General features: G+C 53.9%; 115 protein-coding genes, 1 pseudogene and 1 riboswitch. Of the genes and pseudogenes, 37 read left to right on the plus strand and 79 right to left on the minus strand.

Annotated elements, in window-relative coordinates:
• Positions 1-160: 160 nt before the first annotated feature.
• The 7 genes from QT230_RS18775 to QT230_RS18805 all read right to left on the minus strand — a co-directional run bounded on the left by QT230_RS18775 (position 161) and on the right by QT230_RS18805 (position 6,147).
• On the minus strand, positions 161-1,084 hold the full coding sequence (locus tag QT230_RS18775) for a sulfurtransferase (RefSeq protein WP_308323684.1): 924 nt from the start codon (positions 1,082-1,084) through the stop codon (positions 161-163).
• A gap of 139 nt (positions 1,085-1,223) precedes the next feature.
• Positions 1,224-2,063 (minus strand): hypothetical protein, encoded by an 840-nt coding sequence (locus tag QT230_RS18780; RefSeq protein WP_308323685.1) that lies wholly within the window; start codon positions 2,061-2,063, stop codon positions 1,224-1,226.
• A 22-nt stretch (positions 2,064-2,085) separates the two neighbouring features.
• Positions 2,086-2,967 (minus strand): ABC transporter permease subunit, encoded by an 882-nt coding sequence (locus QT230_RS18785; RefSeq protein WP_308323686.1) that lies wholly within the window; start codon positions 2,965-2,967, stop codon positions 2,086-2,088.
• Positions 2,954-4,261, minus strand: coding sequence for a threonine synthase (locus tag QT230_RS18790; RefSeq protein WP_308323687.1), 1,308 nt, complete (start codon positions 4,259-4,261; stop codon positions 2,954-2,956). The genes QT230_RS18785 and QT230_RS18790 overlap by 14 nt, the downstream gene beginning before the upstream one ends.
• On the minus strand, positions 4,258-5,115 hold the full coding sequence (locus QT230_RS18795) for an ABC transporter ATP-binding protein (RefSeq protein ID WP_308323688.1): 858 nt from the start codon (positions 5,113-5,115) through the stop codon (positions 4,258-4,260). Before QT230_RS18795 ends, QT230_RS18790 begins: the two co-directional genes overlap by 4 nt.
• Positions 5,115-5,717, minus strand: coding sequence for a hypothetical protein (locus tag QT230_RS18800; protein ID WP_308323689.1), 603 nt, complete (start codon positions 5,715-5,717; stop codon positions 5,115-5,117). Before QT230_RS18800 ends, QT230_RS18795 begins: the two co-directional genes overlap by 1 nt.
• Entirely contained in the window at positions 5,620-6,147 is a 528-nt protein-coding gene (locus QT230_RS18805; protein WP_308323690.1) for a hypothetical protein, read from the minus strand. The genes QT230_RS18800 and QT230_RS18805 overlap by 98 nt, the downstream gene beginning before the upstream one ends.
• Positions 6,148-6,365: 218 nt before the next feature.
• On the opposite strand from QT230_RS18805, the gene QT230_RS18810 reads away from it, so the two are divergent.
• Positions 6,366-7,316 carry a TauD/TfdA family dioxygenase gene (locus tag QT230_RS18810; protein ID WP_308323691.1) on the plus strand — a complete coding sequence of 317 codons (951 nt, stop codon included), beginning with the start codon at positions 6,366-6,368 and terminating at the stop codon, positions 7,314-7,316.
• Between the two features lie 74 nt (positions 7,317-7,390).
• On the opposite strand, the gene QT230_RS18815 is transcribed toward QT230_RS18810, so the two are convergent.
• Both QT230_RS18815 and QT230_RS18820 read right to left on the minus strand, forming a co-directional pair.
• A complete protein-coding gene (locus QT230_RS18815; protein WP_308323692.1) occupies positions 7,391-10,585 on the minus strand; it encodes a multidrug efflux RND transporter permease subunit in 3,195 nt (1,064 codons plus the stop codon).
• A gap of 6 nt (positions 10,586-10,591) precedes the next feature.
• A complete protein-coding gene (locus QT230_RS18820) occupies positions 10,592-11,776 on the minus strand; it encodes an efflux RND transporter periplasmic adaptor subunit (protein WP_308323693.1) in 1,185 nt (394 codons plus the stop codon).
• A 397-nt stretch (positions 11,777-12,173) separates the two neighbouring features.
• Between QT230_RS18820 and QT230_RS18825 the strand changes: the two genes are divergently transcribed.
• The gene (locus QT230_RS18825; protein ID WP_308323694.1) at positions 12,174-13,133 is read left to right on the plus strand and encodes an AraC family transcriptional regulator; all 960 of its coding nucleotides are present in this window, start codon (positions 12,174-12,176) and stop codon (positions 13,131-13,133) included.
• Positions 13,134-13,195: 62 nt separating this feature from the next.
• Here QT230_RS18825 and QT230_RS18830 read toward each other — a convergent pair whose 3' ends face one another.
• Positions 13,196-14,530, minus strand: coding sequence for a GGDEF domain-containing protein (locus QT230_RS18830; RefSeq protein WP_308323695.1), 1,335 nt, complete (start codon positions 14,528-14,530; stop codon positions 13,196-13,198).
• Between the two features lie 488 nt (positions 14,531-15,018).
• Between QT230_RS18830 and QT230_RS18835 the strand changes: the two genes are divergently transcribed.
• On the plus strand, positions 15,019-15,579 hold the full coding sequence (locus QT230_RS18835; RefSeq protein ID WP_308323696.1) for a manganese efflux pump MntP family protein: 561 nt from the start codon (positions 15,019-15,021) through the stop codon (positions 15,577-15,579).
• Positions 15,580-15,625: 46 nt separating this feature from the next.
• Here the strand turns inward: QT230_RS18835 and ilvY are convergent, their stop codons facing one another.
• Positions 15,626-16,504 (minus strand): HTH-type transcriptional activator IlvY, encoded by an 879-nt coding sequence (gene ilvY / locus QT230_RS18840; protein WP_308323697.1) that lies wholly within the window; start codon positions 16,502-16,504, stop codon positions 15,626-15,628.
• A gap of 197 nt (positions 16,505-16,701) precedes the next feature.
• Between ilvY and ilvC the strand changes: the two genes are divergently transcribed.
• Together ilvC and modF are read left to right on the plus strand one after the other, a co-directional pair.
• Positions 16,702-18,174 (plus strand): ketol-acid reductoisomerase, encoded by a 1,473-nt coding sequence (gene ilvC / locus QT230_RS18845; RefSeq protein WP_308323698.1) that lies wholly within the window; start codon positions 16,702-16,704, stop codon positions 18,172-18,174.
• Between the two features lie 153 nt (positions 18,175-18,327).
• Entirely contained in the window at positions 18,328-19,830 is a 1,503-nt protein-coding gene (gene modF, locus QT230_RS18850) for a molybdate ABC transporter ATP-binding protein ModF (protein ID WP_308323699.1), read from the plus strand.
• A 47-nt stretch (positions 19,831-19,877) separates the two neighbouring features.
• On the opposite strand, the gene QT230_RS18855 is transcribed toward modF, so the two are convergent.
• The 4 genes from QT230_RS18855 to QT230_RS18870 form a co-directional block, all read right to left on the minus strand.
• Entirely contained in the window at positions 19,878-20,030 is a 153-nt protein-coding gene (locus QT230_RS18855) for a hypothetical protein (RefSeq protein ID WP_308323700.1), read from the minus strand.
• Positions 20,031-20,906 carry a sigma-70 family RNA polymerase sigma factor gene (locus tag QT230_RS18860; RefSeq protein ID WP_308323701.1) on the minus strand — a complete coding sequence of 292 codons (876 nt, stop codon included), beginning with the start codon at positions 20,904-20,906 and terminating at the stop codon, positions 20,031-20,033.
• Between the two features lie 15 nt (positions 20,907-20,921).
• A complete protein-coding gene (locus QT230_RS18865) occupies positions 20,922-21,356 on the minus strand; it encodes a Rid family hydrolase (RefSeq protein ID WP_308323702.1) in 435 nt (144 codons plus the stop codon).
• Between the two features lie 67 nt (positions 21,357-21,423).
• A complete protein-coding gene (locus tag QT230_RS18870; RefSeq protein ID WP_308323703.1) occupies positions 21,424-21,882 on the minus strand; it encodes a carboxymuconolactone decarboxylase family protein in 459 nt (152 codons plus the stop codon).
• 302 nt (positions 21,883-22,184) lie between these two features.
• Between QT230_RS18870 and QT230_RS18875 the strand changes: the two genes are divergently transcribed.
• Entirely contained in the window at positions 22,185-23,060 is an 876-nt protein-coding gene (locus QT230_RS18875; RefSeq protein ID WP_308323704.1) for an NAD(P)-binding domain-containing protein, read from the plus strand.
• On the opposite strand, the gene QT230_RS18880 is transcribed toward QT230_RS18875, so the two are convergent.
• Together QT230_RS18880 and QT230_RS18885 are read right to left on the minus strand one after the other, a co-directional pair.
• Positions 23,045-23,950, minus strand: a complete 906-nt coding sequence (locus QT230_RS18880) for a LysR substrate-binding domain-containing protein (RefSeq protein ID WP_308323705.1) — start codon at positions 23,948-23,950, stop codon at positions 23,045-23,047. The genes QT230_RS18875 and QT230_RS18880 overlap by 16 nt on opposite strands.
• Before the next feature lie 172 nt (positions 23,951-24,122).
• Positions 24,123-25,058: an AraC family transcriptional regulator gene (locus QT230_RS18885; RefSeq protein ID WP_308323706.1), complete on the minus strand. Its 936-nt coding sequence runs from the start codon at positions 25,056-25,058 to the stop codon at positions 24,123-24,125.
• Positions 25,059-25,170: 112 nt separating this feature from the next.
• On the opposite strand from QT230_RS18885, the gene QT230_RS18890 reads away from it, so the two are divergent.
• Positions 25,171-26,388: an MFS transporter gene (locus QT230_RS18890; RefSeq protein ID WP_308323707.1), complete on the plus strand. Its 1,218-nt coding sequence runs from the start codon at positions 25,171-25,173 to the stop codon at positions 26,386-26,388.
• 118 nt (positions 26,389-26,506) lie between these two features.
• On the opposite strand, the gene QT230_RS18895 is transcribed toward QT230_RS18890, so the two are convergent.
• A complete protein-coding gene (locus QT230_RS18895) occupies positions 26,507-26,860 on the minus strand; it encodes a MerR family transcriptional regulator (protein ID WP_308323708.1) in 354 nt (117 codons plus the stop codon).
• A gap of 80 nt (positions 26,861-26,940) precedes the next feature.
• On the opposite strand from QT230_RS18895, the gene QT230_RS18900 reads away from it, so the two are divergent.
• Positions 26,941-27,675 carry an aminotransferase class IV family protein gene (locus QT230_RS18900; RefSeq protein WP_308323709.1) on the plus strand — a complete coding sequence of 245 codons (735 nt, stop codon included), beginning with the start codon at positions 26,941-26,943 and terminating at the stop codon, positions 27,673-27,675.
• Positions 27,676-27,934: 259 nt separating this feature from the next.
• Here the strand turns inward: QT230_RS18900 and QT230_RS18905 are convergent, their stop codons facing one another.
• The 5 genes from QT230_RS18905 to QT230_RS18925 all read right to left on the minus strand — a co-directional run bounded on the left by QT230_RS18905 (position 27,935) and on the right by QT230_RS18925 (position 32,122).
• Positions 27,935-29,131 (minus strand): multidrug effflux MFS transporter, encoded by a 1,197-nt coding sequence (locus tag QT230_RS18905; RefSeq protein WP_308323710.1) that lies wholly within the window; start codon positions 29,129-29,131, stop codon positions 27,935-27,937.
• A gap of 159 nt (positions 29,132-29,290) precedes the next feature.
• Positions 29,291-29,719: an SRPBCC domain-containing protein gene (locus QT230_RS18910; protein WP_308323711.1), complete on the minus strand. Its 429-nt coding sequence runs from the start codon at positions 29,717-29,719 to the stop codon at positions 29,291-29,293.
• Positions 29,706-30,197 (minus strand): SRPBCC family protein, encoded by a 492-nt coding sequence (locus tag QT230_RS18915; RefSeq protein WP_308323712.1) that lies wholly within the window; start codon positions 30,195-30,197, stop codon positions 29,706-29,708. Before QT230_RS18915 ends, QT230_RS18910 begins: the two co-directional genes overlap by 14 nt.
• Positions 30,190-30,519, minus strand: a complete 330-nt coding sequence (locus QT230_RS18920; RefSeq protein WP_083007844.1) for a helix-turn-helix transcriptional regulator — start codon at positions 30,517-30,519, stop codon at positions 30,190-30,192. The genes QT230_RS18915 and QT230_RS18920 overlap by 8 nt, the downstream gene beginning before the upstream one ends.
• A gap of 37 nt (positions 30,520-30,556) precedes the next feature.
• Positions 30,557-32,122, minus strand: a complete 1,566-nt coding sequence (locus QT230_RS18925) for an MFS transporter (protein ID WP_308323713.1) — start codon at positions 32,120-32,122, stop codon at positions 30,557-30,559.
• Positions 32,123-32,215: 93 nt separating this feature from the next.
• Between QT230_RS18925 and QT230_RS18930 the strand changes: the two genes are divergently transcribed.
• A complete protein-coding gene (locus QT230_RS18930) occupies positions 32,216-33,004 on the plus strand; it encodes a helix-turn-helix transcriptional regulator (RefSeq protein ID WP_308323714.1) in 789 nt (262 codons plus the stop codon).
• A 92-nt stretch (positions 33,005-33,096) separates the two neighbouring features.
• Here the strand turns inward: QT230_RS18930 and QT230_RS18935 are convergent, their stop codons facing one another.
• Positions 33,097-34,311, minus strand: a complete 1,215-nt coding sequence (locus QT230_RS18935) for an MFS transporter (RefSeq protein WP_308323715.1) — start codon at positions 34,309-34,311, stop codon at positions 33,097-33,099.
• Complete coding sequence (gene wrbA, locus QT230_RS18940) at positions 34,311-34,946, minus strand: NAD(P)H:quinone oxidoreductase (RefSeq protein ID WP_308323716.1); 636 nt, start codon at positions 34,944-34,946, stop codon at positions 34,311-34,313. Before wrbA ends, QT230_RS18935 begins: the two co-directional genes overlap by 1 nt.
• 135 nt (positions 34,947-35,081) lie before the next feature.
• Between wrbA and QT230_RS18945 the strand changes: the two genes are divergently transcribed.
• A complete protein-coding gene (locus QT230_RS18945) occupies positions 35,082-36,002 on the plus strand; it encodes a LysR family transcriptional regulator (RefSeq protein WP_308323717.1) in 921 nt (306 codons plus the stop codon).
• Between the two features lie 91 nt (positions 36,003-36,093).
• Here the strand turns inward: QT230_RS18945 and QT230_RS18950 are convergent, their stop codons facing one another.
• Positions 36,094-36,942 (minus strand): LysR family transcriptional regulator, encoded by an 849-nt coding sequence (locus tag QT230_RS18950; protein ID WP_308323718.1) that lies wholly within the window; start codon positions 36,940-36,942, stop codon positions 36,094-36,096.
• A 141-nt stretch (positions 36,943-37,083) separates the two neighbouring features.
• Between QT230_RS18950 and QT230_RS18955 the strand changes: the two genes are divergently transcribed.
• Entirely contained in the window at positions 37,084-37,752 is a 669-nt protein-coding gene (locus QT230_RS18955; protein WP_308323719.1) for an NAD(P)H-dependent oxidoreductase, read from the plus strand.
• 258 nt (positions 37,753-38,010) lie between these two features.
• Here QT230_RS18955 and QT230_RS18960 read toward each other — a convergent pair whose 3' ends face one another.
• The 4 genes from QT230_RS18960 to QT230_RS18975 form a co-directional block, all read right to left on the minus strand.
• Positions 38,011-38,775 carry an SDR family oxidoreductase gene (locus QT230_RS18960; protein WP_308323720.1) on the minus strand — a complete coding sequence of 255 codons (765 nt, stop codon included), beginning with the start codon at positions 38,773-38,775 and terminating at the stop codon, positions 38,011-38,013.
• 310 nt (positions 38,776-39,085) lie between these two features.
• Positions 39,086-39,430, minus strand: a complete 345-nt coding sequence (locus QT230_RS18965; protein WP_308323721.1) for a TfoX/Sxy family protein — start codon at positions 39,428-39,430, stop codon at positions 39,086-39,088.
• Between the two features lie 100 nt (positions 39,431-39,530).
• Complete coding sequence (locus QT230_RS18970; RefSeq protein WP_308323722.1) at positions 39,531-39,893, minus strand: DUF1801 domain-containing protein; 363 nt, start codon at positions 39,891-39,893, stop codon at positions 39,531-39,533.
• Complete coding sequence (locus tag QT230_RS18975) at positions 39,890-40,087, minus strand: DUF899 family protein (protein ID WP_308323723.1); 198 nt, start codon at positions 40,085-40,087, stop codon at positions 39,890-39,892. Before QT230_RS18975 ends, QT230_RS18970 begins: the two co-directional genes overlap by 4 nt.
• Positions 40,088-40,305: 218 nt before the next feature.
• On the opposite strand from QT230_RS18975, the gene QT230_RS18980 reads away from it, so the two are divergent.
• Positions 40,306-41,541, plus strand: a complete 1,236-nt coding sequence (locus QT230_RS18980; protein WP_308323724.1) for an AGE family epimerase/isomerase — start codon at positions 40,306-40,308, stop codon at positions 41,539-41,541.
• An 855-nt stretch (positions 41,542-42,396) separates the two neighbouring features.
• Here QT230_RS18980 and QT230_RS18985 read toward each other — a convergent pair.
• Positions 42,397-43,155 carry an alpha/beta hydrolase gene (locus QT230_RS18985; protein WP_308323725.1) on the minus strand — a complete coding sequence of 253 codons (759 nt, stop codon included), beginning with the start codon at positions 43,153-43,155 and terminating at the stop codon, positions 42,397-42,399.
• 119 nt (positions 43,156-43,274) lie between these two features.
• Complete coding sequence (locus QT230_RS18990; protein ID WP_308323726.1) at positions 43,275-43,640, minus strand: hypothetical protein; 366 nt, start codon at positions 43,638-43,640, stop codon at positions 43,275-43,277.
• 204 nt (positions 43,641-43,844) lie between these two features.
• Between QT230_RS18990 and QT230_RS18995 the strand changes: the two genes are divergently transcribed.
• The 4 genes from QT230_RS18995 to QT230_RS19010 all read left to right on the plus strand — a co-directional run bounded on the left by QT230_RS18995 (position 43,845) and on the right by QT230_RS19010 (position 48,068).
• The gene (locus QT230_RS18995; protein ID WP_308323727.1) at positions 43,845-44,666 is read left to right on the plus strand and encodes an aldo/keto reductase; all 822 of its coding nucleotides are present in this window, start codon (positions 43,845-43,847) and stop codon (positions 44,664-44,666) included.
• A 62-nt stretch (positions 44,667-44,728) separates the two neighbouring features.
• Positions 44,729-45,142, plus strand: coding sequence for a hypothetical protein (locus QT230_RS19000; protein ID WP_308323728.1), 414 nt, complete (start codon positions 44,729-44,731; stop codon positions 45,140-45,142).
• 159 nt (positions 45,143-45,301) lie between these two features.
• A complete protein-coding gene (locus tag QT230_RS19005) occupies positions 45,302-45,721 on the plus strand; it encodes a hypothetical protein (protein ID WP_308323729.1) in 420 nt (139 codons plus the stop codon).
• A gap of 169 nt (positions 45,722-45,890) precedes the next feature.
• Positions 45,891-48,068, plus strand: coding sequence for a TonB-dependent siderophore receptor (locus tag QT230_RS19010; protein ID WP_308323730.1), 2,178 nt, complete (start codon positions 45,891-45,893; stop codon positions 48,066-48,068).
• 389 nt (positions 48,069-48,457) lie between these two features.
• Here QT230_RS19010 and QT230_RS19015 read toward each other — a convergent pair whose 3' ends face one another.
• Both QT230_RS19015 and QT230_RS19020 read right to left on the minus strand, forming a co-directional pair.
• The gene (locus tag QT230_RS19015) at positions 48,458-48,685 is read right to left on the minus strand and encodes a hypothetical protein (protein WP_308323731.1); all 228 of its coding nucleotides are present in this window, start codon (positions 48,683-48,685) and stop codon (positions 48,458-48,460) included.
• Positions 48,686-48,816: 131 nt separating this feature from the next.
• The gene (locus QT230_RS19020; RefSeq protein ID WP_308323732.1) at positions 48,817-49,716 is read right to left on the minus strand and encodes a LysR family transcriptional regulator; all 900 of its coding nucleotides are present in this window, start codon (positions 49,714-49,716) and stop codon (positions 48,817-48,819) included.
• A gap of 98 nt (positions 49,717-49,814) precedes the next feature.
• Here QT230_RS19020 and QT230_RS19025 point away from each other — a divergent pair, with 98 nt between their 5' ends.
• Entirely contained in the window at positions 49,815-50,636 is an 822-nt protein-coding gene (locus QT230_RS19025) for an SDR family oxidoreductase (RefSeq protein WP_308323733.1), read from the plus strand.
• A gap of 204 nt (positions 50,637-50,840) precedes the next feature.
• Here QT230_RS19025 and QT230_RS19030 read toward each other — a convergent pair whose 3' ends face one another.
• Entirely contained in the window at positions 50,841-51,434 is a 594-nt protein-coding gene (locus QT230_RS19030) for a TetR/AcrR family transcriptional regulator (RefSeq protein ID WP_308323734.1), read from the minus strand.
• A gap of 160 nt (positions 51,435-51,594) precedes the next feature.
• On the opposite strand from QT230_RS19030, the gene QT230_RS19035 reads away from it, so the two are divergent.
• Complete coding sequence (locus tag QT230_RS19035) at positions 51,595-52,623, plus strand: aldo/keto reductase (RefSeq protein WP_308323735.1); 1,029 nt, start codon at positions 51,595-51,597, stop codon at positions 52,621-52,623.
• A gap of 81 nt (positions 52,624-52,704) precedes the next feature.
• On the opposite strand, the gene QT230_RS19040 is transcribed toward QT230_RS19035, so the two are convergent.
• The 4 genes from QT230_RS19040 to QT230_RS19055 all read right to left on the minus strand — a co-directional run bounded on the left by QT230_RS19040 (position 52,705) and on the right by QT230_RS19055 (position 55,949).
• Complete coding sequence (locus QT230_RS19040) at positions 52,705-53,886, minus strand: SGNH/GDSL hydrolase family protein (RefSeq protein ID WP_308323736.1); 1,182 nt, start codon at positions 53,884-53,886, stop codon at positions 52,705-52,707.
• A 247-nt stretch (positions 53,887-54,133) separates the two neighbouring features.
• Complete coding sequence (locus tag QT230_RS19045) at positions 54,134-54,568, minus strand: GNAT family N-acetyltransferase (RefSeq protein ID WP_308323737.1); 435 nt, start codon at positions 54,566-54,568, stop codon at positions 54,134-54,136.
• A gap of 49 nt (positions 54,569-54,617) precedes the next feature.
• The gene (locus QT230_RS19050) at positions 54,618-54,956 is read right to left on the minus strand and encodes a phosphotyrosine protein phosphatase (protein ID WP_308323738.1); all 339 of its coding nucleotides are present in this window, start codon (positions 54,954-54,956) and stop codon (positions 54,618-54,620) included.
• A 96-nt stretch (positions 54,957-55,052) separates the two neighbouring features.
• Complete coding sequence (locus QT230_RS19055; RefSeq protein ID WP_308323739.1) at positions 55,053-55,949, minus strand: DMT family transporter; 897 nt, start codon at positions 55,947-55,949, stop codon at positions 55,053-55,055.
• 167 nt (positions 55,950-56,116) lie between these two features.
• Between QT230_RS19055 and QT230_RS19060 the strand changes: the two genes are divergently transcribed.
• A complete protein-coding gene (locus QT230_RS19060) occupies positions 56,117-56,998 on the plus strand; it encodes an AraC family transcriptional regulator (protein ID WP_308323740.1) in 882 nt (293 codons plus the stop codon).
• Positions 56,999-57,031: 33 nt separating this feature from the next.
• Here the strand turns inward: QT230_RS19060 and QT230_RS19065 are convergent, their stop codons facing one another.
• A complete protein-coding gene (locus tag QT230_RS19065) occupies positions 57,032-58,240 on the minus strand; it encodes an MFS transporter (protein ID WP_308323741.1) in 1,209 nt (402 codons plus the stop codon).
• A 152-nt stretch (positions 58,241-58,392) separates the two neighbouring features.
• Here QT230_RS19065 and QT230_RS19070 point away from each other — a divergent pair, with 152 nt between their 5' ends.
• Positions 58,393-59,280, plus strand: coding sequence for a LysR family transcriptional regulator (locus tag QT230_RS19070; protein WP_308323742.1), 888 nt, complete (start codon positions 58,393-58,395; stop codon positions 59,278-59,280).
• Positions 59,281-59,411: 131 nt separating this feature from the next.
• Here QT230_RS19070 and QT230_RS19075 read toward each other — a convergent pair whose 3' ends face one another.
• The 9 genes and pseudogenes from QT230_RS19075 to QT230_RS19110 all read right to left on the minus strand — a co-directional run bounded on the left by QT230_RS19075 (position 59,412) and on the right by QT230_RS19110 (position 64,772).
• Complete coding sequence (locus QT230_RS19075; RefSeq protein WP_308323743.1) at positions 59,412-60,035, minus strand: SagB/ThcOx family dehydrogenase; 624 nt, start codon at positions 60,033-60,035, stop codon at positions 59,412-59,414.
• Positions 60,036-60,200: 165 nt separating this feature from the next.
• Entirely contained in the window at positions 60,201-60,971 is a 771-nt protein-coding gene (locus QT230_RS19080) for a LysR substrate-binding domain-containing protein (RefSeq protein ID WP_308323744.1), read from the minus strand.
• Between the two features lie 26 nt (positions 60,972-60,997).
• Complete coding sequence (locus QT230_RS19085) at positions 60,998-61,396, minus strand: GFA family protein (protein ID WP_308323745.1); 399 nt, start codon at positions 61,394-61,396, stop codon at positions 60,998-61,000.
• Between the two features lie 106 nt (positions 61,397-61,502).
• Entirely contained in the window at positions 61,503-61,928 is a 426-nt protein-coding gene (locus QT230_RS19090) for a VOC family protein (protein WP_308323746.1), read from the minus strand.
• A gap of 99 nt (positions 61,929-62,027) precedes the next feature.
• Positions 62,028-62,633 (minus strand): Crp/Fnr family transcriptional regulator, encoded by a 606-nt coding sequence (locus QT230_RS19095; protein WP_308323747.1) that lies wholly within the window; start codon positions 62,631-62,633, stop codon positions 62,028-62,030.
• A gap of 296 nt (positions 62,634-62,929) precedes the next feature.
• A complete protein-coding gene (locus QT230_RS19100; protein WP_308323748.1) occupies positions 62,930-63,325 on the minus strand; it encodes a VOC family protein in 396 nt (131 codons plus the stop codon).
• Between the two features lie 102 nt (positions 63,326-63,427).
• Entirely contained in the window at positions 63,428-63,883 is a 456-nt protein-coding gene (locus QT230_RS19105) for an AraC family transcriptional regulator (RefSeq protein ID WP_308323794.1), read from the minus strand.
• Between the two features lie 39 nt (positions 63,884-63,922).
• Positions 63,923-64,297, minus strand: a pseudogene (locus QT230_RS20905) (DUF6597 domain-containing transcriptional factor); the annotation flags it as partial.
• A gap of 196 nt (positions 64,298-64,493) precedes the next feature.
• The gene (locus QT230_RS19110; RefSeq protein ID WP_308323749.1) at positions 64,494-64,772 is read right to left on the minus strand and encodes a GNAT family N-acetyltransferase; all 279 of its coding nucleotides are present in this window, start codon (positions 64,770-64,772) and stop codon (positions 64,494-64,496) included.
• Between the two features lie 355 nt (positions 64,773-65,127).
• On the opposite strand from QT230_RS19110, the gene QT230_RS19115 reads away from it, so the two are divergent.
• Entirely contained in the window at positions 65,128-66,948 is a 1,821-nt protein-coding gene (locus tag QT230_RS19115; protein ID WP_308323750.1) for a DUF4153 domain-containing protein, read from the plus strand.
• 441 nt (positions 66,949-67,389) lie between these two features.
• Here QT230_RS19115 and QT230_RS19120 read toward each other — a convergent pair whose 3' ends face one another.
• The 8 genes from QT230_RS19120 to QT230_RS19155 all read right to left on the minus strand — a co-directional run bounded on the left by QT230_RS19120 (position 67,390) and on the right by QT230_RS19155 (position 72,772).
• Positions 67,390-67,635 carry a type II toxin-antitoxin system CcdA family antitoxin gene (locus QT230_RS19120; protein ID WP_308323751.1) on the minus strand — a complete coding sequence of 82 codons (246 nt, stop codon included), beginning with the start codon at positions 67,633-67,635 and terminating at the stop codon, positions 67,390-67,392.
• Positions 67,636-67,966: 331 nt separating this feature from the next.
• Entirely contained in the window at positions 67,967-68,266 is a 300-nt protein-coding gene (locus tag QT230_RS19125) for a helix-turn-helix domain-containing protein (protein ID WP_308323752.1), read from the minus strand.
• Positions 68,259-68,573, minus strand: coding sequence for a transcriptional regulator (locus QT230_RS19130; protein ID WP_308323753.1), 315 nt, complete (start codon positions 68,571-68,573; stop codon positions 68,259-68,261). The genes QT230_RS19125 and QT230_RS19130 overlap by 8 nt, the downstream gene beginning before the upstream one ends.
• 184 nt (positions 68,574-68,757) lie before the next feature.
• Positions 68,758-69,375, minus strand: a complete 618-nt coding sequence (locus QT230_RS19135; RefSeq protein WP_308323754.1) for an urea carboxylase-associated family protein — start codon at positions 69,373-69,375, stop codon at positions 68,758-68,760.
• Between the two features lie 43 nt (positions 69,376-69,418).
• Complete coding sequence (locus QT230_RS19140) at positions 69,419-70,027, minus strand: class I SAM-dependent methyltransferase (RefSeq protein WP_308323755.1); 609 nt, start codon at positions 70,025-70,027, stop codon at positions 69,419-69,421.
• Positions 70,028-70,141: 114 nt separating this feature from the next.
• A complete protein-coding gene (locus QT230_RS19145) occupies positions 70,142-71,365 on the minus strand; it encodes an erythromycin esterase family protein (protein WP_308323756.1) in 1,224 nt (407 codons plus the stop codon).
• Between the two features lie 132 nt (positions 71,366-71,497).
• A complete protein-coding gene (locus QT230_RS19150) occupies positions 71,498-71,914 on the minus strand; it encodes a hypothetical protein (protein ID WP_308323757.1) in 417 nt (138 codons plus the stop codon).
• A gap of 345 nt (positions 71,915-72,259) precedes the next feature.
• Entirely contained in the window at positions 72,260-72,772 is a 513-nt protein-coding gene (locus QT230_RS19155; protein WP_308323758.1) for a GNAT family N-acetyltransferase, read from the minus strand.
• Between the two features lie 228 nt (positions 72,773-73,000).
• Positions 73,001-73,158, plus strand: a riboswitch (TPP riboswitch).
• Between the two features lie 86 nt (positions 73,159-73,244).
• On the opposite strand from QT230_RS19155, the gene tenA reads away from it, so the two are divergent.
• The 3 genes from tenA (at position 73,245) to QT230_RS19170 (ending at position 77,811) form a co-directional block, all read left to right on the plus strand.
• On the plus strand, positions 73,245-73,928 hold the full coding sequence (tenA, locus tag QT230_RS19160; RefSeq protein WP_308323795.1) for a thiaminase II: 684 nt from the start codon (positions 73,245-73,247) through the stop codon (positions 73,926-73,928).
• 31 nt (positions 73,929-73,959) lie between these two features.
• The gene (gene thiC, locus QT230_RS19165) at positions 73,960-75,864 is read left to right on the plus strand and encodes a phosphomethylpyrimidine synthase ThiC (protein WP_308323759.1); all 1,905 of its coding nucleotides are present in this window, start codon (positions 73,960-73,962) and stop codon (positions 75,862-75,864) included.
• 237 nt (positions 75,865-76,101) lie between these two features.
• Entirely contained in the window at positions 76,102-77,811 is a 1,710-nt protein-coding gene (locus QT230_RS19170) for a hypothetical protein (RefSeq protein ID WP_308323760.1), read from the plus strand.
• 350 nt (positions 77,812-78,161) lie between these two features.
• Here the strand turns inward: QT230_RS19170 and QT230_RS19175 are convergent, their stop codons facing one another.
• The 11 genes from QT230_RS19175 to QT230_RS19225 form a co-directional block, all read right to left on the minus strand.
• Complete coding sequence (locus tag QT230_RS19175) at positions 78,162-78,347, minus strand: CsbD family protein (protein WP_308323761.1); 186 nt, start codon at positions 78,345-78,347, stop codon at positions 78,162-78,164.
• Between the two features lie 137 nt (positions 78,348-78,484).
• Positions 78,485-79,621, minus strand: coding sequence for a DUF2955 domain-containing protein (locus tag QT230_RS19180; protein WP_308323762.1), 1,137 nt, complete (start codon positions 79,619-79,621; stop codon positions 78,485-78,487).
• Positions 79,611-80,672 carry an HlyD family secretion protein gene (locus QT230_RS19185; protein WP_308323763.1) on the minus strand — a complete coding sequence of 354 codons (1,062 nt, stop codon included), beginning with the start codon at positions 80,670-80,672 and terminating at the stop codon, positions 79,611-79,613. The genes QT230_RS19180 and QT230_RS19185 overlap by 11 nt, the downstream gene beginning before the upstream one ends.
• 230 nt (positions 80,673-80,902) lie before the next feature.
• Complete coding sequence (locus QT230_RS19190; RefSeq protein WP_308323764.1) at positions 80,903-81,412, minus strand: porin family protein; 510 nt, start codon at positions 81,410-81,412, stop codon at positions 80,903-80,905.
• Positions 81,413-81,530: 118 nt separating this feature from the next.
• On the minus strand, positions 81,531-82,451 hold the full coding sequence (locus tag QT230_RS19195; RefSeq protein ID WP_308323765.1) for a DMT family transporter: 921 nt from the start codon (positions 82,449-82,451) through the stop codon (positions 81,531-81,533).
• 266 nt (positions 82,452-82,717) lie between these two features.
• Positions 82,718-83,641 carry a heme o synthase gene (cyoE, locus tag QT230_RS19200; RefSeq protein WP_308323766.1) on the minus strand — a complete coding sequence of 308 codons (924 nt, stop codon included), beginning with the start codon at positions 83,639-83,641 and terminating at the stop codon, positions 82,718-82,720.
• Complete coding sequence (gene cyoD / locus QT230_RS19205; RefSeq protein WP_308323767.1) at positions 83,599-83,919, minus strand: cytochrome o ubiquinol oxidase subunit IV; 321 nt, start codon at positions 83,917-83,919, stop codon at positions 83,599-83,601. Before cyoD ends, cyoE begins: the two co-directional genes overlap by 43 nt.
• Before the next feature lies 1 nt (position 83,920).
• Entirely contained in the window at positions 83,921-84,532 is a 612-nt protein-coding gene (gene cyoC / locus QT230_RS19210; RefSeq protein ID WP_308323768.1) for a cytochrome o ubiquinol oxidase subunit III, read from the minus strand.
• On the minus strand, positions 84,532-86,508 hold the full coding sequence (gene cyoB / locus QT230_RS19215) for a cytochrome o ubiquinol oxidase subunit I (RefSeq protein ID WP_308323769.1): 1,977 nt from the start codon (positions 86,506-86,508) through the stop codon (positions 84,532-84,534). Before cyoB ends, cyoC begins: the two co-directional genes overlap by 1 nt.
• Positions 86,509-86,511: 3 nt before the next feature.
• Positions 86,512-87,507 carry a ubiquinol oxidase subunit II gene (gene cyoA, locus QT230_RS19220; RefSeq protein ID WP_308323770.1) on the minus strand — a complete coding sequence of 332 codons (996 nt, stop codon included), beginning with the start codon at positions 87,505-87,507 and terminating at the stop codon, positions 86,512-86,514.
• Positions 87,508-87,785: 278 nt separating this feature from the next.
• Entirely contained in the window at positions 87,786-88,547 is a 762-nt protein-coding gene (locus tag QT230_RS19225) for a DeoR/GlpR family DNA-binding transcription regulator (RefSeq protein WP_308323796.1), read from the minus strand.
• Positions 88,548-88,857: 310 nt separating this feature from the next.
• On the opposite strand from QT230_RS19225, the gene QT230_RS19230 reads away from it, so the two are divergent.
• From QT230_RS19230 to cdd, 7 genes are all read left to right on the plus strand, one after another.
• A complete protein-coding gene (locus QT230_RS19230) occupies positions 88,858-89,721 on the plus strand; it encodes an outer membrane protein OmpK (protein WP_308323771.1) in 864 nt (287 codons plus the stop codon).
• 53 nt (positions 89,722-89,774) lie between these two features.
• Positions 89,775-91,058 (plus strand): NupC/NupG family nucleoside CNT transporter, encoded by a 1,284-nt coding sequence (locus QT230_RS19235; protein ID WP_308323772.1) that lies wholly within the window; start codon positions 89,775-89,777, stop codon positions 91,056-91,058.
• An 85-nt stretch (positions 91,059-91,143) separates the two neighbouring features.
• Positions 91,144-91,938, plus strand: a complete 795-nt coding sequence (deoC, locus tag QT230_RS19240; protein WP_308323773.1) for a deoxyribose-phosphate aldolase — start codon at positions 91,144-91,146, stop codon at positions 91,936-91,938.
• Positions 91,938-93,293, plus strand: coding sequence for a thymidine phosphorylase (deoA, locus tag QT230_RS19245; protein ID WP_308323774.1), 1,356 nt, complete (start codon positions 91,938-91,940; stop codon positions 93,291-93,293). The genes deoC and deoA overlap by 1 nt, the downstream gene beginning before the upstream one ends.
• On the plus strand, positions 93,290-94,534 hold the full coding sequence (locus tag QT230_RS19250) for a phosphopentomutase (RefSeq protein ID WP_308323775.1): 1,245 nt from the start codon (positions 93,290-93,292) through the stop codon (positions 94,532-94,534). The genes deoA and QT230_RS19250 overlap by 4 nt, the downstream gene beginning before the upstream one ends.
• Positions 94,535-94,563: 29 nt before the next feature.
• Positions 94,564-95,289 (plus strand): purine-nucleoside phosphorylase, encoded by a 726-nt coding sequence (deoD, locus tag QT230_RS19255; RefSeq protein WP_308323776.1) that lies wholly within the window; start codon positions 94,564-94,566, stop codon positions 95,287-95,289.
• 20 nt (positions 95,290-95,309) lie between these two features.
• Complete coding sequence (gene cdd, locus QT230_RS19260) at positions 95,310-95,729, plus strand: cytidine deaminase (protein WP_308323777.1); 420 nt, start codon at positions 95,310-95,312, stop codon at positions 95,727-95,729.
• Here cdd and QT230_RS19265 read toward each other — a convergent pair whose 3' ends face one another.
• The 4 genes from QT230_RS19265 to QT230_RS19280 all read right to left on the minus strand — a co-directional run bounded on the left by QT230_RS19265 (position 95,730) and on the right by QT230_RS19280 (position 99,952).
• Positions 95,730-96,719 carry a LacI family DNA-binding transcriptional regulator gene (locus tag QT230_RS19265; protein WP_308323778.1) on the minus strand — a complete coding sequence of 330 codons (990 nt, stop codon included), beginning with the start codon at positions 96,717-96,719 and terminating at the stop codon, positions 95,730-95,732. It abuts the gene before it with no gap.
• A gap of 84 nt (positions 96,720-96,803) precedes the next feature.
• A complete protein-coding gene (locus tag QT230_RS19270) occupies positions 96,804-98,066 on the minus strand; it encodes an ABC transporter substrate-binding protein (RefSeq protein WP_308323779.1) in 1,263 nt (420 codons plus the stop codon).
• Positions 98,067-98,126: 60 nt separating this feature from the next.
• Positions 98,127-99,176, minus strand: a complete 1,050-nt coding sequence (locus QT230_RS19275) for a Gfo/Idh/MocA family oxidoreductase (protein ID WP_308323780.1) — start codon at positions 99,174-99,176, stop codon at positions 98,127-98,129.
• Positions 99,173-99,952 carry a ThuA domain-containing protein gene (locus QT230_RS19280; protein ID WP_308323781.1) on the minus strand — a complete coding sequence of 260 codons (780 nt, stop codon included), beginning with the start codon at positions 99,950-99,952 and terminating at the stop codon, positions 99,173-99,175. Before QT230_RS19280 ends, QT230_RS19275 begins: the two co-directional genes overlap by 4 nt.
• Positions 99,953-100,184: 232 nt before the next feature.
• On the opposite strand from QT230_RS19280, the gene QT230_RS19285 reads away from it, so the two are divergent.
• Positions 100,185-101,309: an aminotransferase class V-fold PLP-dependent enzyme gene (locus tag QT230_RS19285; protein ID WP_308323782.1), complete on the plus strand. Its 1,125-nt coding sequence runs from the start codon at positions 100,185-100,187 to the stop codon at positions 101,307-101,309.
• A 45-nt stretch (positions 101,310-101,354) separates the two neighbouring features.
• Here QT230_RS19285 and QT230_RS19290 read toward each other — a convergent pair whose 3' ends face one another.
• From QT230_RS19290 to QT230_RS19300, 3 genes are all read right to left on the minus strand, one after another.
• Positions 101,355-102,044: a CBS domain-containing protein gene (locus QT230_RS19290; RefSeq protein WP_308323783.1), complete on the minus strand. Its 690-nt coding sequence runs from the start codon at positions 102,042-102,044 to the stop codon at positions 101,355-101,357.
• A gap of 190 nt (positions 102,045-102,234) precedes the next feature.
• Positions 102,235-103,665, minus strand: coding sequence for a hypothetical protein (locus QT230_RS19295; RefSeq protein ID WP_308323784.1), 1,431 nt, complete (start codon positions 103,663-103,665; stop codon positions 102,235-102,237).
• A 114-nt stretch (positions 103,666-103,779) separates the two neighbouring features.
• The gene (locus QT230_RS19300) at positions 103,780-106,257 is read right to left on the minus strand and encodes a mechanosensitive ion channel domain-containing protein (protein WP_308323785.1); all 2,478 of its coding nucleotides are present in this window, start codon (positions 106,255-106,257) and stop codon (positions 103,780-103,782) included.
• A 148-nt stretch (positions 106,258-106,405) separates the two neighbouring features.
• Between QT230_RS19300 and QT230_RS19305 the strand changes: the two genes are divergently transcribed.
• Both QT230_RS19305 and QT230_RS19310 read left to right on the plus strand, forming a co-directional pair.
• Positions 106,406-107,434 (plus strand): amidoligase family protein, encoded by a 1,029-nt coding sequence (locus QT230_RS19305; RefSeq protein WP_308323786.1) that lies wholly within the window; start codon positions 106,406-106,408, stop codon positions 107,432-107,434.
• 68 nt (positions 107,435-107,502) lie between these two features.
• A complete protein-coding gene (locus QT230_RS19310; protein WP_308323787.1) occupies positions 107,503-108,210 on the plus strand; it encodes a gamma-glutamyl-gamma-aminobutyrate hydrolase family protein in 708 nt (235 codons plus the stop codon).
• A 63-nt stretch (positions 108,211-108,273) separates the two neighbouring features.
• On the opposite strand, the gene tpx is transcribed toward QT230_RS19310, so the two are convergent.
• Entirely contained in the window at positions 108,274-108,774 is a 501-nt protein-coding gene (tpx, locus tag QT230_RS19315) for a thiol peroxidase (RefSeq protein WP_308323788.1), read from the minus strand.
• A gap of 136 nt (positions 108,775-108,910) precedes the next feature.
• Here tpx and QT230_RS19320 point away from each other — a divergent pair, with 136 nt between their 5' ends.
• Complete coding sequence (locus QT230_RS19320; protein WP_308323789.1) at positions 108,911-109,627, plus strand: glutamine amidotransferase; 717 nt, start codon at positions 108,911-108,913, stop codon at positions 109,625-109,627.
• Positions 109,628-109,637: 10 nt separating this feature from the next.
• Here QT230_RS19320 and nfi read toward each other — a convergent pair whose 3' ends face one another.
• Together nfi and QT230_RS19330 are read right to left on the minus strand one after the other, a co-directional pair.
• Entirely contained in the window at positions 109,638-110,324 is a 687-nt protein-coding gene (nfi, locus tag QT230_RS19325; protein WP_308323790.1) for a deoxyribonuclease V, read from the minus strand.
• 185 nt (positions 110,325-110,509) lie between these two features.
• Positions 110,510-112,225: a DEAD/DEAH box helicase gene (locus tag QT230_RS19330; protein ID WP_308323791.1), complete on the minus strand. Its 1,716-nt coding sequence runs from the start codon at positions 112,223-112,225 to the stop codon at positions 110,510-110,512.
• 599 nt (positions 112,226-112,824) lie between these two features.
• Between QT230_RS19330 and QT230_RS19335 the strand changes: the two genes are divergently transcribed.
• Together QT230_RS19335 and QT230_RS19340 are read left to right on the plus strand one after the other, a co-directional pair.
• Positions 112,825-113,022 carry a CsbD family protein gene (locus tag QT230_RS19335; protein WP_308323792.1) on the plus strand — a complete coding sequence of 66 codons (198 nt, stop codon included), beginning with the start codon at positions 112,825-112,827 and terminating at the stop codon, positions 113,020-113,022.
• 108 nt (positions 113,023-113,130) lie between these two features.
• Complete coding sequence (locus tag QT230_RS19340; RefSeq protein WP_308323793.1) at positions 113,131-113,613, plus strand: PRC-barrel domain-containing protein; 483 nt, start codon at positions 113,131-113,133, stop codon at positions 113,611-113,613.
• Positions 113,614-113,746: 133 nt separating this feature from the next.
• Here the strand turns inward: QT230_RS19340 and QT230_RS19345 are convergent.
• Positions 113,747-113,836, minus strand: a 90-nt coding sequence (locus QT230_RS19345) for an IS3 family transposase (RefSeq protein WP_308323797.1), incomplete at its 5' end; no start/stop codon positions are given.

A 113,836-nucleotide genomic window follows, 5' to 3' on the forward strand; every position in this document is an offset into this window, starting at 1 on the left:
GTCGTCAATAAGCTGAACGATAGACCAAGGAAACGGCTGGGATACCGAACCCCAGCTCAAGTGTTCTTAGGGGAATACTCAGGAGCACTAGAAACCGCAGGTGCTGCACTTATTAGTTGAATTCAGGCTCCAAGGAAGAGGAACACTAAAACGCTACAACTTACTGACCACCCCAGACAGTGCCTGACAGGTTAGCAACAGGGACGCCAACGGCATTACCATACTCGGTCCATGATCCATCATAATTGCTCACGTCGTATCCCAGCAGTTTGCTTAAGGCAAACCAGGTGTGGCTGGAACGCTCACCAATACGGCAGTAGGTAATGATAGGTTTATCACCATTAATACCCACGTTGGCGTATACCTGGCGTAACTCTTCAACCGATTTAAAAGTACCGTCTTCAGCGACCGCTTCACCCCAGGGAACATTCACAGCGCCGGGCACATGACCTGCGCGAACCGCAAGCTCCTGAACACCGGGAGGCGCGAAAATTTTACCCGTATATTCATCCGCCGAACGGATATCAACAACGTCAACATCCGCTTCGTTTTTCGCCGCCGCTAATACATCGGGTAAAAAGGCGCGCAGCTCTGAATTGACACTCGCAATGGTAATGTCACCTGCGTCAGGTGTCGGTGCGATAGGTGTTAACGTACGGCCTTCGGCTTCCCATTTATTACGACCACCATCCAGCAGTTTAACGTTGGCGACATCATAAATATCAAATACCCAAGCCCCCCATGCCGAGAACCAGTTATTGGTATCCCCATAAAGAACAATGGTGTCACCTTCAGATACGCCTGCATCCCGAAGTAAGGATTGGAAATTCTCCTGGCTAACGATGTCACGGTTAACCGTATCCACTAAGTCCGTATGCCAGCTAACATTGACAGCGCCGGGTATGTGACCCCGCTCATATACACCAGGATTTACGCTAACCTCAAAAACCACCAAGTCTTCACTTTCGAGATTATTTTCGAGCCACTCGGTGCTGACCAAAAACTCGCTATCAGCAGCACTGGCAGCTGACATAGCTAAGCATGTGCTAATAAACGATGCGCCAATATAGTGTTGAATTTTCATTACCGTCCCCTTTTGTTTAGCCTACCCATGAGATAGTAGTGAAGACTCTCTAAGTTAAATAAATACTTTTAAGCGATATAATTTTCTGAATTAAAGATTTAAAAACTAAAGCAACCGCATAAAAAAGGTAGAGAGGGATTTATCTAATAGTTACTGTTTCAGAGACACTAAACTCACTCAACTGCTCACCACTCACCAACGTCGGCTCCAACTGCGTCATAATTCCCAAGTCTCCAGACCGATCAAGCTTTGGCCACCACACTTTTAAGCCTGTGCGCCTCGCATCCTTGCTCCACTCCGTTAAGCGGGGGAAGTGTTCGCGACTTTTGCGCGCTAGCGGCAAAGCATCAGGTGGTGGTGTTACCCAGCGTATACCGTTCTGCTTCAAGCGCTGCCACTCCTGCGTCGTGGTGCCAAGCGGCACGGCTTGCGCCAATAGCGGATAGCCACGTTGGTGAAAGCTATGGGCAGCGGCCTGAGCATGCTCTTCTTCCAGTACCACTGAGCCATCTAGCCGCAAGACCACTTGGCTAGGATGCAGACCCAACTGGGTTAACAGGCTTTCAAAGACACTTCCATGAGAAACCTCGACGGCCTGGATATGGCGCCAGTGCACATCGACAATCAACGGCTTTGCATTGGCCCCATGGAGGGCCAAATGGTTGAGGGCATGAAGAACCCGTAAAAAACGATCTAAAAAAATCACATCTTCCTGGTTCCAGGATAGAAAATAGAGCCAGTCTGATGGATGAGGTACGTCGTGCTGGTCACGTATTTCTACCCCGGCTTCCCAGGCAGCAATATCCAACCGCTCTAATGAGAAAATAGGCTGTTGCGATGGATGCAGCGTCAGATTGGAGAGTTTCCCCCATATCCGCCCATTCTCCCAATGAAACGCCGCATGGTATCGCAGGCTGGCGTTTGGATTAAAAGCATCGAGGTGCTCATTTAAGTAGTGGGTAACTTGCGTTAATGGCATCAGAAAAGCTCCTTTTTAAGCATCAGCGCACCATGCCCCAGCGCTTCACCGTTAGGCGCTCAACGCTGTCAAAAACAGTGTTTTCCACCAGCAAGCCAATCACAATGACGACGACCAGGCCTGCGAAAACGTTATCGGTGTAAAGCTCGTTACGGTTCTGGAAGATGTACCAGCCAAGCCCGCCTTTGCCTGAAGAAGCACCAAACACCAGCTCGGCGGCAATCAGGGTGCGCCAGGCAAACGCCCAACCAATTTTCAACCCCGCCAGCAACGCAGGAAGCGCTGCAGGAATCAAAATAAAGGCCACATAGCGCAGCCCCTTAAGGCCGTAGTTACGACCTGCCATTCGTAGCGTTTCTGACACGCCTTGAAAGCCTGCATGAATATTGATCGCCATGGCCCACAGCACGGAGTGCACCAATACGAAGATCAAGCTGGCCTCGCCCAGGCCGAACCACAGCAGCGCCAGCGGCAACAGGGCAATGGCGGGCAGCGGGCTAAACATGGACGTTAACGTGGTGAGCAAGTCTCGCCCAATACGTGTTGAGACCGCCAAGGTCGTTAACGCCAAGGCGAGTAACGCACCTAAGGCAAAGCCTTTTAGCAGCACGCTCAGCGATGCACTTACCCGTGCCAATAGAACGCCTGACGCCAGCCCATGCCAAAGTGCACTCGCGGTTTCCATAGCACTGGGCAGCATCAGTGGATTGTTCTGTACCCTGGCAACCACCTCCCAGGCGACAACCAACAGCACCAGAATGACGGTTTTACGCACCACGCTTTGATCCCACAGCCGCTGGCCACCACTGCGAGCGACTTTTAGCTCGCGCACATCAACGGGCGGTAGATCAAAGAAGCGATCAACGCGTGGATCAACGGGGCCACGCAGGTCATGTACGCTCATGTGAATCTCCTGATGCCGTCGTGAAACCTGTAGTGGGAATAGCGCTCTGTTTATCCAGCACGTCAACGTGGAACGATTGGCTATCCGGGTATTTGATGCCTGCGCCGGTATTCAGCGCCACTACACGCTCATGAGTGCCGATTTCTCCGAGGGTGCTTAACTCCCGTACGGCAGCGAGAACAGCGGCACCCTCTGGGCATACAAAGGTACCCTCTAGCTGTGCCGCCCGGGTTTGCTCCCAACGAATCGCCGTTTCACTCACGGCAATGGCACGGCCGCCGGTGGCATATAGGGCGTCTAACACCAGAAAATCTCCCAGTGCTTTGGGTACGTTGATACCAAACGCATGGGTATGACTTCGCTCCCAGAATTCGGATACTCGAGCGCCCTCTTGCCACGCCTTCACAATGGGTGCGCAACCATTGGCTTGCACGGCAATTAGCCGCGGCAGCTTGCCAGTTACCCATCCCAGCGTCTGAAGCTCCTGCAAGGCTTTGTAAATACCGATCAGCCCAACGCCGCCACCCGTGGGATACAGGATCACATCCGGCAACTGCCAGCCTAGCTGCTCGGCTAACTCGAGCCCCATGGTCTTCTTACCCTCAATGCGATACGGCTCTTTAAGGGTGGAAGCATCGTAGTGGCCGGTGGCTTTTACCCACTCGGCAACCTGCTTGCCTGAATCACTTATCACCCCATTAACCAGCGTTAGGCTGGCACCGGCCGCAGCGCACTCTTGGCGAGTAATAAAGGGGGCATCTACCGGCATACTAATCGTGGCTTTAATGCCTGCCCGGGCGGCATATAACGACCACGCGGCACCGGCATTGCCATTGGTTGGCATGGCTAGGTGGGTAACACCCAATTCTTTAGCGCGGGATATGCCCACCGCCGCGCCCCGCGCTTTAAATGACCCCGTGGGCAGCAGTCCTTCATCTTTCATGACTAGGTTGTTCAGGCGCATATCTGCACCTAGTGCAGGCAGCTCAATCAGCGGTGTGACCACTTCACCTAGGCTGACGATGGCAGCTGGCGATGTCACTGGCAGTAACTCGTGGTAACGCCACAGGCTCCAGGGGCGCGAGGCGAGATCAGCTTTCGACCATGAATTTTTAAGCGTCTCCAAGTCATAACGCACCAGTAGCGGCGAGCCGCACTGGCATAGCTGCTGAACGCGATTATGTGCATACTCGGCATCGCAGCGCGGGCAATAAAGCCCTTGCACATAGCTGTAACGATGCTCTGCTAATGGAGTCACTTTTTCGTCTACAAGCGGGCTGACTAACGGGCTCATGGTGCCACCTCGTTTTCAAATAGCAGCCGATGAATGGTTTGGGTGCGTGCTTTCGTGGCTTCACTGCCCAAGCTGTGTAGGCTATCGTCGGCACAGCCTAACTCGGCGCGTACCCGGCCTGGGTGGGGTGACAAAAGCAGAACGCGGTTGCCAATGATTTGCGCCTCTTCAATGGAGTGGGTGACAAACAGGAGTGTAAAGCCCTCTTGCTGCCACAGCGCCAGCAACTCTTCCTGCATCTTGCGACGGGTGAGCGCATCGAGCGCGGCAAAGGGTTCATCCATCAGCAATACCCGCGGCCGCATGGCCAGAGCACGGGCGATGGCCACACGCTGTTTCATCCCACCGGAAAGCGTGTGTGGATAGGCATTCGCAAAACGCCCCAGGCCAACTTTTTCTAGCGTTTCTAACGCACGCTGCTCGGCCGCTTTGCGCCCCAAGGTACGCGAAGCCAACAGCGGAAACATGACGTTCTGCTTCACGGTTTTCCAGGGGGGCAGTTGATCAAACTCTTGAAACACCACAATGCGGTCGGGCCCTGGGCCATGGATGGTGTGGCCATCCAAACGGATGCTGCCTTCTGCAGGGGTTAGAAAACCCGCGATAGCTTTGAGCAGCGTGGACTTGCCGCAACCGGATGGCCCCAGCAGCACAAACCGATCCCCTTCCTGCACGTTAAAGCTCACCTGCTGGGTCGCTTTCACCACGTGTTGGCGAGTGCGGTATTCAAGGGTAACGTTGTCTACCGCAAGCCTAGGCGTTGATGCGGCAACTGAAGTGTTGGCAGGCGAGTATGCCTCGCGATCCAGCGGTGCCTCACCCATTGGATGGCGCTTACGAAGTGCAATCGACATTAGCTCCCCTCCCAGGCATGGATATCATCAAAGAAATAGTGCTGCCATGAGGTGGGCTCATTTTGTATCGCGCCGACCTCAAACAGAAACTCTGCTAGCGAGAAAGTGTTGTGCGGCACCAGCGAGAAGCTCACTTGTTCATCAGTGATGATTGACTCAAGAAAGTTGATCTCCAACTGCGTCCCTGTCACCCGCTTATAAATATTCGCCGCTTCACGTGGGTTTTCTTCGATTACCGTTCTTGCCTCATCTAGTGCATCAAGGAATGCGGCGTAGATTTCAGGATTATCGGCGCGGAACTCCTCGGTGGCATAAAGCACTGTTGGAGAAACAGGGCCGCCGAGAATGTCATAGGAGTCGATGATTTTATGAATACCTTCGTGCTGCAAAGCCTGGTACTGGAAAGGTATCGAGGAAAAGTGCGTATTGATTTCAGTGCCGCCACTGATGAGTGCTGCCGTTGCATCTGGGTGAGGCAGTGCCACCGTATTGCTTTCTAGGCGGTCAAATTGGTCTTGCCCAAAGGTATCCGCCACCGCCTTTTGTAGAAAGCGTGACTGAACGGAGACCCCCACCGCGGGCAGCAATACGATCATCGTCATCAATATCTTCTAACGTCTGAATATCGGGGTTATTGGTGATCAAAAAGTTAGGGAACTCGCCTAGGGAGGCGATGCCCTTCACATTCAAATTGCCATGAGTGCGATCCCAAACCGTTAATAATGGCCCTACGCCTGCTCCAGCAATATCGATGCTATTAGAGAGCAGCGCATCATTAACGGCCGCCCCGCCTGAGAGCTGAAGCCATTCCACATCAATATCCACACCGCGCTCGGCTCCATGCTTTTCTATCAGTTCCTGGTCACGGGCAACGTGGAGCAGTAAATAGGTGATGCCAAACTGTTCGGCGATACGCAGTTGTTCGGCAGCTTGAGCGGGGCTTGCACTGGCCAGCGACACCGCCAGCAGCGTGGCCAAACCAGACGTAGTAATAGAAGTGCTAATAGAAGAACTAATGAGAGTTCGCGTCATGGCGGTGCTCCTGAGCATTAAATGTCAGGCCACCTTATGGCGCTTCGATATGACACAGAAGTGAGTTTTCGAGAAGTCTTTATCAGCGAATAACTGAACTACTTATTCACTACTTGCTGATATCTAAATCATGCAAAGGACGGTCACTTAAGTTATTTGGCTTCATGTAGAGGCTCTTCGATAGTGTGTTCACACTCCACCTAAAAAGAGCAACGCACATGACACAGGTACAACACTCACTAAGCAATCTTCAAGTACGCCCCTTAAGCGGTCATATCGGTGCCGAAATTGAAGGGTTAGATCTCGCCGGCCTAGTTCTCGACAATCGGGATAACGAAGGCTTCGCCACGCTTAAATCATTATTTCTGCAATACCAAGTGGTGATTTTGCGTAATCAAATGCTCACGCGGGATCAACATATTGCACTGGGAAAACGCTTTGGCGACCTGCACGTTCACCCGATGGCGAAAGGCCCTGAGGGCTACCCGGAAATTTTTCCCATTGAGGCAGATGCCAACTCGTCTAATGACCCGAAAGCTATCCGCGGCGGTAAGCGTGCAGTCAACGGTGGTCATTGGCACTCGGATGTCTCCTGCGATGTAGAGCCACCGCTGGGAAGTTTGCTGTACCTACGCGATGTGCCTGAATATGGCGGTGATACCCTGTTCAGCAGCGGTTATGCCGCGTATGAAGCACTTTCCCCCGTATTACAATCGCTGCTTGAAGGCTTAACCGCCGTTCACTCAGGCGAAGCGACTTATCGCCTCCATTACGGTCATCAAGCGGCTAAAGACCGCATTCAATTTGGTTTCAAGAACGGTGCGGATTACCCTGAGGCGGTGCATCCCGTGGTGCGCACTCACCCTGAAACCGGGCGCAAAAGCCTGTTTGTCAATCGCGGTTTTACCCGGGAGATTGTTGAGCTTTCCCACACAGAGAGTCAGACGCTGCTGGAGTTTCTCTATCGCCACCAGGAAACGCCAGAGTTTACCGTGCGCCTAAACTGGACTCCCAACAGCTTGGCTATTTGGGATAACCGCTGCACTCAGCACCGGGCTATTTTCGATTACTCCGGGCAAGCACGGCGGGGTGAGCGTGTCACGGTGAAAGGCGACCGCCCCTACTTCAGTGAAACGACTGATGTCGTTGAGTGGGGATTGGCGGGCTAGCTGAGCATTACCTGCGGCTACCAACTATTGGTAGCCGCAGATTTCTTCAGCAGCAAACGGTGCCTTCACCACCGTTAGCTATTATTTGCATTAATGGTTAGGGAGTTCCTCGTATCATCCAACGTCGAGCTGTGATGACTGATAAGCGGGTGAGCGCCGGAGAGCTTGCGCAGCGCCACGTAGAACACTGGGGTGAGAAACAACCCGAACAGCGTCACGCCGATCATGCCAGCAAACACCGCGGTACCCAGCGCCGCCCTTACCTCTGCACCTGCGCCGGTGGCTACCACCGAAGGCAACACCGCCGCCGTGAAGGCAATCGAAGTCATGATGATTGGCCGCAGCCGTAGTCGGCAGGCTTCCAGGGCCGCGTCCACGACACTCATGCCCTGCAACTCCAACTCCCGGGCGAATTCGACAATCAGGATGGCGTTCTTACACGCCAGGCCAATCAGCACCACCAGCCCCACCTGGACGAAGATGTTGTTGTCTCCACCGCCAAACCAAACGCCGATCAGCGCCGCCAGCATCGACATAGGCACAATCAGAATCACCGCCAACGGTAATGTCCAGCTCTCGTAGAGTGCCGCCAACACCAGGAATACCAGCAGGATCGACAACGGGAAGACCACCAGGGCTGCATTACCTTGGGTGGACTGCTGGTAACTCAAGTCAGTCCACTCCAGCGCCATGCCCTGCGGTAGCACCTCTTCGGCCAGGGCGTTAATAGCATCCATTGCTTGGGCGGAAGAAAGCACGCTGGGGTCAAACTCGCCGGCCAAGTCCGCCGCCGGGTAGCCGTTGTAGCGCAATACCGGGTCCGGGCCGAAGGTTTGCCTGATATCGACCATCGTGCCGATGGGTACCATCTCCCCCTGGTCATTACGGGTACGCAGCCGGGCGATGTCTTCGACGCTCTGTCGATAAGGCGCATCCGCCTGGGCGATCACCTGCCAAGTGCGGCCGAAGCGATTAAAGTCATTGACATAGGTTGAGCCCAGATAGGTCTGCAGGGTGTCGAACAGCTCGGTCAACGGCACGCCCTGGGCTTTGGCCCTGAGCCGATCCACCTCGGCATCCAGTTGCGGCACGTTGGACTGATAGCTGCTGATCGGGAAGCCCATCCCCGGCGTTTGTGCAATCGCGCCCTGGAGCTGGGTAACCGCCTCCTGTAGCGCCCCATAGCCAAGATTGCCGCGGTCCTCGATAAATAGCTGAAACCCGGAACCATTGCCCAGCCCGAGAATCGGCGGTGGCATAAACGAGAATGCAAACCCCTCTTTCAAACCTCCAATACCCTGGTTAATGCGGGCGTTTATCTCTGCGGCGCTGAGGCTACGCTCACCAAAGGCACTCAGGGTGAGAAACGCCACGCCAGTATTGGAGGTGTTGGTGAACTGCAGCGCGTTCAGGCCGGGAAAGGCAATGGCGTGCTCCACGCCTTCGGTGTCCATGGCGATATCCACCACGTCCTGAAGCATCTGGTCAGTTCGCTCCAAAGATGCCCCTTCGGGCAGAATAACGCCGGCAATCAGATAGAGCTTGTCCTGCACCGGAATAAAGCCGGGCGGCACCGCCTTAAACATCACGCCGGTACCCAGCAGCAACAGCGCGTAGACCACAAATACCGCACCACGATGCTTCAGGGAGCGGGCCACGCCTCCCTGGTACTTATGGGAACTGGCGTTAAAAAAGCGATTGAAGGGACGGAAGATCCAGCCGAACAGTTTATCGATCACCCGCGTTAGGCGATCTTTAGGCGCGTCATGGGGCTTGAGCAGCATCGCTGCCAGCGCGGGCGAGAGGGTCAGAGAGTTAATGGTGGAGATCACCGTGGAGATGGCTATCGTCACCGCGAACTGTCGATAGAACTGGCCGGTCACCCCAGACAGGAAAGCCATGGGGATAAACACCGCGCACAGGACTAGGCCTACGGCGATAATAGGGCCGGAGACTTCCCGCATAGCCTGATGAGCGGCGGCCTGGGGCTTTAAGCCCTCCTCGATATTACGCTCGACGTTTTCGACCACCACGATGGCGTCGTCCACCACGATACCGATGGCGAGCACCAGACCAAACAGGGTCAGCGTGTTAATGGAGTAACCAAGCAGGTAGAGCGCGCCAAAGGTGCCGATCACCGAGACCGGTACCGCAAGCAATGGGATGATGGAGGCACGCCAGGTCTGCAGGAACAGCGTGACCACCAACACCACCAGCAGCACGGCTTCCAGTAGAGTGGCTATCACTGACTTTATAGAGTCGTTCACAAAGATCGTGGTGTCGTAAACCGCCTCAAACTCAACGCCTTCTGGGAACTGCTCGGACAACTCATCCATGGTGGCGACCACCTGCTCGCGGATCTCCAGCGCATTGGCCCCCGGAGCCTGGAAAATCCCCACACCCACCGCGTTCTGACCGTCCAACTGCGAGCGCAGCGTATAGTCCCCGGCACCCATTTCCAGCCGGGCCACATCCGCAAGCCTGAGTATCTCGCCGCTGTCGCCGCGGTTCAGGACGATATCGCCAAACTCCTCCACGGTTTCCAGCCGCCCACGGGCGTTGATCAGGGTGAGAAAATCACTATCTGCAATGGGTTCGGCGCCCAACTGCCCAGCGGAGACCTGCACATTCTGTTCCCGCATGGCCCCGACCACATCACTGGCCGTCAGGCCGCGGGCGGCGATTCGATCAGGATCAAGCCACGCCCGCATGGCGTAATCCCCGCCACCGAAGATTTGCGCATCGCCTACCCCTTCGAGCCGGGCCAGACGATCACGAACATTCAGCCGCACGTAGTTGCGCAAATAAAGGGTGTCATATTCACCGCTGGGCGAGGTTAGGTGAACGACCATCAGAAACGTGGGCGACTGCTTCTGAGTGGTGACGCCTTGACGACGCACGGCTTCCGGCAGGCGAGCCTCGGCCTGGCTAACGCGGTTCTGTACACGAACGGCTGCCTGCTCAGCATCGGTACCGGGACGGAAGGTGACGGTCATTTGCAGCACACCATCAGAACCCGCAACAGACTTGAGGTACATCATGTCTTCGACGCCATTGATGGCTTCTTCCAGCGGCGTCGCTACGGTCTCGGCAATCTCCTTCGGGTTGGCGCCAGGGTAAACCGTTCTCACCACCACCGAGGGCGGCACTACATCCGGGTACTCGCTGATCGGCAGGTTGGGAATGGAGATCAGCCCCACCGCCAGAATAATAATCGACAGCACCGCTGCAAAAATCGGTCGGTCTACAAAGAAGCGCGAGAAATTCATGGCGGTTTACTCCTCCCTGGCCGCAATGGCGTGTTGGATATCTGCTGCAGGAGCGGACGCTACGCTTTGCGGGCTCACTTCCATTCCGGGGAAAAACACTTTTTGCACGCCATTGACGATCACTCGATCACCCGCTTGGAGCCCATCGGTAATGACTGTTCGTTCTGCCACCTGCCGCCCTGTGGTTACCTGGCGCTGCTCTGCCAGGTTATTCTCATTGACGACATAGACGTAGCGGCGATCCTGATTGGTCAGCACTGCCTTGCGATCCACCAATAATGCTTGCTCTAAACGAGCGACCGGCATTTCGACCCGAGCAAACTCTCCAGGCCGAATGCGGCCATCCGGGTTAGCCAGCACCGCCCGGAATTGCAGGGTGCCCGTATTAGGGTTTAAGCGATTGTCGATAAAGTCCAGGGTGCCCGTGTACTGCCGCTGCGGGTCGCCGCCCAGTTCAATTGTCAGGCTATTCGTAGCGTCAACGGTCAATAGTGTCTGGCTGGCAAACGCCGCCTGCTCATCTGCCTCAAAGTAAACGTGTACCGGATCAATGCTTACCAGCGTGGTCAGCAGGCTCTGATCGGCATTGGCCAAATTGCCGCGGGTCACCATTGCCCGACCGGCACGGCCACTGACCGGTGCCGTAATGCGGGTGTACTCAAGGTCTAGCTCGGCGGTATCTAACGCCGCTTGGGCGGCATCCACCATGGCACGCGAATTACTCAGGGCCGATTGACGCTGGTCATGAACCTCCTGGGAAATGGCCTGACGCCCCAGCAATACCCGGGCGCGCTCGGCTTCACTGCCTGCCTGAGCCTGCTGGCTCCTGGCCTGGGCAAGATCCGCCTGGGCGGCGCTAACACGGGCCTGGTAAGGACGCGGATCGATTAGAAACAGCAAATCTCCCTGTTCGACCAGTTCGCCCTCTTCAAACGCCACTTCCTGAATATAACCGCTAACCCGGGCTCTTAGCTCTACCGTTTCAGCTGCTTCCACCCGCCCGGTAAACGATTCGCTCAACACCATCGGTTGAGCCACCACTTCCACTACGTCAACCTCCGGTGGCGGGGGCGCAGTCGCTGCCGCCTCCTCACTTTTAGCTTCGCACCCGGTCAATAAGACCATTATTAGCAGGAACGGGATCACCGCCCGACTGTTTGCAAAGCGGGTTCTTCGAGAAAAACTTCCCATGATGACTTGCTCCCCTGGCTACCGGCATCCGGTAGCGGCGTTCGTTATATAGATGGGTGTCGCGTTGCAGTTATGTAGTCGGTTAAGCAGCGCCAGATTCGACCAGAGACCAAGCACCAACTGGATATCAGCTAACATAGGTGAAGGGAGAGCGTGGGAGGTATCAGGTTCCTGCGGGAAGATTGCCTAATTCTGTCGCGACGGGTGAAAGCATCAAAAAGGTGAGCAAGTCGCTATAACGATCTATTTCAGTGCATAGCCATAATGACAACGTGATGACACCCAGTGCGAATTGTCGGTTTCTACGGGGTACTTGCCTGATTCTGCAAAACCAACCGAAAAGCCTTCGATTCCTCAAGCGAGGGCCTATACTGCAAGCTGTTAAGGAGGAGAGCCCGTGACCGTTATCGCACCTGATCAGATCACTCATTTCAGCGACAGCCTGCCGCAGCAATTGAGCCAAGTCGCCCGCCGTTGGTCGCCCCTGGAAGCACTTCAGGACACGGCGATTGCCGAGGTTCAACTGGTGCGCACTGACGCCCCCACCAGTTTTCACTGCGCCGTCTATGAACCGTGCCTGTGCTTTGTCATTCAGGGCAGCAAGACCGTGCTGCTAGGTGATAAGGAGATTGTCTACACCGGCCCAAGCTACATGGCGAGCGCTGTTCACCTTCCGGTGGTAGGCAGGGTTGACCATGCCACTCCGGAAAAACCCTTCCTAGCGGTAAAGGTCTCGGTGAATCCTCAAGAGGTCGCGGGGCTGATACTGGAACTGGGCGACAAGGCGCCACCCGCCGGGAATGATGCTATCTGCCCAGAGATGGACTGCGGCTTAAAATCGGCCCCCATGGATGCACGTATGCAGGCCGCGCTCTATCGCCTGTTAAGCCTGCTCGACTCCCCGGAAGATATCAAAGTGCTATCCCCCCTGGCCCGACGGGAACTCATCTATCGAGCTCTGATGGGCGAAATGGGACCTCACATGCGCCGCTTTGCTGCCTCGGACTCCCAGGCCAATCGGATTGCTCAGGTCATCTATGCCTTGAAAGAGCGCTATGCCCAGCCGCTAAAGATCCGTGAGCTGGCAGCAGCCGTCAATATGAGTGAATCGACGCTTTATCACAGCTTCCGCCAAGTCACGCGAATGTCGCCCCTTCAATACCAGAAAAAGTTGCGACTCCACGAGGCTCGGCGGCTAATGCTGGCCGAAGGCTTAGAGGCAGCTACCGCCAGCTACCGAGTGGGTTATGAAAGCCCCTCCCACTTTAGCCGGGAATACAGCCGCATGTTCGGCGCGCCGCCCCGTGCTGATGTCAGCCAGTTACGCGGCTTCGCGACAGCGGCTAAGACCGCCTAGCGATTAGGGTGAGAGGCTTTTATTTGTTCGGCGCGCTGATGCGTCTAGTAAGCTTAAGCCAATTAGGCACCTGTTTTATTAGCCGTGCCGTAAAAACACATTTGGTTGGAACCGGCTTTTTTAGCGGCATACATAGCCTGATCAGCGGCTTCTAGCAGCGCATCTGTGGTGGTGGCAACCTCGGGATAGAACGAGACCCCAATGCTGACAGAGATAGCAACACGCTGTTTACCAATGCTAAAAGGCATCGCCAGGGCATCAATAATCGCCTGAGCAACTATTTCCACATCCTCTTGCTGTTCAACGCCAGGAAGAATTACGGTAAATTCATCACCTCCCAAACGGGCCACCGTATCGCTGGCGCGAACACAATTAGCCAAGCGCTCTGCTACATCAGAGAGAATGCGATCTCCCGCTTCATGACCGAACGAATCATTAACGTCTTTAAAGCCATCAAGATCCATAAAAAGCAGCGCCAAAGGTCGACTACGGCGCTTTGCATGTTTGACCTCCTGCTCCAGCCGATCCAGGAACAAACGCCGGTTCGGTAGCCCGGTCAGATGGTCATAGTGAGCGTTATTCCATACTCTCTGTTCGGCTAACGCTTGTTCGGTAATATCGCGGGAAATGCAGACTGTCGCTTCACTGTTTTGCTGTTCATCTAGCACAGGCGCAAGCAGATACTCGAATTTTTCGCCCTGGCCAGAAGCAAAGGTGTGGGCAAACTTGCCACGATAGGTGGACTGATCCGCCATGACCTTATCCAAGTTGTGCTGTAACTCTGAAGCGAACGAAAAACCAAGGTCGAACGTCGACTTGCCAATAATCGACTCAGGCTTCATAGCAAACAGCTCAGCGGTGGCCTTATTGGCATAGATAAACCGACCTTCGAGATCAAGCACATATATGGGGTCGGGCGATGCACTTAAAATGGCGCCAAACAGGCGGGTTTCCATCTCTTTTTCGGTCGCATACTGCTCTAGCGATTCGGCGACGGCCTGATCTATCGCTTCGTGGAACCGGGTGAGATCTTCAATCTGTTCGCCAGCAAGCGCTGGAAATGTTCTCGTCCAATGGGACACTACGCTGGCACGCAACGCCCTAAATTCGGAAACCGTCTCAATAACGCTGAAACCACTGTGCTGCCGGTCTTCTCCGTGTACCTCTGCCCAGGACTCTTCTTCACCCTCTGGGGCGAGCCCTTTTGACTTGGCATCTTGATCAGGGTCACTCTGGAATGAATCAATATCGGTGGCAATCTCCAGCAGCATCTGCTTGGCATGATCGCGCAGCCCCGCTTTGTCCATGTGTTTAGCATGAAAAAGGGTTTTGGCGAACTCTTCCCAATCCCGAAGGATCGGTTCAATTTCAGCCCGAATAAACGCCGCTAATCGCATATCAAACTCTTCTTATTTAGCTCACATTAATAATGGCTGAAAGAATCAAATGAAAGCCATCCTCAGCGTACGGGCACTTTAACACGAGTTCTGGATGTTGAAATGTGGATTCTGCCCTGCTGCTGGCATCAACCTACTGACGCACAACGACTGTTAAACATATAAACAATTAACGTTAGTTTTAAAAAAGGATTAACCAAGCAAATAAACAATAGATAAATAATAAGCAACACCCAACTTTAAACACTCAGAAAAAGAGCAACAGTTTGAAAACCCCAACAAAATCAGCTTCCACACACATTGTTAGCCAAGGCTATATTACTTCGCAATCACAAACTTTATTTTTATAACAGCCGCTTGTTCATCCAATAAAACATGGTAGGATTCACCGCTATTGAATACCCGACTTTTATACTCAAGCATAGTGATTATCACCATGCCAACGGGTTTGTATACGCGGTACTTTTACAGCGAGAAACTCAACTCCCATGACACCCATCGCCCTCATATTCCTGGCTGTTTCTATGTCAGCGGATGCTTTCGCCGCCTCGATTACCAAAGGCGCTGAGCTACAAAAACCCCGGTTTCGACATGCTATCGGCATTGGTTTAGTGTTTGGTGTCATCGAAGCGATTACTCCGGTACTTGGTTGGGCTGCCGGAAAGGCATCGCAACAGTACGTGCAAGCCTGGGATCACTGGGTGGCCTTTACCCTGCTTTCCATTATTGGCCTGCATATGATCTATGCCGCGCTTAAAAAAGAACAAAAGATAGAGCACCGCAAGCAAACGATTTGGCTATTAATCTTAACAGCCACCGCCACCAGCATTGATGCCATGGCCGTCGGCGCCAGCCTTGCGTTTATCGATGCCGATATTATTGCTACCAGTTTAGCCATCGGTTTAGCCACTACCGTCATGGCCTCCATCGGTACGCTGCTAGGCAACAAGTTGGGCAAGTTTGTCGGCCACTGGGCAGAGTTAATCGGTGGCGTTGTGCTGATCGGCATTGGATTAGCGGTACTGGCCGAGCATACGGCGTTCTTTTAAAGCAAAGCGTTTATTAAAACGAAATTTTGCTAAATCTCTGCAGGCCTTACATCAAGCTCCAAAATGCCTCGACCAATGGGTTTTTTAGGTTTCTGTTTAAAGCAAACAAACCAATGTCGTAAGGCTCCAGCTCAGGGGTTACGTCGAGCACGCGAATACGCTCCACCAAGGGGCTATTGTCGAGGACAATTTTTGGCACCACCCCGATCCCAAAACCCAAGCTCACCATACTCACAATCGCTTCATTCCCGGTGACCTGCGCATAAATGCGCGGAGCAATGTCCTGCTGGCGAAACCACTCGTCCACGCGGGTTCGAGAGACACCACTTTCCGATAGAATCATTGGAATATTCGCCCACTCTTCCGGTGTGGTTGGGGTATTGGTGGGCACATTCGGCACTTGCTGCTCAAGCGGCGCTATAAACAGCAAAGGCGATGTCGCAATGGGTTTAAATGCCAAGCCTCGGGGCAAATTTGCAGGCTGTGCAGCAATGCTAAGGTCTTCTTTACCATCGAGTACATGGGCAATCGCGTGTTCTGGATCACCGGTGCGCAGCTTAATTTCAATCGCCGGATAGGCAATCCGAAAACGGCGCAGTAGCTCGTACAAAAAACTGTAGCTGGCGGTAACTGAACCATAAAGGCTGATTTCACCGCTTAACTGATCAGAGTTGTCCGTTAATTCATGACGAATCACGTTCCACTGGTTGGTGGTCTCGCGCGCGTAGTCGAGAAATTTCTGCCCTTCCTTGGTCAACATAACGGTACGGTTGTCGCGATTAAACAGCGAGACACCCAGCTCGTCTTCCAAATGACGAATGTTGCGCGACAAAGCAGAAATGCTGATATAGCACTCATCGCTTGCGCGACCGAAATGGAGCGTTTCTGCCAAGGCGAGGAACTGTCTTAAAATTTTAAAATTCATAGATCGCATCATAACGGAGTTTTTCAAAAATCGGGACGCGTTATTGCAAATATATCAATTTAAGAAATAGTCATACCTGTATATAGTGGCCTCACCTACATGGCGCGGGATCTCATATCTAGCGGCTATGTCACTCTTTATGAATGTCGGTGTGCTTCACACCGATATGGTGATCACAAAATATTAGGATGGTAACAATGGCTAACTACTTCAATACGCTGCCACTGCGTGAGCAACTGGCTCAACTCGCAAAATGTCGTTTCATGTACAGCTCTGAATTTGCCGACGGCGTCGAAGCGCTTAAAGGCAAAAAAATGGTGGTCATCGGTTGTGGCGCCCAAGGCCTCAACCAAGGTTTGAACCTACGCGACAGCGGCCTAGACGTCTCTTACGCATTGCGCCCTGAAGCCATTGAGCAAAAGCGTCAGTCTTGGAAAAACGCCAGTGAAAACGGTTTTGTTGTCGGTACTTACGAAGAGTTGATCCCCACGGCCGACGTCGTTTTGAACCTGACGCCCGATAAACAGCACACCTCGGTTGTAAAGGCGGTTATGCCGCTGATGAAAGAAGGCGCCTGCCTCTCTTACTCTCACGGTTTCAACATCGTCGAAGAAGGCATGAAAGTTCGTGAAGACCTGACCGTCATCATGGTGGCACCTAAGTGCCCAGGCTCTGAAGTTCGCGCTGAATACGTACGTGGTTTCGGCGTTCCTACCTTGATCGCTGTTCACGAAGCCAATGACCCTAAAGGCGAAGGCCTTGCCCTGGCAAAAGCCTACGCGGTGGGCACCGGCGGCCACAAAGCCGGCGTGTTGATGTCATCGTTCATCGCGGAAGTTAAATCCGACCTGATGGGTGAACAAACGATTCTTTGCGGCATGCTGCAAACCGGTTCGATCCTGTGCTTCGACAAAATGATCGAAGAAGGTATTGATCCTGGCTACGCCTCCAAGCTGATCCAGTACGGCTGGGAAAACGTCACTGAAGCATTGAAATACGGCGGCGTGACCAACATGCTGGATCGTCTTTCTAACCCAGCGAAGATCAAAGCCTTTGATCTTGCTGAAGAGTTAAAAGAGATCATGCGTCCGCTGTACAACAAGCACCAAGACGACATCATGAGCGGCCACTTCTCTAAAACAATGATGGAAGACTGGGCGAACGATGACGCTAATCTTCTAAAATGGCGTGCGGAAACAGCTGAAACCAACTTCGAGAAAACCCCGGCTGGCGACGTAGAAATTACGGAACAGGAATACTTCGATAACGGCATCTTAATGGTGGCGATGGTTAAGGCGGGCGTTGAGCTTGCGTTCGAAACCATGACGGCGGCGGGCATTATCGCCGAGTCTGCTTACTACGAGTCTCTCCACGAAACACCGCTGATCGCCAACACCATCGCGCGTAAGAAATTGTATGAGATGAACGCGACTATCTCTGACACAGCGGAATACGGTTGCTACCTCTACAACCACGCCTGTGTGCCGCTGTTAGCTGACTTTATGAAAGGCATCAAATCCGATGTTATCGGTAAAGGCCTGGATTTAGACGACAGCGGCGTTGATAACGCGCGTTTGATCGAAGTTAACGATGCGCTGCGCGCTCACCCGGTTGAAGCTGTAGGCGCGGTTCTTCGTGGCCACATGGCTGACATGAAAAGAATCATTTAATCGGCTGGTTAACCGGTTGATTAAAGAATAGCCAATGAAGGGCAACGAAAAAGCCGGGATATCGTCACGATAGTCTCGGCTTTTTCGTCTCTTTTTTTATTCAAGCCTGATTTATTCAAGCCTCATTTTTCTAGGACCGTAAGGAATATATCGATGGAGCCTTCAACCCGCTTAGAGCGTATTCAGCTAAACAAAGCGACGATCAGTTTTGATGATCGCTTCACCCTAAGCGAGATTGAATGGACTATCGAACCCCACCAGCATTGGGTCATTACCGGCACCAATGGCTCAGGCAAATCGGCCCTGGCAGCCGCGCTTGCAGGCGTTGGCAAAATTGAAGCGGGCAGTGTTCAAGGGCTGCCCAAAAACGTTGGGTTGGTCTCTTTCGAAGCGCAGGCCGAGCTAATCGCCAAGGAGCTGAAAAAAGACGATGCCGATATCATGGATGTCATTTCACTCGGCACACCCGTTAGTGAAATGATTTTCGAGCAGTGCCAAGACCCTGAACTCGCCAGCGAGCTGGTCGAAAAGTTCGGGCTGACAAAACTCCTCGACCGTGCTTTTCGCAAACTCTCCACCGGCGAAACCCGCAAAGTGATGTTGATTCGCGCTTTGTCGAGCAAGCCGGACTTGCTGATTTTAGACGAGCCGTTTGATGGTTTGGACGTCGACACCCTCGCCATGCTGCAAGCCCATCTTGCCTCCATCATCGACACCGTGCCCATGGTGATGGTGCTGAATCGCTTCGATGAAATGCCAGACTTCATCACGCATGTTGCCTATTTAGATAAAGAGCGTGGGGATGAAGACCGTTCGGACAACAATAGAAGGGATAAGAAGCGTGGCGATAGAGGACGCTTAACACTCACGGTTGATCGCCAGGACAACGCCGCCTTCAATGAGCTCTACCAATTACTGCATTTGAAAACCACCAACCTAAGCGTGCCCGAGACCGATCCAGCCAACCAACTACCCGCTCTCGACCCCAGCCAGCCGTTAGTGAAGCTCAAGCAAGCAACTATCCAATACGGCGATACGGTGATTGTCGATAAACTCGATTGGACAATTGAACAGGGCCAACACTGGCAGCTAAGTGGCCCTAACGGTAGTGGCAAAACCTGCGTGTTGTCGTTGATCACCGGCGATCATCCGCAGTGCTACACCAACGATATTTTCGTGTTTGGCTTCCAGCGCGGTAACGGCGAAAGCATCTGGCAGATCAAGCAGTTTATTGGCTATGTCTCCACCGGCCTGCAATGGGAGTACCGGGTTAGCACCAGCTGCAAAAACGTGATCATTTCCGGCTTCTATGACAGCATCGGTATGTACACAAAATCCACCGATCACCAAAAGCGAATTGCCGACCAATGGCTCGAACTGTTGCGCATGAAAGATCGCGCCGACCAGCCTTTTAACAAGCTCTCCTACGGCGACCAGCGTTTGCTACTCATCGCCCGAGCCATGGTTAAACACCCGCCGCTGTTGATCCTAGACGAACCCTGCCTTGGCCTTGACGACATTAACCGCCAGCTCGTTCTCGCCCTTATCGAAAAAATCTGCCAAGGCTCAGAGACGACGGTTTTGTACGTTAACCACCACGCCGAAGACAAGATAGAAGGCATAGAGCACTATTTGGCGCTGGAGAAGAATCATTAATTTTGCAAATAGTTAAAACAGCACCGACAGTGAAAATGGTCAGACAGCTAGCCTTTTTTGTCTATCGTTACCTCCATGGATTTGCTATCGCCAGCAAACCATTTCTGAACATACAGCGTGCCCACGATAGGTGCCACTCCTTCTAAGCCAATACTGGGGGCGACGCCGATCATGGGCAATAGCGAGAACCTATAAAACATTTAGTTTTTCACGATGTGGCGTAATTTATCCGGGTTGCGGACAACATAGAGCGCCTGAATACGACTATCCGCGATATCCAGCATCATGATCTGAGGCAGTCCATCTTGTTCGATCGTTAACCACCCAGGCAACCCATTGGCGATCACAGGATTGACCCAGCAAGGGCTGGATGAAGCCGACTTGCGGGCCAAACCTGCAAAGAACCGGCTTATTTTCTCTGCACCAATAATGAGCCTTCTCGCAGCCACTCTCTTACCACCACCATCGGTATGCAGCGTCGCGTTTTCACTCAACAACACCTTCAATTCAGTAACATCGCCACTGCGTGCGGCTTCAAAGAAGCGTTGGGTCAGTTGACTGTGCTCACCAGTTGCTACCTGATAACGTGGTCGTGCAGCGTGTAACTTTTTCCGAGCCCGGCTGGCAAGTTGCCGACAGCTTGTTTCACTGCGTTCCAAGCTGACGGCTACCTGTTTAAAATCCAGTCCAAATACATCGTGCAGTAGGAACGTAGCCCGCTCCAGAGGCGATAGCCGCTCCAACGCCAACATCAAAGCGAAAGAAACATCGCTGGCCAACGCCTCTGGGTCTTCTGGGGCATCCAGCGTTTCCACCAGCGGTTCAGGCAACCAGGGCCCCACATAAACCTCTCGTTGCCGCTGAGCCCCCCTAAGGTGATCAAGACAAAGCCGACTAATGATGGTCGTCAAGTAGGCGCGCACATCGTTCACCGAAAGGTGGTCAACAGCGTGCCAACGCAAGTAGGCATCCTGCACCACATCTTCCGCTTCACTCACCGACCCCAGCATTCGATAGGCGATACCGGTCAAATAACGGCGCCAGTGATTAAACTGGCGCGCAGGCTGTTCCGTCATAGTGACTGTCTCCCGCTAGTCAAGAACGGCGGTCGCGTCCACTTCAAACAACATGCCGTCCAGCGCTAACCGCGGTACCGGAATAAGCGTTTGCGCAGGCAGCGCATCACCAAAGGTTTCCCTCACATGGCGGGTCATCACCTCCAACATGGAAGGATCATAATTAACTACATAGGTGTTAATACGGGTGACCTGCTGCGGGCTCGCATTCAGATCATCCAGCACAATTCGCAGGTTACGATAGGCTTGGGCAACTTGATCCGCAAATGACTCTGGCAGTATTCCCTGAGCATTTTCTCCTCCCTGACCGGCAATGTAGGCGACCCGGTTGCCGCCGCTGGCAACCACCGCATGGCTATATCCGTTAGGAGCAGGATCATAAAGTTCCGTGGGGTTGACGATAGCCGTTGTTACCCCGCCGGCGTAAGCAGTGTTCAGCATCATACTCATAGCGATAACTCCAAATTTAAAATGTTTGAGGCAACAGGAATACATGAAACAAACTCCTGAACTCTGATCAGCGGGCGATTTTCGCCTCATTCGGATGAACCGAACGAAATCCCACACTAATGCGGTTCCAGACATTAATCGCCCCAATCAGTAATGTGAGGTCAACGAATTCTTTCTCGGTAAAATGCGCGAGGCCCTGCTCGTAAGCCCTCGTTGGAGCGCCCGTGTCAGGCAGCCTTGTTAACGTTTCGGTCCAGGCCAACGCCGCCCTCTCACGTGGTGTATAAAGAGTTGACTCTCGCCATGCAGACAACAGGTAGAACCGTTCCTCGCTCTCCCCCGCGGCACGGGCATCACTGGTATGCATATGCAGGCAATAGGCGCAGCCGTTGATCTGAGAGGCGCGTGTTTTAACCAGCATAGCCAGGCTAAACTCCAACCCACAATGACGAACGTACTCCTCTAGCTTAGTCATCGCGGCAATACCTTCGGGAGAGGCTTTATAGGCATTCAGGCGTGTTTCCATTATCTTGCTCCTCTGTGCTAAATGGAGTGAAAAGATATCCATTACTAGTCCTACAGAGGTAGACGAAACAGCCTTAGCGTTTGTGACATGGCGGGGAATAATTTAAAAAATATTAGCCGCCCAGGTGGCCCAATCCAGTAGCACACTTACAACACTCTGCAGGCGGAAAGGGCCCTATCAGATCGTCCACAAACATGGACTTTAAGTTTATAAATTGCATCTCGCCGTAGCTTTGTACACCTCTATAAACTGCTCTCTTGCTCGAACGGGACTTCCCCTACATCACCAATGCGAGAGAAACCATGAACAAGATTTCCATTATAGGACTCGGCGCCATGGGCACCGCAGTTGCGAACGCCTTCCTGAAAAAAGACCTGACCGTAACGGTTTGGAATCGCTCACCGCACAAAGCGCAGTCACTGATAGCCAGAGGCGCGCACCACGCCATACACATCGACGAGGCGCTGGGAGCTAGTTCACTACTACTTATTTCAGTGCTGGACTACTCCGCCGTGCAAGACATTTTTCACCTTGTGACCGACGGGCACTTGGACGGCAAGACAGTGGTCAACCTCACCAACGGCACTCCCGAGGAGGCGCGGAAAATGGCTGCGTGGGTAAACGCCCAAGGCGCAGCCTATATCGATGGCGGCATTATGGTGACGCCAGAGCTGATTGGCCAACCCAACGCTTTTGTCCTGTACAGCGGTGCTGAAGACTCGTTTCGTGCCGTTGAATCGACGCTGACCATACTGGGCAGCCCAGCCTATGTGGGCGAAGACCCTGCCCTTGCGCCCTTGTATGATTTGAGCCTGCTCAGTGCAATGTTCGGGATGTTTGGAGGCTTTCTGCATGCCGCTGCACTACTGCGCTCTGAGGCAGTTCCCGCCGCGCATGGCACGCCTATGATTATGTCGCTACTCAAGGCCATGATCGAACTCTTTCCCGAGATCGCTCACGAGATTGACACCCGGGAATACCCCACACCCAGTTCGAACAACGCCATGATGGCTACGGCCTTGCGCAACGTGCTGGATGGAAGCCGGGAGCAGGGCGTGCGCGATGACTTGATCGAACCTGTCTGGCAACTGTTTCACCAAGGTGTGCAGAATGGCCAGGCAGCGCGGGATATCTCAGCGTTGGTTCCTCTGCTGTTCATGAGTCATTCGGCAAGCTGATCGCTCAACCGCTGGAAGATCAAGTCCGCCACTACGCGCACCGATGGCAGTTGACCGCGTCGGTACGGCATCAGTAACGTGGAGGCGATCTTACCTGCCGTCCAATCTGGCAATACCCGATGAAGCTGCCCGGCGCCGATTGCTTGCTCACAAAGGCGGCTCGGCAGGCAAGCGATGCCCAATCCGGCCTTGGCGGCTTCCATCAGAGGGATGGTTTCGTTCGCATAGTAGCGGGCCGGCAAAGTGACTCTCTGTATCTCTCCCTCGCGGTTACTCAGCGTCCATCCGGTATCGCCAAGCGTTGGGAATAGCCCTTCAGTACCCTCCAGGTCCGATGGTTGTCGGGCGGGACCCAGCCGTGCCAAGTACCCTGCCGAAGCGACCAACCAAAACGCATCTGTACAAAGCCGACGTTGCACCAGCCCCGAGTCCGGCAGGGGGTTCACGTGATCCCTAATCGCGATATCAACTCCCTCCTGAATGATGTCCACAAAACTATCTGTGATATGCAGCGCAACACGAATTTTCGGATAGGCAACAGCAACGTCTGGTAACAGTGGTGCCAGGAAATGCTGAGCGGTCGGAATAGAGGCGGTCACCCGAACCGTTCCGCTGGGCTCGGCCAGTCGACCAAAGATCACATGCTCAGCCGCCTCCGCCTCAATCAGCATAGCCGAAGCGTGTCGGTAAAGCGCCAGCCCCAGCTCGGTCACGGTAAAACTGCGCGACGTCCGGTGAATCAACCGCACACCAGCCTGCTGCTCAAGCTGCTTTATCCGTTTGCTGAGAGTTGACTTGGGCACATTCAGCTGTCGGCTTGCAGCGGTGAACCCCCCGTGGTTCACCACCTGCACGAACACTTTCAGGTCATTGAGGCTTAACGTACTCATAAGGTCCTTGAATTCAGCGGTATTCGATATACGTATACTCATGAGACGCTAAGCGTAAATGAGCACCGCCATCTCAATGATGGAGGAAATAGTACGTAAGGCCTTTGAGTGGCCTTCAGGGAAATCACACAACGCCCCTATCTCACGTGGTGCTAAAGAAGAGATTTCACCATCACACAGCCTCTGCTTCACGTGCTTCACTCGGCGGGTGTCCAATAATGCGTTTGAACGCGCGACTGAATGAGGCCTCGGAGTCATAGCCAAGCCGGTTAGCGACCACGGCAATGCGCATATTGTCCCGTGCTATCCACTGTCGAGCCTGAAACATCTTTACCCGCGCAACATACTTGGCGGGAGTCACGCCTAACATACGGCTAAACTTCTCGTTAAAGCTTGAGCGCGAAGCCCCCATGACATGTGCCAACTCGGCGACTGACCAATCGCGCTCCGGTTGCGTGTGAATGGCTGCCAACACCTTGCCGAGCTGTGGACAGCGCACGGCTGCAATCCAGCCGCTGGAGTCGTCGCTGCAGGCACACTCAATCCAAGCGCGAATAATACTGGCGGCCAGCACATCGGCCAAACGGGCAAGTATGCCGCAGGCACCGATCCGATCCAGGCTAACCTCTCGCTCCATTGCCTCCAGTAAAGCAGGTACCGATGGGTCGCGTTTAGCCAAATCGCTTGCGCGCATCATGTCAGGCATCATCGCGATCAGTGGATGTAGCGGGTCGAGATTGAAGTGCATGGCACCACAGAAAAGCACATCCGGTTCAATATCGCCCTCTTCTGATTCACTGTTCACCAGATAAATATTCTCAGAGACCGGCCTACGAGCCAATGTAGCCATATCCACTGCTGGCACGTTCTGCGAGCTGGCCATTACGTGGAACCCACCGCGCGGAAAGAGCACCGCATCGCCAGGGCTCAGATAAGTCCAGTCGATTGTCTCGGTACGCAACCAGCACCCGCCTTGAGCCACAAAATGAAAATGTGCTGCTGACTGGGCAGAGGTTGTGACAGCCCAAGGGGCGCGCAGCAAGCAGCGACCATACTCCACGCCCTCAAGGCGCAGGCCGAGCAGAATTTCAGTTAATGTGTCGCGCATATTAATGGACTCAATTTGGACAAATAGTCATGACTTAAGGATTTTATATCATAGAAAAGCCAAAATCTTACTTTTACACTGCCGTTCCAACTAACACTTTAGTAGGCCTGCAATGAACAACACTACTTGCTCCGCTAGCCAGTCGTTACTAATAGCAACACCCACTGATGAACCTACCCCAGCCAATTGGATGGGTATTGTCAGCCTCGCGCTGGGGGTTTTTGGTTTGGTGACTGCCGAATTTTTACCGGCCAGCTTGCTGACGGCCATGGCAGCAGATCTCAATATATCCGCTGGCGCCGCAGGCCAGGCGGTCACGGCTACCGCTGCGGTAGCTGCGCTTGCCGCGCTAACACTCCCACTTCTTACCCGCAATTTTGATCGCAGGTTTGTGCTGCTTGGTTTATCGCTACTGCTCGTTGTTTCCAATGCCATGGCAGCAACGGCGAATAGCTTTTTTATTTTAATTATTGCTCGCGTATTGCTGGGAATTGCCTTGGGAGGGTTCTGGTCGATGGCCGCTGCGCTAGCAATGCGCATGGTGCCCGATAACCTGTTTGCCCGCGCCATGTCTATTGTTCTGACGGGTGTGTCTGTCGCTACCGTTTGTGCAGCGCCTCTGGGCGCCTATATTGGTGGTCTCTGGGGGTGGCGCAGTGCGTTTATTGCCGCCGGTTGCCTTAGTCTGGTAACGCTCGTGGCTCAGCTTTTCGCCATTCCCGCCATGCCGCCAAAAGACAACCCAAGTTCGCGCACTCTCTTCCATCTGCTCAAACGCACGCAGGTTCGTGTTGTGCTACTAGCCGTGGTGCTGATGATTTCAGGTCATTTTGCCGGATTTACCTACATACGACCGCTCCTTGAAGAAGTGGCGCAACTATCCGTCAGTGCAATCTCTGCTGTACTGCTCGGCTTTGGTATTGGTGGCTTCTTTGGCAATTTCGCCGGTGCATTTATCGCTGAGCGTAGCGAGCGCAACGCCATTCTATTTGGTGGGGCACTCATTATTGCGATCACCATTACGTTACTGTTCGCGGGTAGTTTGGCCAGCGTTACTGCTGTATCTATCGCACTGTGGGGGTTTGCTTTTGGCGCGTTTCCCATCGGATTTCAAACCTGGATAGTTCGCGCTGCGCCGGATCAGGTTGAAGCGGCAGGAGGCTTGATAGTTGCCGCCTTTCAGGTTGCTATCGCCAGTGGCGCCATAGGCGGTGGTATATTAGTGGATTACCTCGGCGCTTTGGGTGGACCCCTATTAGCTCTGATCACTATCAGTCTGGGAACACTGCTTGTGTTGTCATTTGGGCCACGCTCAAAACGCCCGGCCTGATAGCAAGAAAGCCGGGGGACAGTAATACTTCCCCGGCTTTCCTTTGGACTAGACCACTCAGCAAAAACGTAGTGTCTCAAGCATTATATGCCCCTTGAAATTACCGCTACCTAGCGCTTTAGCGCCTTTCTATATCGCACAAGAAACGCTCCAGAATGGCTCGGCTTTGGGCCAGTTTCGCCGCTTTCTGGTCAGTAAGACGAATTTGTTCATGCAAGACATTGCGCAGTTCGTCACAGGGTTCGAAGACAGGCTCCTCGCCTCTCACACAGGGTAAAAACTGCTGGATAGTCGCAAGGGTCATGCCTGCCGAACCAAGCAGCTTGATCCGCTCGACAGTGCGGACCTCATTCGGAACATAATCACGATACCCACTCGCGCTGCGCTTCGGCTTTAGCAAGCCAGCCTCTTCATAGTAACGCAGCATGCGGATGCTCACGCCGGTACGTTTTGCTAATTCACCTATTTTCATTTCATCCTCTTGACCCTTACAGCACTGTAAGGGTTTAGGGTAGTGACTCCTCACTGCCAGTTCAATCAGGAGTCAATACCATGTCTGCTAACGTCAACAATGTTCAGGCCCATATCAATGGGCAACCAGCCACTCTTTCAGAACTAATCCCCCTCGCCTTTGCCGGGTTTGCGCATTTCACAGCAATGCAGGTACGAGACCGCAAGGTTAAAGGGTTAGACCTTCACTTAGATCGCCTACGAAACGCTTCAATAGACTTTTTTGGCAGAGCGCTTCCCGATGAACAGCTCTTGTCCTACATCAGAACAGCCATTGATGAGGGTCCGAAAGACCAGTCACTGACAGTCACCATCTTTTCCCGTAATGGTGAGTTCACGGCGGCCAGCATGGATGGGGAGCTAGCAGTGCTCATCCGCACGGATGCCCCCTCTCACGGCCCCGTAGGCCCGTTGAGGCTGGGTACAGTGGCACATGAAAGACCGCTGGCCTCCATTAAACATGTTGGCGAATCCGGCAAAACCTTCTATCTACATCAAGCCATACGCCAGGGCTTCGACGATGCAGCCTTTGTAGATAGCCACGGGCACCTAAGCGAAGCAACGATATGGAATCTTGTCTTTTGGGACGGCGAGGCGGTTATCTGGCCACAGGCCGAGATACTACAGGGCACCATGATGAACATCGTCCAGCGTCAACTGGATCGCCTTGAGATTCCCCAGCGTCATGAGGCAATTACCACCGAACGGCTTCGAGAACTGTCCGGTGCGGCGGTGATGAACTCATGGACACCATGGGATCACTGTCACTGCCATTGATTCAACGGCTTTTGCAGAAGCAAAACCGTTCATCAATTTGCTCCATAACGCCTACCAGGCTGAACCCGCTAATTTCTTTTAAGCCCGCTCGTTTATTACTTGTGCAGCGAAAAACCAAACTTTCAGCGCGCCGCCATGGCCATCCCGCGTCACAACGAACCTAGTGGTATTGCCGGTCTCGTTGCTTGGATAGCGGGACCTGAGAGCAGGTCGGTAACAGGCACTCGAGCGCGGTTCAATGTGACATTCTCCAAAAACCCTAGACCACGGCCTCTTGTGACGTACCGCGCAAGGTCGCCAGCGACAAGCCTGCTGCCAGCAGTGAGCACAGTGCTATGGCTGCGGTCAGCATCAGCGGAGTGCCGTCGAACACCACACTGACCACAGCGATGGCGACCGCGCCCAGCATCATTTGCAGGGTGCCGCCCAGGGACGCCGCTGTACCGGCAATGGGGCCGTGTTCCTCCAATGACAACACCATGGACGTGGGAACCACCAGACCAAGAAACGCAAAGGTTGTAATCAGCATTCCCACCAGCAGCGGGAAACTGGTGTATCCCAGCGCCACCAGCGTAAACATCAGGCAGGCCGACACGGCGTAACCGGCCACCGCCCATTTCACCACCGTGATGGAGCCGAAACGGACACCGAGATTGGAGGCAATCTGGCTGGTGGTAAAGAACCCCAGGGCGTTCAGTGCGAAAGCGAGACTGAACTGGAATGCTGTAAGGCTGTAGTAGCCGGTGTAGAGAAATGAGGCGGTGGCCAGAAAGGCAAAGAAACTGGCCATGCCCATACCACCAATCAACGTCAGGCCCATATATCCCGAGTCCCGGAACAACACGCCGAAAGCTTTCATCATGGCGTTGAAGCGAAAAGGTGCGCGGTCTGCCGGGGCCAACGTTTCCTTCAAAGCGAAGCCGGTCAGAAACAGGCCCAACACCGTGGCAATGGCGACTGCCAGAAAGACAGCACGCCAGCCGAAGGGCACGATGATCGAGGTGCCCATCAGGGGTGCCAGCATGGGTGAAACGGCAATCACCAGCATGATGGTGGACATCATGCGAGTCGCCTCGGTGCCGGTGTAGCGGTCACGGATCACCGCGCGCGGAATGGACATGACCGCAGCCGCCCCCATACCTTGCAAAAAGCGCAAAGCAATCAGCCATTCGATGGTGGGCGCGAATGCACAACCAATCGAGGCGACACCGAAGATACCAAGGCCAAAGTAGAGCGGAGGCTTGCGGCCGAACACATCGGAGGCCGGTCCGTAAAAAAGCTGGCAGACACCAAACGCAATAAAGAACGACATCAACGTCCACTGCGCGGCCGACACCGTCGCCCCCAGGTCTTCACTGATGGTCGGCATAGCGGGCAGGTACATATCAATGGCAAAAGGGCCGATCCAGCTCAGCAGGCCGAGCACTAGTGCCATTTTGATCATATCGGCTTTCACTGAATATTCCTTTGTAAATAAGTGCGTTCATCCGAAAGCCGAAATGGCTTCGTCCTATGCCAAGCAGTCGTGTGGGGGAGGTAAATATCGACAACAATTTGCAAAATATTATTCTGAAGGCTGATCGTGATTGCTTGTCACAATTGAACAGCTGCTCTACTAAAACGTCCGGGTCTGGTAATGAATACCGGCCCCTTCTTCACAGTATTGCTTAAGGCTCAGCAGGAATATCGCCCAGTTATAGTTGCAGAAACGGTAGAACTCGGTCACTTCACGCCAATCGGTATGCTTGAGAGTGACAGCCGTTTTGCCTCCTCGTTGTTCTAGCTCGAAACTGACGCTGGTCCCAATCCACTCCGGGTCTGAATCGATACATTGCCAGGTCATCTTATTGTTGGGCACCAGCTCCACGATCGTCATCTTTGTCGGGTGCTCATCCCCAAACCGGAATTCATTGACCGCATCAATTTGGGCAGTGAATGTTAAATCCTGGGTCCACACCTCGGCCAAGCCACGAGCCGTGGTCAACACGTCGTAAACACGTGAAAGAGGGGCATTGACGTATTGAATATGTTCAATGTGTACCATCAGTATCACTCCTTAGCAGAGGGCTGCCGCCTTCCAGCAAGCTTTTGAGGCTAGAAAGAATAACTGGCCAGCCGACGCTAATGCCTTGTAGTACTTTGCTGTTCTCCTCGAATTGATCGTGAACCAGTGTCAGACGCACCTGACCCATATACTCGCTAATTTCAAACGTCACCCGAGACGGTTTTTCAGGTCTCGTCAGATCAACTTTTTCGCCCTCGTATCCTGGCATCTCGTCATCGTTTTCAGGAATGAAGGTATAGGACAAACGGTGCGGCGGGTCTGACTCCAGCACCTCGCCGTGCCAATCCAATGACCCATCGGCCTTGACGTGCTTAACCGTAGCTCCCGCTGTCCACGCCGACGTAATCTGCCGCCCACCCCAGTATTGGCGGGTAAACTCTCCTTCCGTCAACGCTTTCCACAGTTTCTCGGGCGTCGTGTTAATGTAAATAACGTAGGCAAAATCGGGCTTACTCATTGTGATGGTCCTCAAGCTTCTGTTTGAGACTGTCCACCGCCGCAATCCGCTGATGAGTGAACTTACTGACCCAGCGTTGGTGGATCTGCTGAATTGGCTCGGCATTGAGGTAATGCAGCTTTTCTCTCCCCCGCCACGCCGTAACCACCAGCCCCGCTTCTTCCAGCAGCGCCAAGTGTCTGGTAACGCCCTGTCGACTCATGGAGAGTCGTTCGCACAACTCATTGAGTGCCTGCCCATTATTTTCAAACAGGCTATCCAGAAGCTGGCGCCGCGAGGGATCGGCGAGCGCTTTGAAAACAAGATTGAGATTAGTTGTCATAACGACATTATGCAACTAAAGAGTTGCATGTCAAAATTTAGTGCTCACCCTCACCAACTGCCTGTACATGCCGGAGGCTAGCAACCGACAACAACGCAAGCGCCAAAATAGTGATGCCACTGACGATGGCCACAGCATTCATCCCTTGCGTAAACGCTGACTGTGCTTGCTCAAGTATCCCGTCGGGAAGTCGTTCAGCAACGGACGTTGCGGACCACAAGCTTTCTCCAAGGGCACGGGAGACATCGTCTGGCACCTCGTCAGGAATCGCACTGGCAATCTGCACGCGATACGACAGGGTTGCCAGGCTACCGAGAAGTGCTACGCCCAGCGCCACACCTAACTCCTGAACCATCTCAGACATCGACGACGCGGACCCGGCTTTTTCCGGAGGAGCCGCTCCTACCACCAAGTCGGTGCCCAGAGCGGCGATAGTGCCCAACCCCAGGTACACTAATGAAAACCCCATAACGACCTGAAGTACCTGAACAGAGAGCGGGTCTACTTGAGACAGAAAACCACAACCGATGCTTGAAAGCATAAGCGCTACAGCAATGACAAACGCAGGCCGAATACGGCGCGCAAAGATAGGGGCAAGGATACCGGCAAGTACCATCATCAGCGCTGGCGGCCCCATCCACAGCCCAGCAATCAGCGGCGTGTGGCCCGCCACTAGCTGAAGATATTGAGTGACTAGAAGCATCATTCCCGCCACACCCACCAGCCCCAGCAACATTATGACCAGCGCAGCAGTGAAGGTTTTACTGGCAAACAGTTTGAGATCAAGCAAAGGATCAAGAAGCTGCTTTTGTCGACGCACAAAGAGCAGTGTTCCCACGATTCCCAGCGCAAGTGTGGCCAATACCAGTGGCGTCACACCGGCTTTAGAGAACGCCTTTATGGCATAGATACTTGGCAGAATTGCTATCAACAGCAGTAGAACACTCAAAATATCCAGACGGCCTGCATGCGGATTGCGATACTCCGGCAGCAGTAATGGCGCAGTTAATAACAGTACGATGACGATGGGCACGGCAATTAGGAAAGCCGCTCCCCACCAAAAAGGGGCTAACAGCAACCCACCGACCACTGGCCCCAAGGCCATCCCCAGTGCAAACATGGTCGCCCATATCCCAATCGCCAATGCCCGCTGGCGCAGATCAAAAAACATATTGCTAATCAGGGCCAGCGTAGAAGGCATCAGCGTTGCTCCGGCAATACCCAGTGCTGCACGCGCCACAATAAGCCACTCGGCATTAGGCGCATAAGCGGCAAACACTGACGCGACCGCAAACGCAAAGGCCCCTATCATTAGTAGCCGACGTCGGCCAACCCGGTCCCCTAGCGTGCCCATCGTGATCAGAAAACCGGCGATCATGAAGCCGTAGGCGTCCATAATCCACAGCGCCTGAGTACTGCTAGGCTGCAGCTCTACCGCTAAGGCAGGAAGCGCAAGGTAGAGAATAGTTACGTCGAGCCCAAGTAGCATGGTGGGCAGTGCCAGTACCGCAAGCCCCGCCCACTCTTTAATGCCAGCCTTATTACTGGATCGCCCGACTACATCCGTATTACAAGGGGTGTGAACATCACAGCTGAATGACATGTCGCCTCCGACTTCATCATGGAAGCAGGCATTCTCAGACACTCTATATGGGGTTACAATATAGCTAATTATCCTATTACTAGAGGTAATAGCATGGCCAATCATAGGCTTGAGCGAACACAGTGTGATCTCACCGAATTCATGCTGCGGCATCGTCAAAAATTAACGCCTGCTGACGTCGGGCTTCCCACCAGCGGACGAAGGCGCACCCCGGGCTTAAGACGAGAAGAGGTTGCAGCGCTCGCTGGGGTAGGCCTGACGTGGTACACGTGGTTTGAACAGGGCCGTGACATTAAAGTCTCCGAACGCTTCCTGCTCAACCTCTCCCGTGCCCTAAAACTGGATGACGCCGAGTGCTGTCACCTATTTCTATTAGCGCACCGCCGAGCGCCGCCTGCAGAAGCGTATCAAGAGCAGAGCACTTCCCCCAGAATCCAGTCGCTGATGGATGACCTCTCTCGCCCTAGTTACGTGATGAACCTGCGTTGGGATGCTATTGGCTGGAATGCGCGGGCTGATGAATTACTTCAGTTCAGCAGCCGAGAAGCGTCTGAGCGCAATCTATTAAGGATGGTATTTACGGCTCCCGACCTGCGTCGACGACTCCCTAACTGGCAACAGGATGCATCGAATATGCTGGCACAGTTTCGTTGTGACTTAGCTGTCGCCCCTGAAGACCCAGTCATGCAAACGCAAATTGAAGAGCTTTGCCAGTTATCGCCAGACTTCCGGCACTGGTGGGAAGCGTCAAGCATGGAAGGTTACAACCGAGGAATCAGCAGCCTCCTTGATACAGAGGGCGAGCATCATACCTATACCCATGAGACGCTTATCGTTGATGAGCACCGTCACCTCAAGATGGTTGTTTACTTCGACAGCTAATTTCGTGTACTAGCCACTGACGAGCCGGAGACATCGTTACCCGCGCAACATACTGGGCAGGAGTCACTCCTAACATACGGCTAAACTTCTCGTTAAAGCTGGAGTGCCCTCCTTCCGGGCTGCACGTGTAGCTTTTGAAATGCGATGAGTAAAAGTACTGCTAAAAATCCACTTACGCTAATCAGCAACGATACCGCTGACCAACTAAAAGCGCTGACCAATCCTCCTGCAACCACGGGACCAATCAATAGCCCGATATTGTTACCTTGCATGGCAAAGCCAAGTGTGGCACCAACCAGTGAGCTGTGAGGCGCGTAATCCGGGGCACTTTTAAAGATCACCACCGGCACAAACCCGCTAGCAAAGGCAAAAACTACACACAAAGCGTATACCCCCCACTCTAGTGTGGGCGCGCTGAATACGCCGATACCACCTAACACCATAGCGCTAAAACCTGCCGTCAAGAGATAGATGGACGGCACCCCGCGAGTCAAAAGTTGCCCACCGACGATATTACCAACACCACTTAACGCGATGGCAGCGGCACTTAGCAAACTCGCACTCTCATCACTGACCCCAAGGCGCTCTGCTAGCAACGTTGGCAGAAAACTAAAAAGAGCGAAGAAGACGCAAGAGAAGACGACAAATAACCCCCCAAGCACCCAAGGCCCAGGGGCAGTAATAGCTTCTCTTATATCGCCAAGTATCGAGTTATGATTTGCTCTGAAACTCTCCGACGCTGACACTGCCCACCCCAAAAGGGCGGCATAGCCAATTAAGATTCCAGCGTTGAACAGCCAAAAACCCCGCCATGTAAGCCAGCTCATCAGTGGCGCTGATAGAAAGACCACGGTCATTCCGACCGGCATGAAAACTGCCCAAAGCGCCATCGCTCTACCGCGAATACTGGCTGGTGCTGCTGCGGCAATCAGTGTAGGGGCAGCGACAGTGAGCCCGAGAAAACCTAGGCCTTCAAAAACGCGTGTCGCAAGAAGCATTTTAGCATCGCTTGAAAACGCTCCTAGCGCAGAGCCTATCCCCATTACCACTAAGCTACAGAGAGCCATTCGCCTTGCGCCAATGCGATCAACGGCTAAACCGATAGGTGCTCCGGCGACGGCACCGATGACGGCGAACGCAGACATCAACCAAGCAGCCGTACCGAGTCCCAACTGCAATTCCCCTTGCACGGCCTTGAGAGCCATCGATGCCTTACCAACCTGGCAGGCTGAAATGACGCCCGCCCCGATGATCAGTGCGACTACGGGCCACGCCGCAGCCGTTTGCGACGGGTGAGCACCACTCATCAGGAGACGACCTGCGTTCTCTGCTCCCAGCCGCTTGCCAGAGCGGTGGCTATTTCTGCAACGTGTCGGCCTTGAAAGCGTGCTCCGTCAAGTTCATTGGCGCTTGGCTGGCGACTACCTTGCTTATCGTCTTCAGCCAGCGTAGAGGCACCATAGGGCGAGCAGCCGGTAATCTCGTCCATACGCATTTGCCCCTTGAAGGTATAAGGCAAGCCGACGATCACCATACCCAGATGCATCAACACCACCTGCGTAGCGAGAATCGTCGATTCCTGACCGCCATGCTGGCTACCTGTTGAAGTAAAGACACTACCGACTTTGCCCACGAGACGATCCTCAAACCACAGCCCCCCTGCCTGGTCGAGAAAATTCTTTATCTGGCTCGCCATGTTGCCAAAGCGAGTCGGAGTACCAATGATGATGGCATCGAAATCCGCAAGTTCTGCGACTTCAGCAACCGGCGCTCGCTGATCAAGCTTGTAGCCTGAGCGACTGGCGATATTCTCAGGCACCAACTCCGGCACTCGCTTGATAGCAACATTAGCACCCGCTTGCCTAACGCCTTCTGCCACAGCTTCCGCCATTGTCTCGATATGGCCATAACTGGAATAGTAAAGGACAAGTACGTTACTCATGTGTTGTTCTCCTAAGGTGTCTCAAAATGAGGAGGATGCAGTCATGCTCCCTTCGCACTCCTTAGGCAAAACTACACTAGTCAATTAACTAAAAAAATGACAACATTTAGTCTTTAACTATCTACTTAATCGATCATGTTAGATGCCCTGACACTTGACCAAATGCGTGTGCTCATTGCCGTTAGCGAAGCAGGAAGCTTTAGCGGTGGTGCGGAGTGCCTGGGGCGAGCACAATCAGCGGTCAGCTATGCCATTGGCAATCTCGAGTCGCAGCTGGGCGTTACTCTTTTTGACCGCTCGGGCTACCGGCCTGTTTTGACGCCCGAGGGGAGAATGCTGCTGGCGGACGCACGCGCCATTCTTCTTAAAGTTGACACACTTCGTGCTCGTGCACGGGGCTTTGGAGAGGGTGTAGAACTAGGACTGGATATCGCGCTCGATCCACAATTTCCGCTAACTGTTGCCTCGCGGGCCTTAAAAGAGTTACAGAACGCCTACCCACTTGTATCGGTACGCGTGCTGTCTGCTCCGCTGGGTGAGGCCATTCAGCTACTTCAGCAGCATCACTGCACCCTTGCCATCAGCGGAATTGACATCCCCGATCCTCGGATCGAGCGAGAAGCTATTGTGTTTGTCCCACGTGCTGCCGTGGTATCCACAAGCCATCCGTTGGCCAATCGCACAGCCAGCGGGGAGAGCATTACGGCAGCCGAACTCGCTGACTATGTTCAAATCGTTACCGAAGACCCATCCACTCTCACTCGCGGTCGCGAATACGATGTACTGTCACCGGGTACGTGGCGGGTGAGCGATAACTCAATAAAGCACGCGCTAATCTGCGCAGGGATTGGTTGGGGCAATCTGCCGCTATGGCTGATCGAGCGTGATCTACTGGAAGGACGACTCGTCCGAATACCGGCGGCCGAATTCGGCTCTGAGGGCGAAACCGTTGCTCGGATGTGGCTGATGCATCGTACAGACGAACACCTCGGGCCAGCTGCCAAAACGTTAAAGGAGGCCCTAATTCGTCAGTCAATGACGTTAGGTACGGCGTAGAAAGTGGCGATTAATCCGCAACTCAAGAGTGGTCGCTATGCTTTAACCAGCAACGTTATCTGTCCGATGTTGGGAAAAAAGCAGTGCAACCCTATTTGATCTGAGACTTAAGCCAATCGACAAAAGTCTGCATTTTGGCGCTATGCTGCCAGCTTTCGGTTGGGATGTAGTAACACAGCAGAGAATCGACGCTTTGGTACGAAATGGGCTGCAATGCGTTAGCTTTCACAAAGTCAGAAACCAGGGTCTCTGAACAAAACACCAGTCCTTTCCCAGCAATAGCTTCATACACACCATAAAGCTCCTGGTCAAAATACTTTATTTCAAATTCTGGAAGTGACTCTCCATTTTCTATTAACCAGTTTTCCCAAGGTGAGTCCGGCAGTTTATTGTTTTTCCACTTAGTCAGATAGACCGTAGGTGGCTTATCCACTGTGATGGAACGGATAAAAGGAAAGCTCCCATATACGTTAAAACGCTCTTTTTTTAATAAACTTGACTCATCAACCCGGGTTACGTCCCCCAAACGAATAGAGAGGGTATTCACTTTTGATGCCACTACTTCACCCGTTGATACTTCAACATCAACATTTTGATAGATTTTATTGAAGTCATGTAGCAACGGAATTAGCACCAGGGCGGCAAAGGATGAGGTGGTATCAACATTCAGCTTTGAGGCATCTGACTTAATATTATCTAAAGCAGTCTGGATTTTCTGCAAACCGACGGTTGTCGCCTCAGAGAGCTGATGCCCCTCTGAGGTTAAAATCACGCCTCGATTGATTCGGGTAAACAGCCGCACTCCCAACCTATTCTCAAGATTGCTGATGTGATGCGACACATTTGCCGACGTTATCGACAGCTCCTCGGCAGCATCTTTAAAGCTCCCCAGCCGAGCGGCTGCTTCAAACACCTTAATCGCCTGTAGTGAAGCATTCACCGCTAGCCTCCTATTTTTTGGTCTCAGCCTGGCTTCTCAATAGATAAGTTTTTCTCACCTATCGATCCAGTTTATTCATTTGTCGCAGTATTGGCAAAAGGGCAGCATAGCCACTCCACACCGCTACCTGCTGAGGCCATCATGCGCACATTACTTCATATAGACGCTAGCGTACGTAAAGCGACAAACCCAAACCCTGACCACAACTCAATATCAAAACGTATTGCTATGCAGTTTGTTAATAAATGGCAATCTGCTCACAGTACAGATAATTACATTTATCGTGATATTGGCTTGAATCCACCTGCTTTTATTGACCAAGACTGGATAGGTGCCGTTTTCACACCAGATGAGCGAAAAAGCTCTGAGCAACGTGAAAAACTAGCGTTATCCGATCAGCTATTTAGCGAGTTAGCGCAAGCGGATGTCATCTTAATATCTTCACCTATGTACAACTACGGCATGCCTGCCCCTCTTAAAGCGTGGTTCGACCAGGTAATGCGTATAAATAAAACATTTAGTTTTGATTTAGCTCGTGGTGATCATCCTATAGAGCCGCTTTTGTCTGGGAAAACACTTATTTTAGTCTCCTCATGCGGAGAGTTTGGGTTTGGGCCAGGAGGTGAACGTGAGCATATGAATCACCTCGGGCCGCATATTAAGACATTGGGCAGATACTTGGGTATCGAATCATTTCACGAAATTTCTGCGGAATACCAAGAATTTGGAGATGAAAGGCATCAGCAATCAGTTGCAAGTGCGCTTAAAAATGCCGGATTGCTAGCAGCTGATTTAGCTAGCAACGAATAAATATTTAAGCAGTAGCTGGGCAGCACGACACAAGCCAGCGAATCATCGCTCTCCTACTTGGTCGGACGAAGAAGCGTCGCCTTAAACTGAGATGTTATAGCTCGTTGTGTCATAGTTTTTGACCTGGCAATTCATAGCACTCCCATCAAAGGAGGTAGCCCCCTCCTCCAGAGGGGACTGCCTGTCACCATGCATTGTTGTATAGCACATGATCGGCCTTCTCAACCTGATTATAATAGTCCGAGTGGGGCCCTATCTTCAGGTACGGTTTATTGACACCCCGCCATCTACCAACAGCGCAGCCCCAGTTGTAAAGCTGGAGGCATCAGAAGCCAGGTAGAGAGCAGATTGGGCAATTTCTTCAGGCTTTGCCGTCCGCTTCATTGCATGTAGGTTGGCTACGAACGCTAACGCTTCGGGGGTGTTAGCAAACTCCCTGGCTGCAGCGGTATCAGTTCCACCCGGCAATAATGCATTTACCCGAATGTTATGAGGGCCATATTCACAAGCGAGCACTTGCGTCAGCCCGATTAACCCTGCTTTGCTGGCCGCATAAGCCGCCATGCCTGGCATTCCTGCGCTATAGCCGACAAATGTCGAAGTAAAAATTAACGAGCCACCGCCAGCCGACCGCATGACAGGCAACTGATACTTAGCTGCCAGAAAAGCGCTCGTTAAATTGGTTGTGATTACCTGATCCCAATCGGCCAATAACATCTCGGGCACCGGTCCCATTGCGCCTAAAATGCCTGCGTTGTTAAACGCCACGTCCAACTGACCAAACCGCGCTAGTGTCTCATCAACGAGCTGCTTGGCGAAATGCTCATCACCTACATCGCCAGCAACTGCTAACGCTTGGCCACCCTCCTCTTTTATGGCATCCACCAGCGTATCCAGCTCTGACGCTCTTCTGGCCGCTACCACGACACTCGCGCCTTCCTTAGCAAAAAGCCGGGCTGTCGCTCTGCCAATGCCTGCGCTGGCACCAGTAACAATGGCGACTTTATTTTCGAGTGCACTCATCTTTGTGACCTCCATCACTGTTCAGAGATAGGGAGAACTCTCCCCTCAACAGCGAAGATCATAAGAGGTCGTTTACCCAGCGCCGACCCGAAACTTGCTATATTACGCGGTTATACAGATGCTGATTACATCGGAGTCCTGTTACGTCGCAGTGAGCCGTTGCTCATACTGCTCCGGAATAAGTCCACGAAGTCAATAAAAGCTGTCGACTTATATGGGGTCATTACAACGATAATTTTGGCGAGTGTTTAGTCCACTCTACTCTTTGATAGAGATATAATTGCCTGTTGACTTTCTCTTGAGTCTGGCCTTACCTACCCTTCAGGCGTTTCGCCCGCAATGCTGTTGCATAAGCACGATCGGCCCATTCCTTGGCGTGAATTGGATTTTCAAAGATTTCCTCGGGTGCAGCGTAATAAGCCATTTTCACCTTTTTACCCCTCTTCGCGTATTCAAACTGCTCCATTCCTAACTCGATAAAGGAGCCTACCGAATATTCATCCGCTTTGAGGTAAAGAACATCATCGGCGACGATCGCAAACATAAGACCATCGCGATAAACGCCATACCCTCCAAACATGCGCTTAGTTTCTATTTCACCAAAAAGCGCAAATACGTCGCTGAGGTTCGCGACAAATTCGCTGGTAGCTTTCATTATCCTAAAATCCGATTTCAGCCGTGCCGCATAGCGATATTGTATGGAATCTTCAGGCTAGAATGGACTGACATCATTTTAAACGAAAGTCGAGTCAAAATCAGCTCAGTTCAGCAAGCCGAGCTATTACTAGGTCTTTTAATAATTTTTCATCAACCTCCCAGTCACTAGGAATTTGAAATAAATGTTTCTTAACAACGTATCCTTCGTTTTCAAGCCTGGTCTTAAAGTCATCCATCACTTTGGCACTCCAAGGGGCAAGCGCAAGATGGCGTTTCAACGCTGACACACCAAATATGTAATCACTATCTTTACAAATCTGAGGTACATTCCAAGCCAGCTTGCAATCTAATTCAGGAAATTTTTTGAGGATAACGTCAATAACATTCCTAAGGGTATTTCCTTTCTCTGAGTCTAATGAACTCAGGTAATCTTCCACTGAACTAAACTTGCTCGAACTCATATTGACAACCTCTTAACTACATTAATTCCATCAGTCTTTAACCCCAGATTCACCATGGGTTGCTTTCTACGCTCAGCGCTCAAAGCGTCGCGTGCCTGAGTCAGCGCTTTCTCTTTAATGAGCAACTGGTTGAGTGACGCTTCCCAAGTCTCAAGGGAGACAACCTTCAGTAATGGTTGCTTAATAGCCGGCATCTTCAAGCCTCCTATTTTAATGCCATACAATACTATATATACATGCGTAGACGCTGGTAGTTAGCTCAGTATCTCATTCTAAATTAAGCTAACCACCTGCCTTTGATATAACCGATTTGATATAACCGATTTGATATAACAGAGTAGTCAAGCTGCCCAAAAGCGCTATTGCTCAAGCATTTGTTACTGGCACTCCGCAACCCATAAGGCGACTACCGATGGATCAAAATTCCCGGCGCTGGATCGATAGCGCTACCCATCACCACTGGCTGACCCGCGAAGGGCTTGCGTTGTTCGAATTCCATCGCCAGGCGCGTCTGGCCTCAGGAGGTTTCGCAGTGCTCGATGGTGACGGGCGTATTCCCCACGGCGCCAGCGCCGACACCATGCTCACCGCGCGTATGGCCCACAGTTGTGCTTTAGCGGCGCTACAGGGCGTACCGGGCGCTGCCGCTCTGTCCGAACATGCGATTCGTGCGTTGGCAGGTAAGCTGCACGACGAGCAATACGGCGGCTGGTTCGGCGCCGATCCCGCCGCCAGCGACGACCGCACAAAGCAGTGCTATACCCATCACTTCGTAGCCCTCGGCGCCGCCACTGCGACCCACGCAGGCATTCCCGGCGCGGCTGCTCTGCTCGAAGAGGCCGTCGGGATAATCAACACCCGCTTCTGGTCGGCGGACGAGCAGGCCTTCGTGGAGAGTTACAGCCAGGACTGGGGCGAACTGAGCGACTACCGCGGCGGCAACAGCAACATGCACGGCGTAGAGCTGTGCTTGGCGCTGGCCGACGTGCGCGATGAACCGCTGTGGCTTGATCGGGCACTAGCCATCGTCGAACGGCTGATACACCGCCACGCGACTCCCCGGGATTACCGCATCCTCGAGCATTTTCATGGCGACTGGTCAGCGTGGCCGGAGCACAACGCCGACCGCCCCGACGACTGTTTCTACCCCTATGGCGCCACGCCGGGTCACGGTTTCGAGTGGTCGCGCTTGATGCTGCACCTGGAAGCGGCGCTGGAAACCCGCGGCCGCGCAGTTCCTACTTGGCTATTCACTGACGCCGCGGCGTTATTTGACGCCAGCCTGCGTGACGGCTGGGCCACCGACGGCGCCCCGGGGCTAGTGTATACCGTGGATTGGGAGGGGCGCCCAAACTCCCGGCGGCGTCGCCACTGGACTCACTGTGAAGCACTGGCCGCCGCTGCCGCATTTCTGCAGCGCACTGGCGAAGCCTACTACGAGCGCTGGTATCGGCAACTGTGGGATTTCGTCAACACCGCCTTTATTGATCGCGCCCGGGGCGGCTGGTATCAGGAGCTGGACGGTAAACTGCAGATCGACACTACCGAAGGCGACATCAAGCCCGATCTCTACCACGCTTACCAGGCCACGCTGCTACCGCGGCTACCCTTGGCACTCAATTTAGCGTTGGCTGTCGAGCGGCTGTAATAGCTCAACCTTTATCCAAGGTAGCCGCACCACCTGAGGTCAAGTGCCAGTGTCGTTGTCACTGTGGCTATCCTAGCTATTTTCCGACTGTCGATAATCGCACATACTCAGGAACCCTTTCCTTGAGTAAGGTAATGAGTTCGGGCTGCATAAACTCATAGTGATCAGGAATATCCAGACAGACTAGCCGCTTCCCCTTCAGCAATTCCTTGTACGCCTTGGCGACCTCATCCCGGTGGCTCTTTTCCATCACCAGGACAATGTCAGCCAGCCCACTCAACTAAGCGCCAAGAAACAGGGGTTTTAGAACTCGAACTTGTCCCAGCGCCGATTGCTTGAATACCAGGATAAGCTGAAAAGACGCCTTCAGCCGTCGGACTGCGTAGCCTATTTTCGCTGCATATAAATAGAAGATTCAAAGCGCCTCCTTGGACCCGGCTTTGCGGCGCGCCTAAAGTGCAGCGGTGAAGTAGTAAAGCGAAGACAAAGGCACCCGAGTGCCTCGCCTGGTTAGCTGCTCCCAAGCATGCACGCCCGAAGCATCCGCTCTTCTCGCATTACATAGAGAACGAGACCCCGCCCCTCATCTTCTCTATAAAAAATGCGACACGGTGGAACCACTACTTCCCTGTATATCGAATTAGGCAGCTCCGGAGGAATCTGCCCGGAATGGGGAAATCTTACAAACGCTCGATTTTATCGAAAGCTTCTCCGACCAAATGGCTTGCAGTAGCAGGGTTATCCAGAGCAATGTACTCAGCGATGACATCCAGTTCCTGGACGTTGAAATCGCATCCAAAAGACGAGTACCAGGGAATCGTCCAGCCCCTGCGTGCTATGTAGTGCGACACTACGTTATGGTTTGTTGTACGCGACACACGCTTGAACAGCGCACGAAAATCGAGCCGGGCTCTCCGCCATCATTAGATGCCCTGTGTCCGCAATGTTGATTCGCATCGTGCATGTACGAGTCAACCAGTCGGGTACGTCCCATGCATCAGGCGATCGAGTGCCAGCAATTAAACTGACAGCAAGGCCGGAATCGATAAGGCGAGAGAGGGTTTGGAGATACGTACTCGGCTTCGTTGCTTCGACTACCGCTTTAGCTTGCGCTTTTATAGTCGTCGCTGGCTGATTGGAAAGCCAGGAGGTAGCTAAACGCGAGGTCCATTCCGTAATAGGCACGCCAGCGCTCGCGAACCAATCAGATGGCGCGTGTCTATAACAGGCCACTATTTCTTCAACTTTCTCTATCGGCATAGCGGCCAATTCGGCAGACCAGAAAGCGTCTTTAATAGTGAGGTTTCCTTCCACGCTGATTAAAGACGACACTAGCTCTGGAAAACGATCGGCCACCAGAACTGCAATTGCGCCTCCTACCGAGTGTCCTACGATATGAGCCTGTTCAATTCCAGCGTCTAAAATGTACTTAGCAACATGTTCCGCTTGAGCAAGTAAATCGATGCCTGCTGTTTCTTGCTGGGAAAGTGCACCGTAGCCAATCAAGTCAGGCGCATGCACCTCTACTTGATCGAACTCTGCCAATATTTTCGGATCGTTCAAAGAGCCAAACAAACCGTGGATAAGAACGACTGCTTGTTTTCTATGCGTCATTTTATCTTCCTCGCTCAGTAAGTTTAATCGCCTAACCGTCCATTAAATGGCCAATTTTCCCTGGGTTAGTACCACCCGCTCAATAAGATTCTCAACATTATGTCGATCGTTGAACATACTCAACGAGCGTCCGGTGGATTGCCTTGTTGATTGTTTTGTAGCAATGATTCGATCTCTATGGACTGCCCAAGAAATTCAAATATTTGAGAACCAGAAGCTGCTTGGTGCAATGCAATGCCCGACAGTTGGTTGGTTGCTAAAGCTAGCGCTTGATAGGAATCCACTCCACATGCATTTTTAATAAACACTTGATTGTCGTCGACGAGTACGCGAACAGGGCATCGCCAGTCTTTCCCAGCGACAGTCTCAACGTCCTGAACGGGGTGGCCAATTTCAAGACGTATTTGTTGTCGAGTGCCATCAAAGACTGCCTCAAATGCACGCGACGCAATTGTTGATGTGTATGTATTTGAAATAGGATTCATGCTATCGCTTCCTTTATTCAGCGCTGCAACCAGGCATGTGCCACGCTCAGCGCTTGGTGAAACAGATGATGAGTGGCTGCTCAATACTCCTCTAGCGCCTGAAGGCTAGAGGGTTCGCAGTATTCTGGTAGCTTATACCCCTTCGGACGGTTCCTGCGCTTAATGAACATGAGTTGGAATAGCATCACAGCAGAGGATTTAGACATGCAGAAAATCGAGCTAGGTGGAGTAAGTGTACCCCGTATAGGCCAGGGCACCTGGCATATGGGCGAGAATGCCGGGCAGCAGCAGGCTGAGATCAGGGCGCTGCGCGAAGGTCTGGATCTGGGTATGACGCTGATCGATACCGCAGAGATGTATGCCGAGGGCGGCGCAGAAGAGATCGTTGGCCAAGCGATCCGTGACCGGCGCGATGAGGTGTATCTGGTCAGCAAGGTTTACCCGCACAACGCCAGCTCCAAGGGAGTTCAAGCCGCCTGCGAGCACAGCCTGCGCCGATTGGGCACCGACTCTATCGATCTGTACCTGCTGCACTGGCGCGGCCAGTACCCGCTGAGCGAAACAGTGGCAGCGTTTGAGCGGCTACGCGAGCAGGGCAAGATCCTGCGCTGGGGCGTGTCGAACTTCGACATTGACGACTTGGCAGAGCTCGACGCGCCCGCTTGCGCCACCAATCAGGTGCTCTACAACCCCGAAGCACGCGGCATTGAATACGACCTGCTGCCCTGGCAAGCACAGCGAAACATGCCGCTCATGGCCTACTGCCCCATCGGCCAGGGCGGCGCGCTACTGCATGACGCCGTCCTGCAACGCATCGCCGACAAGCACAGCGCCACGACTGCGCAAATCGCCCTCGCCTGGGCACTGCGCCATCCCGGGGTGATCGCTATTCCCAAAGCCGTTAACCTGGATCACCTCAAACAGAACGCCAAGGCAGATACCGTCAGACTCGACGACGATGACCTGGCTCAGATCGACGCCGCTTATCCCCCAGCAACGCGCAAGCACTCTTTGAAGATGGTGTGAGGACGAGCTATCAGCGGCGTAAAACATCTCAGGCCCCAACGGCCCCGGACAGGAGCGATGTCATGTCACTGCCCGCCCCGCAACCCAATGCCTGGATCCGCTTTCTCGCCCACCTGCTGTTTATCCTCGCGGCGTGGACGCTGTTCATCAAATACCTGTTTCCCGTTGGCTATGCGCTGGCATACGGGGAGCACTGGGCGCGTTATATCTATTGGGACTTATGGTCAGTGGCGCACGTCTGGCTAGGCTGGGCGCTGCTCAAACGGCCCCGCTATACGCGTGCCTTGGCGGTGGGCATGTCGGTGATTGAAATTCTCATCATCTGCACCCTGTTCGTGCGTTTTCTCGGCGACCCTGAGTGGTCGATCTGGCGCACCAACTGGTTTATTAATAAGGTATTTGTGCTGACATGCTTTGTGCTGGTGTTGGCGGCCACGGTGCCGATTCAAAAAAATCGGAAGGAGCGACCGCTATGAGCCATCCCATCAAACATCGCATCACGCGCAGACAAAGCCTTACGCTCATGGGTGCCTCGCTCGCCGCCATGATGCCCAAGCGCACTTCTGCTTGCCAACACCGGCGGGATCCACCGGAAGACCTTTGCAGGGAGTGACAAAAAGCTGCCCGTGATTGGCATGGGTACCTGGCGCACATTCAACGTTGGTAGTGACCCGAAGTTGCTCGATGCGCGTACCGAGGTGGTTAAAGCATTTTTCGAGCATGGCGGCAGCCTGATCAAGAACCTCAAACGCCGTAACGCGCCATTGCCTGAATGGGCGAAGACGGAATGCGGCTGCGACACCTGGGCGGATTTTCTGCTGAAGTTTATCGTCAGTCACCCGGCCATCACCTGCGCGATACCTGCCACCACTCAGGTCGAGCACATGCACGAGAACATGCGCGCCGGCCACACCCCCATGCCCTCGCCCGACGCCCGGCAGCGGATGGCCACCTATAGGGGCTACGTTGGTTACGCTTTCATCGCCCAGGCTGTGCTACTGGTAGTGATTGCGCTGGTTGGGCTAGCCTGGAAAAGCCTCCAATCCAAGCATTAGCACGCACACGGATAATACTGACGTTGCGAAGCAGTTATTTTTAAATATTCTAACCTTCCACTAAAGACATGTTATAACATAATTAAAAATAAGAAAATAATGCAAATTTTAAACATCTACCTGATCACTAAACTAAGGCCCCAATGCCATGACAAAAAAAAGAGCCCTCGTGCCTAGCGACTCACCACACGGTCTTTTGTTAACCAAGTCACCATCATCAAGCCTGCTTAGGCTGTCACTCATCGGCACCGCATTAGGCTTTGTTTGCTGGGCTGGCGCTGCTAAAGCCGACCCGAACGAGTCCAGTCGTGTTTTCAACGCCTTGCCGCCCATTACAGTAAACGCTTATAGAGAAGCCACTACAGAAGGAAGCGGCCGCTACACCGCGCCGGTGCTAACGGTAGGCAGCAAGAGCGCCGTATCTGTCATGGAAATACCCCATTCAGTCAGTGTGATTACTCAGCAAAGAATCGGAGATCAAAACCTGCAAAGCGTCGAGGAGGCGCTGGAACAGGTCACTGGAGTGACGGTAACCCCCTGGAACGGAGCCACATCTCAAATTAGGTCACGCGGCTATTTTCTAGAGCCAAGCTACGATGGCGTACCCGCCTTTGGCGGGTTGAACGCCACCCAACAGTACGACCTAGCGATGTTTGATCGAGTAGAGGTTCTTCGTGGGCCAGCGGGCTTGTTTCAAGGTTCGGGCCAGCCCGGCGGCACCGTCAATTTTGTTCGCAAGCGTGCGCCCAGTGAAGCGCAGGCTAGCGCGGCGCTCACGTATGGCTCATGGAATAATCAGCGGGCCGAGCTGGATGTTGGCGCACCGCTTGATACGGCAGGTGATCTGCGAGGTAGAATCGTGGTTTCAGGTCAAGATCGTGAATTTTTCTACGATGGTGCCGATGCCCAAAAGTACTTTTTCTACGGCACGTTGGATTATGATATTACTCCGTCAACGACTCTCTCGTTTTATGCAGCCACCCAAGACAGTGAGACCAGCCCTTTCTCCGGGCTGCCCGCCTATACCGATGGCCGACTCCTCGATGTATCCAGATCCACCAACCCCACACCCTCTTGGGCTACCTACGATACCCAAATGACAACCTTTGGCCTTGAGGGTGCACACTACCTAAGCAACGGTTGGACTCTCAAGGCGTTAGTGGGCCACTCCCAAAGTGACTGGTATCTAAATGACGCCTACCCGAGCACGGGTGTCGACCCCGATACAGGCAATATAGCCAGATATACGCGTCGGGGGTGGGATGACGAGTCAAGACGGGAATCGCTGGATATCTTCGCCACGGGCCCCTTTGCTCTACTCGGGAGAGACCATGAAGCAACGCTCGGTTTCAACTACGAACGCTATAGTGGCGAAACGCTTTATGGCGCCTACTCCACCGTTGAGGACATTCCCCTTGGGCGGCCAGACCTTGTGCCTGAGAACAGTGTCAGACCCTACAATAGGGGCTGGGAGTACGAGACCGAACAACAGGGTATTTACTCTCAGTTGCGGCTTTCTCCCATTGATCGTCTCACCGTCGTGATAGGGGGCCGCCTCAGTAACTTTACCGACTCCGGTCGATACGTTTCTCCTTCACCCCCCACGGAATGGGAAACAAGCGGCCGCGAAAGAGACACCTTCACCCCTTCAGGCGGCCTGATCTATCAAATCAGCCCACAGCTTGTCGCCTACACCAGTTATGCCGATATCTTTATGCCCCAGTCTCAAACCACGGTTACCGGAGAGACGCTAGAGCCACGCGTAGGCAAGCAAGTTGAACTGGGAATCAAAGGTCAGTTGAACGAATCCCAGTTGCAGTATAGTGCTGCGATTTTTCGTACTCAGGACGTGAATCGCGCCTACCGTGACCTCGATAATCCTGGCTCATTTCTGGCAGCGGGCGAAGTCGTCGTGGAAGGGGCCGAGATTGAAATCAGCGGAAGTCCAATGGCGAACCTCAACCTGACAGCTGGTTATACGTACCTGACTAGTCAGTATGAAGTCGACCAGAACAGGAACGGAGAGCAATTTTCATTGTTCGAGCCAGAGCACTCACTCAAACTATACGGCACTTACCGACCGGGTGGCTCACCCTGGCGAATCAGTACTGGCATGATCGCCAACTCAGCGATTGACGGTACCGGCGAAGAAGGTGTTCGGGAAGGGAGTGGTTACGCGATCTTTAATGCCCAACTGGGTTACGATTTCACCTCCCATACCAGTGTGGCATTAGCGGTAAACAACCTGACAGACCGCCATTACTATGCCCGTATTGGTGGGATGAACAGCTACAACACCTATGGCGATCCCCGCAGTGTAGCGGTTAGTTTAAGAGCCAGATTCTAATACTCTTATTCTGCTGCATCTCGGCTGTAGGCATATCGCTTTAAAAAATCCTGCAGCCGAAAGCTAAGCAAGACCTTTAATGAAAGAAGTGCTTCCTACTAGCTTTAGGCTCACCAATTACTGAGCCAATAATGAACTTGGCAAGCATTAACCACCTATCCTTGAAAGGTAGGCACCACCGCTCCCGTTTACCACGCTAGCTCGGCACCTTGCAATTGGCGCTCTGCTTGATAAGGGTTAGGTGCCAGGATATGGTCCGTCGCTGCTATCCTGGGGTACTGACGAATGCTCTTATTGCTCGATCCAAAGGTGCTCTTTTTTCGAGCTAGACGTGGATTTTTCAGACTGGATGGTCGATGTGATTGAGGAAGGCTTCGATGCCATTATTCTCACCAGGGAGCCAGCCGACCTGTCGCGTCATTACGATACTTGGGATGGAAAACCGATAAGTCGAGCTTGTGCTTGATCAGATAGTGCACAGCGTTTTCAAAGGTACCTGACTGGAGCTGATCTTGGTAGTTGATCACCGCCATGGCTTTCTGATTGTGATAGCAGTAGAAGGTATATACATCTTTCACTTTTTTGGCGCACTGAGCGCAGATGTGAGGCTTGAGCATCAACAAACTTCAACCTGGCCGAATGGATTTGTGCAAAGTCGACATACCCTTGCATCCTGAAAAAATCGATGATTCTGCCCCTATTGATTCCTGACCCTATTGATTCCTGACCCTATTGATTCCTGACCCTATTAATTCATGGAAACCACGTCCCGCAGTGCATTCTTGAAGTGCGTGAAGGCGGATGTTGGCTGTCGACGACTCGGATAGTAGAGGTAGTAACCAGCAAACGGCTCACACCATTCTTCTAGCACGCGTACCAGCGTACCAGAAGCGATTTGCCTGCCAACAATGTCCTCAAGGATGTATGCAAAGCCGTACCCCTCGGTTGCTGCGGCAACCATCAAATCGCTGTCGTTGAAAATCGGACCTCGACCAGGCTTGACTGTGAGGTCGCGTCCATCCTTTTCGAAATCCCAAGGCGATAACTCGCCGCTGCGATTTCTGAAGCTGATGCAGGAATGCTGGGAAAGTTCGGAAGGTGTTTTCGGTGTGCCGTATCGTGATAGATAAGAAGGCGCGGCGACAACAGCGATCCGCATCCGTGGGCCAATTGGCAGTGCCACCATATCGTTCTCAAGCCTTTCGCCCAGTCGGATGCCAGCGTCAAATCTGCCCGCGATGAGATCCACGAAGTCGTTTTCGACAGAGACCTCGATTTCAATACCCGGATGCTGTCGAATTAAAGAACTCAGCGCTGGCCAGAGAATCGTGTCGGCCGCGTGTTTTCCAGCACTCACCCTGACAGTACCGGTCGGTTCATCGCGCAGGCTGGCGAGCAACTTGATTTCGTTGGCCACCTCGTCGAGTGCGGGCGAAAGTTTTGTCAGCAGACGGGCGCCGGCATGCGTAGGTGAAACGCTGCGCGTCGTACGCGCCAGAAGCCTAATTCCAATTTCTTCCTCCAACCGCTTAAGCGTTTGGCTGAGCGCCGACTGAGTAACGCCCAGTCTCTTAGCTGCGCGCGTAAAACTGCCTTCAGCAGCGATAATTCGGAAAATTTCCAGATCGCCGAGCAGGCTTGGGCGCATTCGTAAGCTCTCCTTATAGACCCTATAATTAATAAGCAGATTATCATAATTCATTAGCACATATACTATGTAACAACATTTCAGATAAGGAACCACTTATGGCTAAAAACTGGCTCGTCACTGGTGCAAGCCGTGGATTAGGTATGGAGATCGCCCGTGCGGCACTTGCGGCTGGTGAAACTGTCGTCGCTACGGCTCGATCTGCAAACGACGTTACGGAAGCACTCGGAGTAAGCAGCGGACTTCACGCGCTGGCGCTCGATATTACGGACGAAGGTTCGGCCGTAGCCGTGGCGCAGGAGGCAGTGGATCGGCTTGGCACGATCGACGTGTTGGTCAACAACGCTGGCCAAGCACAGCTCGGTTGGTTCGAGACGATCAGCAGCGCACAAGTGCGGCGCCAGTTCGAGGTGAATGTCTTCGGCACGATGAACGTAACCCGTGCTGTGACCCCACACATGCGTGCGCGCCAGTCAGGACTCATCATCACCATCTCCTCCGTTAACGGGCTGCTCGCAAACCCAGGAGGATCGATCTACGCATCGTCAAAATTTGCAATTGAGGGCTGGATCGAGGGATTTGCACAGGAGCTGGCACCCCTTAATATCCAATCGATGGTGGTTGAGCCGGGAATGTTGCGTACTGACTTCCTTGACGACAAATCAGCCGCGCACGGTGATATCGAAGTTCTAGATTATGCAGAAGCGACCCGGCAGTTTCGCTCGTTCATCTCGGCCGCCAATCATAACCAGCCTGGTGACCCGGCCACGCTCGCAGAACGAATAGTCACCCTCGGCATGTCGAACAAGCCGCCCGTCCGTTTTGTCTTTGGTGACGATGCACAGGAGTGGGCCACCGAAAAGGTAAATCGTCTCAAAATGGAGATCGAACAGTCGGTTGATATCGCGAACGGAAATTAAATCAGTGGAGTCATTGTTTTTTTGACCGTGCCATTCAGCCGGATCCAGAGATTCAAGGACGAATCCAAATGGCTCACCGGCATGTCCGTTGCGATGTTTAGTAACGGTCCAATCCCCTTAAGTCCGACAGACTCCTGGTCTTTTGAGCGTTGGGACACCCGCAAAATCATTGCCCTGACATACCCTCTCGGGCCGTTTGTTACTTCAGGCGCCGTAACGCATGCCATCGACCAGCAGAGTCACCATACGGCGTGCATAGTCGATGCGGTCTTCCCGGGCCGACAGGCAGAGGTTGCCAACAGCACGCAGCAGTTCATCCGGGTCGATGTCCCCCCGTACTTGCCCGGCCGCGACGGCCGCATCAAGCAGCGACTGCAAAGCCGGTCGCAGCTTGGCATCGAAGTAGGCTGGCAAGGCATTGTAGGCCGGATCACCCGAGTGCAGGGCGCTGGCCAGACCGCGTTTGGTCACGATGAAATCGGTGTAGCGCTGCACCCAGTGCGCCAGTGCATCGGCGGGCGGGTACTGAGCGGCCAATTGCGGAGCGGACTCGGCACAGGCGTCGACCTGCTGGCGGAAGACGGCAACGATCAAATCCGAACGTTGCGGGAAATGCCGGTAGAGGGTGCCGACGCCGATACCGGCCCGACGGGCGATTTCCCGCACTGGAGCTTCCACACCCGTCGTCGCAAACACCTCCAGCGTAGCCGCCAGGATGGCATCAATACTGCGTTTGGCATCGGCGCGAACGGGTCGCATTGCCGATGTTTGCTGGTCTTCGGGCCCGGATTCACTCACGTTCACCTCTCCTCAAATAATGGGCCCAGCCTAGCAAAATACGGAACACCGATCCACTTAATTGACAAGCGGAACATTGATCCGCATTATTCGGAACATTGATCCGCTTAGTATTTATTGGCGGCTCAATTCTCTTCCCACTCCAGTCAGGAACTGAATCATGAACTATCGCAATCTAGGTAAGACCGGCATTAAGGTGAGCCCCTACGCCCTCGGGACCATGATGTTTGGTGCTGTCGGCAACCCCGACCACGACGACGCCATCCGGATCATTCACCGGGCCCTCGATGCTGGCATCAACTTTATCGATACGGCCGATTTTTACAGCCAGGGCGAATCGGAACAGATCGTCGGCAAGGCGTTGCAGGGCCGACGCGACAAGGTGGTACTGACCACCAAGGCGCATCTGCCCATGGGCGAAGACCCCAACCAGCAGGGCAATTCGCGCCGCTGGCTGACCAAGGCACTGGACGACTCGCTGCACCGCCTGCAGACCGACTACATCGATGTTTATATGGTGCACCGGCCGTCACCGGAAACGGATATCGAAGAAACCCTCTCGGCCCTGACCGATCTGATGCGTGCCGGCAAAATCCGCGCGATTGGCAGCTCCACTTTTCCGGCCTCGCACATCGTCGAAGCCCAGTGGGTAGCCGAACGCCGCAATCTCGCCCGGGTTCGGGTTGAACAACCGTCCTATTCCATTCTCAATCGCAACATTGAACGCGAAGTGCTGCCGGTCTGTGAACAGTACGGCATGGGTACCATGATCTGGAGCCCCTTGCACATGGGCATGCTGACTGGCCGCATCCGCAAAAACCAACCGGCCGACTCCAAACGCGCCAGGCGTTTACCGCACTTCTATGGAAACGAGCAAAAACTGGACGCCGTTGAACAACTGGTAACGCTGGCACAGGAAGTGGGCCTGTCGCTGACGCATCTAGCCATGGCCTTCGCCATCGCTCACCCGGCAGTAACAGCAGCCAACCTGGGACCACGCACCCAGGCACAACTTGATGATTTGCTGGCCGGTGCCAACATCGAACTCAGTGACGAATTGCTTGATCGTATTGATGCCATCGTCCCGCCCGGCAGCGATGTCGGCCCGCTGCACGCCCCCTACCAGCCACCGGCGCTCGACAATCCCAGACTCAGACGCCGACGCGCAGACGAACGCAGCGCCGCCTGACCGACACACGGCTGAAGCTCGCCCCGGGCTTCAGCACCGGTTTCTTTTCAACAACAGATGGATAAACAGATGATAGTCGTTTTATCCGAGCTTCGATCGCGCCCACCCCGTCGCCGGTGCCCGCTCGATAAACCGCTGCGCTATCAACTGGTGCGCTTCCGGACCGGGGTGCAACGCATCCGGCAGCGGCCAGCGCTGATAATCGTCCGGACCATAAAGCTCGCAACCATCGAGATAGAACAGATGTTTGTCAGTGCTCATCCGCCGGTGGATCAACCCGGCCAACTGAGCACGGATCGATTGCAAGGTCAGCTTGCCGGTCGCGCTGTCCTCATCGTTGCCCGTCGCCTGAAAGCGAATCTGACCCTGCGCCAGCGCCTGGACGTCGAACGCGCCCGGCCCCGGTGTGGTTTCGTGAATCGGGCAATACAGCGGTGATATCACCAACAGTGGCGTATCCGGTTGCCGGTCACGGATCACATCCAGGAACCCCAGCACCGCAGGCCCAAAGGCACGCGCCCGCATCACATCGCTATTCACCAGGTTTATACCCAGCTTCAAACTGATCAGGTCGGCTTCGCTCTGGCCAATTACCCGGGCGATAAAGGGGTCCAGTAAAGCACTGCCGCTGAAACCGAGATTGACCAGATCAAGCCCGGTCTGCATTGCCACTTGCGCCGTCCAGATGCCCGCGGCACTGGCGGCATTGGAACCCTGGCTGATGGAGCTGCCATAATGCACCCAGGAGGGTTGGTCAGATTCTGCATCGGCCAGCAATTCAGCATCGCTGCGCAGATCGAACAGTTCAACGGTTTCGTTGTACGGCAGCCAGATCTCGACCTTCTTATCGCCCTCTGGCAAATCATCAAAACGCACTATGCTGATGTCACCGCCTTGCTGATGAGTCTTGCCGCTGTGTAGATCAAAACTGATTTCCGCGGCACTCTTGGGTGTCACCAGAGAATAGGGTTGCCCGTCGACACACAACTCAAACTGCCCCTCGGGCCGGCGCGGCATCCCTACATAACCAAAACGAGTGACCCGGGTGCCCAGTTCCATCCAACTGGCACGGGTACGCAGTGTCAGGCGCACACCGGCTGGCTGGGATTCGGCCATGGCAAGGCCCGGGTCGGAATAATAATGGCGCGCCCAGGCTGGCAAGCGATGCGGCACCAGAGCCTCACCACGATGCTCAATATCAGCGGCGCCTTTGATAAAGGCGGGTTGCATGGGGGTAGCCCAATCGGCAGAAGACGTTGTCATCTTGACTCCAAAGCGAGGTTTGAACGTGAAATCAGACGGCCGGCCAGTGGCGTAACGTCTGGGCGATTGCGTCCAGGAAACTATAACCTCTTCACTTTTGTGAGCATTCGCTCAGTTTGCGCGACGTCAATGTGCGGCTGCCGGGCCAGGTATTTCGCTGACCCCAGATCGCCAGTATAGGTTTTAAAGATCGACGCGTTATCCTCGGGCCTGTGGTAGCGCAACCCCAGCCGTTCTGAAGCAGTGTTCATTTCTGGGGGCTCTTCTTCAGAAGAACAGCCTGGGTCTTATCCTTGCTGTAGCCCAAAGACTCATAGAAAAGGTGGGACTGCTCCCTAAGTGCATTAGCGCGCACTCTGATAGCACTCACCTTTCCAGGCAGCCATTTTTCCGCTTCCAGAATCAAGCCTTTACCAAGGCCCTGGCCTCTTGCTTCCTTGCTCACCACCAGGCTTACGATCTCGCCCTTAACGCCCTCGGCCAAGCGCACATCGATAATGGCAGACACGCAGCCACATACGTTTCCAGCCACCTCCGCGACAAACACTTCCCCGCCCTGCGCTCGCACGGCGCTTATATTGGCTGAAAGTGATTCTTCAGAGTGATCATAACCAAGCTGCGCCATTAGCGGGACCAGCGCTTGGGCATCTTGGTGGGTGTATTTTCTATAAGTTGTATTCATGTAACTCCGGTGCCAAGGTAATTGTCGCCGCGCTTAGACGAGTCCCCGGCTATGTTTCGACGGAAGATAATCGCACATACTCCGGAACCCTTTCCTTGAGCAAGGTGATGAGTTCAGGTTGCATTAACTCGTAGTGATCGGGAATATCCAGACAGACTAATCTCTTCCCCTTGAGTAACTCTCCGTACGTCTTGCCAACTTCATCCCGGTGGTTCTTCTCCATCACCAGGACAATGTCAGCCCACTCAATTAAGCGCCAAGCAACAGGGGTTTTAGCACTCGAACTTGTCCCAGCCCCAATTGCTTGAATACCAGGATAAGCGGAAAAGACACGTTCCGCGGTCGGGCTGCGTAGCCTATTTTCGCTGCATATAAATAGAAGATTCACAGCACCTCTTTGGGTCCGGCTTTGCGGCATGCCTGAAGCACAGTGTCGTAACATCCAACCACAGCAACTGAAAAGCAGTGCCCGCTTTACTAATCACTAAACAGGCTGCCGCCACCGCCAGACCAAGCGATGGGCGTTAAACATTAACAGGTTGCCACTGACAATCATTGCTAGCCCTATAAGTGCATCCGCATGCCACTGATAACCCTCGAACACCGTTGACAGCACCAGCGCAACCAAAGGAAACAGTACCGTAGCGTAGGCCGCTTTACCGGCACCAATACGGCCAACCAGCATAAAGTAGGCACCAAAGCCTCCCACCGAGCCTATTACCGCTAAATAAACCAGGGCTCCTAGATATCTCGGTTCCGCTGGCAGGCTGAAACTGGCTCCCTGAGCCCAGGCAATCAACCCCATCAACATCCCCCCATACAGCATGGCAAAGGCGTTGGTGGTGTTGATTTGCAGGCCGCATCGCTGGTGCCTGACCGACACCATGTTACCCAGCGAAAACCCGTAGGTACCCAGCAACGTCAAACCAATAGCACCCAGCAGTTCCCATGTAGCCTCAACGGTGACCAGATCCTGCCAGAAAATCAGCGCCATTCCCGGCAGACCAAGGGCCAAAGCCAGGTAAAATACCCGCGGCACCGGTGTGCGAAAAAACAGGTAGCCATTGGCTGCATTAAACAGTATCGACATCGAAAACAGGATAGCAATCAGGCCGCTGGGTAGATAACCCGCAGCGGTATAGAAGCAGTAGAAATTCAGACCAAACACACAGCCACCCTGCACCAAGCAGAAAAGATGATCCCTGGTCTGTAGTGTCTGGCGTCGGCGAAACAGCGTAAGCCCGACTAACAACACCAGCGCGGCGATGAGAAAGCGATAGAATACCGAGACCGGCGCTGCCACGTCGCCCACTTGCCAGGCAATAGCCAGCCAGGTCGAGCCCCAGATCAGAACCGTTGAGATATACAAAAAGCTATTCATGGCTCGCCATTCCAGAGTGGTTAGTGTCAGCCATAGTGTCGGCTCACCCCGGCTGGTTGGCTTGCCCGCGATTGCGCCAGTTTGTCTATTCTTGCGGTTGAGTGGTTCGCTGGATTGAGTTTCGTGCTAAGCCTGAGTACTGTTAACGCAGTGCCCAGGAGCCGCCAATGTTCACCGATACCTTGAACCACTATCCCAGGATGAGACAGACGCAGGCGCGTCTGGTGAGTAGCACCCAGCTAAAAAACGGCATGGCGCTGGCACGTTGGAGTAACTTAAAAGACCGTATTGAGAACATTCACTCAAACCACCACACTCTGAGCGTTTATCTTAACGGTGCAGAGAACTCCCTGCGCTGGCAGGGTTCACAAACCATTGCCAGCGCGACCAGCAACAGCGTGTGTTTAATGCCCGCCAACCTGGACACCAATTGGGAAGTACGCGGGCCTATCTCACATCTGCATTTCTATTTCAGCGACACTCACCTGAGCCAGTTGATCGAACAGGTATGGGATAAAGATGGCCAACGTGTACAACTGGACGAAATCGACTTTGCCGAGGACGCCCTGCTCACTCAGCTGTTTTGCACTACCCTTGGCCAGAGCAACTGGCAAGACCCGCTAGATCAATTAGCGCTGGATGCCGCCACCCAAACGGCATTGATCCACACCCTACGCCACTACAGCCAGCGACGTCTGCCGACTCTGCGGCCGACGGGTGGGCTGCCTACGTGGCAATTAAAACGCGTGGTGGAGTTTATTGAGCATCACTTGAATCAACCCCTCACGCTGACAGACATGGCCGGCGTCACTGGCCTAAGTGACTACCACTTCGCCCGGATGTTCAAACAGACCACCGGCTACCCGCCACATCGTTATGTGTTGCACCGTCGCCTTACACGGGCGCGACACTTGTTGGCGGAAACGTCGCTAAATATGACCGAGATCGCACTGCGCTGCGGTTTTGGCTCTAGCAGCCACTTCAGTAACCGCTTTCGTGCAGAAACAGGGGTCAGCCCTACAGAGTATCGGACGCAACAACGCCGCTAGGGCCCTTACCAAGACTGCCGTCCTGTGTACGTATTACGAAACGGGGAAACCGTGCCGCTGTGCACCCAACACCACCAACAGTGTTGCCGTAAGCAGCACCAGCAGCGCGGGCGAAAATGAATTGGTGCCCAGCTGATCCAGTAAGACACCTCCGACGATGCCGCCACCCGCAATGGCCACATTCCAAGCGGTCACCAGCATGGATTGTGCGACATCCGCTGCTTCCCCGGCGGTCTTGGCAAGCGCTGTTTGGAAAAGCGTGGCTGAGCCGCCAAATGCTATCCCCCAAGCACCTACTGCGCCATAAACAGCTAGGGGCCTATCGCCAGCTACGCCAAGCACTAACGCCGCTAATCCAAAGAGGACGGTACTAGCGAGGGTCAATACACGGAGGTGACGGTCGATCAACATACCGATCACCCAGATGCCGATCAGCGCGGTAATACCGAAGACCAGCAGAACCAGATCGGTTCGTTCGGCCAGATCGGCATTGGTCAGAAACGGTGCAATATAGGTATAAAGAATATTGTGGGCGAGCACAAAGGCCAGCACCGCGAACAGCACCGAACGAATCCCCGGAAGGATAAATACTTGTTTAAGCGTCAATCGCTTGCCGGGAGGTTGGCCTGCGAAGTCAGGCACCTTCAAGCGAACCCAGACGACCAGGATCAACGCTAACAGACTCATGATGCCGAAACAGATACGCCAACCCACCAAAGTGCCGAGAAACGTACCGGCCGGGACGCCCAGAGAAAGCGCCAGTGGTGTCCCCACCATCGCAATCGCGATGGCACGCCCCTTAAGATGTTCAGGTACCATGCGAGCGGCATACCCCGCCAATAGTGCCCACAGCAGACCTGCCGCCACACCAGCGAGAAAACGGGCCGCTATCGTCAAAAGATAACTCGTGGAGAGGGTCGTGATCGTATTGGCGATAGCAAAACCTATAATAGCGGCAAGAAGTAAGGGTCTACGCCGCACTCCTTGCGTGGTGGCCATCAATGGAATAGCAGCCAACAGTGAGCCGATGGCATAGACAGTGACAAGCTGACCCGCAAGCGATTCTGAAACCTCCAGCCCCGCCCCAATCTGGGGAAGCAGACCCGCAGGCAAAGCCTCGGTCAGGATTGTGACGAAGCCCGCCAATGCAAGTGCCAGCAAAGCCGTAAGCGGCAATCGATCCGTTTTCCCAGCTTCACTTCTACCCCTGCTCAAGCTACCCATTTCCGATGTGGTCATCATTCTTTCGCCTATTGTGAGCGCAGGTATACACCGCATAAGCGTGCTTACCTGCCGCGTGTGAGAATAGCCACTCACGTTAGGCGCATTGATAAAACAGGACAATAATGCTAAATTTCCGAATATATCGGAACAAAATTCTTTAATGGAAACGTATGGATGTCTTAAGCGGCATTGAGTACTTCGTACAAGCGGCAGAAACTCGCAGCTTTTCCGCCGCCGGGCGTAACCTTGGCGTCTCTTCATCGGCAATCGGGAAAAGCGTGGCCCGACTGGAAACTCGACTGGGTATTCGTTTACTGCATCGAAGCACCCGCAGCATCACACTGACGGCAGAAGGAGCCCTCTTTCTTGAACGCTGCCGTCGTATATTAAGCGAGGTTGAAGCAGCAGAACTGGAGCTATCAGAGATCCATCAGGAACCCAAAGGCAAACTTCGGGTGAGCTTTCCGCTTGTTGGTCGGTTAGTGATGCCGGTGCTGACTTCCTTTATGCACCGTTACCCTTTGATCCAGCTAGACGTGGATTTTTCAGATCGAATGGTCGATGTCATTGAGGAAGGTTTCGATGCCGTTATCCGCACCGGGGAGCCAGCAGATTCACGTTTGATGTCACGCCCACTGGGACGCTATCGCTTGGTACTGGTGGCATCACCGGCGTATTTATCCCAGCAGGGTCAGCCGCAGACGCCTGCTGATTTAGTTGATCATGCTTGTTTGCAGCACAAGTTTCCCAGTACCGGTAAATATGAAGCTTGGCCGCTGCGGCCAATGGGCAACGAAACCACTCCCACGCTAAATACCGCCATGGTGTGCAACACCTCTGAAGCGTTAATCGAAGTAGCCTGTGCAGGGCTAGGCATCGCTTGCCTGCCGGACTTTATGGTGCGCGAAGCTATCGACAAGGGAGAGCTAGTGACTGTCTTGAATGACTATATTGAGCATCAGGGGACCTTTCGTATGTTATGGCCTTCCAGCAAACACTTGGCCCCCAAATTACGAGTGTTTATTGATTTTATGGCTGGAGAGCTGTTTAAAAATTAAGCTTTATTGCGGCGCTTTGATGTGAAAAAGGGGTAAATATATAGCTTCATCAGCGTAGACCAATTAACCATCCGATCTCGGCGCGGCCTGCTGTCGATAGTTTCCAGTTTTTGCTCAACTGATGGCTTGGGCTAGACATTCCGCTTCGGCCCAATACATAGCAAGGCAGTGGGCTCCAAGTTCGATGGCAATGCTAACGTCTCTTTGGCCTTCAAATCATCGAACCCTGCCACTAAAACACAACCAATACCGAGGTCTGTGCACTGGAGGTGAACATTTTGCGCTAAAGCCCCCGTCTCCATATAGACATATCGAGCACCACGCTCCCCCTGAGGTGGTTGAGATTCGAAATACTTAACCGCGTCTCCCAGTTTTGCAGTAACCCCCATGACAAAAGCCGCCTCTTCCAGCCAGGGTTGATCGCCAATACCAAGTTTACCAACGGCTCCTTCCGGAATATGGTCACCAACTCGCTTTAATGAATGGGTATCAGGCAAGTACTCATAGATTCCAGGCTCCAGGCCCGAGACACGTTGCACCACAATTTGCAGGAATAGAGGGTATAACCCTCCGGCCGATGGGGTCGCCCTTTTACCATCAGACCCGGTTATCCCTTGGGCAGACCAAAGTAACAGGGAAAGCACGTCAATCGACAATGCAGCTTCAGCGTATTCTCTACAACTGCGGCGATTCGCAATGCTATCAACCAGTGATGCAGAATCTCCTGATTCTGGCGTGGGAAGTTCCAAATTCATGTGCGACTCCATAACACTGAAACGCACCGGCCACTTTAACGCAGTAAAGCGGAAGCAAAGATATCCGAGTGGCGCGTCTGGTTAAATTGCTATCGTTCACTTTTAAGGCCGGGGAACTATTCGACTCTTTTGTTAGGTGTCGATAAGAATCTCTTTCCCCCTCGTCTAAACGATGGAGCATAGATCGGATGCTATCAGCTTGACGAGCGCTTTAGCCGTGTCGCTGCCATCATCAGCCAAATAGACATGGGTTCGCCCTAACAGTGGCAGCCCCCAATGCTCTGGGACTTCGACTAGATCACGGTCGACCAGCGATCTGGGCAGAGGCGCCACCGCAAGGTCTGCGCGAAGCGATGCAACCTGCCCCATCGACGTATCGCTGGAATAGGCAACACGATAGGAGCGGCCTGCTTTCTCCAAAGCGCCGAGCGCCGCATCGCGCCAAGCGCAACCGACCTCTGCCACTGCCAGCGGCAGAGGATCTTGCTCCACGGCACGGCCACCATCATACATTAGCCAGACCAATTCTTCGGAAAACAGATCAAGCGCCTGAAACTGCGGCATATTGGCCTCGTTGAAAAGCGCAAGATTAGCTTTGCCCTCCATAAAGAGTCGCTGCACTGTCTCACTGGCGTCCAGTCTGACATCTACACGGATATGGGGATGAGTTTGGGCCAGCCGTTGAAGCAATTTCGGTACCAGGGAAACACCAAGATCATGTGGGGCGGCGATACGTAGGCACCCAGACAAAGAAGAACCATGAAATGCAGCCATCGCCTCGTCGCTGATCCCCACCAGACGACGTGCGAATCCCAGCAGAATCTCTCCTTGGCGTGTCAAGCGCACATGACGTGCATCACGATATAAAAGCCTTAAGAGCAGTAACGGATCGCGGCGATTAACGCCAACGGCAAATGCGCCGCTTTTTGGCGCCACCTTGACTGTTCTTGTTAGACTGATCCTTAATTTTTCGGAGCATATTGCTCGAAGACTTGTTGCCCTGTCATTTTATGGGTCTCGTTCTTCAGTTCGTAATATGCGGGCTTCTCGTCAATGAATATTTCACTTGAAAGATTGAATTCTTGATCTTGGAAAAGACCCGCAGAAAGAATGTACTCGTTGCTGGGAAGCAGGTGATAAAAGAGGTTTGTACCGCATGTTGGACAAAAGCCTCGCTCAGCCCAGTCAGATGATTGATATCGCGATGGCTCTTGACCATGGAAGCTAACATCAGAACCACAATGAACGGCGAACATTGGACCTCCTGTCCAGCGCCTGCACATTGAGCAATGACAGAGCCCAACGTCATTGTGATCAGGTGCATCGACCTCGATAGAGCCGCAAAGACATTTCGCTTTCATATCCCTCTCCTTAATATTTGATTTACACCTACCGCTTCTGTTTAGCAGGCCACACAGCAGAACGTCCGCTACAACGATTTTAGGTGTTTTGGTGGTTTCATGATTCTTACTTCGATATTCCCTCCATTTCGCTTGCGGCTTTCATATCCATCCACACTGCTTCAAACACATGCCCATCGGTGTCCTCGAAGGCGCGATTGTACAGCCAACCCATATCCATACGTTCGCGGACATCGGCTCTACCGCCAGCTGCGGCGGCAGCCTCGCTGATGGCGTCTACCTCTTGACGAGTGTCGCGTGTCAAGGCGAGTAGCATTTGGCAGGCGCCATGCGCATCAGCGACTTTTTTCGACGTAAAGGTTGCGAAATATTCCCGGGTAAGTAGTTGGAAGGTAATTGTGTCCGACCAGACCATCGAAGCTGCCTGTTCATCACTAAACTGTTCATTCTTTTTACAGCCGATAGCTTCGTAAAAACGAGTCGCTGCGGTAAGATTGGTTACTGGTAAGTTTACAAAGATCATTTTGGTCATCTTGTGTCTCCGTTGATTATAGCAAGCAGCATACTTGCTGAATCCATGATGTGGCGGCGTGAGCGCGAGCGCATTGATCTTTGGTAAGATCTAGCCGACCTATCCCCCCAAGGTAATAGCCTTCCTGATTCTGCTCAGGCTTTCGGGGGTGATACCCAGCCATGCCGCGATGTGATGTTGGTTCAAGCGCTTGTAGAGGAGCGGCTCTCGGTTAACGAAATCGCGATAGCGCTTCATCGCATCGTCATGCCGAAACGCAATCTCTCCCGGCTCCTTCTCAATGATCCAGTGACGCTCCATGTAGCGGATGTAGAAGGCCGCAATGTCGCTAAACTCAACTACCAGCGAATTGAATGAGGCAAACTCATACACAAGAACGCTACTGTCCTCGATCGCAGTGATCGTGAACAAGCTTGGCTGTCCGAGCAAAGTCGCGCTTACTGAGGCGGCTATGCGTTCCTCCGGAAAAAAGTATTTGATGACCGTGTTGCCCTCAGGCCCGACATAATGCTGAGAGAACAAGCCTTTGACTACGTAGGCAAACGTTGCCGGCACAGTGCCTGCCTGAATAAGCGATTCCCCTTTGCGATATCGTTCCGGACGCAGGATCGCTGACCAAGCCCGCTCGGCGTCTTTCGAAAGATCTGTATAAGTCCGAATCTTCTGAAAAAAAGCCTCTTTGGCCGTTGCCTCGATGGGTCTCATCATGAGCTCCTTGAGCCTAGATACTCAAAATGGACGCGCGCTCAACGACGGCCACTTCGGGTCACCCTCTAATAGTGGAAAAACGATTCAAACCGCTTTGAAACATTCAGTCACGAGGCGACGGATAAGCATCTGAGACTCTACTATTGAATTGCTAATCCCCATTAGACGTCTCCTATGATGTTTGATTCTTCAGCGCTTGAAGAATCACCGGCCAGTCCTCGGGATGTAATTCATGCCCCATGACCAAAATAATAGGTTCATGTAGCAGGTTACCGAATGACTCGGCATAGACACTATTTCATCGAATGAAAACCAATCAGGTTGCCTTCAGTGTCTTTAGCCAACGCGTAAAAACCGTGTTCACCTATAGACGTTTTTTCCTGGAATATACTGCCACCATTTGCAGCCGCTCTGGTGGCCGGCAAAGCACAGTCGTCGCAGCCAAAATAAACCAAGGTCCCACCGCTACCAGGCGTAAAATCGTCCATTTTGACCAGCATTCCGCCTGCGCCGTAAGTACTCATTCCAGCGTCTTTATCCATGGGGAAGAACCACATATCCATCTCTATCTCAGGCGTTGGATTGGGCATGCGCTCAAGTTTGGTTTCAAGAACGGCCTCATAGAACGCTTTGGCTCGCGACATATCTTGCACGTAAATATCAAAATGAACGACTGGATTACTTATCATCGAAAATCTCCTAGGGGTGGGTCATGTTGACGATAATCAGATGTATGTCCGGCCTCTGCCGTAGTAATGGCCGATGGAATCCTTACTCATCGATATGGGAGATTATCTGTCCTTGCAACCTGCTTGATTGGATAAATCGGACATTTGGCGCGAACGCCAGAAACCGGGAGAGTAACCAGTCAAGGTGGAGAACTCGCGGATCATGTGAGCCTGATCGGCGTAGCCATGATCACCGGCGACAAGCGCGAAGCTTGTAGTGCCGCCAAGTACCTTGGGGAAGGTTTGCTGTAGCCGAAGAATACGGCCCAATCGTTTCGGAGACAGCCCCAATTCCTGCTCTGCAATGCGTTGCAATTGGCGGGTGGAGAAACCGGTAGTATGCGCGGCGCGGTCCACCGATCCGCCGCCCGCCAGAAGGGCTCTGGTTAGCCACAGGGCCCGGATATTGACACGCTCGGGCCGAAGCTCTGTAGACACGGCCTTAGACAGGAATTCCGCCTCGCGGAGGCCGAAGTACTTGTTCTCATCTCCGACATGGCTTTCGAAAAGGTCGTCCATAGTGGCCAAGGATGCCTCCTTGAAAGAAACTTCCATATTCCGCATTTGAAAAGCGGGAACCCTGATATATGCCGGGAGAAGGTGCGGCTGCAGCCTCACTCCGACCAGAGAAATCCGTTCACCTATCTCCATCATTTTAGCTTCAGCTACGGTACCGAAAATGAATCCCTCACCAGCCTGTCGATCAAAGACCAAGTCCGAGCAGGCATCCGGAACAACATGATAACGAAAGGCCTCATTCGTTCGAGCTTCTCCAGTAAGGGTCCATACCACAAGGACAATATCCTGCAGACCAGGTGGCGGCGCGAACTCACGATAATGAAGCCCTTCCCTCTTCGGAGCGGGAGTTTTCGATGCCGCTATCCATGGCTGAATGGGGCAATGTCTGGGTGAATGATCGAAAGTCATGGGCATTTTGAAGTTGCTAAGCCCAGGTCGCCAGTATAAGTTTTAAAGATCAACGCGGTATCCTCAGGCTGTGGTAGCGCAATCCTAGTCGTTCTGAAGCAGTGATCATTTCTAGGGGCTCTTCTTCAGAAGAACAGCTTGGGTCTTTTCCTTACTATAGCCCAGGGATTCATAGAAGAGGTGGGACTGCTCTCTCAGCGCATTAGCGCAATCGAATAGCACTCACCTTTCCAGACAGCCATTTTTCCGCTTCGAGCACCAAGCCTTTACCAAGCCCTTGGCCTCTTGCTGCCTCGCTCACCACGAGGCTTACGATCTCGCCCTTGACGCCCTCGGCCAAGTGCACATCGATAATCGCAGACACGCAGCCACGTACGCTTCCAGCCACCTCCGCGACAAACACTTCCCCACCCTGCTCTCGCACGGCGCTTATATTGGCTGAAAGTGATTCTTCAGAGTGATCATAGCCAAGCTGCGCCATTAGCGGGACCAACGCTTGGGATCAGTTCAAAACGGGGGCTTTAGCATTCGCCCCAGTACCTGCTCCAATTGCTCGAATACCGGGATAAGCGGAGAAGGCACTTTCAGCGGTCAGGCTGCATAGCCTATTTTCGCTGCATATGAACAGAAGATTCAAAGCGCCTCCTTGGATCCGGCTTTACGATGTGCCTAAAGCGCAGCATAATTAATTGGAAGTATTTCGAGCCAGCCTATTTTTGTAACTTTCGCACGTTGTTATAGTTGCTTAAGGCCAGTTAATTACTTAGGTCCAGCAAGTTACTTAGCGCCGGTTAGTTAAGGGCTCCACGCCGCCACTCAACTGCAGAAGAACTTTCATGGACGATGATGGTTTAAACACCCTGAACAGGGCCACAAGTCTGGGCCTGATAATCCTCGCGGTCATACAGGGCTGCGCGCTCTATGCGCTGCATTTAGCTATCGACCATGAGTACTGGTTGGTCGCCGACCAGCGCTGGCTTAAGGCGCTCTACACCGTCACGGTCGCCTTGCCTGCTTTTTATCTGATTAGCATTGTGCGACTGTGTGATCGCATCAACCTCCTGCCGTTACTGCTGGCTCCCCTACTGTTTTGGATGGGCTGGCACCTTGGCTGGGTTGAGCAGGTGCCCGCGCCGCAGCAGCGGGGAGAGCATCCATTTACCTTTGCCTTTTGCATGACCGTAGGCGCTTCCTTATTTATCCTGGCGCTGTTCTTTCGTAGCAGCGCCACCAGTGGCACTTGGCCAAAAACCTATCAACCCATGCTGGATTATTCATGGGAGCATGCTCTGACAATCGCCCAGCTAGGCCTGTTCATCGGCGTTTTTTGGAGCTTGCTATCCTTGTGGGCAGCACTTTTTTCCGCTATTGGCTTAGACTTTTTCAAAACCTTGTTTCTGACACCCGCTTTTTTCTATCCAGTCACCTGGCTGGTTATTGGCATAGGGCTGGTGATGATCCGCAATCGCTTTCGCTTTATCGCGAGCGTAAGACTGATGTGCGAAGCGCTTATCAAGGCGCTACTGCCGCTGGTTGCCCTAATCATATTGATGTTCTTTGCCGTGCTGCCCTGGACCGGCCTGCAGCCAATGTGGGATACCGGCAGAGCCGCGCAAATACTCATGGCGCTGATGTTGACCCTATTACTGTTCTTCAACGCCGTTTTCTATCAAACCGATAACAAGCTGCCCTATCCCACCTGGTTACGCAGTACCATTATGCTAGTCGTAGTGCTGTTGCCGTTAGGGAGCCTACTGGCCGCCTGGGCGCTCTGGCTACGAATCGACCAATATGGTCTCAGCTTGGATAGGCTCTGGGCGGCACTGCTGCAGGCACTAACGGCAGCGTTTACCTTCACCTACAGCCTGCTCCTGCTCTGGCAACGGAAAGCAGCACTACCCAACCTACAGCGCGCCAATATTGTCCTGGCACTGATGGTGGCCGGGGTGCTGATCGTGGTTAATACGCCGCTGGCAGATATGCGCCACTGGGTGGCCCAACATCAAGTCAAGCGGCTACTGGACGGAAGCACAACAGTGGATGCTTTCGACTATCACTATCTGCGCTTTCAACTCGGCCAGCCGGGCAACTTGGCCTTGCAAGCACTAGCTGACAGCGAGTTTGCCCAATCGCGACCCAAGCTGGCACGGCGTATTGAGCTTTCTCTAAAGCAAACCAATCCCTGGAGCCAGGAGCCGCTGGTAGATATCCACAACATGAATGATGTCGCCCAGCAGTTTAGCGTGAGCCCAGAAGGCACCACGCTACCCGAGCCACTACTTGCCCAACTGATCGAAGAGGACTCAGCTTGTCTGAGTCAAACGGAACCCTGCCAAGCGTTGCAGGTAAACGATGCACTAGGTTTTCAATGGCTGATCTATACGCCCTACAACCGGCATGGGCAGGCTTATACCAAGCTCAATATCGAGAATACCGGCTGGTTGCAAATAGGCACACTGATGAACCTGGGCGCCGTGCAAGCCGAGTATGATGAGGAGTGCCAAGCGAGTCACCTCGCTACGGATCTACAGCGTCTACCGGAGTCTCTGAATGTCTATCAGAGTGGTAACTGCTTATACAGTTTGCAGCCCAGCCTCGAAAGCATCAGGCAACAACTGCAAGCTCGCGCAGAGGCAAGCACTACCCGGATTAATTAAGGTGTCTGCTCGCCCACCCAGAGTCGATGCAATCGAGTGTTCATATCGCCAAGCCCAGAGATAAATTTTGGCTGGCCGAAGTGGGTCATCGCTTCGTGCTGGCGCTCTAATGCGCGACGATACTGCGAGACCACTGGGTGGAAGTGTTTGGCATCAAAAGCCCAAAAACAGCATATTTAACGCCACGGAAATTTCATCCTGCTTCTCAGCAAGGCTGCCAACGCCAGAGCGCAACTCTCCTTCGGGTACAGCCGCCATATACTAAGTGGCCATGACTAGCTCCTACCCCTCAATGCTAAATACAGGATTCAGCCATTGGGCAGGGATCGGCGCGGTGGGTTTGGGCAACAGCGCGGGTGTTTAAGCCGCTGAGAAGGTCTGACTGAACGTCTAACAAATAGCCAGTACCACCCTCATTTTTAAAAACATCGAAACGAGCCATTAGAACTGACGGTGCCGTGCGAGGGGCAAACCGTTATCTTTCACGTATGCGTTCGAACTTGCCAGGGCACTGGCATTCTCTTTCAGCCACTTCTCCTGCTTATGACGTTTAACAGCTTCCGCGATTCTCTCTTCTGCAGATCGTGAGACATTGATTCCCAACCCTTTTGCCTCTTTGAGAAGCGCACTATCAAGCGATAGGCTCGTTGGTTTTCGGGTGGGTTTGGCAACTTCAGCAGCGTGCATGGTTCAATCCTCGCGCGAAACGATAAACTTATAATATGTGCGCGCATTATATGCGCATCAAGCTTGCGCAGCGGCTAACGAAGATTACTAGGATGGCGAAATGGGGACGGTACGTAAGAAAGGGCTTTGAAAATAATATTGGTCTCACAGCACCGGGGGATGGCGTTATGAACGTAGTTATAAGTATCGAAGCGCGGCATGCTGACCACTCCTCGACTGTTTCCTCGATCCTACCAAAACTTAGGGGTCAGCGGTTTTTTCTACAGGCTCAACGCCCCGCTTAGCCGCGTGCCGGAGCGCGAGCGCGAGCGCATCCGACAACAGCCGCTTGTTAACCCCTGAGTTCAAGGTCCTCCCGGATAACCTCCGGATGGCGGAAAGCAATCTCGATGAGCGCTTTTGCCGGCCCCGAGGGTTTACGTCGACCTTGCTCCCATTCCTGCAGGGTACGCGGAGAAATATGCAGTACCTCAGCAAACTCTAACTGGGTCAGGCCGGTTTTGCCGCGGGCCTCTGCAACCTCGTTTGGCTCGACACGGCTGACTCGAGCAGCTTTGCCCGCTTTCATTTCTCTAACAGATTGGAGCAGCTTGTTGCCAAGCTCCTCGGCACTCAGGGTCTCATCACTCATTTTCCAATACCTCACGAATCGACTTCAGTATATGCGCGGGCATGTTTCCTTTGACGGCCTTTTTATAGATCACCAACAACCAGATCTCACCATTTGCCAACTTGGTGAAGTAAATAACACGCACTCCACCACGCTTCCCTGAACCCGCTACCGACCAACGAACCTTTCTACACCCGCCACTGCCTGGAATGGGATCGCCAACTTCCGGATTAGCTGCCAACCAGGCGAAGAAAGCACTTCGCTCCTCCTCGGTCCAAATCTTTCTGGCATCCGCTTCGAATGTAGGGGTTTCGATAATAGTAAACATGATTACCATTGTACGTCATTGACGGAGTTTTGCAAGGTGAATGTCTGGAAGGGTTAACGCCGCAATCACGCGCAGCGTTGCAGTGTTGGCGGAACCGCAACGGAAAAGCTGTCGCCGTGCTTGGCTTGGTTATGTGTTGGAAACCCCGTCAGCACCTCGCCTTCAACGACTCTGCAACAAGTCATTAGTGCTCTACGACGATGCCTGTACAACACCCACCGTTTGTTGGGTGATAGTCCACGGAACAGGCCGTGATCACAACAAATAAATCAGCATCGGCTCGCAGCAGCACGTTTCCACCGGGGGGATTGTCTGATGCAATCACTTCAAGCCGACCGTCGGGTTGCGGCTCGGATCGCTGGAACAGATTGACCGGGTCAGGAACAATCGGAAGGGAAATGCCAGCTTTGGACAGGATACCCAGGAGGTTATCTCGACAGTTCGGGTGGCCCCGGAAACCGGCGCGCTCATAAAGCCCACGGTTGCATGCAGGAAAAAGCATATCGTGGGGACAGGGTGAGTTGTCTTCGATGAGCGTCAAGACCTGGTTAGCTTGTTCGCTGTAAAAGCTCTTGCCAGGAACAGGAAACATTCGTTCCGTAATGTCCCGTGTTTGCGAGGTGCTAAGCCAATCGACTCCATCACTATTCACGACGAACGCCCACAAATCGGCAACTTGTTGTCCCTCTGGGTCAATCACACGCAAGCATTCGCCCTTCTGCACTCGGAAGCCTCGCCTTGATTGTGGCGGTATTTCGGTGCGATATTGCTGGTGCCTCTCAACTTCAAAATCATCTTCCATCTACTTTCTCCAAGATGGAGTCTTTGAGCACATAACGCCTCAATCACGCGCTTGTCGCGTGCATTGCCTTGTTAAGTGGCTTTCGGATGAACGCTCGGTAGCTCGATGCGGCTTCACCACTCATTGTCCTTGCGCTCACAACCTCATCTTGGAAGAACGAGCAATCAGCGAACATATCTCGGATCTCCTGCGGGCCACTGTAGCGCATCAGTAAACCGAGGCCGGAAATAAAGCTTTTACTTTCTTCCGAACAGAACTCCGATACATGGACGATGCCACCTGGCTTCAGCACTCGGGTTATTTCCGCAGCCACTTTACTTCGTTCCTCGAGTGATGGAATGCACGTAAACACCGCGCAAATGACAATGACATCGAACACATTATCTTCGAAAGGTAGATCAGTCCCAGCCGATTGCAGGAGAGACAACCAGGGAAACATTTTCTTTCCACGCTCTATCATTTCGCGGGACGGATCAACTCCCGTTACTTCAGTGTACCCAAGCTCAGTAAGTTCGTTAGAAATCCGCCCATATCCACATCCAAAATCGAGCACCTTTGATTTTCGGTCGGTCATCTCCAAAAGTCGGGTGCTGTCAATTTCCAGGTTGAAATTGACTTTTGTGGCTACCTTATCCCAACCGCATTCGAGCATCGGATTCCCCACTTAACGCTTCATATCACCGGGAGCGAAAAGCAAAGCGAGGGACGAGCGGTACTTTTTGCTCTCCGAGTGCATGTGATTGTTATGTAGCCCCATTTCCGATGCCTATAATTCCACTAATTTATCTTGGTTGGCGCTAGGAACGCAGAATATAGCGTCAAAGGCATCACTCACGTTCGTCTCAACAGATGAGCTCTGCGATCTAACTCGGCTCGCGCCTTTAACGTCGTCCGACAACATTAAACATGAGCCCGCCACCCCCCTAGCACTCATAATATGCTGTTCCACACTGTCTCTTTGGATTTTATCAGCGTCTGTGGGCTCCACCGAAAAGCCTAACGGACTGTCAGGCGAGGGATACTGCATCTCCGGCACAGTACCCCCTAGATGCGTTGCTCCAATGGCACGGTAATCTTTCCTCCGATACGCAAGTTGCTGGCCCATAGGAACAGCCGTAAGTTCTCCAGAAAAGGAAACTGAAGTCTTCTGGATATGGTTGTTATGCGCAAGTAGAAGTATCTTCAAATTTGGATCTGCGTGAAGAAATCTCTCAACAGTGGTAGCTGTGAACACCTCACGAACGGAGGTGTCACCATCGAGTGAAGTGCCATCAAAGAGCATCTTCATGGTGCGCAGTGTTTCGAGCGTATGTTCAATCGAACAGACACACTCCAACGCCCTTTGAAACAGCTCCTTTCCACCTCGCTGGACTAGAATTGGTTCCAATCCAGACAACCGCAACTTTAACCGACTAATCCGGGAGAAGGCTTGATCCTGTTTAGCGGTACCCAGTTCACCCCATTGCGCGGATGAAATCACGGGGGATTCGCCACATATGGATTCCAAAGACTGGATTAACGCATCGACGTCCGGCTTCAAAATGGGATCCAGTAAATCAATAGCCGCGGACAATCTCTGCAAGTCGTCAAGTGGGTTCAGCGTATTGGGCAAATCAACGCCAACCACCATAATGCTTTTTCCAGTCTCTAAAAGATAAGATTTGAGCCAAGTCAGCACCGATCCATACAGAGCGAAGGTCAATGGGTTCGTGATTTCCTCCAGCTTATCCGTGCTCGCTGAAGATTTGAGCCATTCGGAGATCCGGTTACCCTGAACCGCCCCGCACTCCAGCCCAATTGCATTAAACTCGTGCATCTCTACAAAGTATCGGATGAAACTGGCTCTGGCCAAGGAAAACTCAGAAACAAAGTGAGCCCCTTCGCCAATCCCTATCACTCTGGCATATTTCGCCATAGAAGAGAGATCTTCAAGCTCACTGAAATCTAGATTACAAGGCTGTAAGAGCGTTCTGATTGTTCTGTACGTCATATGTTCAACTCAATATCTTCATTATGATGGATCTGCTGTATCTAGTTCCTAGGTCAGGATACATAACGCCGCCATAAACGGCGCGAGCTTGCGAGCGTCCGGCGACCGTAGGGAGCGCATTTAATGGTCTTGTTAGGCAATTTCATGACCAAGCCCGATACGATGCCAAGCCTCTTTAAATTGTGGCTGATCATAAGAAGTGGGTTGCAACCAGTAAGACACGCGGCCCTCTTTTTCGCCGCGATGAGCCAATGATTTTATCTCTTCGGGTAACAGCACAAAAACATTTGGCTCTTTTGCAACATTATTTACGATGAGCCAGAAGTCACCCATAACTTTCTCAAGTGAGCTTCCGAGCGGAACTGGGTTACGTTTTGAAAGCGCCTTTACTTGAACCCCGATAAAGTCAGTGCCTTCTTTATTGTATGCAATTATGTCAATGCCTCTTGCATTTCTGGCAGTTGGCATAACATTCCAGCCCATGCACGACAGTTTATAACAGGCATAGTACATGCCGATATTGCCAGTTACTTGAGTCTCTAATTTCACGCTGGATTCCTTGAGCGCCTAACAGTGATTCTACGCCCTTCTGCAAAGCCTCAATGAACGCGACAGCACATTGATTGAGGTTTTGCAGCCACCAGTTTTGACTCTACCCCATTAATTCTGCGGGTGGCAAAGAGAATTTTGGCTGCATATCCAAAACCCGCGTGCTTGCGCGATTTGCCAACCTTTGGAATATCTCACGATAGAAAGGCGCGTTGCTACGGCAACACTAAACCAGGCACTCAATGCCATCATACTCCGCTATCGCCACGCATCAGATCAACCACTGGGTGAGATTGGCACTTCCATCTGGGCTAAACACCCTCTGCGTTTATCTTCAAAGGAGGATTAACAACTAAATTGAGAAACAAATCTCACTTCCTGTAGCTGAGCACCACCGAGCTCGAAGTTCTTGGGGGCTGCCCCGTCATGGGAAAACCCGGCTGAGTGATAGAACTTAATTGCCCTTTCATTCTGAGGGAATACCCACAAACTGCACGACTTGAAATCTTGTTCAAGCATAAGCTCTTTCGCTCGCAGCCAGAGCAAGCGTCCTGCCCCCGTCGACCAAGCCGTTGGGGATACATAGATAGCCCAGACTTCAGCTTCACTGTTGTGCGAACCGATATCTCGACATTTTCCAAAGCTAATCCAGCCTTGAACAACGCCAGCTTTCTTGGCAACAAGTAACTCGGGCTCACCCGCAGCAATGCATTCGCCCCACATATCTTCGCGACGCTCTATTGATAGCGAGTTTAGATAATCAGTTGGAACAATAAACCTATATGCGGCGCGCCAAGCTTCGACATGGATCTCAGCGACAGCGCGCGCATCTTCTGGCGCGGCGTGTACTACTTTCATTTCAGCTATTATTCCTCTCACAAATAGTAAAAAGTATTTTTAACATGATGCTGGAAATGAGAAGTACCAAATACATGGCTATCGTTGATCCTTATGGCTATACCCTTTAGCGATAGGGAAATACGACAAGCCTTAAGTAAATCACAATATCAAGATGCACCGCTGCAACCAATCATGCTCAACAGCCCCCTTGCATCTCCCCCACCCTCCTCCTACACTCCACCAACGAACAGCTTGACGGGGTGCCGGTGAAATCCGGCTGAGATGGCGCAGGGCGAGCATTTTTAGCTGCCGAGCGTTGGTCCCGCTGAACCTGATCCGGCTAATGCGTCGCTCATATAACAAGCGGCGCGGGTACCGGCGTAGGGATCAAGCGATGGCCATGGCTAGCTCTCACGATTGCACGCCACCTTCCGCGCCATTTTCTCGATCTCTCCAGCCTGCCCTCCGGATCATTACCACCGGAGGCATCATGGGCTACCGCTTTACTGATCTCACCACCGCCTGCCAGCAAGATTGGCGCGCCTATATTGAGCACGATTTTGTGCGTCAGTTGGGCAATGCCACGCTGCCAGAGGCGTCGTTTCGCCACTACTTAAAGCAGGATTACCTGTTTTTGATCCACTTCGCCCGCGCCTATGCGCTGGCGGCCTATAAAAGCCCCACCCTCACCGATCTACGCCAAGCCCACGAAGGCCTAAAAGCCATTGTGGATGTGGAGTTGGGTCTGCACGTGGGCTTTTGTCGGGAGTGGGGGATTTCCGAGCAGGAACTGGAAGCGCTGCCCGAAGCCAGGGCCACTCTGGCCTATACCCGCTATGTATTGGATACCGGCAACCGCGGCGATCTACTCGATTTACACGTGGCGCTAGCCCCCTGCCTGGTGGGCTATGGCGAAATCGCCAACTGGCTGAACGCCCAACCCTCCACCTTGCGCGGCGCGCAGAACCCGTTTGACGCCTGGATTGCCATGTACGAAGGCGAAGAGTTTCAGGCCGCTATGCAGGCGGAGCTTGAATGGCTCAATGCTCGCCTTGCCGATGTGTCGCCCGCCCGCTTTGCCGAACTGAGCAAAATCTTCCGCGACGCCACCCGCCTGGAAATCGACTTCTGGCAGATGGGCCTAGAGCTGATAGACCAAGACCTCACCAACTAATTCAGCAAAACAACACAAGGAAACGACCGTAATGACTAAAACCGTAATGAGCAAAACCAGTCACTTTTTAGCCGAAACCGCCCAGGTCGATGCCGCCGCCATTGCGCCACTGCCCGGCTCACGCAAGGTTTACGTGGAAGGCTCACGGCCCGATATTCGCGTGCCGTTCCGGGAAATTTCGCTATCGCCGACCAAAACCACCGGTATTGATGAAGAGAACCCGCCGCTGTTGGTGTACGACACTTCCGGCCCCTACACCGACCCAGATGCCAACAACGATTTACGCAAAGGCTTGCCCGCCCTGCGCCGTGCCTGGATTGAAGAGCGCGACGACACTGAATTTCTGGACGGCCACACCTCTGAGTATGGCAAGCGCCGCGCCAATGACCCCACCCTTGCCCAGCTGCGCTTTGATTTAACCCGCACTCCGCGTCGGGCCAAGCCTGGGAAAAATGTTACTCAGCTCTACTACGCCCGCCAGGGCATTATCACCCCGGAAATGGAGTTTATTGCCATCCGCGAAAACCAGCGCCGCCAAGCGTTGGGTACCGCAGAAGTAGAGCGCATTCTGGGTCACCAGCATCCTGGTCAGAGCTTTGGCGCCAGCCTGCCGGAAGAGATTACGCCTGAGTTTGTACGCGACGAGGTAGCCCGTGGCCGGGCGATTATTCCCAATAACATCAACCACCCGGAATCCGAGCCGATGATTATCGGCCGTAACTTTTTGGTTAAGATCAACGGCAACCTGGGCAACTCGGCGGTGACGTCTTCTATTGAGGAAGAGGTAGATAAGATGACCTGGGGCATCCGCTGGGGTGCGGATACCATTATGGATCTCTCCACCGGGCAGAACATCCACGAGACCCGCGAGTGGATTCTGCGTAACTCGCCGGTGCCGATTGGCACGGTGCCTATCTATCAGGCGCTGGAAAAGGTTAAAGGCGTGGCTGAAGACCTTACCTGGGAAGTCTTCCGCGATACGCTGATCGAGCAGGCCGAACAGGGCGTCGACTACTTCACCATTCACGCGGGGGTACTGCTGCGCTATGTGCCGCTCACCGCCAAGCGGGTGACCGGCATTGTTAGCCGCGGTGGCTCCATCATGGCCAAGTGGTGCCTGTTCCATCACCAGGAGAGCTTCCTGTACACCCACTTCGAGGAGATCTGCGAGATCTGCAAGCAGTACGATGTGGCGTTCTCCCTCGGCGATGGCCTGCGCCCCGGTTCAGTGGCTGATGCCAACGACGAAGCGCAAATGGCCGAGCTCAAAACCCTGGGTGAGCTGACCCATATCGCCTGGAAGCACGATGTGCAGGTAATGATCGAAGGCCCCGGCCACGTGCCCATGCATCTGGTGAAAGAGAATATGGATAAGCAGTTGGAGTACTGCGACGAGGCGCCCTTCTATACCCTCGGCCCGCTTGTCACGGATATCGCCCCCGGTTACGACCACATTACATCCGGCATTGGGGCGGCGATGATTGGTTGGTTTGGCTGCGCGATGCTCTGCTACGTGACACCCAAGGAACACTTGGGCCTGCCCAATAAAGACGACGTTAAAACCGGCATCATTACCTACAAGATTGCCGCCCATGCAGCGGACCTGGCCAAGGGCCACCCGGCGGCACAGCGGCGCGATAACGCGCTATCCAAGGCGCGTTTTGAATTCCGCTGGGAAGACCAGTTCAACCTGGGGCTGGACCCGGACACCGCCCGTGAATACCACGACGAAACCCTGCCCAAGGACTCCGCCAAGGTGGCGCACTTCTGCTCAATGTGCGGGCCAAAGTTCTGCTCCATGAAGATCAGCCAGGAAGTGCGTGACTATGCCAATGAGCATGGCCTCAACGGCGACCAGGAAGCAGTGATGAAAGGCATGGAAGAACAGGCAGAGAAGTTCCGCAAGAAAGGTAGCGAGCTGTATCAGGAGGTGTAGTTCTACTTAACAGCTTCGCTGTGGAATGTGGCTCTTGAGTCTTAGCGAAACTCAAGGGCCACCTTTATGCTGCATGATTTTCTGACCTCCCCATTGAACAATACGCTCTGGAGTAATGTTAAATTTTCACTCAAGTAGAGGTTAATTATACATTGCTCGTGTATGATTCCCATTTACAGAGCGCTCAGCTCAACTTGGCCCATTTAAAACCAACACCTTTCAAAGAACTGATTCCTGATGAAAACCAAACTTTCCCTGGCGGTATCCCTTGCGCTGTTAAGCACTGGCTTGCTCAGCGCCTGCAGCGATGATAACGAAACAACGGCCGCTGGCACGCAGCAGGAAGCGCCGAAAACAATCACAGCCCCCATGCTGAAATACATCCCGGCTGACTCCCCTTACTTTATGGCAACGCGTGAAGCAATGCCGGAACAAGAAGCCTTTGATATTTTTCAGCGCTCACTGGCCGAGAATAGCCTTGAGGCGGATCTAGACATACTACGCGAAACGCTGCCTGATTTAGACGATGAAGTGGAGCGCTCGATGGTGTCGCTGTTAATCGCCATGGGGGAAGAGCTGGAAGGTGTTAAAACACTCGATGATATCCATGCGCTGGGTCTCAAGATGGGACCTCAGGCCGCTTTTTATGGGCTAGGCATCCTGCCGGTGTTGCGCTTCGAGCTATACGATGAAGCGGCCTTTCGTGACACGCTACAGCGCGTCTTTAGCAAAGCAGGCATCAACCCGAGTACGGATACCACTAACGGCACTGACTACTGGGTACTGACACCAGAAGGCCCCATTAAGGCAATCATGGCCATTATCGATCAGCAGCTGTTGATGTCTGTAGTGCCGCAGAATGCCAGCGACGAATTGCTCGCACAGGTAATGGGTAACGCGCTTCCCGACAGTAATATTGGCGATACTGATGCACTGGTAGAGCTCGAACAACGTCATGGTTTTACCCCTTACGGTGCCGGTGAGATTGACTCTGCACGTCTGCTTAGTGAACTCAGCGCCCCCACCCATTCAGGTACACAGGCACTGATGGAAGCGGTTGATGCAGAGCCACTGGATCTATCTACCTGTCAGGCAGATATCGACCGCATTACTGACCGCTTTCCCGGACTGGTAATGGGCGCGCGTGAGTACAGTGCTGATCGCATCGAGATGAATCTCATTCTGGAGACCGATGAGGAGATTGTCAGCGACCTACGCGCTCTTACCACGCAGGTTCCGGGCCTTGGCAGCACGCAGGGGCTGGCCAGCCTTGGGCTAGGCCTGGACTTACCTTTATTGACGCAGACTATTCAGAAGTATGCTCGGGAAGTGCGTGAGAATCCCTTTAGTTGCGATGAGCTACAGGATCTGAACGGCGCCTGGAACGACATCAACATGGCAGTCAACAACCCGATCGCGCTGATAATTGGTCCGTCGCTGTCAGGCTTTAACGCCCGTATTGACAGCCTGACAATAAAAAACGGCGACCCCTTCGCGACCGGCATTTTGGCCCTCGCCTCACAAAACCCGCTGAGCCTGCTGTCTACTGCAAGCGCTTTCTTGCCTGAGCTAGGGGCTCTTGGCCTTGAACCAGGCGGAGAAACCAAAAAACTCAAAAGCATGCTACTGCCACCAGACACCCCAGCGCTTTATGCCGCTATGTCTGACACAGCCATTGTACTCGGCGCGGGCATCAGCGATTCAGAATCACTGCAAGCTGAGCTAGAAGCCCCTATTTCAGAGCGCGACCTACTGCTTCATAGTCACATGACCGGTGAGTTTTATCATTCGCTGGCTGAGCTCATGGAGCAAGTGGCAATCGATGATATGACCGAATCAGATATTGAACTGCTCAAGCAGTACGGCGACACTTACAAGAATATGGAGTACTGGCTCGAAGTGGATGACGCAGGCGTTGAAATGAGCTTTTCGCTGGAACTGAACTGAACTGAACTTTGATAGCTCATATCATCCGACAAACCCGCTACTCATGTTACCAATGATGGCTGTATAAACGATCGTTTTTATAAATAACCGTTAGTGGGTTTGTCGTTGATCTCGATACGGTCGGGGTCAACGAAATGGCCGCTTTCATCATGGTAGGCATGGGACATTTACTCAGTGAGGGGAGTCATGACGCTTACTATTAATACATAGCGGTGGGCGTGCGACATTGCTCTATATCAATCTTCGTGATGTTAAGACTCGGCTATAGCACCGCCATGGTTGCAACAATTATTAAAGCCATAAACGCCAACAGGGGGCCGAGGCCCCCTGTTGGTATCAGTGTTACGTAATTAGCGCTGTTTTTTCTGGCTCTCCTTGGCGTCACCTTTGCCTTTTTGCAGTTCGCCTTTTGCCTGCTGGGCCTTACCTTTTGCTTCTGTTTTGGTACTACCCTTTGCCTTGCCCGCGGCTTCTTTCACTTTGCCGGCAGCTTTGTTGGCCGTTCCTTTTGCTTTATCTTCTTTACCTGTTGCCATGACGAACACCTCTAATCCGTTAGTAGGGAAAACGCCGTGTGTGAAAGGTGCATAAGCACTGTTGATCGCACATCGACACACTCATCAGAGTAGCCTGTATTAAAAAAGTTGCGCTGGTTTATTTATGGCAGCTTTATTTATGACAGGCTGCTTTCTGGTAAGCGTGTTGGCGTCCAGCGGTTCAGTGCAAAGTGTAGGCAGGCCATCGTCAGCAGTGTAAGCGCCAACGCAACACTCATTGAGGAGAACCGGTAGAGGGCGCTGTACACCAGATCCTGCTGCGGGCCCAGCGACTGGCCAAACAGAATTCCCAGGGTGGTCATCCCGCCAAAGCCAATTCCCGAACCACCACCCTCATGAATATGCTCGCGAGCAAAAAGCATCAGCCCCAGCCAGTAGAGCAACACCACCAGTAGAAAATGGTGGCTTTGGGTATACAGGAGTAACTGCATGAGTAGCGCTAAGTTACACCCCAACAGCGTTCCTACCGCTCGCTTGGCGGCTGATACCCACGCACCGGAGTAACCCAGCGTAAACAGCACCAAGATGGTCGCCATCTGTGCGGAAAGCGACCCCTGCAAGTCAAAAACTTGAAACACCACAAACGACAGCGTCGCGGTTAGACCACCGATTAAGGTTTCATGGCGAATCTGGGAGGAAGGCTTGGTGACTCGGGGTGGCGGCTTACGCGCTTCCACGTCAGGGAACAGTGTATGCATCAGCATGGCAATAAACACCGCCAAACCACTGGCGACAAGATTACAGGCCAGTAAATCGCTCAAGTCTACATTGGGGTAGCTGGCGAAGTGGAGCAGGATACTGAGCGTCAGCACGCCGTTAGCGCCGAATAGAAACAGCGGGCCTTTCGCCATCAAGTTAAAACGAAACAGAAATATACCCATTACCACCAAGGTCATCACTACCGGCATATGCTTGAGCAGCCCGACCACTAGGCTTACTTCAAGCACATTGATCGATACGTTGGCCAAAAACTGGCGCACGATATGGCCGTTCAAGATGGGCACCATACCCAGCAAGAACATTGGAAAAACAGTAAAAAACACCCCGTAGTTCCAACCCATCAATTGGCTGACCACAAACCCCAGCATACCGCCCCCGGCCACTCGTAGGCACTGACGCAGGCCATTCTTTGAAAGCTCGGGCTTGCGCTTAGTGGCCGCTACGCTAGAAGACTGCGCTCTGGCTAACCTCTTTTCAATAAACCAGGTAGAGCTCTTTTTAATGAACCTGGCTAACCTCTTTTTAATATACATAGTGCAGCCAACTGATCAGATGCGCCTGTAGCCACACAAAGGGTTTGGCCAACGTCGAATCACCGGGCTGAAGCTGCACCGTGGCGCGGGCACCGCTGGCGAGTGAGTTGGCGGTAGGCTGCGTTAGTGCTAGATGTACGCGCATGCGCTGGGCATCGCGCACCCAACGGTCTGTGGTGGGGATCTCAGCCAACTGGCCATCAGCCGCCAATTGGCCTTCGCGAACACCAGCGTCCATCGCCAGCACCTGTGCATCAAACACCTCGCCCGGCCATGCATCAAACACCACTTGTGCGGGATCGCCCGGGCCGACATGGCGCAGGCTCTTTTCACGAAAATCAGCGATGATATCTATCTCATTCGCCACTACCGCGACGACAGGTTGGCCCGCCTGCACGTAATCACCCACATCCAACTGCAGGTTAGTGACACTCCCATCCTGGGCGGCACGCACCTGGGTGCGAGCAAGATCCAACTGTGCTTGGGAGAGCGCGTTGTCTGCTTGGCGCAAGCGCAGGTTCGTCTCACCAGAGTCACCCAACTGCACTTCTAAGCTAACGATTTTAGCCCTCGCTGCTGCCACGCTGGCCTGAGCAGTGCGCTCAGCGGCAACCTGCTGTTCGTACCGCTGGCGGGAGACATTCTGCCGCGCCATCAGCGTTTCTGCGCGGCGAAGCTCGCCCTGCCGCTCGTTAGCCGTGGCTTGCGCTGAGGCCAGTTCGGCTTGTGCAGAGGTCAGCTCTGCTTCTAAGCGCGCGTTCTCACGTTCAGCCTGCTCGCGGTTAAGCTGCGCTTGATCAACGGCTAACTGAAACGGCGCCGGATCTATCTCAAACAGCACATCACCTTTGGCAACGTATTGGTGATCACTCACCATTACGGCCTTCACCGGACCACTAAGCTCAGGCGCTATGCGTGTCACCGGCCGCAGCACTCTTGCCTCAGGTGTCATGGGCATAAAGCTATCAGCCAGCAGAAAATAGATAAACAGCAGTACAAAGGCAGCAAGTGCTACCTTCACCCAGCGGGCGAATGTTTGATCGGGAGTCATGCAGAGCTCACTTGTTAGCCACCAGGCAGTTAACCTGGCAATCGCATCTCAACGGGTGCACATCTTTAAAGCGATGGCTCAGTAGACGTTAGTCTAACAGTTAATTAGCGCGCTAACAATAATACTCTAACTAGTGCCTCCGCATTAGCCATCAAGGTGGCCAATAAAAACCCCCATGGCGAAAAGTCATGGGGGTTTAGCAATAATTAGCGTTAAATTTTAAACCACTATTAAAACCGGTAGCGTAGACCAACGCTGGCGGCGTCGAAGGCGTAGGCAGATTTATCTAGATAGCGCATGTAATCCGCTCCTAGCGATAAATTCTGGGCTACATCCATTTCAGCGCCTGCGCCATAGGAGAAGTCGCTTTCACGGTTGCTATTAAACTCAACTTCCGTAAAGCCCGCTAAACCGTATAACCGGACTTCAGGAGCTATAGGGATAATACCTTTGGCATAAGCACCGGCTAAATAATCCAACTCAGCGCCTCCGTCCGAGCCACCCGTACCTAGATGCCCTTCAAGCGCAAAGTAGTCGTTAAATTGGGCGCCGCCACGTAAACGTAGGCCTACATCGTCGCGTGAAGAGCCTCGGTCTGGATCCAGGCTCCAGAACATCGCATCACCGCCAACGTATCCTTGTGGGTAGCCGAAGGATTGCTGTGCTTGTGCAGACGTTGCAAAGGCCCCTGCGCCAACCAGGAGTGCCGCCGATGTAAGTGATAATACGGTCATCTTCATAGGTTGTTCCTCAGTTAAAAAACAGTGTTTCCTTACGCCACTGTATTGTGGTCCATTACCTTGAAGAACGCAATTCGCCCGCCCAGCGTGCACGTAATTTCCTTTTTTCCTCTTCTGCTTACCTACCTTTTGAAAGGCTGAGCACGATAATACCGCCGACCACCACGGCTCCCCCCACCAGTTGGCCAGGGCTGAGCATCTGTCCAAGTACGAAATAACCCAATACCAGGGAAGCGACTGGCTCGATATTCATTACCGGTGCGTTGCGCGCCATATCGAGGCGCGGCACAAAGATAAACAGTGTTGAAAACGCCGAACCGTAGAGCAGTCCCAGCAGACCTAACCCAATCCAACCTGCATTGTTTTCGGGCAAGCTCATGCCGCCTGGAACCACGCCCGCGACGCCGCCGATAATCATGACGATAAACACCGTTTGCATAGTCAGCAGGCTGCGCAGCGTGCTCCCCACGCCGGCTAGCCGGTGCTCGGTGATCCACAGTGCGCAGGCAAACACAAAAGCGGCGGTTAAGCCAAAACCGATACCCGCGATCCAACCTGGCCCCATGCCATCGGCACTGGCAAGCCAGGAAGGGATATCCAGCACCACCAGCAAGCCGATTAAAATAGTGCCCATGATCAAACAGCTACGCAGCGTTGGGCGCGGGCCGCCCAACGCCCAGCTCAATAATGCCAGTTGTATGGGAAAGGTATTGACTAATAGCAGCGCAATCACCACCGGTAGCCTTGCCACCGCCGAGTAGAGGCTAACGCTTTGAACTGCGATTAGCAGCCCTACGGTAAGTTGCCATGGCCAGGAGCCCTTGGGCAGCCACAGCCGCTTGCGTTGAACAATGACGAGCGCCAGCAAAATCAGACAGGCAACCCCAGAGCGGGTTAATACCGCCAGCAATAGCCCCGTTCCATTATCAAACGCCAGCCGTGCAGAGACGTGATTAGCGGCAAACATGGTAGCCACGGTCATCATTAACAGAATGGCCAAATGACGCGGCAGTAATTTAGGTAAAGAAGGCGCTGACATAGAAACGAAACGGCCCGTTGTAGTAGTGAAAGCTACGGGAGTAGCTAAAAAGTGAATTATACCTGGCTTTAAAGAGTAGGCTAACAAAAACCATGCACTGCTTTCTGCAGCGCAGCATATTATACTAAAGTCTAAATATTTTCTCGTCTAATCCTGCTTCCCTTCTCTTCTAATCCTGTTTTTCTTTTCAATAGCAATAAAACGCCCCGAGTAGATATACCACTCGGGGCGATAATAAACACAGCTAGTGGCATATCCGGAGAGAACTACACCAGCATCGGCACCATCGCTTCCAGCACCATCACTAAGCTCATCGCGGTAATCGTCAGAATCGATACGCCAAACACCTTTTTGGCCCAGCGAACATCGTCATCTAACCGATAACCACGTAGCGCCAGGTAGAGCCAGTAGCCGCCCATTACCAGCGCCACGCAGAGATATCCCATACCCGCTTGGCTGGCTAATACCAGCGCCAGAGAGGCAGGAATAAACGCCACGATGTAGCCAAGGATATGGTGCTTGGCCATTTTGACACCGCGCACCACCGGCAGTACCGGAATCGATGCGCGACGGTAATCAGCGTAGCGGAAGATCGCAATCGCATAGGAGTGCGGCATCTGCCACAGACAGAAAATCACCAGCAGCATAATGGCGCCACTATCGAAATGCCCGGTCACTGCGCAGTAGCCCACCACCGGCGGCATGGCACCAGAGAGGCTGCCCACCAGGGTGCCGTACTCTGAACGGCGCTTCATATAAAGGCTGTAAAGCCCCACATACACACCCCAGCCAATCACCGCCAGGGCAACGGTTAACCCGTTGGTACCCAGCGCCAGACACACAACCCCCGACACACCCAGCAGCGCCGAAACGCCCAGTGCCTGGGTGATAGAGATGCTGCCTCGTACCAGGGGGCGATGGCGCGTACGCGCCATCAATGCATCAATATCGCGGTCAATGACGTTGTTACACGCACAGCCTGACGCGATGATTAACGCAATCCCCACCATGACCGAGACAAAGCTGAGCCACTCAAACTGCCCCTGGGCGGCGAGGAAATAGCCGCCCAGAGTAGCGATCAAGTTGCCGCCGATAATACCCGGCTTGGTCAGCTCAAGCAGATCCCGCCAGCGGCTAGGCGCTGAGATTAGCCGATCATCATGTTGAGATGCAGATGCTGCATGATCCACAGCGAGCCTCCTACCACTAAGACGAGAATCGTCAGTGTGAAGACGAAGGACATCATATTCCAGCCTTCGTCGGCTTTGGTACTCATATGCATAAACATGACCAGTTGCACCAGTATCTGCAACACTGCAGTCACCGTAATCACAATAACGGTAGCCAGTACGCTAAAAGCGCCACTCATCACCACCGCAAAAGGGATAATGGTCAGTATCAGCGACAATACCAGTCCTGTCACATACGACTTAACGCTGCCATGGGCATTGGTTGAACTTGCACTCATCTCACAACACTCCCATCAGATAGACGAATGAGAAGACACAGATCCAGACGATATCGAGGAAGTGCCAGAACAGGCTTAGGCACAAAATCCTCGGCCGGGTCATATCGTTCAACCCTTTGGTCGACAGCTGTACCAGCATCACCAAAATCCAGATCATGCCGAACATAACGTGCAACCCGTGGGTGCCTACCAGAGTAAAGAAGGCCGACAAAAAGCCGCTACGATCCGGACCAAACCCTTCATGGATCAGGTGCTGGAATTCATAGATTTCCATCCCCAGAAAGCACAAGCCCAGCAGAAAGGTAATGACCAGCCACACTTTCACTTGGCCAACACGGTTGGCATGCATTGCCAAAACGCCCATGCCGAAGGTAAAACTACTGATCAGCAGTGCAAAGGTACCGAAAAGAATCAACGGTAATTCAAAAATATCAGCGCCGGTTGGCCCACCTGCCGTGCCTCTCATCAGCACGGCGTAAGTGGCGAACAGTGATCCGAAGATCACCAAATCGCTCATTAAGTAGACCCAGAAACCAAATAGCTTCGTGCCCGAAGCATCGTGATGCTCATGGGGCTCGGCCGCTGCGCCGTGATGTAACGTATCCGTTGCCATTACGCTTGCGCCTCCACTCGTTGTTGATGCTCACGCTCGATTCGCTCAACTTCAGCAGCGGGAACGTAGTAGTCGATGTCGTCGTTGAACACCCGCGCCATAAAGCTCACAAAAACACCCACGGCGCCGACGCCGGCTAACCACCAGATGTGCCATACCAGCGCAAAGCCGATGACCAGCGCAAAGAAGCTGATAACGGGTCCGGCCACGGTATTACGCGGCATATGGATATCGGTATAGGGGGCTTCTTCAAGCTGCTCTTCGCTACGCTGCTTTTGCGACCAGAAGCTGTCGATATCGCCCACTTCCGGCAAACGCGCAAAGTTGTAGAACGGCGCAGGAGAAGAGGTCGACCACTCCAGGGTGCGGCCATGCCAAGGGTCACCGGTGACATCGGCGTTCTGTTTGCGGTCGCGAATACTCACCCAGAACTGGATGATGGTGCAGACAATGCCCAGCATAATGATCACGGCGCCTACCCAGGCCAGAATCATCCACGGCTGCCATTCTGGGTTGGGATAAGACTGCATGCGGCGCACGGCACCAAAGAAGGCCAGTACGTAGAGTGGCATAAAGGCGACGTAGAAGCCGATAAACCAGCACCAGAACGAACGCTTGCCCCACTTTTCGCTTAGCGTGAAGCCAAACGCTTTGGGGAACCAGTAGGTAAGCCCTGCCATCATGCCGAACACCACGCCGCCGATAATAACGTTGTGGAAGTGCGCAATAACGAACAGGCTGTTATGCAGCACAAAGTTGGCTGCGGGCACCGCCAGCATAACGCCGGTCATGCCGCCCAGGGTGAAGGTGATAATAAAGCCCAGCGTCCACAGTACCGGCGACGTCAGCTCCAGACTGCCGCGGAACATCGTAAACAGCCAGTTGAACACTTTCACCCCGGTAGGAATGGCGATGATCATCGTCATAATACCGAAGAAGGCGTTGACGTTGGCGCCCGCCCCCATGGTGAAAAAGTGGTGCAACCAAACCACAAACGAGAGCAAGGTGATCGAAATGGTCGCCCACACCATGGTGGCGTAGCCAAATAGCCGCTTACGCGCAAAGGTCGCAATCACTTCAGAGAACACGCCGAAGGCAGGCAGAATCAGGATATAAACTTCCGGGTGGCCCCAGGCCCAGATGAGATTGACGTACATCATCATGTTGCCGCCAAAATCATTGGTAAAGAAGTGCATACCCAGATAGCGGTCAAGCGTTAGTAGTGCGATGGTCGCGGTTAAGATCGGGAAGGACGCGATGATCAGTACGTTGGCGCACAGCGATGTCCAGGTGAAGATCGGCATGCGGAACATCGTCATGCCTTTGGTACGCATTTTAATGATGGTCACGAAGAAGTTAATACCGGTGAGCGTGGTGCCTATACCGGATATCTGCAACGCCCATATCCAGTAATCGACCCCCACCCCGGGACTAAACTCTATCCCCGATAACGGCGCGTAAGCGAGCCAGCCGGTAGCGGCGAATTCCCCCACTACCAGCGAGATATTGACCAGTATCGCGGAGACCGCAAACAGCCAAAAACTTAAGTTATTCAGGAAAGGAAAGGCAACGTCGCGGGCACCAATTTGCAGCGGCACCACCAGGTTCATCAGACCGATGACCATGGGCATGGCGACAAAGAAGATCATGATCACGCCGTGGGCGGTAAAGATCTGATCGTAGTGATGAGGCGGCAAATAACCCGCTGCATCCCCGGCGGCCATCGCCAACTGGGTACGCATCATTATCGCATCCGAGAAGCCGCGCAGCAGCATGACCAGGGCGACAATGAAGTACATGATACCGAGCTTTTTATGGTCGACGGAGGTAAACCACTCGTTCCACAGCCAGCCCCATTTACGGTAATAGGTTATTAAACCAAACAGCGCGATCCCACCAATGGCCATAAAGGCCGCGACGACCATGATGATCGGCTCGTGGTAGGGAATTGACTCTAACGTGAGTTTTCCAAACACGGCTTAACCTCCCACTTCTACGCTAGAGGAATGGCTGCGCATGGCATTATCCTGACTAGCATGGTTGTTAGTAACATGACCTGATTCGGCAGCGTTTTCATTTTCGCCATCGTGGGAGTCAGCATGATCGCCGCCCATATCGTGCTCACCGCCGGTATGGAAGCTTTTCAAAATGCTTTCATACAGTGAGGGCGAAATGGCTGAGAAGTACTCCACCGGATTCGATTCGCTGGGTTCCGCTAACGCTTCGTACCCTTCGGGATAGGTCAACGTTTGTGGGGCACTGCGTACCGTTTCCACCCAGGCGTCGAAATCGGCGTCGTTGGTCACCTTGGCTTCAAACGTCATGCCAGAGAAGCCCGCGCCACTGTAGTTGGTGGAACGACCAGGGTAGCTGCCAGTTTCATCGGCGATGAGATGGACATCGTTATCCATACCCGCCATAGCATAAATCTGGCTGCCAAGATGGGGGATAAAGAAGGCGTTCATCACTGAGCCAGAACTGACCCGAAAGCGCACCGGCGTATCCACTGGAAAGGCCACTTCGTTAACACTGGCAATACCCTGTTCGGGATAGATAAACAGCCACTTCCAATCCAGCGCTACCGCCTGTATTTCGATCGGCGCCACATCGCTTTCCAGCGGCTTGTGTGGGTCAAGGCTATGGGAGGTCTTCCAGGTCAACAGAGCGAGCACAACGATAATCGCACAGGGCACGATCCACACCACTGCTTCAATCACGTTGGAGTGTGCCCAATCAGGCGTGTATTTAGCCAAGCTATTACTACGCCGATAACGCCAGCCAAACAGCAGCGTCATGACAATCACAGGAATAACTACAATCAACATTAGGCCAAAGGCGGTCAGGATCAGCGTGCGCTGCTCAGCGCCAATCTGCCCTTTTGGGTCTAGCAGCGCTGAACTACAGCCTGCTAGAAACAGACACAGCGCAAGGAGCAATAACGTGCCTCGCCTGCGCCAAAGTGAGCGTCGTTGCATGGTGTGATCTCGTCAGAGGTTGTTTAAAACACTAGCTAGCCATGCTGTCCAGCTATATAGCAGGCTAACCACCACCCCATACTCTTCCCAAAACATGTTCTAAAAATGCTCTTGAGAACGCTCTTAATAACGTTCTCAAGGTCAGTGCACACGTAACGCTGGGCGTTATTGCTCCGGGAAAAATATGCGCCGCCGAGTGGGAGTTGGCGACGAGCCTCGCTGGCTGAAGCACTAAACACTTAAGCAGCTAAGACTAAAGTATTTTCCATTGATCGAGATCACGAAAGAAGTGGCGCATTGCCGCACCCCAGGTATTGACTGCTATGCGCCCCTTCCCCATCGGTGACCACCACATCAAAATTGTCCAGGGCAGCGAAATAGGCCGGGCGCACTACACCAAACTTACTCGCATCTACCACCAATAGGCGCTGCATAGCGGTGGCAATGGCCGCTTGTTTCGGTGCTACTTCGTGAAAGTGAAAACAGCTAACGCCCCGCTCTAAATCCACCCCTGCAGCGGAGATCAGCGCTTTGTTAATGCCCAAACGTTCGATGGCGGCAGCCATATTATCGCTGCCAAACGACTGCGAGGCGGGATAAAACAGCCCACCCAATAGCACCAAGCGCACATTGGGGAGTGCCGCGACGGCATTGGCAACGTTAAGCGCATAGGTCACGACCGTCAGCTCATTAAAATGGCTTAATTGACTCAACAGCGGCATCAGCGTTGAGCCGCAGTCAATAAACAGCGTATCGCCCTCTTCAATAAAGGCGAGTGCCCGCTGACACAGCCGATACTTCGCCTGATAGTGACTAGCCTGCTGCTCAGTCAGATCATAAATAGGCGTGACCCCGGGGTAATTCGCCATCACTAGACGCCCACCCAGCAAGCTAATGGCGCTGGCCTGAGTCGTTAAATCGCGGCGAATAGTCATTTCGGAAACATCGCACAACTCTGCGGCGTCGCGCAGATGAAGAGTGCCGCCACTGGCAAGCGCTTCCTGAAGTTTGGCAAGGCGCTGAGCGCTGCGGCCATTCATGGTGGGCATCTCTTGGCAACCCCCTCTTGTTGTGATTTCCGCAACAGGCGCATCGGCGTTGCGTCTATTCTCATTTCTATGCTGAGCGAGCTGCAGCGTAATTTCCACTGTTACGACGGCTATTGGCGCTATTAGTGCCACAGTGATAGCCATATGACATTTAAATAGCGTTGATGTGACAACACTTGCAAATCAACGTTAGAAAAATAACACTAAATGTTATAATTTTAACATTAACGCCAGCCCGCACAATTACAACCCTCGGATAGCCACACCCAAATGGCTCCGCGATAACCTTGTTGAGGCTCCTATGACAGTTCGTACACACTCTCACTCTTCTTCTTGCTCCTCGTCTGTTGTCGCGCTTGGCGCTGGCGTAGTGGGTGTTATAGCGGCAACGGTCGCTACGCCGCTAATGGCAGATGAGGCTGCTCAGCCGCATCCCCTTGATCGGCTGTGGTCATTCGCTAACGTCTCGGTGAACTACCTGGATTGGTCGAACGGCACCGAAGCCCGCACCGCGTCTAACGCCGCTAAAGGTGATTTTACGTTTGTTGAAATCGAAGGCGGCGCTGGCTTTAGCTGGGGCGAGTTTTATGGCTTCTTTGATTTCGAGAACCCCACTAACGATCAGTTCGATGAGTCAAGCGGTGGTAAAGACAACTTCCGCACCGCGGGTAAAGTGACCTCGCATATTTACCTGGGTGATAGCCCTCTATCGATTTATGCCCACCTGTATGACTTCCGCGATTACGGCTATAACAGCCGCGAGCAGGATCAGATTCTGGGCCTGGGCTACCGCACCACCTTTGATAACGGCCTCTGGTTCAAGCCCTTTATTGGTGCTGCGCGGGTGCAAAGTAACAGCTACACCGGTATGAACGGCTATATGGCTGGCTGGGTCGCGGGTTATGATTTCACTGCGCTCAACCAGAACTTCAGCGTCACCAACTGGCACGAGCAAACCTTTGGCCGTGACGATGAGTATCTGGAGCAGAATTACGTGGGCGATACAGCGGGCAGTGTAGGCACCAACGGTGCTCTGAGCCTGTGGTGGCACCCCAGCGACTTGATCACCACCGGCATTCAGTATCGCTACTCTGAGAATAAGTTGGGCACCCCCAACGATTACCAGAATGCGATGATCTACTCCGTCAAGCTCAACTTACTATAATCGCGTGCTAACGATAAAAACGTTACTTACGCGCTGACTCGAAGGATCTCCATATGACACTCCTTATGAGCTTGGTGGGTATGGTCACTCTGGTGGCCATTGCCCTGATCTTCTCTTACGACCGTAAGTCGATTCGGCTGCGCACCGTGCTAGGTGCTTTTGCAATTCAAGCGGGTATTGGTGCTTTTGTACTTTATGTGCCGTTTGGTCAAGCGGTGCTGCAGACCATTTCGTCTGGCGTTAGCCAAATATTGGTGTATGCCAATGACGGCATCGGCTTCCTGTTCGGCGGTTTAGCCGATGTGGATAACGTTGGCTTTGTATTTGCTATCAAAGTGCTTCCGGTAATCATCTTCTTCTCCTCGCTAATCGCCGTGCTCTACTACATTGGCATTATGCAGTGGGTTATTCGCATCCTGGGTGGTGCCCTGCAGAAAGCCCTGGGCACCTCGCGGACTGAGTCACTGTCTGCCACGGCGAATATTTTCGTCGGCCAAACCGAAGCGCCGCTGGTGGTGCGTCCATTTATTGCCCGCATGACGCCTTCACAGCTGTTTGCCGTTATGTGTGGTGGTTTGGCCTCGGTCGCGGGTTCGGTATTGGCGGGTTACGCGGCGCTGGGGATTCCCATGGAGTACCTGGTGGCAGCCTCCTTTATGGCGGCGCCCGGCGGGTTGCTGTTTGCCAAACTGATCATGCCGGAAACCCAAGACGTTACCGACAGTGACAGCGTCTCCAAGGTGGAAGAAGAGATTGAGGCCCAGGAAGATAAGCCTGCCAACGTACTCGATGCCGCAGCATCCGGCGCCACCTCCGGCTTAATGCTCGCCGCCAACGTGGGTGCGATGCTGCTGGCATTTATCGCGCTGATTGCGTTAATCAACGGCATACTCGGCGGTGTTGGCGGCTGGGTGGGCTTTGACTCGCTGAGCCTGGAACTGATCCTGGGCTGGCTGTTTGCCCCACTTGCCTTCCTGTTGGGTGTACCCTGGGAAGAGGCCACGTTGGCAGGTTCTTTTATTGGCCAAAAATTAGTGGTCAACGAATTTGTCGCCTATATCAACCTGGCCCCCTACATTGATGGGGAACAGGTGGTGGCTGCCACGGGTCAAATGATGACACCGCACACCATGGCGATTCTCTCTTTTGCACTGTGTGGCTTTGCGAACCTTTCTTCCATTGCAATTCTGCTTGGCGGCTTGGGCAGCATCGCCCCAACTCGTCGCAAAGAGATTGCCCGCTTTGGCGTCAAAGCCGTGTTGGCCGGTACACTGTCCAACTTGATGTCGGCCTCGATTGCTGGCTTCTTCATCGCCTTAAGTAACGCCACTGCTTAACGCAGCGGGTTTTACTGAAGGCGGCGGGCGCTGCGGTTTTATCCGCAGTGCCCGTTTTTATCATTTACTGATTTGTGAGAACTCCATGACTGCGACTGCCTCCCCCCATATCGTCCAAGCCGCCCGCCAAGCGCTTACCCTCATGGATCTGACGAGCCTGAACGACAGCGACACTGACAGTACCATTGAAGCGCTCTGCCAACAGGTAAAAACGCCCTTTGGCACCCCTGCTGCGGTCTGCGTCTACCCACAGTTTATTGTCACCGCCCAGCGCGCGCTTACCGCCCATAAACTCGATAACCAAGTTAAAATTGCCACGGTCACCAACTTCCCCAACGGCGGCGATGACATTATGGCCGCCGCCCGTGAAACCCGCGATGCAGTTGCCTCCGGCGCTCATGAAGTCGACGTGGTGTTTCCCTATCGCGCGTTGATGGCGGGCGATGAAGAGACTGGCCTTGAACTGGTCGAGATGTGCAAAGCCGCCTGCGCGGGCCAAGCGCTGCTCAAAGTGATTATTGAGTCCGGCGAGCTGAAAGAGCCTGCGCTGATTAAACGCGCCAGCGAACTCGCCATTGAAGGCGGTGCGGATTTTATTAAAACATCCACCGGCAAAGTGGCCGTCAACGCCACCCTGGAAGCCGCCGAAATCATGCTCAAGGCGATTAAAGCCAGTGGCCAGGACGTTGGCTTCAAAGCGGCAGGTGGCGTTAAAACTGCCGAAGATGCGGCCGAGTATCTGTCCCTTGCCAACGACATTATGGGCCCGGGTTGGGCGACTCCCGCGCACTTCCGCTTTGGGGCCTCTAGCCTGCTGGGCAATCTAATGGATACGTTGACCGGCAACACCAACGCTGCCACTACAGACGGAGGTTACTAATGGCTGCCAACGCGACTAAACACATCCTGCTCCCCCAGGAGCTGATTCGCCTTAAGCGTGATAATCAGCCGCTGCCCGCGGAAGAGATCAAAGCCTTTGTCCAGGGCATTGCCGATGACCGTATCAGCGACGCCCAGATTGGCGCCTTCACCATGGCGGTGTTTCTTAACGGTATGAGCCGTGAAGAAGTCGTCGCCCTGACCACCGCGACCCGCGACTCCGGCCATGTGATGCAGTGGAGTGACCTGAACCTGCCCGGCCCGATTGTCGATAAACACTCCACTGGCGGCGTAGGCGATTTGGTCTCACTAGTACTCGGCCCCTGGGTGGCCGCCTGCGGCGCCTTTGTACCGATGATCTCCGGGCGCGGCCTGGGCCACACTGGCGGCACGCTGGATAAACTCGAATCGATTCCCGGCTACAACCCCTACCCCGCGCCAGAGCGTTTCCGTCAGGTAGTGAAAAACACCGGTGTGGCGATTATCGGCCAAACCGGCGATCTCGCCCCTGCCGACAAGCGCATCTACGGCGTACGTGACGTCACCGCCACCGTAGAGTCTATTCCGCTGATTACCGCCTCTATCCTGGGTAAAAAACTGGCTTCCGGTCTGGATGCGCTGGTGATGGACGTTAAGGTCGGTAGCGGTGCTTTTATGCCCACCCCGGAAAAATCCCGCGAACTGGCCAAAAGCATCGCTAATGTGGCAACCCAAGCGGGTACACCCACTACCGCCCTACTCACCGATATGAGCCAGCCGCTGGCGCCCTGCGCCGGCAACGCGGTGGAGATCGTCGAAACGCTAGCCCTGCTGCGCGGTGACCGTCCCAACAGCCGCGTAATGCAAGTCACTCGCGAGCTGGCGGTAGAAATGCTGATCGCCGGTAAGCTCGCAGGTTCTCGTGAAGAAGCACTTACCCAGCTTGAGAAGGCGCTGACCTCTGGCGCAGCGGCTGAGGTATTCGCCCAGATGGTGCGCGAACTAGGTGGCCCCAGCGACTTTATGGAGCGCTCTGATCACTACCTGGCCAAAGCCGAGGTGATTAAGCCAGTGTATGCCGAGCAAGCGGGTATTGTGCAACGTATTGATACCCGAGCTGTAGGTATGAGTGTAGTGGAGCTGGGCGGTGGCCGCCTGCGCAACGATGCCAGCGTTGACCACAGCGTCGGCTTTACCGACATTGTCGAAATCGGCGATAGTGTCGATAGCCAGCACCCCATCGCCATGGTTCACGCCCGCAGTGACGCCGCCGCCGAGCGTGCCGCAGAACAGCTCCGTGCAGCGCTCACCATTGGCGAAGCGGCGGCCAGCGCCGACACCCTGCTACAAGACACCTTCCGTGGAGAAACCTTATGAGCCGCGCGATTGTTTTGGTACTGGACTCCTTTGGAATTGGCGCCGCTCCGGATGCCGCGACCTTCGGCGATGAAGGCTCCGACACGCTGGGCCATATCGCCGCCGCCTGCGCCCGTAATGAGGCCGATAACGCCAATCGTTCTGGGCCGCTCAAGCTTCCCAATATGGCCAAGCTGGGGCTATTCCACGCCCACCGCGATGCCACCGGCCGCGTGGCCGAAGGCGTTGCGCTAGCGGAAAACCTGGAAGGCGCCTACGCCCACGGCAAAGAGATCTCCAGTGGCAAAGACACACCTTCCGGCCACTGGGAAATCGCCGGTGTGCCGGTGCGCTTTGACTGGGGCTACTTTCTGGATAAAACCGACAGCTTCCCCCTTGAGCTGCTCGATGCCATCGTCCAGGAAGCGGATCTAACCGGCGTGATAGGCAACTGCCACGCCTCGGGTACCGAGATCATCGCCCGCCTGGGTGAAGAGCACATCGCCACCGGTAAACCGATTGTTTACACCTCGGCGGATTCGGTATTTCAGATTGCCGCCCATGAAGAGCATTTCGGTTTAGAGCGGCTCTATAAGCTGTGCGAAACCGTCCGCGAATTGCTGGAGCCTTACAACATCGGCCGCGTGATCGCGCGTCCGTTTATCGGCGAGGACAGCAACACCTTCGCCCGCACTGGCAACCGCCGCGACTACAGCGTTGAGCCACCGGCGCCTACGGTGCTGCAAAAGCTTGCCGATGCCGGTGGCGAAGTCGTCTCAATTGGTAAAATCGCCGATATCTACGCCCACTGTGGCATTACTCACAAAGTCAAAGCCAGCGGCCACGATGCATTGATGGACGCTACGCTCAAAGAGATCGAGCGCACCAGCCAACGTGACGAAGGCGAGCGCGCCATGATAATGACCAACTTTGTCGATTTCGACTCGGTTTACGGCCATCGCCGCGACGTGCCGGGCTACGCCGCAGCGCTGGAAGAGTTTGATGCCAAGCTGCCAGCACTAATGGAGAAGCTAAGCGAAGACGACCTGCTGATCCTGACGGCCGATCACGGCTGTGACCCCAGCTGGCACGGCACCGAACACACCCGCGAGTACATCCCGATTCTGGTACACGGCCCCGGCTTTACTCCCGGCTCGCTGGGCGAGCGCGGCACCTTTGCCGATATCGGCCAAACCCTCGCCGACTTTTTCCTGCTACCGGCCATGGCCGATGGCAAAAGCTTTCTACCCGACGCTGCTTAAAGGCTAGCGCCGCTTAAAGGAGATTTTTGATGGCAACCCCACATATTAACGCTGCTCCCGGTGATTTCGCCGATACTGTACTGATGCCCGGCGACCCGCTACGCGCAAAATACATCGCCGATACCTATCTGGAGAACGTTCGCCAGGTCAACGATGTACGCAATATGTTCGGCTACACCGGCACCTATAAAGGCCGCGAGATTTCCGTGATGGGCCACGGCATGGGCATTCCATCGGTCTCCATCTACGCCAAAGAGCTGATCACCGACTACGGCGTTAAATCGCTAATTCGCGTAGGCTCCTGCGGCGCGGTACGCGATGACGTCAATGTCCGCGATGTGGTCATCGGCATGGGCGCCAGCACCGACTCCAAGGTCAACCGTATGCGTTTTAACGACCACGACTTCGCCGCCATTGCGGATTTTGAGCTAACCCAGCACGCCGTTGCCGCCGCCAAGGCCAAGAACGTACAAGTGAAAGTTGGCAATATCTTCTCAGCGGACTTGTTCTACAACCCGCAAACCGAGATGGCCGAAATGCTCAAGCGCTACGGCATTGTCGGCGTCGAGATGGAAGCCGCTGGCCTATACGGCGTCGCCGCCGAGTTTGGCGCCCGCGCCATGACCATCTGCACCGTGTCGGATCACATCCTGAAAGGCGACTCGCTCTCAAGCGCCGATCGTCAAACCACCTTTGACGACATGATGCTCATCGCACTGGACACCGTATTGCGTGACGATGCAGCCCGCGCTTAAGAGGCTTAAGAGGAAGTGTGATGAGTCAACAAACGGATGAAGTGTCAGCAGAGATTGTTGAGACGTTGTTAAGCGCTCGGGCCAACGCCTATGTGCCCTACTCGGCACACCCGGTGGCCTCAGTGATGGTAAGCCCGGATGGACAGCAGTTTGCGGGCACTAACGTGGAAGTAGCGCACTACAAAGGCCTGTGCGCTGAAGCCTCGGCCATCTCCGCGATGATCACCGCTGGACAGCGTCAGTTGGCCACCGTCTACGTCATGGGCCCAGGCGATCACCTCTGCACTCCCTGTGGCGACTGCCGCCAGCGCATTCGCGAGTTCGCCACGCCCGAGACACAGATCAAGGTGCTCTCCGGCAGCGGCGAACTGCTTAAAACCTACACCATGGAAGCCCTACTACCCGACGCCTTCGGCCCGGAGCAACTGCCACCGCGTTAACTACCCAGTTTCGCGCACCACCAGCGCCACCGGCAGCGATACGTGCCGGGGCGCTGCTCCCGCCCTCGCTTCTGCCAGTAATGCCATGCTCGTTGCGGCAATCTCGGCAATATCCTGACGCACCGTGGTTAGTCCCGTGGCGAGAGTGGGCAGGTCATCAAAACCGGTGACTGCCACTTGGCCCGGCACCTCAATCCCGCGATCTTCTAGCGCGGCCACACAGCCCAGCGCTAGCTCGTCGGTGGCACATACCAATGCATCAAACGGCAGTGTTTGAGCGCCCGTCTTGTCCAAGTAACTGTTCAGATAGCGATAGCTATTTAGGGAATCCGATGCAAAGCGGTGCGGCAAGCTGATCAACTGCTCATTGAGCCCCGCCTCGGCTAACGCCTGACGGTAGCCCACCAAACGGCTATGGGGGCGCGGAACCTCTAGCTCACCGCCCATAAAGGCTAGCCGCTGGCGCCCATGACCAATTAGATAAGCGGTAATTTCATACAGCCCCTGTCGATCATCTGGTGCGACGGAAAATCCCTCCCCGGCGTCGCCAATGCGCACAAAGGGAATCGCCGCAGCCTTGAGCAGTGCGGGGCGTTCATCATCCTGCGCTTCCCCGAGTAAGATGGCGGCTCCAGCACGCTCGGGCAGCTCAGCGGTCTGCTGGTGATTAAAAAACACTGGCACCATCCCCTGTTGATGAAGCGCCACCGTAAGGTGCTGGTAGAGCAAGATATAGTAAGGTCGCAGCTCAATATCCTGACGACCAAGGGAGATACCCACCACCGCCGATTTGCCACTGATTAACTGACGAGCAGCGGCGCTGGGCTGGTAGGCTACCTCCCGGCTAATCGCCAAAATCTTTTCACGTAGGGCGGCGCTGATCCCCGGCTTACCATTCAGCGCCCGGCTCACCGAGGCAATTGATACCTCAGCGCGCCGGGCGATTTCACGAATAGTGGCGGTTTGCGCGCTCGGTTTATTCTGTTTCATGCTATGCCTCAGCCAGTCGGGCTCTGATTGTACAAAAAACGGAGCCGAAAATCGCTGAACGCACAGCCTGTGGAGATACCCGCGCTACCAGCCTCGGCGCCCCAGTCGCGCCAGCTCGCGATCCAACTGCTGCACCGCTTGCTCCGGTGTGACGCTCCCAGAGAGCACATCGTGGACGCGATTGAAGATCGCATTGGAAACACGCGGGTAGGCATCCCTCGTCACGCTGGCCGGGCGCGGCACGCCGTTCATCACCGTTTCATACAGGTCGCCAATGAACGGATGCGCGGCCAAGACCGCGTCGTCCTCATACAGCGCTGGGCGGGTGGGGTTAAAGCCAAATTCGATGGCATGGGCTTTTTGCTGGGCTTCGGCAGTGAGATACGCCACCAGGTCGGCTGCCGCCTGTGGCTCATCCGAGTAGCGAGAAACGGCCCAGTTCCAGCCGCCCAGCGTCGCCACCGCCTCCCCCTCCGGGCCGCTGGGGAGCGGCGCCACGCTGAATTTATTCTGGATCGGCGTGCCGTCTGCTTGACCTAGCGACCACGCGTAGGGCCAGTTCCGCATGAAGACCGCGTTGCCCGCCTGGAACACGCCGCGCGCCTGCTCTTCCATATAGTTGCGCACGCCTTCCGGGCTGATATCGCCCACCCAGGAGGCCGCCAGTGCCAGTGCGTCCAACGCTTGCGGGTTGTTCACCGTGACCTCTCCGTCGTCATTCACGAAGGTGCCACCGCCGTGGCTGGCTACCCACTCCAGGGCGTTGGCGGTCAGCCCTTCGTAGGCACGCCCTTGGAAGACGAAACCATGCATGCGCTCATTGCCGGCCTCGCGCTCGGCGTTCTGAATGCGCCGGGCGGTGTCGGTTAGCACTTGCCAAGTGCGCGGCACCTCGGCGTCGTACTTCTCCAGCAGGTCGTGGCGGTAGTAAAGGAGACCGGCATCGGTAAACCAGGGCAACGCGACGAGCTTGCCTTGGAGGGTGTTGTTCTCAATCAGCGAGGGAATGAACCCCTCCGTGGCTTCTTCCGGCAGATAGTCGTACAAATCAACCAAGTGCTCGGCCAACAGACCTGGCCAGACGATATCGATCATCAGCACGTCCACATCCTGCGACTGGCTGCCTAAAAGCTGCTGGTAGAGCGACAGCTTTTCAGTGGATGAGGCGGGTGTAGTGACGATATTGACCCGGTGCCCGTTGGCCTCGGCCCAGCGCCGGGAGAGCTCGGGGCAGAAATCCCCAGCCCCGCCATCGCTGCAGGCAATGGTGATCTCGGCGGCCATGGCAGGCAGCGCCGAGGGCAGTAGCGTCAGAAGTAGTAGCGGTGTTTTCAGCGTGTGGCGCATCGTTATGTCCTCATCTTGTTATTGGCTGTCTTGCGTCTAGGTGCGAGATGTAACGTTCCGCTAGCGGGCAATCGCCAGGCTGCGGTCTTCCAGGCTAGAGACGAAACAGGCGTCCAGCACGATTTGTATCGTCGCGCCGCGGGCAAAGTCAGGCTGATCGTTCTCTCCGGTTCGAATGCTTTCGATAAAGCGCTGGTAGATGTTGGGCGTAGACGGCGCTTTGACGGTACTCCAGCGTGCGGGGTGCACGTCATCATCGAGACACACCTGCACTTCGTCCTTGGAAGCATCCAGATCCACGCGGAGCGCCCCTTTATCGCCGTGTACGCTCAGAGTTAGCGAGTTGTGATGCCCGGTCGCCCAGCGGGTAGCCTGAAGGGTGCCCTTGGCGCCATTGGCAAAGGTCACGCGCATTAGCGCGGTATCGTTGGCGTCCAGCAGGTAATCGCCGATGCGGTTATCCGGGGCTTTCTCAAAGCAGGTCAACTCGCAGTTTACGCGGGTAATATCGCCGACCGGAAAGCTGGCAAAATCGACAATATGGACGCCTACATCGCCCAGCACGCCTTTGCTGCCGTGGGCTTCCGAGAGCCGCCACAGCCACTGGCTATCCTGATCCCAACGCCCCCAGGCATGGCTGACCAGCCAACTCTGTCGGTAGCTGGCGTCTACGTGACGCACCTGCCCAATGGCCCCGGCGGTAATGAGTGCACGGGCGTGCTGTATGGCTGGCGCATCGCGATAGCTAAAGTTGACCATGTTGATGACGTTGGCGGCCTTGGCGGCGTCGGCCATCTCACGAGCATCCTGCGCATTAGTGGCCAGCGGTTTTTCACACAGGATATGCTTACCTGCGGCTATCGCGGCCAGAGACGTTAGTTTATGAACGCCATCCGGCGTAACGTTGCTAACGGCCTGAATATCCTCCCGCGCCAACATGGCTTCCAGGTCATCATACACATCGGCAATGCCATAGCGGCCAGCAAAATCACGCGCCTTGGCCAAATCCATATCACACACTGCGACGACTTCCACACCCTCAATGCGGCCAAAGTGCTTGGCGTGCTCGCCCGCCATGCTACCGGCACCAATAATCGCTAAACGGATCATTTGAAGCCCTCCTCGCCGGGTTTATGCAGCCCTTCGCCTTTGATTTCCACCGGGTTGGGGGCCTGATCGGCAGGGATATTGGGGCAGCTATCGATCCACCGGGCGCCTTCCGGACGGGCCCAATGCACCGCGTTTTTCAGTACCGTTTTAACCTGTTCGTTGTAGTAGATTGGGTAGGTTTCATGACCGGGACGGAAGTAGAAAATCTTGCCGTTGCCGCGCTTGTAGGTCAGTCCTGAACGGAAGACCTCACCGCCTTCAAAGGCGCTGATAAAGATCACCTCGTCAGGATTGGGCACGGCAAACGGCTCGCCGTACATTTCGGTATGCGGCAGTTCGATATAGTCGCCCAGCCCCTGCACAATCGGATGCCCAGGGTTCACCACCCATAGCCGTTCGCGCTCCCCCGCTTCCCGCCACTTGAGTGAACAGGTAGTGCCCATCAAGCGCTTGAAGATTTTTGCGTAGTGCCCAGAGTGCAGCACAATCAACCCCATGCCCTGCAGCACGCGTTTCTGAACGCGATCAACCGTCTCCTCCAACACATCGCCGTGGGCAGCATGGCCCCACCACAGCAGCACATCGGTATTGTCGAGTAGCTCGTCGCTTAGCCCTTGCTCGGGGTCTTGCAGTGTAACGGCGGTGGCATTGAGCCCTTCCGCTTCGTTGAGGCCTTCGGCGATGCAGTGATGCATGCCGTCTGGGTAAATTCGGGCCACAACTTCATTGGTTTGTTCGTGAACGTTTTCACCCCACACCGTGACATTAATGGTCATCTTCTCTCCTCAGCTAGGCTGGTAGTTGCGTAAAAAAGCTTCTTCGTAGCTCTTAACCGCTAAAGTAAACGTTTACTATCGCCACGTAAACGTTTACTCAAATACAACTTTAGTCGCGACCAAGCCGACCAACGCTGCCTCTCACGCTATTGGCATCGCTACAGAGTTAACCGTATTCTTACCCATGATCTCGCGCTTAAACGCAGCGCATACCCAATAACAGGAGAACGCCATGGCTGGTTTACTGCCCAACGTCGACCCCGACGGCTTGCTTGAGTACTCGGTGGTCTATACAGACCGCTCGTTGAATCACATGTCACAGCAGTTTCAAGGCGTGATGCGTGACATTTCTGCCACCTTGAAAGAGGTCTATAACGCCCAGGCATCGGTCATCGTGCCCGGTAGCGGCACCTTTGGCATGGAAGCCGTAGCGCGCCAGTTTGCCCTTGACCAGAAAACGCTGGTCATTCGTAACGGCTGGTTCAGCTACCGCTGGACGCAGATTATTGAGATGGGGCGGTTAACCGAACAGCACACGGTGCTTAAGGCACGGCGCCTAAATGCCGATGACCCGCGCTCGCCTTTTCAGCCGGTACCTATAGACGAGGCCGTGGCGCAGATTCGTAGCGAAAAGCCTGCTGTGGTCTTTGCCCCACAGGTTGAAACCTCTGCAGGCTTACTGCTCCCGGATGACTATATCCAGGCGCTCGCCGAAGCGACTCACGAGGTAGGCGGTCTGTTCGTACTGGACGCCATTGCGGCGGGCACCCTGTGGGTGGATATGCAGGCGCTCGGCATTGATGTGGTGGTCAGCGCACCGCAGAAAGGCTGGAGCGGCTCGCCATGCTGCGCCATGGTTATGCTTTCAGAGCTTGCTACGCAGCGCTTGAAGGAGACCCAGAGCAACAGTTTTGCCTGCGATTTGGGCAAGTGGCACAGCATTATGCAAGCCTACGAAAATGGTGGGCACGCCTATCACGCCACTATGCCTACCGATGCGCTGCGACAATTACGGGATATCATGCGGGAGACCCGGGATTATGGCTTTGCCAAGGTAAAACAGGAACAGCAAACGATTGGTCGGGAAGTCCGTGCCATGCTTAAACGCCATGGTTTTGTCAGCGTTGCGGCGGAAGGCTTTGAAGCCCCCGGCGTGGTGGTGTGCTATAGCGACGATAGCGGCTTGGTGGGCAAACTGGCCCAGGCGGGCGTTCAAGTGGCGGGCGGTGTGCCGCTAATGTGCGATGAAGGCGACAACTTCCAAACCTTCCGCATAGGCTTGTTTGGGCTGGATAAGCTCCATCACACAGAGCGCAGCGTAAACAGCCTGGAGCAGGCGATTAAATCAGTGGTTTAGAGAGTCAGGAAGGCAAAGCCCGCTATTAACATAGCGGGCTTAAGGTCACATATATCCTACGCCCCGCGGCATCATACCCAGGTGGTTTTCGACCTTGGTGACCCCTGGCACGTTTTCTGCTGCCACTGATACCGCCTGCTTCTGCTCAAGGGATTCGACCAGCCCCCAGACTTCTACCGCACCGCCATCCACAATCACGCTAATGCCTTCGATCTGTACGCCGGTATTATTTTCAACTTCTTTGAGAATAGCCTCGCGAATCTGCCTGTCATCCGTGGGTGACTGGGTCGGGGCCACCGCCGCATTGGCGATACCTTGAAGCAGGTTAGCGCGGCTGACAATGCCCACCAACTTACCGTCACGCAGCACAGGTACCCGCTTGATATGGTGTTTTTCCAACATTCGCGCAATGGTATGCAGCGGCGTGTTCTCTTCCACGGTCACTGGATTCGGGGTCATGACCTCGTGCGCTTTACGACCATGAGACTTAACGTAGTCGCCAGCATCCTTACCGCCGGTAAACAGCGTTAACCACCAAGCGTCACGATGGTTACCGTCATTTTTTACCCGGCGCATTAAATCGCCTTCGCTGACAATGCCTATTACCTTGTGCTCATCATCCACCACAGGAACGGCACTGATACGATGATTGAGCAGCAGTTGGGCAATATCGCGTACTTCCGTATCGGGGCCCACGCTTACCACTTTGGGCGTCATAATATCGATTGCTTGCATGGCTCTCCTCCTTGCGTCAGCCCTTAATACGTATTTTAAAGACTGAGTCGCAGATGCAGGTTACCCTGCCTGTTCTTTGAGCCTAGTTCGCTGCGGACAATTTGCCTATGCTGGCTAGCCATAACCAAGAGCGCATTGAGGCTGCGTTGATCTGGCGCAGTTTATGGGGGCTTATTTACTACTCATTCTTTTATTTATTCTCCTGCACGCCCCTGCTCTCTTCGACTTTCTCAACATCGACAATGCCAGAGCGGCTGACAACGACCTTCCAACGAGCCAGATAGGGCGTATCTTCACTGCCCGTCTCACGAATCACCAGGTTGAACAGATGACGGCGCTCGACACCCTCGCGCACCGCTTGACCATCTTTTAGCCGGTAGATGTGATGCTTGCCCTTACTCATTAGCCGGGTGAGCATGGAGATATCCAGATTGAGGGTTTCGCGGGTGTGCTCGTAGCCGCTTAAAAAGCGCGTGGGCGACATGCGTGAGCTTGAGCGGTAATGCAGCACCACCTCTTCCCGCTGAGCCACCTTGCGACGGCGCATCTGCTGAATATCCTCGCCCAACGAGGCAAACCGCTTGTAGTCAAACCACTCCAGTTGACGCCCCACCAAGGCGTTATGCGTGGGATCGCGATACTGTCGGCGCCACTTGGGACGGCCTTTACGCAGCCAGCGCCAAAGGGTATTACGCAAATCATCCTTAAACACTTCGCGCATGGCGTAGAGCAGCGCCATCGCTAATACGAACAGAGCGGTAATCCCCCCCAACACGCTGCGCAATTGCAGTACACCCAGGGTAACAAATGTCATCACCACGGCTGTCGCCAGAGCCTTGACGGCTTTCTGCTCACCGCCGCCCAGTTCCAACGCCTCTTGTTTTAGGGTAATCGGGTGCTCAATCAGGCGTCGCAACAGGCGCATTTTATTCGACATGCGCGTGGGGTCGGCCATCACCCGTTCAGCGTTGTACTGCTGTTCGCGACGGTACTCGTCCTCACGATGGCAGACGCTGATAAAGCGCCGACGAATATCGGTAAACTCACCACCACGAGGCATATGGGCCACCAGTGCCAGTAACTGCTGCTCAGTAAACCAGGAGAGATAGTTATCAATGTTGGCAAAGTATTTATGCAGGCTGTCATCGGTCGGCTGATTGCGCCGTAGCCGCTTGAGAATACCGTCGCTTAAGTCGATCATTTCATGCAGTTGATCGTGTAATCCAATGGTACTCTCCTGTATCTCGCTGTTATCTTCGCGCTCCTCTTGGCGGGCGTGGCGCAGCTTGTTGGCACTGACCAACATCGACTGAGTGGTGCGCTCCATCGCTACCACGTATTGGTAGGCGTAGAGGCTCAGACTCAACCGGTACGAATCGCTACCGAGGCGGTTACGACTGGCCAAACGACTGTGCACCAAGGGTAAGAGATACTCGTCGCTGTAGTAGGTGCGCGTGACATTGATGGCAGCATGATAAAAGGCTTCTTCTGAGATAAGCTGGGTACTTAAGCCAAGCTCGCCAGGCACAAAAAGATAGACGTCGAGATTATGCGATGTCTCTTCCTTGAGCCGCCGGCTTAGCCGCAGCTGGAAGCTGTTTTTACGCTCAACGTTGATCAACTCATCAGTCCCCTACATTCCCCATCACTGAAGTGAACATGGAGCTTCATGAAACCACGATCTGCTGCGTCAATAGCAATAGCAATAGCACATAACCCCTGACGCGGCCCTTGGCTACTCATCGCCGTGTTCGCCACCGGGAGAGGCATAGGAGTCGCCCTGTGGCTGTCGCCGATGTGACGCCGCGCGGTTAGGCGCCTCATCGTGCGTACGCTCCTGCTCGTCACGGCGAATTTCGGCCTTTGTCGGGCGCGGTGCGGGTTTCGGCGGTGCGGGTTTCTTATGATCCTGTGTGCTTGATTCGCTTGGTTGTGCAACGGCAGTATCGCTTCGTCCACTCTTCGAGGCGCCTTTCTCTTGCGAGTTGCTGTCTACAGAGAGCGATGTGCCTGCGGTGGCCTCCATGCGGTCCTCAGATCGCGCTTCCATACTGACACTAAGACGCGGTACGCCCAGGTCGATCTCTTGAACTTCCATACGCTGCTTAAGCAACAGGTTAAACGCCCGAGACACATCCCACTGCATCTCCGGGGCGGTGCGAAAGCGCATACGCAGGATGGGGCAGCCGTCTTCAAACCCCTGGACGCCCTGCATCTCCAGCGGCGACCAGATGTGATGACGCATCATCGGATCGCGGCGCAGCTCCTGGGCGGTTTCCTGCATCAGCGTAATCGCATCGTCGATTTTCATATCAAACGGTATGCGGATACGCATTAGCGCAATGCCGAACTGGCGGGACATATTGTGGATCGACTCAATGCGACTGAAGGTGATGATGTGCACTACGCCATCCAGATCGCGAAGCCTTACGGTGCGCAACGTCAGTCCCTCGACAGTACCCGTATGGCTATTGATCTGTACAAAGTCATCCACCGCCAACGAGTCTTCGATCAAAATAAAAATGCCGGTAATTAAATCCTGAACCAGGGTTTGCGCACCAAAACCTAACGCCAAGCCGATAACACCGGCACCGGCCAGCAGCGGTGTAACGTTAACGCCTAAATTGGCCAGCCCGACAATCACAGCAATAATCAAAATGGTCACGAAGATAACGTTACGAATCATGGGCGTGATGGTTTGCGCTCGCGCCTGATTGACCCGCCGCCCCCGGGAGCGCGCCGACGACGTCAGTGCGCGCTGAATGGCGGTATCGGCAAAGATCCACACCAGCCACGCCAGCAGTACGGTGGCCCCCAGGCTGACTAGCGCCTGGCCGATGCGCGCACTGGCCACCGCTTGCTGGCCCAGGCCAAAGAACGAGCTGCCCCACACCTGCATGGACAGCTCGGCGAACACCATCCATGAACAGATATGCGCTAATACAAAGCCAAAGCGCTCTAAGCGTTTACGATACTGGCTATAACGGTGGCGGTGACGGCGCTTGCCTATACGCTCCGCTTGGCGGCGCAGCAGCCCGGTTATGACCAGTGTCAGCACCAGCAAACTAGCGGAGATAATCGAGCGCGCCAGCGCGGCCCCCACGTTGCCTACAGTGATAAAGATTGCCAGCAATGAACCGCTCACCAGCAGCAGCGCCGGAATGTGCCATAGCCCGCCCAGCGAGCGAATCATCTCGACTGCGGTACTCGCTTCGCGGCGCTGTTTAAACGGCCGGTTGCAAATCAGGTGGCGTACCGGGCGTTTAAATTTGAGAATAAACCGCGCCGAGAGCAGCGCCGCCAGCATATTGGAAAGAATCGATACCAGACTCGACAGTTCGCTACCCAGCATTTCTACCAAGCGCGTTGAGTTGACCGCGTCCCCCAGCGCAATCAAGGCACCAATTACAAACAGGCCGCGCAGGGCGCTCTGTTGCAGAACCTGCACAGCGGTAAACCGATGACCACGGCTGAAGAAGGCGATCACGGTTTCAAATATTACCGACAGCGTCCGGCCACACAGACAAATATACGCCACCACCAGCACCATCGTGCGCCCTGGGCTGTCGGGCAGCACTTGGCCAACCCCTAGCGTTATGGCAAACGCCAGCGCCCAGGGCAGCATACGGCGCAAAAAATGCGCCGCCATCAACCAACCCTTCGGGTCGCGGGGCAGGTCTAACGGCCACCCCCGTCGGCTGGCAAGCATGCGTCCAAAGGCAATCATTGCTACCAACAGCACGATCCAAACCAACGCTAGCACCGCCCCTTCAGCAACCGCCCTAATCGCCTCACCCTGGTCAGCATCGTCATTAAGCGCGCGCAAATCGTCTGCGCCTTGAACAAGTTGGCGCGACCATTGTTCAATCGGCGAGTCTCCGGCCTGTGCCTGATCGCCAATATCGCTTAAGGTATCTGCCAGCGCTCCTAGCAGGCCTTGGCGCATCGCGCCCTCCTCCTCACTAGCAGCACCTGCAGTCACCTGCAATTCACGCAGCGATTTGAGCAGCTCGGTGCGCTGCTCTTCGTTTTCAAGCATCTCAATCACGTCATTCAGCGATGACTGAAACTCCTCGCCGCTGACTTCGGCTGTCTGCTCCTCGGAACTACCGCCCAAACTGGGTAGCGACATCGTCTGCGCCTCGGCCTGTGTTATTGCCAACACAAACAAGACGACACCTATTAGCGAGTTGATTAACCAGTGCTGTCGCACACCTTACTCCTGAAAATTAGCTTAGATGGCACCCTGCTGTGCTTATCGTCTGTCGTCCACATGGATGACTAAACCCAGTAATACGCACAGCCTCAACGCGTGACTGTGATAGGCTGAAGGCTTAAACGTTCACCTCAAGGATGCCGAGATGACGCTACAAGCTCCACCTAACCACTTAAACAGCGATGGGAAAAATCGGCATGTAGGCGTCGAAATTGAGTTTGCCGGCCTGCCCCCCCGCGATACGGCGATGATCGTACTCGAGCTGTTTGGCGGGGAGCTTAACGTGGTAAGCCCCCATCGGCTACTAGTAGAGAATACCCGTTGGGGCGAATTTGGGATCGAGCTCGATACCCAGTACGCGCATCCTGATAAAACGCTACTCGAAGACCCGCATGCCCAAGACAGCGAGTGGGCACGTCATCAGCACCAACGGCGGATTGAGTTTCACCAAAAAACCCGCGAACTGATTGGTGATATGGTCACCGGTCTGGTGCCTACCGAAATCGTCTGCCCACCGGTTCCCTGGGATGAGCTGGAAGAGCTGGATAGTCTCTTTGAAGCACTACGCGAACATGGCGCCAAAGGGACCGATGCCAGCCTGCTGTATGGTTTCGGATTACACCTAAACCCCGAAGTCGAGCGTTTCGACGTTGACTATTTACTCGCTATGCTGCGCGCCTATCTGCTGCTGGCTGGCTGGCTACGCGATGAAATTAAAGTAGATATTACCCGCGAGGTACTGCCCCATGCCAACCCGTTCCATAAAGAGTACGCATTGAAGCTACTCGACAGTCGTTACGCGCCTGATCTTGATACGCTGATTGACGACTATTTGCACTACAACCCAACCCGCAATCGTGAGTTGGATATGTTGCCACTGTTTGCCTTTATACGCCCAGAGCATAGCCACGAAATGCTCCATTCGCGGCTTACCAAACCGCGCCCCACATTTCATTACCGGTTGCCTAATGCGCAATTGTCACAGCCGGGATGGGGTTCCATCATTGAGTGGAACCGCTGGGTGGAAGTCGAGAAGTTAGCCGCTAACGATGAAGTGCTGCTCGCCCGCTGCGCGGAGTATATCGACTACCATAACCGTCCGATGCTAACGCGCTTAAAGAATAAGCTAACCCAGTCAACAGCGAGACTGGGCCGCTGGATGCGGGGTCAGTAAGCCCTCATTGTCAAACAAAGCCGATTGATCTCCACTTTTATTTCTTTCAAAAGCGAGTAACTACCTGAATGTCTCGGCCGCTTATCGGAATTACCACGTCGGATCAAAAAAGCCACCTAGCGTGGTGGTTTGATTGGTTTGCTGTCTGGCGACATGGCGGCAAACCGCTACGCTTATCGCCTTCACGCCCACAGCCGGAAAGCCTAGATGGTTTGATCATTGGCGGGGGTGACGATATTCAGGCCCACCTTTATGGCGGCGAAGTGCAGTTAGATGTACGCCTGGATCCTGCCCGAGATGAGCTGGAGCTTGCCCTGCTTGAGCGTTTTATCCCGCTCAATACGCCAGTACTGGGGATCTGTCGAGGCGCGCAATTAATCAACGTGCACCTTGGCGGCACACTGGACCCTGATATCTATACCACCCACGAAGGGCTAAAACGCCGCCGCACGGTGCTACCACGCAAGACCGTCGACATTGTCGGAGCCAGCAAACTGCATCGTCTGCTCGGCGTAACCTGGTGTCGCGTTAACAGCCTCCACCACCAGGCCGTTTACGGCGCTGGCAGGGGAATAGAGATCGTCGCCCGTGACAGAGATGGCTTGGTGCAGGGCATCGAGTCCCGCGAGCATGAGTTCTTGATTGGTGTGCAGTGGCACCCCGAATGGCTGCTTTTCAACCGCCCCCAGCAGCGTCTTATTCGCGCACTGGTGACGGCATCCAAACGTCATGCTAAACGGCGCTCTAAAAACGGATATCTAAAAGCCGATATCTAAAAACCAACATCTAAAAACAAGCCTAGAAACTGGCCTCTAAAGACGAATTTTTAAAATCATAGCCTAATTCAACACCGCCAAGGCGGCTTCGTAATCGGGCTCGTTTTTCAATTCGCTCACTAGCTCGCTGTGCAGTACGCGGTTATCGGCGTCCAGCACTACCACAGCGCGTGCGCACAAACCTTCCATCGGGTTATTGCACAATGCCACACCCCAGGCTTCGCGAAACTCAGAGTGACGGAAAGTAGACAACGTTTCGACATTATCCAGACCTTCTGCCCCACAAAAACGTTTGGCGGCAAAGGGTAAATCTGCCGAGACAACCAACACCACTGTGTCAGCAAGCTTAGACGCCAGCTCGTTAAAATGACGCGTGGACATAGCACAGGTGGGCGTATCCACACTGGGGATAATATTGAGCACCTTGCGCTTGCCTGCAAAGGTCTCAAGAGTGACATCCTGCAGGTCTGTATTAGTCAAGGTCATGGCAGGTGCCGCTTGGCCAACGGCGGGCAGCGAACCGGCGACATCCATTGGTTCGCCCGCGCGAGTAATCTGTTGCATTGCCTACTCCTTACATCGTTAATAATTAATACGTTCTTACCACCAGAGAAGCCATGATAGGCTATCTTCATGCCTTTGCGCTCGTCCTGAAAGGCCTTTGTTTAACGTTTGCGTTTCATCGCACCGAGGGAGTGATATGACCTGTGTATTGATCGTTAAAACCGGCGACGCTTTTCCGGAAGTCGTCGACCAGTTCGGTGATTTTGAAACGCTATTTAAACAGCAGCTCAGCACGGCTCTGCCAGCGCATATGACCCTGCAGGTATGGGATGCTCAGCGACAGTTGACAGCGCCTGCCCTGGATAGCCTAACCGGCATTGTGATTACCGGCTCCCATAGCATGGTCAGTGATGCCGAACCCTGGAGCGAGGCGCTTAAGCCTTGGCTGCAAGAGGCACTCGCCAGCGATATTCCCATGCTCGGGGTCTGCTACGGCCATCAGTTAATGGCTGCTGCTTTCGGTGGCGTAAGCGACTACCACCCAGCGGGCCGAGAATCCGGTACACACACCGTACGGCTAACTCAGGCAGGCCAGCAAGACCCGCTGTTTTGCCAACTCCCGGAACGCTTTGTCGCTCACCTCTCCCATGCACAAACGGTGATGCAGCCACCGCACGGCAGCACGGTGCTGGCCCACAATAGCCATGACGCCCACCAGGCGCTGCGCTACGGCCCGCGGCAGTGGAGCGTGCAGTTTCACCCGGAGTTCACGGCACCCGTCATGCGCGCTTATATTGAGCGCCAAGGTGCCGCGCTACGCGACCAAGGAGAGGACCCACTTACCCTGTCAGCTAACGTGACGGACGCCCCTGAAGCGACCAGCCTTCTACGACGATTTCTGGCATTTGTCTAGCGCTTACCGCCTACCGCCGCTGATCTCGACGTGAGGCTAAGCGATCGGCTAAGCGCGTCGGCTCCGGCAGCTTGGTACGCCCTAGGCAACGCATCACCCAATCAAGCGATGTTTCCAAAGTGATGCGGTGCCCAGGTGACACATACACGGGTTTAACCTTGCTGCGGGAGCGTACCACGGCGCCAATGGTCTCTTGCCCCGCGTAAAGCGGTACCCAATCACCCCGCTGTTCGCCTACCTCGGCGTGTCTGCCATACAACCGAGATTTGGCAATCCCAATGGTAGGCAAATCCAACCAAAGACCTAAGTGAGCCGCCACGCCTAACCTGCGTGGATGGGCAATTCCCTGACCATCGACCATCACCAACTCAGGCATCACACTGAGCTTTTCAAACGCGCCCAACGCAGCGGGGATTTCACGAAACGATAGCAACCCAGGAATATACGCCATACGTGTGGGTTCGCGATGAACCACTTGCTCCACTAGGTTTAAATCCGGCGCAGCGGCTGGGTCCCACTTCAGCACGACCACCGCCGCCCGAGTGATTTCGCCGCCCTCTTCAAAGCCGATATCCACACCGGCGATATGCGTTACCGGCGCTAAGCGATCAGATAGCTCCAAGCACTTCGCCAGCTGTGTTTGCAGCGCTCTCGCTTCTCTAGGCGCCAGATTCCATTCATGTAGCGGTGATGGCATGTCATCCTCCTTGAAATGGTGAATGGTGAATGGTGAATGGTGAATGGTGAATGGTGAATGGTGAATGGTGAATGGTGAATAACGTAGCAAAAAAACGCCCCCGCACCAGTAAAGGTGCGGGGGCGTTTGAGAGTTACTCAATTGCCGCTTGGCGGCAGTTGATGACTCCTTACGTTGATGAAGACTTAGGCGCGTTCGCGACGAGGAATCGGCGCATCACCTTCATCACGACGGCGGCGCGGTGCGCGCTCAGCCGGTGCGCTATCTTCACTGATTTCTAGCGGACGACCGGCCACACGGGCACGTGCCATCTTGGTCAGAATTGTCGAGGGCAAGCCGCTCGGCAGCTCGACCACAGAGAAAGCGTTACGGATATCAATACGGCCGATACGCGCGCCTTCAATGCCGCCTTCATTAGCGAGAGCACCAACGAGCTGGCCGGGTTTGACGCCATCTTTATGACCCACAGAGACGCGGTAGCGCGTCATGCCTTCGGTTGGGCCGCTAGTGCGTTCACGACGTGCACCCGGCTTACCGGCAGACGCGCCATCACGCGAAGGTTTCTCTTTGCGCGGTGCCTGCAGGCGACCAATCGGTGCTTCGTCAGCACGTGCCATGGCGGCAAACGCACAGGTCAGCTCAATCGGGTCATGGCCTTCTTCAATCAGGCGTTCGATCAGAGCACGCTGCTCTTCGGCACCTTTGGTTAAAGAAGCAAGCACACGCTGATGGAAAACTTCATCGCGGTGGGCGCGAATAGCACTTTCATCAGGCAGCGGCATTTCGGTCATTTTCTGGCCGGTCGCCTGCTCCATCCAGCCCACTTTGCGGCCTTCACGGAAGCCAGCAAAGGTAATCGCGATGCCGCTGCGACCGGCACGCCCCGTACGGCCGATACGGTGGGTGTAGGCTTCGGCGTCTTGGGGCAGATCGTAGTTGATAACGTGAGTGATACGCGAAACGTCTAGACCGCGCGCGGCCACATCGGTAGCAATCAACACGTCAACTTTGCCACGCTTCAAGCGCGTAATGGTGCGCTCACGCAGGCTCTGATCCAGATCACCCGACAGGCCTGCGGCGTTAACGCCACGGGCAGTCAGTTGCTCAACCAGCGTGGTACACGCCGCACGAGTACGTACAAAGACGATGGCACCGTCGACCGGTTCTACTTCGAGGATACGCGATAGTGCTTCCAGCTTAGCGCCGCCATCAACACGCACAATGCGCTGCTCGATGTTTTCGCCGGTAGTGGTGCCTTTCTCAATAGCAACCTTAACCGGGTCAACCAAGTAGCGATTAACGATGCGCTCGATTTCGGTCGGCAGAGTCGCCGAGAAGAACACACGCTGAGCATTTTTCGGGGTATCGGCAACCACGCGTTTTACGTCGTCGATAAAGCCCATGCGCAGCATTTCGTCAGCTTCATCCAGCACTAGAGCGGACAAGCCATCAAGCTTCAGGCTACCGCGGTCCAGGTGATCGATAATTCGGCCTGGCGTACCCACAACGACTTGCGCGCCACGCTTAAGGGCGCCCAGCTGTTCACGGTACTCTTGGCCGCCACATAGGGTTGCGACCTCAAGACCTTTGAGGTTTTGGCCATACTTACTAAATGAGGCAGCTACTTGCTGCGCCAACTCGCGGGTTGGCGCCATTACAAGCACTTGTGGCTCGCGGCGAGTCAGTTCTAAACGTGACAGTAACGGTAATGCAAAAGCAGCAGTTTTGCCGGTACCTGTCTGGGCCTGGCCCAGCATATCGCGGCCTTCAAGCAGCGCAGGGATGGTTTGCGCTTGAATCGGAGAAGGAACTAAATAGCCTTGTGATTCAACAGCAGACAGAACGGCAGGCAATAGAGCGAGATCGCCGAAGCTCGGCGAAGCGACAGAAGTCGAGGTCATTAATCACACCTTGGTAGGCCGGCAAGTACCGGCAAAAAACATCATAAGCGTCTCTGACTCTGTCATCGCATAACGACATAACATGTGATCGTTAGCGAAACAGGCACTGCCTTAGCGGTCATAGCCATCAATGGAGTCGGAGACGCCGGTCGCACCTAGCATCCGGTTGGCAAGCACCGCCTATAAGCGGGCCAACCGTTGTGGCGACCTACTGCGCCGATTTCACCCGTGTGGTGAAATACTGGAGGCGCGCCATCTTCACAGCAATGGACATCTAGCAATTGGCGAGATGTTCCCGTAAGCGTTGCTACGAATAACTATTAATTTTGACTCATTAATAACCGTCTCATTAATAACTATGTAGACAAACACTCACCGTCATGATGGAGGGGTCAACACATGCGAGGAAGGCGCATCCTATCACCGCATTTTGCTCATGACCAGTTTTTTTCACTTACATTCTCAGACCTCTCGATCTTGCACCTCAGATCTTGCACCACAGGCCTTGCACCACAATTAATCAAGAGCTTGCACATGTGTGTGTTTAGACTAATCTAAGGATTGCCTAATCAAGTTCACTACTCTCAAGGAGCGATGCAATGAACTGGGATCAAATTGAAGGCAAATGGACAGAGATGAAAGGTAAGGCCCGTGCTAGCTGGGGTGAGATTACCGACGATGAATGGGATCAAATCGGCGGTAAGAAAGACCAACTGGTCGGCAAGCTTCAGCAAAAGTATGGTCTTGAACGTGAAGAAGCAGAGCGTCAAGCCGACGACTGGGCTGACAAGCAGTAGATTAAATACGACACCCTTTATACATCCGGTTTTATTTAGAGCAGGTCGGCGTTTTTAGCAGCATTCGGAGACGATCTGCCCTTTATCGTAGCCACATGGAGAGATGCTATGCGTAAGACAATTCTGACCACAGCGATCAGTACTGCCCTACTGGGTAGCTTTGCGATAGGAGCTCATGCTCAAAACGAGCCACAGGGCATGTACTCAGCCGACGACATTCTTGACGCAGAAGTCTATTTTGCAGGCGGCTCGGGTGAAGAGATTGGTAACGTTGATGACATCTTATTTGATGAAGAGATGCGTATCAGTGCCATTGTGATCGAAAGTGGTTCAGTGCTTGGCCTAGGCGGTCGTGAGATCGTTGTCGATACCGACTACTTCACTTTAGAAACTGAGACAGAAGGCGACGGTGATACCCAGCACCGCATCATGGTCGACGCCAGCCAAGAAGAGGTAGAAGCCTTCCCTGCTTACGATAACGATTGGTGGGAGCAAACCAAAGCCAATGCCCGTGACGCTTGGCAAACAACTCAAGAAGGCGCACAGAGCGCTTGGCAAAGCACTCGCGAAGCAGTCAATGCCGACGAGTAATAGCTTAAACGACACTGAATCTGTAGTGTCATCGTGACGCGTGTATAACAAGTCGCATGTATAACAAGTCGCATGTATAACAAAAAGGGCCGCCCAAATGAACTGACCCCCAATAGTTGGACGGTTGGTTCTCTCAACTAGCTGACATGGCCTGAGTCCTGTATTGCACGGGACTCAGGCCTTTTAGTTTCTGCTTGATCCTCTGATGATTATAGTAATGGAT

The organism is Halomonas sp. SpR8 (genome assembly GCF_031010195.1).
Lineage (GTDB): Bacteria > Pseudomonadota > Gammaproteobacteria > Pseudomonadales > Halomonadaceae > Vreelandella.

Excerpts from the sequence above, each read along its gene's own strand:
- QT230_RS18775 (WP_308323684.1), bottom strand. The coding sequence starts at position 1,084 with ATGAAAATTCAACACTATATTGGCGCATCGTTTATTAGCACATGCTTA.
- QT230_RS18780 (WP_308323685.1), bottom strand. The coding sequence starts at position 2,063 with ATGCCATTAACGCAAGTTACCCACTACTTAAATGAGCACCTCGATGCT.
- QT230_RS18785 (WP_308323686.1), bottom strand. The coding sequence starts at position 2,967 with ATGAGCGTACATGACCTGCGTGGCCCCGTTGATCCACGCGTTGATCGC.
- QT230_RS18790 (WP_308323687.1), bottom strand. The coding sequence starts at position 4,261 with ATGAGCCCGTTAGTCAGCCCGCTTGTAGACGAAAAAGTGACTCCATTA.
- QT230_RS18795 (WP_308323688.1), bottom strand. The coding sequence starts at position 5,115 with ATGTCGATTGCACTTCGTAAGCGCCATCCAATGGGTGAGGCACCGCTG.
- QT230_RS18800 (WP_308323689.1), bottom strand. The coding sequence starts at position 5,717 with ATGACGATGATCGTATTGCTGCCCGCGGTGGGGGTCTCCGTTCAGTCA.
- QT230_RS18805 (WP_308323690.1), bottom strand. The coding sequence starts at position 6,147 with ATGACGCGAACTCTCATTAGTTCTTCTATTAGCACTTCTATTACTACG.
- QT230_RS18810 (WP_308323691.1), top strand. The coding sequence starts at position 6,366 with ATGACACAGGTACAACACTCACTAAGCAATCTTCAAGTACGCCCCTTA.
- QT230_RS18815 (WP_308323692.1), bottom strand. The coding sequence starts at position 10,585 with ATGAATTTCTCGCGCTTCTTTGTAGACCGACCGATTTTTGCAGCGGTG.
- QT230_RS18820 (WP_308323693.1), bottom strand. The coding sequence starts at position 11,776 with ATGGGAAGTTTTTCTCGAAGAACCCGCTTTGCAAACAGTCGGGCGGTG.
- QT230_RS18830 (WP_308323695.1), bottom strand. The coding sequence starts at position 14,530 with ATGCGATTAGCGGCGTTTATTCGGGCTGAAATTGAACCGATCCTTCGG.
- QT230_RS18835 (WP_308323696.1), top strand. The coding sequence starts at position 15,019 with ATGACACCCATCGCCCTCATATTCCTGGCTGTTTCTATGTCAGCGGAT.
- ilvY (WP_308323697.1), bottom strand. The coding sequence starts at position 16,504 with ATGAATTTTAAAATTTTAAGACAGTTCCTCGCCTTGGCAGAAACGCTC.
- ilvC (WP_308323698.1), top strand. The coding sequence starts at position 16,702 with ATGGCTAACTACTTCAATACGCTGCCACTGCGTGAGCAACTGGCTCAA.
- modF (WP_308323699.1), top strand. The coding sequence starts at position 18,328 with ATGGAGCCTTCAACCCGCTTAGAGCGTATTCAGCTAAACAAAGCGACG.
- QT230_RS18855 (WP_308323700.1), bottom strand. The coding sequence starts at position 20,030 with ATGTTTTATAGGTTCTCGCTATTGCCCATGATCGGCGTCGCCCCCAGT.
- QT230_RS18860 (WP_308323701.1), bottom strand. The coding sequence starts at position 20,906 with ATGACGGAACAGCCTGCGCGCCAGTTTAATCACTGGCGCCGTTATTTG.
- QT230_RS18865 (WP_308323702.1), bottom strand. The coding sequence starts at position 21,356 with ATGAGTATGATGCTGAACACTGCTTACGCCGGCGGGGTAACAACGGCT.
- QT230_RS18870 (WP_308323703.1), bottom strand. The coding sequence starts at position 21,882 with ATGGAAACACGCCTGAATGCCTATAAAGCCTCTCCCGAAGGTATTGCC.
- QT230_RS18875 (WP_308323704.1), top strand. The coding sequence starts at position 22,185 with ATGAACAAGATTTCCATTATAGGACTCGGCGCCATGGGCACCGCAGTT.
- QT230_RS18880 (WP_308323705.1), bottom strand. The coding sequence starts at position 23,950 with ATGAGTACGTTAAGCCTCAATGACCTGAAAGTGTTCGTGCAGGTGGTG.
- QT230_RS18885 (WP_308323706.1), bottom strand. The coding sequence starts at position 25,058 with ATGCGCGACACATTAACTGAAATTCTGCTCGGCCTGCGCCTTGAGGGC.
- QT230_RS18890 (WP_308323707.1), top strand. The coding sequence starts at position 25,171 with ATGAACAACACTACTTGCTCCGCTAGCCAGTCGTTACTAATAGCAACA.
- QT230_RS18895 (WP_308323708.1), bottom strand. The coding sequence starts at position 26,860 with ATGAAAATAGGTGAATTAGCAAAACGTACCGGCGTGAGCATCCGCATG.
- QT230_RS18900 (WP_308323709.1), top strand. The coding sequence starts at position 26,941 with ATGTCTGCTAACGTCAACAATGTTCAGGCCCATATCAATGGGCAACCA.
- QT230_RS18910 (WP_308323711.1), bottom strand. The coding sequence starts at position 29,719 with ATGGTACACATTGAACATATTCAATACGTCAATGCCCCTCTTTCACGT.
- QT230_RS18915 (WP_308323712.1), bottom strand. The coding sequence starts at position 30,197 with ATGAGTAAGCCCGATTTTGCCTACGTTATTTACATTAACACGACGCCC.
- QT230_RS18920 (WP_083007844.1), bottom strand. The coding sequence starts at position 30,519 with ATGACAACTAATCTCAATCTTGTTTTCAAAGCGCTCGCCGATCCCTCG.
- QT230_RS18925 (WP_308323713.1), bottom strand. The coding sequence starts at position 32,122 with ATGTCATTCAGCTGTGATGTTCACACCCCTTGTAATACGGATGTAGTC.
- QT230_RS18930 (WP_308323714.1), top strand. The coding sequence starts at position 32,216 with ATGGCCAATCATAGGCTTGAGCGAACACAGTGTGATCTCACCGAATTC.
- QT230_RS18935 (WP_308323715.1), bottom strand. The coding sequence starts at position 34,311 with ATGAGTGGTGCTCACCCGTCGCAAACGGCTGCGGCGTGGCCCGTAGTC.
- wrbA (WP_308323716.1), bottom strand. The coding sequence starts at position 34,946 with ATGAGTAACGTACTTGTCCTTTACTATTCCAGTTATGGCCATATCGAG.
- QT230_RS18945 (WP_308323717.1), top strand. The coding sequence starts at position 35,082 with ATGTTAGATGCCCTGACACTTGACCAAATGCGTGTGCTCATTGCCGTT.
- QT230_RS18955 (WP_308323719.1), top strand. The coding sequence starts at position 37,084 with ATGCGCACATTACTTCATATAGACGCTAGCGTACGTAAAGCGACAAAC.
- QT230_RS18960 (WP_308323720.1), bottom strand. The coding sequence starts at position 38,775 with ATGAGTGCACTCGAAAATAAAGTCGCCATTGTTACTGGTGCCAGCGCA.
- QT230_RS18965 (WP_308323721.1), bottom strand. The coding sequence starts at position 39,430 with ATGAAAGCTACCAGCGAATTTGTCGCGAACCTCAGCGACGTATTTGCG.
- QT230_RS18970 (WP_308323722.1), bottom strand. The coding sequence starts at position 39,893 with ATGAGTTCGAGCAAGTTTAGTTCAGTGGAAGATTACCTGAGTTCATTA.
- QT230_RS18975 (WP_308323723.1), bottom strand. The coding sequence starts at position 40,087 with ATGCCGGCTATTAAGCAACCATTACTGAAGGTTGTCTCCCTTGAGACT.
- QT230_RS18980 (WP_308323724.1), top strand. The coding sequence starts at position 40,306 with ATGGATCAAAATTCCCGGCGCTGGATCGATAGCGCTACCCATCACCAC.
- QT230_RS18985 (WP_308323725.1), bottom strand. The coding sequence starts at position 43,155 with ATGACGCATAGAAAACAAGCAGTCGTTCTTATCCACGGTTTGTTTGGC.
- QT230_RS18990 (WP_308323726.1), bottom strand. The coding sequence starts at position 43,640 with ATGAATCCTATTTCAAATACATACACATCAACAATTGCGTCGCGTGCA.
- QT230_RS18995 (WP_308323727.1), top strand. The coding sequence starts at position 43,845 with ATGCAGAAAATCGAGCTAGGTGGAGTAAGTGTACCCCGTATAGGCCAG.
- QT230_RS19000 (WP_308323728.1), top strand. The coding sequence starts at position 44,729 with ATGTCACTGCCCGCCCCGCAACCCAATGCCTGGATCCGCTTTCTCGCC.
- QT230_RS19005 (WP_308323729.1), top strand. The coding sequence starts at position 45,302 with ATGGGTACCTGGCGCACATTCAACGTTGGTAGTGACCCGAAGTTGCTC.
- QT230_RS19015 (WP_308323731.1), bottom strand. The coding sequence starts at position 48,685 with ATGCTCAAGCCTCACATCTGCGCTCAGTGCGCCAAAAAAGTGAAAGAT.
- QT230_RS19020 (WP_308323732.1), bottom strand. The coding sequence starts at position 49,716 with ATGCGCCCAAGCCTGCTCGGCGATCTGGAAATTTTCCGAATTATCGCT.
- QT230_RS19025 (WP_308323733.1), top strand. The coding sequence starts at position 49,815 with ATGGCTAAAAACTGGCTCGTCACTGGTGCAAGCCGTGGATTAGGTATG.
- QT230_RS19035 (WP_308323735.1), top strand. The coding sequence starts at position 51,595 with ATGAACTATCGCAATCTAGGTAAGACCGGCATTAAGGTGAGCCCCTAC.
- QT230_RS19040 (WP_308323736.1), bottom strand. The coding sequence starts at position 53,886 with ATGACAACGTCTTCTGCCGATTGGGCTACCCCCATGCAACCCGCCTTT.
- QT230_RS19045 (WP_308323737.1), bottom strand. The coding sequence starts at position 54,568 with ATGAATACAACTTATAGAAAATACACCCACCAAGATGCCCAAGCGCTG.
- QT230_RS19055 (WP_308323739.1), bottom strand. The coding sequence starts at position 55,949 with ATGAATAGCTTTTTGTATATCTCAACGGTTCTGATCTGGGGCTCGACC.
- QT230_RS19060 (WP_308323740.1), top strand. The coding sequence starts at position 56,117 with ATGTTCACCGATACCTTGAACCACTATCCCAGGATGAGACAGACGCAG.
- QT230_RS19065 (WP_308323741.1), bottom strand. The coding sequence starts at position 58,240 with ATGATGACCACATCGGAAATGGGTAGCTTGAGCAGGGGTAGAAGTGAA.
- QT230_RS19070 (WP_308323742.1), top strand. The coding sequence starts at position 58,393 with ATGGATGTCTTAAGCGGCATTGAGTACTTCGTACAAGCGGCAGAAACT.
- QT230_RS19075 (WP_308323743.1), bottom strand. The coding sequence starts at position 60,035 with ATGAATTTGGAACTTCCCACGCCAGAATCAGGAGATTCTGCATCACTG.
- QT230_RS19085 (WP_308323745.1), bottom strand. The coding sequence starts at position 61,396 with ATGAAAGCGAAATGTCTTTGCGGCTCTATCGAGGTCGATGCACCTGAT.
- QT230_RS19090 (WP_308323746.1), bottom strand. The coding sequence starts at position 61,928 with ATGACCAAAATGATCTTTGTAAACTTACCAGTAACCAATCTTACCGCA.
- QT230_RS19095 (WP_308323747.1), bottom strand. The coding sequence starts at position 62,633 with ATGAGACCCATCGAGGCAACGGCCAAAGAGGCTTTTTTTCAGAAGATT.
- QT230_RS19100 (WP_308323748.1), bottom strand. The coding sequence starts at position 63,325 with ATGATAAGTAATCCAGTCGTTCATTTTGATATTTACGTGCAAGATATG.
- QT230_RS19105 (WP_308323794.1), bottom strand. The coding sequence starts at position 63,883 with ATGGACGACCTTTTCGAAAGCCATGTCGGAGATGAGAACAAGTACTTC.
- QT230_RS19110 (WP_308323749.1), bottom strand. The coding sequence starts at position 64,772 with ATGGCGCAGCTTGGCTATGATCACTCTGAAGAATCACTTTCAGCCAAT.
- QT230_RS19115 (WP_308323750.1), top strand. The coding sequence starts at position 65,128 with ATGGACGATGATGGTTTAAACACCCTGAACAGGGCCACAAGTCTGGGC.
- QT230_RS19120 (WP_308323751.1), bottom strand. The coding sequence starts at position 67,635 with ATGCACGCTGCTGAAGTTGCCAAACCCACCCGAAAACCAACGAGCCTA.
- QT230_RS19125 (WP_308323752.1), bottom strand. The coding sequence starts at position 68,266 with ATGAGTGATGAGACCCTGAGTGCCGAGGAGCTTGGCAACAAGCTGCTC.
- QT230_RS19130 (WP_308323753.1), bottom strand. The coding sequence starts at position 68,573 with ATGTTTACTATTATCGAAACCCCTACATTCGAAGCGGATGCCAGAAAG.
- QT230_RS19135 (WP_308323754.1), bottom strand. The coding sequence starts at position 69,375 with ATGGAAGATGATTTTGAAGTTGAGAGGCACCAGCAATATCGCACCGAA.
- QT230_RS19140 (WP_308323755.1), bottom strand. The coding sequence starts at position 70,027 with ATGCTCGAATGCGGTTGGGATAAGGTAGCCACAAAAGTCAATTTCAAC.
- QT230_RS19145 (WP_308323756.1), bottom strand. The coding sequence starts at position 71,365 with ATGACGTACAGAACAATCAGAACGCTCTTACAGCCTTGTAATCTAGAT.
- QT230_RS19155 (WP_308323758.1), bottom strand. The coding sequence starts at position 72,772 with ATGAAAGTAGTACACGCCGCGCCAGAAGATGCGCGCGCTGTCGCTGAG.
- tenA (WP_308323795.1), top strand. The coding sequence starts at position 73,245 with ATGGGCTACCGCTTTACTGATCTCACCACCGCCTGCCAGCAAGATTGG.
- thiC (WP_308323759.1), top strand. The coding sequence starts at position 73,960 with ATGACTAAAACCGTAATGAGCAAAACCAGTCACTTTTTAGCCGAAACC.
- QT230_RS19170 (WP_308323760.1), top strand. The coding sequence starts at position 76,102 with ATGAAAACCAAACTTTCCCTGGCGGTATCCCTTGCGCTGTTAAGCACT.
- QT230_RS19175 (WP_308323761.1), bottom strand. The coding sequence starts at position 78,347 with ATGGCAACAGGTAAAGAAGATAAAGCAAAAGGAACGGCCAACAAAGCT.
- QT230_RS19180 (WP_308323762.1), bottom strand. The coding sequence starts at position 79,621 with ATGTATATTAAAAAGAGGTTAGCCAGGTTCATTAAAAAGAGCTCTACC.
- QT230_RS19185 (WP_308323763.1), bottom strand. The coding sequence starts at position 80,672 with ATGACTCCCGATCAAACATTCGCCCGCTGGGTGAAGGTAGCACTTGCT.
- QT230_RS19190 (WP_308323764.1), bottom strand. The coding sequence starts at position 81,412 with ATGAAGATGACCGTATTATCACTTACATCGGCGGCACTCCTGGTTGGC.
- QT230_RS19195 (WP_308323765.1), bottom strand. The coding sequence starts at position 82,451 with ATGTCAGCGCCTTCTTTACCTAAATTACTGCCGCGTCATTTGGCCATT.
- cyoD (WP_308323767.1), bottom strand. The coding sequence starts at position 83,919 with ATGAGTGCAAGTTCAACCAATGCCCATGGCAGCGTTAAGTCGTATGTG.
- cyoC (WP_308323768.1), bottom strand. The coding sequence starts at position 84,532 with ATGGCAACGGATACGTTACATCACGGCGCAGCGGCCGAGCCCCATGAG.
- cyoA (WP_308323770.1), bottom strand. The coding sequence starts at position 87,507 with ATGCAACGACGCTCACTTTGGCGCAGGCGAGGCACGTTATTGCTCCTT.
- QT230_RS19225 (WP_308323796.1), bottom strand. The coding sequence starts at position 88,547 with ATGAATGGCCGCAGCGCTCAGCGCCTTGCCAAACTTCAGGAAGCGCTT.
- QT230_RS19230 (WP_308323771.1), top strand. The coding sequence starts at position 88,858 with ATGACAGTTCGTACACACTCTCACTCTTCTTCTTGCTCCTCGTCTGTT.
- QT230_RS19235 (WP_308323772.1), top strand. The coding sequence starts at position 89,775 with ATGACACTCCTTATGAGCTTGGTGGGTATGGTCACTCTGGTGGCCATT.
- deoC (WP_308323773.1), top strand. The coding sequence starts at position 91,144 with ATGACTGCGACTGCCTCCCCCCATATCGTCCAAGCCGCCCGCCAAGCG.
- deoA (WP_308323774.1), top strand. The coding sequence starts at position 91,938 with ATGGCTGCCAACGCGACTAAACACATCCTGCTCCCCCAGGAGCTGATT.
- QT230_RS19250 (WP_308323775.1), top strand. The coding sequence starts at position 93,290 with ATGAGCCGCGCGATTGTTTTGGTACTGGACTCCTTTGGAATTGGCGCC.
- deoD (WP_308323776.1), top strand. The coding sequence starts at position 94,564 with ATGGCAACCCCACATATTAACGCTGCTCCCGGTGATTTCGCCGATACT.
- cdd (WP_308323777.1), top strand. The coding sequence starts at position 95,310 with ATGAGTCAACAAACGGATGAAGTGTCAGCAGAGATTGTTGAGACGTTG.
- QT230_RS19265 (WP_308323778.1), bottom strand. The coding sequence starts at position 96,719 with ATGAAACAGAATAAACCGAGCGCGCAAACCGCCACTATTCGTGAAATC.
- QT230_RS19270 (WP_308323779.1), bottom strand. The coding sequence starts at position 98,066 with ATGCGCCACACGCTGAAAACACCGCTACTACTTCTGACGCTACTGCCC.
- QT230_RS19275 (WP_308323780.1), bottom strand. The coding sequence starts at position 99,176 with ATGATCCGTTTAGCGATTATTGGTGCCGGTAGCATGGCGGGCGAGCAC.
- QT230_RS19280 (WP_308323781.1), bottom strand. The coding sequence starts at position 99,952 with ATGACCATTAATGTCACGGTGTGGGGTGAAAACGTTCACGAACAAACC.
- QT230_RS19285 (WP_308323782.1), top strand. The coding sequence starts at position 100,185 with ATGGCTGGTTTACTGCCCAACGTCGACCCCGACGGCTTGCTTGAGTAC.
- QT230_RS19290 (WP_308323783.1), bottom strand. The coding sequence starts at position 102,044 with ATGCAAGCAATCGATATTATGACGCCCAAAGTGGTAAGCGTGGGCCCC.
- QT230_RS19305 (WP_308323786.1), top strand. The coding sequence starts at position 106,406 with ATGACGCTACAAGCTCCACCTAACCACTTAAACAGCGATGGGAAAAAT.
- QT230_RS19310 (WP_308323787.1), top strand. The coding sequence starts at position 107,503 with ATGTCTCGGCCGCTTATCGGAATTACCACGTCGGATCAAAAAAGCCAC.
- tpx (WP_308323788.1), bottom strand. The coding sequence starts at position 108,774 with ATGCAACAGATTACTCGCGCGGGCGAACCAATGGATGTCGCCGGTTCG.
- QT230_RS19320 (WP_308323789.1), top strand. The coding sequence starts at position 108,911 with ATGACCTGTGTATTGATCGTTAAAACCGGCGACGCTTTTCCGGAAGTC.
- nfi (WP_308323790.1), bottom strand. The coding sequence starts at position 110,324 with ATGCCATCACCGCTACATGAATGGAATCTGGCGCCTAGAGAAGCGAGA.
- QT230_RS19330 (WP_308323791.1), bottom strand. The coding sequence starts at position 112,225 with ATGACCTCGACTTCTGTCGCTTCGCCGAGCTTCGGCGATCTCGCTCTA.
- QT230_RS19335 (WP_308323792.1), top strand. The coding sequence starts at position 112,825 with ATGAACTGGGATCAAATTGAAGGCAAATGGACAGAGATGAAAGGTAAG.
- QT230_RS19340 (WP_308323793.1), top strand. The coding sequence starts at position 113,131 with ATGCGTAAGACAATTCTGACCACAGCGATCAGTACTGCCCTACTGGGT.